Below are 115,343 nucleotides of genomic sequence, written 5' to 3' on the forward strand. Positions count from 1 at the left end.
CTGCCAAGACCCGAGGGGGCATAGCGCTCGTCGCGGGTGAGCTTCACTGCGCGCTCCAGCGCGATAGGCGAAACTCCGAGCGCGGTGGCCCACTGTTGCAGGATTTCTGGGACCGGAACGACTGCATCCTGTGATTCAGCGTCGGTTGCGGGTTGTCGCTGGAGATTTGAAGCAATTGATCCAGGGTTCACCATCATCTGGCGAGCCAGGTGCTCGATCAGTTCGTCTTGCTGACCGGTGCTAAGCGGTGCTACTAGTCTTGCGTCCTTCTCCATCCAGAGGTAGGCCTCGGGTAGAGGTGTTTTTCCACTGAGGGTGGCCAGCAGGTGCCGTGCGCTCGCAGGCAATGGCGACGCAAATTCTATGGCTTGTGCTTTCCGCGGCCGTGGAATGCCGACTGCCTTGGACATCGGGACGGCGGTGTGGTCACGGATCACGAGTTCCGTGCCCAGTGCGGACAGCAGCCTCATGATCTGGTCAAAGCCGACCGCGCCGGGGTTGGATTCAATGTCTGCGATGCGCCGTTGGTTCACGCCGATAAGAATGCCTAGCTCTTCTTGGCTCAGGCCCCGGGCTTTCCGTAGCGAGCGGAGTTGTTCCTTGAATTGCGCGCTGAATTTGATTGGGTAATCCATCGCTGTAATTTACTATCCAAAGACGGTATTTGCAATTTACCATCTATTCGCGGTATTGTTGGAATACCGCATATGGGCGGTAAAATGCAACACTGGAGACGTGAGCGATGTGATCGCTTAACGATGGGTTCCCGTTGTGATGACCGGTTGAATCTGCCGCCGGCATGAGCCCTTCCGGTGCAACGCTAGGCGCGACAGCTTCGACGTTCTCGGCCCACGAACCGCCCGCGCGGCAATTGCGGACTTCGTCCACAGGGCCCGCGACGGAGTTCGCAGTGATCGCCTAGCACTCCCCTAGCGCCCATCAGCGATGCCTTCGATGATTGATGCAAGCTCACTTTTCGGCAAGGCGCGTTGCTCGTCCCTCGGCACGTCCGTACGCTGTGTCTGATAGACGACCCGAAGGCTCCAAGTTCGGCCGATTGGTTCAACCTTTGTGCGTGGTCGAGGTATGGCACTGGCGCTATAACTTCAGCGAGTTGGGTGCTGTTACGCAGTCCTGGTCTTTACTCAGGGTTACAGGAGGCTCCTGGCACCAGCAACTTGCTTGCCGCAACGGACGACGATCGCGGCGCGGCGCACGGTGTCCTGCAGCCGTTCGGACAGCGCTTGCACCTCGCCTATTGTGCTCAGGTCGTAGGCGAGGATCTGCTGGCGATGGGTGCGGCTGGAGGCTCGGGCGCCGTAGGCCGCCGCCGCGAGGTGCCTGTCAGCCGTCTTCAGTTCGCTCGCAGCCCAGGCGCGCTGCTGCTGGAGCGCGCCCGAACGCAGGCGGAGGATCTCGGTCTCGCGGGCCACCATCAGGGGCAGTACGTGGCTGGCGTAGGCGTCCCATTGGGACTGGCATGAGTGCCGGCAGCCGATGTTGGCAGCGTTGCGCCGCTCTCTATATCGGACCTTCGTCCCGGCGTTGGATCGCTGCAATGTCCGCTGCGCAGCTACGGATGCATCCTGTAAATGATCAAGCCCGGGAAGAAGGCCGTTGCGTTCGCCAAATTCATGTCTTTGTATTCGCAGACCGAGACATCCGTCCGATGATGCCGGCCGCGGCCAGCACGAACGTCAGGGCCAGGCACGTCCAGGGAAAGACATCGCCTATATGGGTGTAGAGCGTGGGGCCCGGTCCCAGGGGAAGATCGGCGAGGATCCAAACCAACTGATCGGTGTCCACGGCCTTACTCGCGATCAGCCGCCCATGAGCATCGCTAGCGGTCAAGAGGCCATTGTTGGCCGCCCGCACGAGGGCGAAGCCGTTCTCGACGCCGCGCATGATCGCGAGCCGGGCGTGCAGCCAAGCGTCGGTGCCGAAATCCCAGGCCGGAACCGCAACCAGGTTCAATCCGGTCCGCGCGTCCTGACGAATGGTCTCGGGGAAATCCATGTCCTTGCAGATCTCCATGGCCATCCCGTCACCCAAGATGCCGGGCGCAATGCCCGGTGTGAACTGAGCCTCTATCGGCAGCAGCAGGTGACGCTTGGCGTACACCCGAGAGCTTCCGTCGGGCGAGAAAGCCGTAGCGATGTCGCCAAACGGCGCTCGCTCGTGGAACCCGGCCACGATCCTTGCGCCCGTCTGCGTAGACGCTACCTGCAGGGGTGCGAAGACCTCTTGGCGCCATTCACGTCGGGTCGCCAGGCTCTCCTCCGGCGCCACGATCAGCTTGGCGCCTCGCTCGCCGAGGTCCCGGACAGCAGAAGCCAAGACGGAGGACGCATCCACGTCCGGGCCCAGGACATCATCCTGGTCGGCGAGCCGCGTCTCGGCCAGTGCGGCGACCCGAAGGACGCTCGACTGCGGCTCAAGCAACCTTGCGGTTCCGAAGCCTATATCGACGGCGCACAGCGCAAGGCCAGCCCCTGCCGCCACGAATGCGGTCCTGCCGCCTCGCGCCGCAAGAGCCAGCGCACTAGCGAACAAGCAGAGGATGAAGGTGACGCTGTACATCCCCAGCAGGGACGCACTCTGCAGTACCACAGGCGCCGACATCTCGCTGTAGGCGATCGATCCATAGGTCCCGTGCCGCGACAGCAGGCTGACGGCGTAGTCCGCGGCAGTCCAGCAGGCAGGGAACGCGAGGAGGGCGCAGAAGGCGCCGCAGCCTCTCCGCCCGAAACGGGCAAACAGGATAGCGAAGGGAAACAGGATCGGGCGCAGACCGAAGATGATCGCAAGCACCATCGGCGGTGCATCGTCGTAACACTGCAGGATGTAGATCTGTCCCGCGAGATAGGCGACGAAGCTCGCCAGGGCCAAGCGCCAGGCCGGTGTGTTGCCGAAAGCCAGCCACAACAGGGGAGTGGGTGCAATCCAGGTGAGCAGCCAGGCGTCGGCCACGCCCTGCGAGAAATAGAACAGGACGGCGCTCAGGCCCGCGCAGATCAGCTCGCGCATGTCTTCCCTCTCCAGATCAATTAGCTTCGTGTGTAGTGCAACACCGGATGGGCGACGTCGAGCTCGAGCCGCCCCGAACGCAACTTGCGCAGTTGGCGGCCGCCTCAGGCCTGAACTGCGACCGTGGCCGACGCGGGCGGGGTGCCGGAACGGGCGCCGGCGTGGGCGAGTCCGGCCACGACGAAGTGCAGGCGTGCCATGACTGCCGTGGCGGCAGAGACGGAGGCGAGGTGGAAGGTGGTGGTTTCTGTCACGGGGGCTTCGCGGAAGGGGGCTGTCGATGGAGAGACTTTCGGGCTTGACAGCCCGGCGAGCCAGCGGCTTGCGATCGGTCGCGCGGTCAACCCGACGAACTGCGTGGAGCGGTGACAGGCGGTAAATGGCGGTGGCGGTCTCGACGCCTACAAGGTCCCAAGGGGATCTGCCAGCGCTATCACCGCTGGTCGGCTTTCTGCTGGCGTTCATTTCGAGAAATCACTGGCGTTCTCGCGCGGCGGGCTCCGGAGTCGGACAGAGCTCGGTCGACGACGCTATACATCTCACCGAAACGCTCAGTTTGACGCGTTATCGGGCACACTGTTCGACGCTAGAAGTCTTCCTCGAACTCGTCGTTGGGTCACTGTAGCTTCGGCTTTCGACACAAAGCGGGCGTCCGCGAACGGCTGTTCCGGGTTGCTCAGCGCACCATCTTGCTCCCAGAGCTCAGCCAATAGCATCGCTCGAGCGGCCTGAGGGATCCACGACTACCGATATCCAGTTGCCTGAGTTCCAGCCCCTGCGAAGCCGCGCATCCTCAGAATTTAGGAAGGCCTTCTTGAGGCGTCATATCCGCTGCTCGTCTTGGCTGCTCTACTCCACGCATGCAAATTTCTCTCAACTGGCAACTTCGAAGGGGACAGAACGTGCAGAAACCTTTCGTGCTGGCATTAGTGCCTCCGTGCTTACGCCAGGAAGCTCGGTATATGGAACTGCTTTAACACGAGGATTTCACTTCTCTTCGAAATTCGACTTCGGAGTTGAAGCTGTCTGGCCCGGTGTCTGTACCAAAACAGTACGTAGCGGGCCTTGATTTCTTGATCTATCGCTAAGCACAGCGACCAAGCGTTGAGTGTCAATCTGTAGTTTTCTGAAGGCTATTGTTTTTCCAACTCGCGCGTGCGGATGGGGTCGATAAATTCCTCAAGTTCGCAAGTGGTTAGGGGCCGATCTGATGCCCTGCCGGCGATGGATGGAGAGGAATCAGCGCACTTAGCGCGCGGTGCAGATGCTCCGCGGGAGCGTGTGAGCAACTCGATATCAAATTTGGCTAGCTGCCTATAATGGGGGAGTAATATGAAAACTGGCTTCAGGGTGAAATATCGTGCCGTCACTTGGGCTGCCCGACTTGCCGTATTGAGTTGTCTTCATACATCTGCACTGGCTGATAGCACGATTTGCACTCTTAGTTGGTTTCCTGGTAATTTCTCGCTAGCTGCCTCGGATAGATATTGGCCTTATGACTGCACTGCTGCGTCATTAGATCCAAATTGGGAGGGTTGGATTTTTAGAGGCGACGGATATGAATCGCTTCTCTATGGAAGTGGCGAGAGACTTATTACTCCAGATAATCAGTTTCAAGCCGGAACGAGAGTGAGGTCGTTTTATTCTGGGGTGATCGTTCAGAATGTCCCGGCAATTAATGAAGCGAAATTGACATTTCGCAACTTTGATGCCGTACTTGGCGGCGACCCGATGTACTATACGGAAACCATTATCCCGCTGGCGCCGGCGGGAGGCCTGCAAAATAGAGGCACATGGAATATTGATTCAGATAACAGCCTGACTGTGGCGCCCGGTACCGGGTGGACTTTCAACAACACGGGCACGTTTGCGAAAACGGGTGGGGCCGGTAAGTCGGTTGTCGACGTCCCTTTCACCACTTCGGGGACCGTTCGCGCAGGGGTTGGAACGCTCACATTTGTCAATTCGGTCAGCGCAACAGGCGGTTCCATTTCCTCCGCTCCCAACGCTTTCGTGTCATTCGACGGAACCGCAGTAGTTCCGAGCGGAGCGTCGGTGGCGCTGAATGGAAACTTGATTGTCAACGGCACTTTCAACCTAGGTGACGGTGGCAGCATTCCGTACCGCCCCACTTGGCTGCAACTGACGGGCGACACCACCTTGATCGGCCCAGGTCAAACCGTTGTCGGCGACAACTGGAGCAACAACGTCTATGCCACAGTGCCGACAACGCTGACGATCGGCGCTGGCCACACGCTGCGCGGCGGCGGCATGATCGGCCAGGGTACAAGCTCCGGGTACTACCCCTACCCAATCGGTGACGGGAACCTCAGTGTCGTCAACCGCGGCACGCTGCTCGTAGACGGCACCCAGCAGGGCATGTGGCTGTCGGTCAACAGCTTCGACAACACCGCCGGCAGCATCCGGGTGGCCGACGGCTCGGCGCTGTATGCCTATGGGGCGTTTGCCAACATCGGCAGCACCATCCAAGTTGGCGGCGGCGCGACGCTGTCCTTGGGCACCAGCAGTACCCCTGGCGCGGCGCCCGGAGTGATCACGGGCGGCACGATTCAAATGACGGGCACCGCAGGCAAGCTTCAAGGCGGCGGCACCTTCAAAGACCTCACGATCACTGGTGCCGTCTCGATTGCGGGGGCGGCATTCAGCAACGTGACGATTGCAGGACCCGCTTCGGTGTCGGGTACGACTGCGTTCAGTGACATGACGTTCAACGACAACGTCACCGTGGCCGACGCATCGAACCTGTCTATGACCGGCACGCAGAGAGTCAACGGCACGTTCACTTTTGGGGATGGCAGCAGCATTCCGTACCGCCCCACCTGGCTGCAACTGACGGGCGACACCACCTTGATCGGCCCAGGTCAAACCGTCATCGGCGACAACTGGAGCAACAACGTCTATGCCACAGTGCCGACAACGCTGACGATCGGCGCTGGCCACACGCTGCGCGGCGGTGGCATGATCGGCCAGGGTACAAGCTCCGGGTACTACCCCTACCCAATCGGTGACGGGAACCTCAGTGTCGTCAACCGCGGCACGCTGCTCGTAGACGGCACCCAGCAGGGCATGTGGCTGTCGGTCAACAGCTTCGACAACACCGCCGGCAGCATCCGGGTGGCCGACGGCTCGGCGCTGTATGCCTATGGGGCGTTTGCCAACATCGGCAGCACCATCCAAGTTGGCGGCGGCGCGACGCTGTCCTTGGGCACCAGCGGTACCTCTGGCGCGGCACCCGGAGTGATCACGGGCGGCACGATTCAAATGACGGGCACCGCAGGCAAGCTTCAAGGCGGCGGCACCTTCAAAGACCTCACGATCACTGGTGCCGTCTCGATTGCGGGGGCGGCATTCAGCAACGTGACGATTGCAGGACCCGCTTCGGTGTCGGGTACGACTGCGTTCAGTGACATGACGTTCAACGACAACGTCACCGTGGCCGACGCATCGAACCTGTCTATGACCGGCACGCAGAGAGTCAACGGCACGTTCACTTTTGGGGATGGCAGCAGCATTCCGTACCGACCCACTTGGCTGCAACTGACGGGCGACACCACCCTGATCGGCCCAGGCCAAACCGTCATCGGCGACAACTGGAGCAACAACGTCTATGCCACAGTGCCGACAACGCTGACGATCGGCGCTGGCCACACGCTGCGCGGCGGCGGCATGATCGGCCAGGGTACAAGCTCCGGGTACTACCCCTACCCAATCGGTGACGGGAACCTCAGTGTCGTCAACCGCGGCACGCTGCTCGTAGACGGCACCCAGCAGGGCATGTGGCTGTCGGTCAACAGCTTCGACAACACCGCCGGCAGCATCCGGGTAGCCGACGGCTCGGCACTGTATGCCTATGGAGCGTTTGCCAACACCGGCAGCACCATCCAAGTTGGCGGTGGCGCAACGCTGTCCTTGGGCACCAGCGGTACCTCTGGCGCGGCACCCGGAGTGATCACGGGCGGCACGATTCAGATGACGGGCGCTCCCGGCAAGCTTCAGGGTGGCGGCACCCTAAAAGACCTCACGATTGCTGGGACAGCTTCAATCTCCGGGGTTACGCTCAGTGGAGTGACGGTCGCTGGGGGCCTTACGGTGCAATCGGGCAGCAATGTAAGTCTTGCTGGCCCGCAGACTATCAATGGCACCTTGACATTAGGCGACAGCGGAGCCAACTACGCTCGCGTTTACCTGAACTCTGATTCAACGCTCGCCGGCAGCGGGCAGACCGTGATCGGTTCAAGTAGCCTCAACGAAATACGAAGCGATGGCGCTGCTACGCGTACCTTGACAATCGCTGCGGGGCATACCCTGCGCGGCGGTGGGTCGATCGGGGCGGACGGACTTGTCAGTGTGGAAAACAATGGCAAGCTGTTGATTGATGCCTCGCCCGGAATGATGCTTGCTTCCGCTGGAGGCTTTCAGAACACTGGCAAAGTGAGTGTCATGGCTGGTGCAACTTTGGACGCTCGATCTACCGTTTTCAATCAGACGGCAGTCTCCGCCTCCCTAGACGTTGACGGCGTCCTACAGGTTCAACAGCTCAATTTGAATGCGGGACGACTGGACGGCTCAGGGACAGTAGTCGGAGACGTAGTGAATCTTGGCGGAGTGATTGCGCCTGGCCATTCACCTGGAAAGCTGAGCATTGTGGGGAATCTCCTCCTTGGCGAGGGTTCTCATCTACTCATGGACGTGGATGGCGACACAGCCGGAGTTTCTTACGACTGGCTTGCCGTGAGCGGCAGCGTTCTGCTGGACGGCAGCTTGACTTTGGTGATTGGCAATGGGGCGCACGTCGGTGACACGTTCAGCTTCGTGACGTCTCAGGCAGATTCAATATCGGGGACTTTCGATACAGTTTCGGCGGTAGGTTATTCCCTGACGACGTCCTACACGGCAAGCGGTCTGTCTGTGACGATAAGTGGGGTGTCGCCAGTGCCGGAGACCCCGTCGTACTGGATGCTTTCACTCGGGCTGGTCACTATCGGGTGTGTTGTCCGGCGCCGCGTGTGAGAGCCGGAAGCTGCGCTGGATCCCGCATCGGAGTTGGTGTGGTATCGACATCGATCGTTCTCGGGCTGCAACCCGCCGGTGGTCGAGCACACCGAATGTAGGAATTCTTCGAGGGCATGCATTAGCTCTGTTTCCAACACAGGGCGATCCAGAGGAGCCCAGCGGAAATCCAAGTTGCCTCGGTGGAAAACGGCGATCTCTTGTAAAGAGGTCGTCAACCTCGACGTGATCCGTGTCCCGCAATCAGCGCAGCAATTGATAGGCCGCGGAGAGCCCTGTGAGCGGGCGCGCTGTCGCGCTTCGGGGGCAGCGCAGGGTCAGACGCCTCGAATGTAGGCAAGTTGCCTACGAGAGAAGACTGGCATCGCCTGCTGGTACGCGGCCTCTCACCCTGGGACGATTCAGTCCATAAAAGGGGAGGTAGGCATGAAAGTGTTTCTGGTGGAGGACTCGATTTCGCTGCGGACGTTGATCGCTCGTCGGCTACGTGCCATTACGGGCGTGCAACTGGTGGGTGAGGCCAGTGGCGCAGCGCAGGCGCTTGCGTTGATTGGTTGGACACGGCCGGATGTCGTGCTGGTCGACTTGGCGCTGACGGAAGGCTCCGGCTTGCGTCTGCTGGCATCGCTGCGTGATACCGGATTCGTCGGTTGGACTGCGGTCTTGACCGGCCTCGACAATGAAGCCTATCGCCGACCCTCGATGGAGGCTGGTGCGGACGCGGTTTACGACAAGGCCAGCGGGCTGGAAACGCTGTTCAGTGACCTCGAGGCGAAGGAGGACGGCTTTGCCTCCATGGCTAAAAATCCGGCCGCCGACCCCATGGCCCTCTTGCGTGAAGGTCTCACCTGTCTGGAAGGTGGAAGGGCGTTATGCGCTCGACTTGGACGTTCCTCGCTGGCGGACGCCGACAATGACGTGAATGTCGCGGTCTACGTCATGCACCTGAAAGATGAGTCAGGAACTGTCGGCCAGCATGTCGATGAACTGCTCCAGTTCGCGGAGGAGCAACTCTGCAATACTCTGAAGGAGACAGATGTCATCGCGCTCGACACGTCGAATCAACTAAGCATCGTGGTGGCGAGCGTTGACGATGCGTCCCGTGCGGCCGAGCGAGGACAGCAGTTCGCCCGGCGCATGAGCCAGCCGTTCAGAAGAGGCAACCGGGACTGGCGCTTTAGTGTCGACCTTGGCATTGCCTTATTTCCAGTTGGCCATCTCGTGGAACGAGGTCTCGTCACGCTCGCTGAGGCTACCGCCTTCGGGGCGTGCTGAAGTAAGCCACGAATATGAGGTCGTCGCTCAGACGATCTCGTGGGAGTGGGTGCAGGTGCGCCAGGTCGGGAGGTGCACAGTCGCTGACATCGAGATACAGTGGGCTTCTTCAAAGAGTGAGCTCGCCTCCGAACCCATCGGGGCATGCTCCGTTCGCCGAGGCAGTGTGACCGACAAGCCGTGTCCGAAAATGGCTACAGATGCAGGTCTTGTTCGCAAGCCCGAAGTCGATTTGTCCGGGTGGGAACTTGCCCACGCGTAATGGCAGAGCTCACTGACCGACGCCAGGCGCCTGCCGGTTCGGCCAAGCTCATGCTGTCGCGCTCCATGGACAGCCGCGAGGCGGTCGACCGGATGAACGAGATCGCATCCGAACGCGGCGGAAGGGCAGACGTGAACCCGGTCAGGACCAGGGCACTTTGTACAGCCGAGACTTCTCCGATCCTGACGGCCACTTGTGGAGCGCGTTCTGGATGGATGCCGCGGCATCCCGCGGGCAGGCAGGAAGCTTAGTGCTCCGTGCCGGAGGCGAGCATTCAGGCTCAGGCGGGCCGCGTCACGGACCTCGATGACGCTGCGTCACAACTTGAGGTCAGCGATCAGCGCTCTGATGGCATCGGGGCTGACGGGCTTGACCAGATAGGCATCGAATCCCGCTTCTCGTGCGCGTTTGCGGTCCTTGTCCTGCCCCCAGCCCGTGAGCGCTACAACGACCGTGCTGCGCCCCCATGGCGTGTCCTTGAGCTTCTCGCAGACCTCATAGCCGTTCAGCCCAGGCATGCCGATGTCGAGGAACACGAGTTCGGGCTGGAAACCTTCCGCTTCAGTAAGCGCATCGAGGCCGTTGTGCACCACGTTTGCTTCGGACCCCATGAGCTCCAGCAGGGTCGCCAGACTGGACGCGGCATCGACGTTGTCGTCGGCAATCAATACGCGCCGACCCGCCAGCGTTTCAAGGTCTTGGTCCTGGTCCTGGTCCTGGCTCCGATCCGTGTCAGGCCGTGCCGGGGCCGGCGCGACGGGAAGGCGCACGATGAACTCGCTACCGTGCCCCGGACCGTCGCTGCGGGCCTCGATGCTGCCACCATGTAGCGCCACCAGTCCGCGTGCCAGACCCAGGCCGAGGCCCAGGCCGCTCTTCTCGCGTTCCAGCGAGCGGTCCACCTGGACGAACATGTCGAAGATCTGCATGAGCATGTCCTTGGGGATGCCCTCACCGTCGTCGCACACGGTCACCACGACCTCATTGCCTGACTGCTCCGTGCTGATCTGTATATGCCCGCCAGGGGCGGTGAACTTCGCGGCATTGGCGAGCAGGTTCGAAAACACTTGAGCCAAACGCGTCGTATCCGCGTCGACGAACACTGGTCGACCGGGCAACACGAGTGTCAACTGATGACCGAACTGGTCGATCAGCGGCTGGCTGGTTTCCGCGGCGGCCTTGACAACATCCGCCAACGCAATCCGTTCCCGATTGATGCGGATCTTGCCGCTGGAGATCCGCGTGATGTGCAGCAGGTCGTCGATGAGCCGCACCATCTGCACGACTTGGCGATCCATCATGTCGCGTATCTGCTGGATCCGGGCCGCGTCGGTCGTCCCGAGGCGGCGGATGATGGCCAGGCCGTTGCGCAGGGGCGCCAGCGGGTTGCGCAGCTCGTGCGCCAGCATGCCAAGAAACTCGTCCTTGCGCCGATCGCCTTCGCGCAGCAGCTCCGCCTGGGTGCGCAGCGTCTCTTCCATCTCCTTGATCTCGGTGATGTCGCGCGTCGTGCCGGCGACGGCGATCACCTCGCCGCCCTTGCCGAACACCGGCACGAAGATGTAGTCGTAGATGCGGCGGCCGAAGGCGCCGGCGAACGGGACCTCGCCGCGGATCGGCTGACGCGTCTGGACAACCTGATCGATCTCCCGGCCGTGCATCTCGGCATGCCAGGGCTCGTATCCCAGTTCAAGGCAGGTCTTCCCGATCGCCTCGTCCCACGACTTACCCCACATGCGCAGCAGGATGTCGTTGGCGTACACGAAGCGGTGCGAGAGATCGAACACGTAGGCGAGGTCGGGGGTGTTGGTGAGGATGGCCTCGTAGAGGCGCCGCTGCCCTTCCGTCTGCTGCCGGGCCGCCTCCAGCTCGGCCTCCATCGTCTTGCGCGCCGTGATGTCGCTGGCCGCGCCGAACCACTCGATGATCTCGCCATCGGCATCCAGGATGGGCACGGCGCGCGAGAAGGTCCAGCCGATCGAGCCATCCGCGGTGCGCACTGGATGCTCCAGCTGGAAGGGACGCTTGCCGCTCACCGCCTCGCGGATCGCTGCCAGCACCGTCGGCTGGTCCTCGGGCCGCACATACGCCTCCAGCCACGACCTGTTGCTCATGCGGGTATCGGCGAGGAAGCCGCGGCCGTCCAGCGTGCGCATCTCCGACCAGTCCGGGCTCATGCTGTAGACCACGTTGGAGGAGGAGTTGATCAGCGCGCGCAGGCGCTCCTCCTGCCGCCGCAGGTCGGCCTCGGCGCGGCGCTGGGCGGTCACGTCGAAGCCCTCGCAGAAGACCCCGATGATTCGCCCCGCATCGTCGCGGATCGGCGCGTAGATGAAGTCGAGCAGCCGCTGCTCCTCGGGGCTGTCGGGTGCGAAGCGGTAGCGCACGGGCGCGGAGGATGCGACGAAGCGCTCGCCGGTCCGGTACACCTCGTCCAGACGTTCGAAATAACCCTGGTGGGCGAGATCCGGGAATGCATCCCGCGCCGATTTGCCGATCCAGTCCGCGCTGTTGAACAGGGCGAGGTGCGAACGGTTGACGAACTCGAAGACGTGCTTGGGCCCCTTCATGATGCACACGAAGCTGGGCGCCTGCTCGAAGATGCGGCGCAGTTCCACCTCGGCATTGGCACGCGAGTGCTCCAGTTCCAGCGCCTTGAGGTCGGAGAGGGAGCGCGCGATCTGGCGGCCTACCAGGGCGATGAACTCGCTATAGGCCGGATCGAGCGGCCGCTGCGGGTTCAGCAGGACGACCAGCGTACCGAGCGGCTCGGCCCGCTCGGAGGTGCGGATGTCCACCGCAAGCGAATGCGGACCGAAGTCGTGCGAATCGCTCAAGGTGTCGGGCCATAGGGGCGGAGCGGCCGACGCGCTCTGCGCAGCCAGCCCATTGCCATGTCCGGCATCGCGCAGGTAGACGGCGGCGTGCCGTATGTCCAGCGTTCCCTTGCCGATCTCGGCCATCGCGTTAGAACAGACCTCGGCCGCATGGGCCGCGCCGGCGGTCGCATCGGCGAGCGTCTTGAGGAAGGCAAGCCGGCGCTCGCTGACGATGCGCTGAGTCGTCTCGATCGTGACGGCCAGGATGCCGCCCACGCTGCCGTCCTCGATGCGCACCGGCCCGAATGAGTAGGAAAAATACGTCTCCTCGGGAGCACCATGGCGCTCAAGGGCCAGATAGCCGTCGGGGATCCACGTCGCCTCGCCGGTCGTCAGCACACTCTCCATCAGCGGTGCGATCACATCGGCGATCTCCGCCCAGACCTCCCGGATGCTGCGGCCCAGCGCCCATGGGTGCTTGTCGCCCAGCAACGGAGCATAGGCGTCGTTGTAGAGCATGGTCAGTTGCGGCCCCCACAGCACGACCATCGGGAAGCGCGAGCCCAGACAGATGCTGACGGCGGAACGCAGGCTCTGCGGCCAACTCGGCAAGGGGCCCAGCCCAGTGCCGTCCCAGTCCATGGCGCGCATCCGGGCACCGGTCTCGCTACTCCCGGCAAGCCACGGAGCCGCCTCCGCAGTGGGGGAGGGCGAACGCGGGAAAGCGCTGGAGATCTGCGGGGCAGGCATCTTCGTGTCGTCTTGTTCTTCCGCGGCGCGAGCGGACCGTGAGGCTCCGCGATTGCAAGCCGTGCTGGCACTCCAAAGTTGCAAACTTTGCCGCAAGCTCACGCGGCAGGATGTAGGACACCGCCGCGTCGCGTGGGCTGCCTAGGCGTAGCCGTTGTGCTTGCCGCCGCCCATCACGAGAGGCCCAGGCTGCTCGAAGCAGCAGGTTTTTTATAGGCGTTGATTTGATGATGGACTTCCTGGGCAAAGGGGCGCAGCCTCAACTCGCGGAGCCGCTTCCCGGCGACCGGTGTCGAAAGGCCTGCGATGAGCATCTTTGATCTCGACAACTACACCGACGCCGTTTCGGATGCGGTTGATGCCATTGGCGACGCTGGCGACTTGATCGGGGGCATCCTCAAGTCGATTTCTCCGCTGCTTGGCATGGTGCCGGGGATCGGAACCGCGTTCTCCGTCGCGGTGTATGCGGCTGGCGCCATCGCCGCCAAGGATTCCATCACCGATGCCCTGATCGGATCGGCAAGTGCAGCCATGCCGCCCGGCGTACCGCGCATCGCGTTCGACGGTGCCGTCAGTGTTTCGAGAGATGTCGTCGAGGGACGGCCTGTCACCGACTCGGTGATCTCGGCGTGCCGGCACGCGGCCCAAAGCGCTGGCGGGGCGCCCGCCGCGGCGGCGTTCGACTCCGGAGTGGCTGTGCTCAAGGGCGGACCGGTCGATCAGCGAATCATCGACCAAGGCCGGGCGTTCGCGCTGCAGGGCGGAGGCCAGGCAGCCGCTGCCAGCTACGACGCGGGTGTCTCGATAGCGCGCGGACGGGGGGCCGACCAGGTCGTGGTCGACGTGGCGCGGGGATACATCAGCCAGGTGGGCGGACCGGTCGCGCTGGCCGCCTTCGATACCGGCGTGGCGCTGGCCTATGCCAAGACATTGCGAGAGGCCGCCTATGCAGGGCTTCATACCCTGGTGAGAGGCAACGACGGGATCGAGAAGATCCTCAACTTCATCGAGAAAGTCGGTCGCGCCAAGACGCTCGCGAGCGGTGTCCAGCAACTCCTCGAGTCGGACTTGGCCGAAGACTTTCTCCAGGCGATTCATCAGTACGTACCGACGCCGAACATTGCGGCAATCGAACGCGAGCTCCAACCCTACACGGACTTCTTCCGCGACCACCCGGAGTTGCTCAATGTGGCGTCTGGCGACCTCGCCGGGCAATGGGAGATTGACGAGGCCATCGTGCGGGCCGCGCAAGCGCTGATGCGCGACGGTACTCGCGATGAACGGCTGCTGAAGCTGTTCGAACAGGTGCAGGGCACGTCCATCGGCAAGGGCGACCTGGGCGGCGATCTGGCAGGAACCAAGGACCGCAACGATGCGTACGCGCGGCAGGGGCGTGAGATGGCGTCGGGCGACAAGCAACTGACCGCGCATCGCTCGAACAACGGACGCTACGTCCCGGGACTTTGGGTCCGAGGCTTCGACGTGGGATCCGCGGTCAGCCATCGCCAGTCCGAGTTCGGGCCCGGCCAGACGGCGATTCGCGATTCCCTGCGCGGCGCGTCGCAGCAGAGTGGCTACAACCGCGCACGGGACCTGCAGTACCAGAGAACCATCAAGCTGCACCAGGCGCTGGATGGACTGAGCAAGCAGGTCCTTTCGGGGCGGGAGGAAGCTCTCTCGGCGTTCGGAATGGGTCTTGGCGCATTGAGTACGACCGCCGCACGCGCCACGCGCGCGGCGGCGATGGTGCCGCTGACTCCCAAGTCCCCAGCCCACGTTGATGCATCAGGCGAAACGGACGCGGCCGCTTACCCGTCGACACCCGGGACAGATGCCGCGGACTACAAATGACGGCGATGAGGCGACCTTGATCGGGATCAGTGCTCGCTGGCCAGCGACACGTCATGCTTTGTGAGGAGGCGGGGATCTCACGGTACGGTTACATCAGAGGGACAAATCGAGGAGGGGTGCGATGTTTCTCCGTAAGAGCTTCGCTGGCAGGTTTGCGCTGACGCTGGGCCTGACCGTCAGCGCCACCCTCCCAAGCCCGGCAACGGCGGCAATGGAGCTGTACAGCATTGCATTCAACGGCGTCGGAACAATGCCGGCCTCCGGCACTTTCCTCTATGACACCACCCATGCCAGCTTCGCCAGTTTCACCGTCTCGTGGGCCGGGCAGTCTTTCGATCTCACCGCGGCCGCCAACGCGCCTGCCGTCGGCTCAGCCTGCGGGGGCGGTTCGCCCTCGGTAGCGGCCACATGGTCACTGCTGGGCCATGGTCTTTGCGACGGCCTGTACTACCGGTGGTTCGGCAACAGCAGCGGCGCCTCGAGCAGTTTCTCTTTCAATGCCTCGACACTGGCCTTGCCCGAACAACTGGCCGCGCGCATCAGCGCCGAAGCGTCCGGTTCGGGTGCACCGCTCCCGGAGTTCGGTACGGGTGACTGGACCGTTTCGGCAACGGCAATGCCGCTCACCCACTTGATCCATTTCAGCGGCGTTGGCGAGGTCCCGGCCATCGGCTATGCCAGCTACGACCCGTCCGCCGCCCATTTCGGCCTGGTCCTGGTTTCCTGGAACGGCCAGTGGCTCGACATGACCGAGGCTGCAAACATGCCGACCCTCGGAACAGCCTGCCCCGGCGAAGTTTCCTCGCCCGGCGCCGGCTTTGCCCTGCTCAGCCATGGCTTGTGCGACGGCCTCTACTACCGGTGGTTCGCGAACGACAATGCGCCCGCAGGTTCGTTCGCCTTCAGTGCAGCGACGCTGGCGCTGCCGGAACAACTGGCGGTGCGTTTCGGGGTTGCGACCGTGGCAGGTGACTTGCCCGGCGGCGACTTCGGTGCCGGTGAATGGACGCTCGAAGCCCTGTCCGCGGTACCGGAGCCATCGCGGGTCCTGCTGCTGCTGGGTGGCCTGTGTTTGCTCGCGCTGCAGGGGCGCCTCGTAACAGGCCGCGGACGAATGGACCAGAGGAGCGTTGCCGAACTGCGAGTCCGAACGAACTACCGCAGACTGACCGCTCGCCAACGTCATTAGTTGGCCCGTCAGACGCGAAGGCGGCCAGGCGCCGGTGTCACGATGCAGAGCAGATGCGCCAAGTTACTGCCGTATTCGCAGTAGCTGTTCCATCCGTGGCCCGGGTTGCGATGTGCTACAGCCTCAATGCCAATCTCGTGCAAAAGTGTCGACGCTTGGCTGGGCACGATGGGGAGCACGCTGGCCCCGTGCGTCCATCTCTGTGCCGGTGGCCTTGACCAGCTTCACCGCCTGAACCTTGCGAGCCCTGCTTAACTGACGTCTTTCAGTCCAGTCAAAGCGCGCGGAGCAGGTGCACGAGCTCGTCGATTTTCACCGGTTTGACCAAAACATGGTCAAACGCGTCAGTGATTGCTCCGAGCTTGGAAATGCCCACATGACCGGTCAAGGCAATCAAGACAGGCGTGGCTCTGCCAAGGCTGCTTTTGATGCGCAGGGCCGCGTTGATGCCATCCATCCTGGGCATTTCGATGTCCGTGAGAATCGCATCGAAGGCTGAGCCGCCGGCGGTCGCCGCCTCAAGGGCCTGCACCCCATCAAAAGCCAAAACGACCTGCAGCGGGGCGAGAAACAGCTCCAGCAACTCCGCCAGGCTTTCGGCGGTTTCGCGGTCGTCATCGGCAATCAGCAATTTCACAGGAGCTCCTGCTACGGCGAGATCGAGGCAAATGCCGCTCCCGTTGGCCGTCCAATTGCCCTACGTTGGCTAATGCGCCTGGCTCAATTCATCGAATCGAATATGGAAGCGATCCTCGCCGAATGGGAGGCTTTCGCCAGGACGCTGCTACCGGCGTCAGATGGACTCGACATGACGGCCTTGCGGGATCATGCAGAACAGATCCTTCTCGCCACTGTGCGGGATCTCGGCTCCGCTCAGACCGAAAACGAGCAGGCCTCCAAGTCACGCGGAGAAGCCCTTCGCCCGGCGCAGGCTCCTGAGACTGCGGCCGAGACGCACGGATTTCTGCGCGCCACCGGCGGCTTCACCTTGAAGCAACTCGTGGCGGAGTATCGAGCGCTTCGCGCGACGGTACTGAAACTTTGGACCGCCCAGCACGAACCCGGGCCGGACACGCTGGCTGACATGACCCGATTCAATGAGGCGATCGACCAGGCGGTGTCCGAGTCCGTTGACATCTTCGCGCTCGAAACCGAGCGCTGGCGCAACGTCTTCCTGGGTGTTCTTGGCCACGACCTCCGCGGGCCGCTGAATGCGATCCTGCTGACCTCGCAGCTGCTCTCGCGGCTCAACGATGTCACACCCGTCAGCAAGCTCGCAGCACGGCTCATCAACGGCGGTGAGCGCATGAGGCACTTGCTTGATGATTTGCTCGACTACAGCCGTGCCTCACTGGATATCGGCATTCGCGTCACCCCAAGTTCGGTCCAACTTGCTGAGGCATTCGAAGAAGAGATCGAACTCCAGCGGGCGATCCGGCCGGACAACTTGATCGAATTCGTCGCCGAGGGCGGGACCGTCGGCGTATGGGACGCCACACGCCTGAGACAAGCCCTCGGGAATCTCGTTTCGAACGCCGCCAAGTACGGAGATGGCGGCACCCCCATCAAGGTGCATTTGATCGGATACAGCTATGAGGCCACCTTCACCGTCGAGAACACGGGGCCTTCGATTTCGGCAAGCGAGGTGAAGTCGCTGTTTGACCCATTGCGACGCGCAGCGCACGGTGATGACGAGACCGAGCGAACCAGCCTGGGGCTCGGACTCTTCATCGTGCGCCATATCGTTCGCGCGCACGGGGGCACGGTCACGCTCTTCTCCCGGGACGGAAAAACTGTCTTCAGCGCCAGTTTGCCGAAAGTCCCAGCTGCATCCGCTTGATGCCGCGAACGTCAATCAGTTCCACGTTGGCGATGTCCCTTCACGCAATACATTGCGAGATATGCCTGCTTCACCAGCGCTTTAGCCTCATCGCCATCATCGGATACAGACTGAAGCCGATGCTCGCTGACGTTGAAACCGGGATCCCGTTCAAGGTGCGCCGCACCGCCACAAGCGCGCCGGAATTCGCACATACATCGCTTTGACGCCGGGCTAAGCGCAACGCAGAACGCACGGCGTCGTTCCCGTCCTGCCTGGCGTAGAAAGCTTGCGGTGTTCAGTTCGAAAATGACGAAAGGACTGCGGCGAGCCGCAGTCCTCTTTCGATCACAGGCCCGTGATCAGCGGGCAAGACCAAGTGTTCCGTCTGTTGGCCCCGTATGCACCGGCACCGTGGGCGACGAACTGCAGCAGGCCGCCGGCCATGGCCAGGTTCTTCAGGAAGTGGAACATCTGATTCTGGTCACCCAGTGCATGGTGGAAGAACACGGCCGAGACCACGGAGAAGGCCGCCAGTGCAGCGGCGACAAGACGAGTGCGATAGCCGAGCGCCAGGATGGCGCCACCGACCAGCTCAGTCACCAGGGCCAGGGCGTATGCGAGGGTGGGCATCGGAATTCCGACGGAACCGATATAGCCGATGGTGCCGGCCGGAGCACTTAGCTTGCCGAAGGCGCTGACCAGGAAGATGAGGGCAACCAGTACGCGGCCGAGCAAGGGCAGCACGGAGGTCGGGGCGGAGGAATTGGTGGACCAGTACGTTCAGTACGGCGTTCAGCCGTCACGTCGGCCAACCGCCAAGCCAATTCTTGCGTTCCAGATAGACCGCAGCGGGCTGGCTCCTTGGTAACCAGTTCGCGGGGCGTGAGTCGGTGACCGTCTGACCTCATGCCCGGTGATCAGCTCGACGACGGTTTGCGGCGTATCAGGGCCGAAGAAGCGCCGGTGGTCCCGGGCCGTCTGGCCGGCAAGCGACGCGCTGCTGGGGAACAGGCCCTGCTCGTACTCGGCGAGCGCTGCTTCGACATCGCCAGGATTCGCGCAGATGGGCTTTCCAAGCTCGGCGCCATCCAAGATCGCCAGGTTGGCGCCTTTGCCGGCGAACGGCGACATCAAATGGGCGGCATCGCCGACCAGGGGGACTTCGGCCACTCACTGCCAACCTCCAGTCTCGTCTTGGACGTGGCTCGTATTCGCAACTTCCTCGAGCACTTTGGCATCCAAAAAAATCTTGAAAAGTATTTGACACCTAAAGTATCTGCGCATAGATTTGCATTCAATGAGTAGTTGACATCTAAAGCAATTCCTCTCAAGGAGGCTCTTCATGCAGGTGATCCACAACGATCGAGGCCAGGACGCCAGCATCGCCTGGTCGATATCCCGGGCCCCACCAGCTCGGCGCTGATCTCAAGGTTCCCGCAGCTCGACAGTTTTCGGGTGACTGTCCGGTTGCACCGCTCAAGCACAGCTTCATCGGATGTCTTCAGCTCGCAGGGTCATGGGCGACTTCGCGAAGCCGGAGCAACGGTTGCGCCGCTGCATGGGCGAGACGGATGGCCATTCGCCATCAACAGCCACCCGCCATGCAAATCGTTCCTTCATCCATCCATCTGAAAGAGAGCAAATCATGAACACTCTGGCACTGAGCATCGTCCTGATCCACGGCGGCTTTGTTGACGGCTCCGGCTGGCAAGGCGTCTACAACGATCTCAAGAAGGACGGCTACGACGTCAGCATCGTCCAGAACCCGACGACCTCGCTGGCCGACGATGTGGCCTTCACCAAGCGCGTCATCGCAAGCAAGAGCGGCCCGGTCCTGCTCGTGGGGCACTCCTACGGCGGTGTCGTCGTGACCGAGGCAGGCAACGATCCGAAGGTCGCGGGCTTGGTCTACATCGCCGCGTTCGCGCCGGACAAGGGCGAGTCGGTCGAGACGCTGATCAAGAACCCCGTTCCCGGTGCGCCGGTGCCGCCGATCCTGCCGCCGCAGGACGGCTTCCTGTTGCTGGACCAGGCCAAGTTCGCCGCCTCTTTCGCGGCCGACGTCAGCCAGGAGACGGCTGCCTTCATGGCCGCATCGCAAGTGCCTTGGGGCGTGGCTGCGCTGACGGGTGCGGTCACGACGCCGGCCTGGAAGAACAAGCCGAGCTGGTATCTGGTAGCCAAGGACGACAAGATGATCCCGCCCGCCGCGCAGCGCGCCATGTCGGCCCGTGCCGGCTCCGTCGTCACCGAAGTTCCGGGTAGCCACGCCGTGTACGTCTCGCGTCCGGACGATGTGGCGGCCGTTATCCGCCAGGCAGCAGTAGCGCTGAGCAAGTAAGGCCGCCGAAGCGGAAATGCTCCGCCCTCACGGGCGGAGCATGCTGTCGATTGCCGCTCAGTTGGTCGCGGCCTGCCGACTTCGTCAGGCCTCCGTTATCGCTTCAAGCCGCTTGGATGCCTCCAGTAATGCGCTCGATGCCGTGACTCCGGACGAATGAGCAACGCCGAGCTTGGCCCTGAGGATCGCGTCGACGTGTTCACCAAGCTTCACCCAGGCCGCTCGTTTTTCGTCTGCGAAGTCGTACAGCAGGTAGTGCCTTCGCACTTTCGGGCCGCCGAGCAAGTGGTTCTGGCAACGATCGATCAGGTCCGCTGGAATGCCGAGTCGCTGCATCGTGGTGGCGCTGGTGCGGCGCAGGTCGTGAGGCGTCCATTCCCCGTTTTCTCCGCCTGAGAGCACGAGGCTGTTGTCCAACACGCGCTTCTTCGGTTTCCTTGAAAGTTGCTTGAACATGAGCTGGCGATCTCCGACCTGCATCGTCAGAGCCTTTTCGCCGATCGGACCGTCTTCCTTGTCGGGCGAGGGGAACACCCATCGCGAATCGCCGGCCATTTCGAAAAGAACCTTGAACTGCTCTGCGGCTTGGGGGCTGAGGAAGACCATGAAGTCCCGTCGCCTGCCACGGGTTGACTTGCTGTTCTCCTTGGGAATGAACCATTCGCCCTTCTCAAAGTTGATGTGCTTCTTCTCGGTAAGGAGCAGCTCGCCGATGCGACAGGTCGTCAATAGGCATAGCCAGACGGCGCACTGGTACTTGGTGCTCAGTCCACGTTGCGAGCGCACGAGGTCGACCCAGGGGTTCCAATCGGGCTCGGGTAACGGCGTCGGCGCGGCCGCGGTTTGAAGTGCGACACGATGCCAGTGGCCTCGGGACGGGGTTGGGATACTGCGGCGCTCGCAAATCTTCGATAGCCCGCGGTCGCTGATGCCGAGCTGATGCGCCAGACGCATGATCGGTGTGTGCCACACCAGCTCGTAGAGGTCTTTTCGGGTCAGGGTCGCCGCGTCCTTTCCCATGGCGGCGAAGATGTCGCGTAGCTCAGTCAGCTCATCGACGGACAACACACGCTCCCGGGCGTAGTCGATGTCGTAGCCGGGGCTGACGACTGTCTTGATGTCCACGAGGTCTATCGGGTTGCCTTCGGCGAGAAGACGGCGCCAGGGTTGGCGTTTCTCCGCCCAGTGATACATCTGCGCTAGATCGTTGCGCACGGCGACGGCCATGCGATTCGCGCCGCGTCCGACGATCACCTTGAGCAGGACACGGAGGTCATGTTCGGTAGTCTCCGCAACCAGCTTCGTGCCGATGACGGGGCGCACGTTCTTGTCCAGCAACTGGCGCAGTCCTAGATTGCCGTCGCTGCGTTTCACGCCGTCTTGAAGCCAAGCGTCGATCAGGTCATTGTTGATCTTGGCATCGGCCTGCCGCAGGGCTTCAGCTGCCAGCGTCACCTTGACTTCCTGCTGCGCCTGGATGCGTTCGGCCTGTCGGTGCTCTGACGGATTGATGCCCTCACGTAACTTCAGGCGGGCCTCGTCGCGCGTACGCCGGATCCCTGCGAGGTCGACGGCCGGCCAAAAACCGCAATCCAGCCGCTTGACCTTGCCTTCCCACTTGAACGCGTAGCGCCAGCGAATCGTTACTTCGGCGCGGCTGCTGACCCGGACTTCGCCGGTGAGGCCATCGCCGTCGCCGAGGGTGTCACCTGCCCAGTCGGTTGGTACGTTGCGCAACTCTGTCACCGTCCATCGGGAGCCTTTCGGGCGTCGTGTAGCCATCTCGATCCACCTTCCTACCTGAAGATAGCAAGTTCGAATCGTAGCGTTTTTAGGGGCAACCGTGGGGGCAACCGAAGCGTGAGCTGCCCTGAGACGTCGTGAGACGCCAAAGGACTACGAATCGCCTAAGTTGTTGATTTTAAAGAATATGAGAAAATCCCAGATTGTCCCGCAAGGTCTCGGAAAATCTTGCGATCTATAAATGGGGTGCAAGAGGTAGCGAGTTCGAATCCCGCCGTTCCGACCATTGATAAGAAGAGAAGCAACGGGTTAGCCGCGAAAGCAGCTAACCCGTTTTTCATTCCATCTTCATTCCATAAATGGCTCGCCCAGCACCGAAGGCGAGAAGTCAGCGGAGCCGGCCGGCTTGTGCCCTTCAGTCCAGGCTTCAAGGGCCTCGGCGGACATCGGGCGGGCGAGGTAGAAGCCCTGCAGCTCGTCGCATTGCATCTCCAGCAGGATGTCGTGCTGGCCCTGGGTCTCCACGCCCTCCGCGACGACGCGCAGGCCCAGTTCATGGGCGAGCTGGATGACGGCGCTGACGATGGCGCGGGCATCCGTGCTGGCTTCGACGTCGGCGACGAAGCTGCGATCGATCTTGAGCTGGCGCGCCGGAAGCTGCCGCAGGTAGCTGAGGCTGGAATAGCCGGTACCGAAGTCGTCGATGGACAGGAAGACGCCGATGCGGGCCAGTTCGTCGAAGGCGCGCTGCGTGCTCTTCAGGTCCTCCATGGCGACCGACTCGGTGATCTCGCAGAGCAACTGCGATGGATCGATGAAGTTGCGCTCCAGCGCCGCTTCGATCCGGGTCGCCAGATCGGGTTCGCGCAACTGGTGGACGGACAGGTTGATCGCCACGCGCATGCGCAGGCCCGTTTCGGCCCAGGCGCGCATCTGTCGGCAGGCCTCGTCGATGACCCAGTTGCCCAGGGTGTTGATGAGCCCGAAGCGCTCGGCGATGGGAATGAACAGGTTCGGCCCCAGCATGCCGCGCTCGGGGTGGTTCCACCGCAATAGCGCCTCCACGCCGCGGATCTGGCCCTGTGCACCATCGATCTTGGGTTGGTAGTGCAGCGCGAGCTGACCACCGCTTTCCAGTGCCAGGCGCAGATCGTTCTGCAGGTTGAGCTGCTCCTGGGCGCCTTCGTCCATGCGTGCTTCGTACAGCGCGTAGGTGCCGCCGCCCGTGCGCTTGGCGGTGTACATCGCCGCGTCGGCGTTCAGCAGCAGTTTGTCGGCGTCGCCGTGATCCGGGTAGACGGCGATGCCCACCGAGCCGGACAGCGCGACCCGGCGGCCGGCCGCTTCCAGCGGTGCCGTCAGTGCGGCGATCAGGCGGCGGGCGAGGCTGGCGCAGTCCGCCACGCTGCTTACGTCTTCCATCAGCAGCACGAACTCGTCGCCACCGATGCGGGCCACCGTGTCGGCATCGCGCGCGGCTTCGCGAAGGCGCCGGGCCGCCTCGATCAGCACCGTGTCGCCCACGGCGTGACCCATCGAGTCGTTGACCGGCTTGAAGCCGTCCAGGTCCACAAAGAGCACGGCGACCTTGCCGAGCGTGCGTCCCGAGATCTGCTCGGCGGCGCGCGCGTGGCGCTGCAACGCATGGGCCAGCCGGTCCTCGAACAGCATGCGGTTGGGCAGGCCGGTCAGCGGGTCCTGGAATGCGCGGCGCCGCAGTTCCTCATTGGCCGACTCCAGCTTGACGTTGGCCACTTTGAGCGAGCTGCGCATGCGCGCATCCATCATCGATGTGAGCAAGGTCATCGCCAGCAAGGCGACGGAGAACACCGAGACGATCGTGCCGAGTTCCGGACCGCTGAGCACATCCGCGCTCAGGCAGACCGAGCCTTCCGGGAAGTTGGCCGCCGCCATGCCGGTGTAGTGCATGCTGCAGATGGCGATGCCCATGACCAAGGCGGCAAGCGGCTGAAGAACCACCGCGCTGCGCTCGGCAAGCCTGCGCAGCCAGAAGAACATCAGCAAGGCGGCGCCCGACGCGCCCACGCCGATCAGGGCCGACGCGGCGACGATGCGCGCGTCCCAGACGATTGCCGGCGACATGTCGAGCGCGGCCATGCCGATGTAGTGCATGGCGCAGATGCCCAGGCCCATGGCGAGCGAGCCGCCCGCGAGGCTGGGCCAGGTGAGCGCGCCTTGGCCGGCGACATGCAAGGCGATGGCCGACACCACCACTGCCGCGAACCAGGAGGCCGCCGTCAGGCCGAGCGTATAGCCCAGCGCGATCGGCAGCGAGAACGCCAGCATGCCGACGAAGTGCATGCACCAGATGCCGGTGCCCATCGCGAGCGATCCACCCAGCCACCAGTTCCGCGCCACGCCGCGCTCGCGAGACTGGGCGCGCTTCGCCAGGTCGAGGGCGACGTAGGACGCGAAGCTGGCGATCAGCAGGGACGCCGCGACGATCCACGGGGAATAAATGGACGGCAAGTACTGCGTCATCTGTGGGCCCTCCCCACGCCGGAGGTGGAGGCCTCCTTGGGCTTCAGATCTTCAACTGAGCGAGCGCCGCCTGCAAGCCCGCCACGCCGCCGACGCGCTGGTCGTTGATGAACACCTGGGGCATCGAGCGCACGGAAGGCCCGCACTTTTCGTAGAAGGCCTTGCGCTGTTCCTCATCGTCGATCCTGACTTCCTCGTAGCCGATGTTCTTGGACTTCAGCAGGCTCTTGACGGTGTCGCACTGCGGGCAGGCGGACTTGGAATAGACGACGATGTTCAGTTGCATCGAGCCAGTTTAGAGGCAAGACCGGGGGTGTCGCCGACTTTGTCACGGAGCCGCGAAGCGCTGTCGTCAAGGATTCGCGGGTCGCAGGTATCGTTATTGGATCCAGAAAATCCATGGGGTTTCGTTGTGTCTGCTCTCTCCAATCTCAAGATCGGCGCCCGGCTGGCGCTGGGTTTCGCACTGGTCCTGATCCTGACCGCCGTGTTGGGCATGGTCGCCATCAGCGGTGTCACCAAGGTCAATTCGTCGACGGAGGAACTGGCCACCAACTGGCTCGTGGCCACGCGCGCGCTGGGCGACTACCGAACCGGCGTGAACCTGGTCCGCCGCGTCGGCGGGCAGTACGTGACGAGTTCCACCGATGAGGATTTCGCGCGCTGGGACAAGCGCATGGCCGACGGCAAGGCCGCGATGGCCGAGGCCTGGAAGCGCTACCGCCCGACCGTGGACACGCCGGAAGAGAAAGCCCTGGCCAGCGCCATCGAAGCCGACCAGGAGGCATTCTTCAAGGCGCAGGACGCAGTCTCTGAACGGGCCAAGCAGCAGAAGCAGTACTCCGAGGAACTGCGCCAGCTCTCGCTGGGCGATTCGCTGACGACCTTCAACACCCTGCTGGCCGACGTCGAGAAGGACGTCGTCATCCAGGCCAAGGGCGCCGACGAGGCCTTTGCGCAGTCGCAATCCACCTTCCGCAGCACGCGTCTCGTCGTGATGAGCCTGCTGGGCCTGGCCATCGCGGCCGGCGCGTTCATCGCCTGGCTGGTCACCCGCTCGATCACCGCCCCGATCCGCGCTGCCGTGCAGGTGGCCGAGACGGTAGCCAGCGGCGACCTGCGCTCGAAGATCGTGGCGACCGGCCGCGACGAAACCGCACAGCTGCTCGCCGCGCTGGGCCGCATGAACGAGAGCCTGGTCGGCATCGTCGGCGACGTTCGCCTGGCCTCGGACTCGATCGCCACCGGCACCACCGAGATCGCCACCGGCAACGCCGACCTCTCGCAGCGCACCGAAGAGCAGGCCAGCAATCTGCAGCAGACGGCAGCCTCGATGGAGCAGATGACCGCCACCGTGCAGAAGAACGCCGACGCCGCCCAGCAGGCGCGCCAGCTCTCGACCACGGCCAGCGAGGCCGCCAGCAAGGGCGGCGAGGTGGTGGGCCAGGTGGTCTCCACGATGGCGCAGATCAGCGAGAGCTCGCGCAAGATCTCCGACATCATCGGCGTGATCGACGGCATCGCCTTCCAGACCAACATCCTGGCGCTGAACGCCGCCGTGGAAGCAGCCCGCGCCGGCGAGCAGGGCCGCGGCTTCGCCGTCGTGGCCGGCGAGGTGCGCAACCTCGCGCAGCGCAGCGCCGAGGCGGCGCGCGAGATCAAGAGCCTGATCAGCGACAGCGTCGAGAAGGTCGAGGCCGGCAGCGCCCTGGTGGGCCACGCCGGCGGCGCCATCGACGACATCATGCTGCAGGTGCGCCGTGTGAACGACCTGGTCGGCGAGATCAGTGCCTCGAGCCTGGAGCAGAACCAGGGCATCGGCCAGATCGGCGATGCGGTGAACCAGCTCGACCAGGTGACGCAGCAGAACGCCGCGCTGGTGGAGGAGAGCGCCGCCGCCGCGGAAAGCCTCAAGCACCAGGCCGCGCGTCTGGCCGAGACCGTCTCCAAGTTCCGCATGAACGGCGATGGCGAGCGCAAGCCCGCCGCCGCGGGCATCCAGGCGAAGCCAGTTGTCCTTGCGAAGAAGGCACCGGCTGTCGCCAAGGCCGCCGCGCCGGCACCCAAGCGTGCGATGCCTGCAGCAGCCCCGGTCCGGCCGAAGCCGGTGGCCGTGGCCCAGCCCGCGGGCGACGATAGCTGGGAAACCTTCTAAACCTCAATCGCTGGCGAGCAGTGTCGCCAGCACCTTGTCCAGTGTGACGCTGCCCTGCCGCGTCGCGCCCTCGAAGGCGATCCAGCCTTCGTTGAAACCATCGAGCATGCGCATCCGCGGCTGCGGGTTGCGCATGCCCTGAGCGTGGAAGCGCGTTTCCCACTGTTCGCGCGCTACGACCACGGCGTGCACTGACTTGCCCAGCGCCCGGGAGAGCGCAGCGGCCAGGTCGGCGGGCGAGAGCCGCTGCGGCCCTTCCAGTTCGACGACGCGATGCTGCTGTGTGGTTGCTTCCAGCAGCAGTTCCGCAGCCGTGCGGCCGACGTCCTCGGTCGCCACCATCGGCACCGCGCGATCCAGCGGCTGCAGCAGCGATTCGATCTCGCCGCGCTCGCGCGCCGCCGGGATGTCCCAGACGAGGTTCTCGATGAACCAGCCGGGCCGAAGCACGGTGACCGGCATCGGCAGGTCCGCCATCGCGGCTTCCAGCATGCCCAGCTGGCTCAGCAGGTTCGTGTGCGCCGCGCGAGCGCCAATCGTCGACAGGACCACGACCCGCCCTGGCTGCGCCTCCAGCAGCGCCGCGCGCATCGCCGCGATCGTGCCAGCCGCCTCGGAGAAATCGGGCGACGGGTCGAAGGTCGGCGGCAGCAGCAGGAACACGCCCTCGCAGCCGCGAAAGGCTTGCGCCAGCGCCGTCGCATCGCCGATGTCGGCCAGCGCCACTTCGCAGCCCCGTGCCCGCCAGGGCCCACCCTTCGCCGCGTCGCGCACGACCGCGCGCACCGGCTTGCCCTGTGCCAGCAGCGTTCGCGCCAGCGCGCCTCCCACCTGTCCCGTGATTCCCGTGATTGCAAACATCGCCGTTTCCTTTCGCTTGTTGATGGGACGAATTCTGGGAAACGGCGGACGATCTGGCGATAGCATGAATGTCATCGGATAAATGACATCCATGCATCAGCGGAGAAGCGCATGAACGGTTTCGACGAACGCCTGCTCGGCGGGCTGGGCGTCTTCCTCGCCATCGCGGACGCTGGCAGCTTTGCCGAGGCGGGCCGGCAGCTCGATATGTCACAGCCGGGTGTCAGCCGTGCCGTCGCCCGGCTGGAGCAACGCCTGGGAGTGCGCCTGTTCGACCGCACGACCCGCTCGGTGAGCCTTACCGACGAAGGCCGCCGCTTCCGCGCGCAGGTGCTGCCGCTGCTGGCCGGGCTGGAGGACGCCGCCAACGGCGTTGCCCAGGGCCGCGGCGCGGTGCGCGGGCGGTTGCGGGTGCAGCTGGACCCTTTCTTCTCACGGATGGCGCTGGGGCCGCGGCTGGGCGAATTCCTGGCCGCGCATCCGGAGGTCACGCTGGATCTCGTCACGCGCGACCAGCTCGGCGACATGGTGGCCGACGGCTTCGACCTGGCCGTGCGCTTCGGTCATCTGCCCTCGTCCAACCTGATCGCGCGCAAGCTGCTGGACACGCGCATCGTCACCGTCGCCGCGCCGGCCTACCTGGCCCGCCGCGGCCGGCCCGCCACGCCGCAGGACATCGAGCGCGAGGGCCATGCCTGCATCGATTTCCGCGACCCCGCCAGCGGCCGGCCCTTCCCCTGGGAGTTCCACCGCGGGCGCCGGCGCCTGGTCGTGCCGACCGACGGCCGCCTCGTCGTCAACGACGCGGGTACCTTGCTGAGCACCTGCCTGGCCGGCTACGGCCTGGCGCAGGTGATGGACTTCGGCACGCAGGCGCTGCTCGATGCCGGGCAGCTGGTGGACGTCTTTCCCGACTGGCCCGACGAGCGCTTTCCGCTGCACGCAATCCACCCGTCGCGCCACCGCGTGCCTGCCAAGGTGCGCGCCTTCCTGGAGTTCGTCATCGGCATCGTCAGCGGCTAGGCCGCGAAGGGCTGCTCGTGCAGATGGTTTGTCCGGGCCGATTCGACCCAGCGCTGCGCCAGCGGGAAGGGCCCGAAGCCGGACTCGGTGTTGATGTGCCCGACGCGGCCGAGATTGCTGAGGTGCGAGCCCCAGCGGCCGGCCCAGCGCTGTGCGTTGGCCACGCTCATCCAGGGATCGTTCTGGCTGCAGATCATCGTGCTCGGGATCGCCAGGCGGCGCTGCGGTAGCAGCTCCGCGGCGCCGAAGCGGTCCGGGTCGGCCGGCGCCACCAGCAGCGCCTGGCGCACCGGCGCATCGGGATGCTCGGCCAGGTAGTGCGCCAGCGCGAGCACGCCGAAACTGTGCGCCACGGCGATCCACTCGCCGCTGCCTGCGTTGTCGATCGTGCTGGCGATGCGCGCGGCCCACAGCTGGACGTCGCCGCGGCTGAAGTCGCGCTGCACGACGCGGCGCGAATCGCGGTACTGCTGCTGCAGCCAGCTTTGCCAATGTGCGGGCCCGCTGTCGTGCAGGCCCGGGATGATCAGCAGGCGGGGTGGCTGATGGCTCATGGGCGCTCCCGTTGAAGATGGAGCCCCAAGGCTAGGGCCGCGGGCCGCCGCGGTGAACGAAGCGATCCGCATGCGCTCATGCGCCGGCCGAGCAAGCCGACCCAGAAAGCCCGAGCCTTGATCAGACGGCTTCGAGCGCCTGCGCGAGATCGTCGCGCAGATCGCTGACGTCCTCGATGCCCGCCGAGATCCGCACCAGCGCGTCGGTGATGCCCAGCCGCGCCCGCGTCTCCGCGGGGATGGAGGCATGCGTCATCAGCGCCGGCAGCGAGATCAGGCTCTCGACGCCGCCGAGGCTCTCGGCCAGCGTGAAGAGCCGCGTCCGCTCCAGGAAGCGGCGCGCGCCGGCCTCGTCGGTGGCGAGCTGCACGCTGATGATGCCGCCGCCGCCGCGTGCCTGGCGGCGCTGCAGCGCGTACTGCGGATGCGATTCGAGCCCGGGGTAGTGGACGCGCGTCACCTTGGCGTGGCCCTGCAGCCATTCGGCCAGCTTCTGCGCGCTCTCGTTGTGGCGCTGCATGCGCAGTGCCAGCGTCTTCAGGCCGCGCAGCGCCAGGAAGCTGTCGAAGGGCCCGGTCACCGCGCCGACCGCGTTCTGCAGGAAGCTCAGCTGTTCGCGCAGCGCGGCCTGGCGCTCCTCGCCACCGACGATCAGCACGCCGCTGATCACGTCGCTGTGCCCGTTCAGATACTTGGTGGCCGAGTGCAGCACGAGGTCGAAGCCCAGCTCCAGCGGGCGCTGCGACCACGGGCTGGAGAAGGTGTTGTCGCACACGGCCAGCGCCTGCGGGTGGCTGCGCGCCAGCGCGGCGACGGCGGCCAGGTCGGTGACCTTCAGCAGCGGGTTGGTCGGCGTCTCGATCCAGATCAGCCGCGTGTCGGGCCGCAGCGCGGCGCGCACCTCGTCGACCTTGCTGGTGTCCACGTAGGTGACCTGCAGGCCGGCGCTGTGCTTGCGCACGCGCTCGAAGAGGCGATAGCTGCCGCCGTAGAGGTCGTCGCTGGCGACGATGTGCGAGCCCTGGGGCAGCGTGTCCAGCAGCGTCGCCATCGCGGCCAGCCCCGAGCCGAAGGCCAGGCCCAGCGCGCCGGACTCCAGGTCGGCGATGGCGCGCTCGTAGGCCTGGCGGGTGGGATTGTGGGTGCGGCCGTACTCGTAGCCCTGGTGCACGGCCGGGCTTTGCTGGCGGTAGGTGGAGGTGGCGTAGATCGGCACCATCACCGCGCCGGTCAGCGGGTCGGGATGCTGGCCGCCGTGGATAGCGCGCGTGTCGAAGGCGAGGCGCGCGGCCTTGTCGTGCTTGTCAGTCATGGTGTTGGACTCGCTTGCGCAGGTGGTTGAGGAGGTCGAATCGCGTGACGAGGCCGTGGAAGCGATCGCCGTCCGCGATCACCGCCACGTCGCCCTGGCGCAGCACGCGCTGCAGTTCGGCCAGCGAGGCGCTCGGCGCCAGCGTGCGCACGTCCTCGCTCATCGCGCTGCGCACCGGGTCGGTGAAGCTGCCCTGCTGCGCATGCAGGCGCGACAGCAGGTCGGATTCGTCCAGCAGGCCGACGAGCCGATCTTGTTCCAGCACCGGCAACTGCGACACATTGGCCTCGCGCATGCGCGAAAAGGCGGTGGCGAGCGGATCATCGGGGCCGGCGGAGACGATCGCGCCGTCCTCGGGCCGGCGCGCGATCAGGTCGCGCAGGTCGCCCAGCGCCTGGCGGTGCAGCAGGCCCTGGTCGAACATCCACGGGTCGCTGTAGACCTTGCTGAGGTAGCGCGTGCCGGTGTCGCAGACGATGCTGACGACGCGCTTGGGCGCCGTCTGCTCGCGGCAATAACGCAGCGCCGCGGCCAGCAAGGTGCCGCTGGACGAACCGGCCAGGATGCCCTCGGCGCTGAACAGCGCGCGGGCCGTGGAGAAGCTCTCCTCGTCGGAGATGCTGTAGGCCTCGCCGATGCCGGAGAGGTCCGCGATCGGCGGCACGAAGTCCTCGCCGATGCCCTCCACGGCCCAGGAGCCCGGCTGCCCGTGCCGGCCGGTCTTGACCAGGTCACGCAGGATCGAGCCGACCGGGTCGGCCAGCACCATCTGCACCTCCGGGTCGGCGCGGCGGAAGAAGCGTGTCAGCCCCGTCAAGGTGCCGCTGGAGCCGACGCCGACCACCACTGCATCGACGCGATGTTCCATCTGGCGCCAGATCTCCGGCCCGGTGCCGGTCTCGTGCGCCAGCGGGTTGGCCGGGTTGTTGAACTGGTCGGCATGCCAGGCGCCCTCGATGTCCTTCACCATGCGCGCTGCCAGGTCCTGGTAGTACTCGGGGTGGCCCTTGCCGACGTCGGAGCGAGTGGTGTGCACCTCGGCGCCCATCGCCTTCAGCTGGATGACCTTCTCGCTGGCCATCTTGTCCGGCACGACCAGCACCACGCGGTAGCCCTTGGCGCGCGCGACCAGCGCCAGGCCGATGCCGGTGTTGCCCGCCGTCGCCTCCACCACGGTGCCGCCGGGGCGCAGCCGCCCGTCGCGCTCGGCCGCCTCGACCATCGAGAGGCCGATGCGGTCCTTGATCGAGCCGCCGGGGTTCTGCGACTCGAGCTTGAGGAACAGCTCGCAGGGGCCGGTGTCCAGGCGCGTGACGCGCACGAGCGGCGTGTTGCCGATCAGGTCGAGGACCGCGGGGCGATTGGTGTTCGCTGAGGTCATGGGGTCTCCTTGTGGGAGTGGAACGGGCAATCCTACTGCCCGGTTGGCCTGGCGTGGTACGCCAGGGCCATATGGGCTATCGCTGCATACCCCAGCGGCGTACGGTGAGCCGCTCCAGCGTCTCGAAGCCGAGGTTCTCGACCAGCAGGCCGATCAGCACGACGCAGGCGAGCCCGGCGAACACGCGGTCGGTGTACAGCTCGTTGCGGTTCTGGAAGATGTACCAGCCCAGGCCCCCCTTGCCGGACGAGGCGCCGAAGAACAGCTCCGCCGCGATCAGCGTGCGCCAGGCGAAGGCCCAGCCGATGCGCAGGCCCGACAGGATCGCCGGCAGCGCGGCCGGTGCCAGCACCAGCAGCACGTAGCGCAGCCCGCGCAGGCCGTAGTTGCGGCCGGTCATCCGCAGTGTCTCGGGTACGGCCTGGAAGCCGGCGTGCATCGCCAGCGCCAGCGGCCACAGCACCGAGTGCACCAGCACGAAGACGAGGCTCGCCTTGCCCAGGCCGAACCACAGCAGGGCCAGCGGCAGCAGCGCGATGGCCGGCAGCGGGTTGAACATGGCGGCCAGCGTGCTCAGCAGTTCGCGGCCCAGGCGCGACGAAGAGGCCAGCGCCGTCAGCGCGAAGGCCAGCAGCGTGCCGAGCAGGTAGCCCTGCAGCAGCAGCGCCAGCGACAGCGCCGCCTTGCCCGGCAGCTCGCCGTCGAGCAGGTCGGTGGCGAAGGCACGGGCGGTCTGCAGGAAGCTCGGCAGCAGCAGGTCGTTGCCGGCGATGCGCGCGGCGATCTCCCACAGCAGGGCCAGCAGCGCGACGATGCCAGCCTTGCGCAAGCCGGCGTGGCGTTGCCACAGTCGCGGTGCAGCCACGGGCGCGGAAGGCTCGATGGCTTCGAGCCGGTATTCGATCTCGGGGCGGGGCAGGGTCGTCGTCATGCCGGCCGGTCTTCCTCGAACAGCAGCCGATGGATGCGCCGCGCCTGGGCCTGGAAATCGGCGCTGCCCGCGCTGTGCAGGCCGAAGCGCTGCGCGTCGAGTTCGGCGCGCACGCGGCCCGGGTGCGGCGACAGCAGCAGGATGCGGTTGCCGACGACCAGCGCCTCCTCGATCGAATGGGTGACGAAGATCAGCGTGAAGGGCGCGTCGGCCCACAGCGTCAGCAGCTCTTCCTGCATGCGCCGGCGGGTCAGCGCGTCCAGCGCGGCGAAGGGTTCGTCCATCAGCAACACGGTGGGCTGCATCGCCAGCGCGCGGGCGATCGCTACGCGCTGCTTCATGCCGCCGGACAGTGTGTGCGGATAGGCCTTGGCAAAGTCGGCTAGGCCTACGCGCACCAGCGCCTGCATCGCCTGCTCGCTCGCCTCGGCGCGGGGCAGGCGGCGCGCGGCCTGGAGCGGGAACATGACGTTGGCCAGCACGGTCTTCCACGGCGGCAGCTGGTCGAACTCCTGAAATACGGCGATGCGGTCGGGCCCCGGCTCGCGTACGGCCGCGCCGGCCAGGCGGATCTCGCCCTCGGTCGGCGCAATGAAGCCGCCGATCGCCTTCAGCAGCGAGGATTTGCCGCAGCCCGAAGGGCCCAGCAGCACGAAGCGGTCACCTCGCTGCACCTCGAAGCTGACGCGATGCGTGGCGCGGACGATGCGATCCTGCGCCACATATTCGAGGCTGACGCCGTCGACCTGCAGCAGCGCGGGGGCCGGGGCCTGTACAGCGACGGGCGTTGCCTCGTCGCGCACCAGCGCCAGGGCGGCGCCCACGCTCAGCTACCGCCCGCGGTGTGCGGGTCGTCGAAGAAATAGTCGCGGGCCGAAGCCGGCTTGTTCTTGATCGCGCCGACGCGCTGCATGAACTGGGCGAGGCCCAGCGTGTTCTGCGGCGCCAGCTTGAACTCGACCTCGGGGTTCGTGATGATCGACAGCAGCAGCTTGCGGTCGATGCCCGACTTGTTGGTTCGGATGAAGATGTCCGCCGCCTTCTCGGGGTTGGCGCGGATGAAGCGCGCGGCCTCGGCCAGCGCATCGACGAAGGCCTTGTAGGTCTTCGGGTTCTCGTTGCGGAACTTCTCGGTGCCGTAGAGCACGGTGGCCGATGCCGGGCCGCCGAGCACGTCGTAGCTCTTCAGCACGATGTGCGCATTCGGGTTGCCGGCCAGCTCCTGCTCCTGGAACGGCGGGTTGCCGAAGTGGCCGGTGATCTCGGTGCCGCCCTTGACGATGGCGGCCGTGGCTTCTGGGTGCGGCACCGCCACCTGGTTCGCGTCGAGCTTCGCGTACTGGGCATCGCCCCACAGCTTGGCCGAGGCGAGCTGGAGGATGCGCGCCTGCACCGACACACTCACCGCGGGCAGCGCGATGCGATCCTGCGGACCGAAGTCGGCGATCGTCTTCACGCCCGGCTTGTTGCTCACCAGGTAGTAGGGGAAGTTGCCCAGCGAGGCGATGCCGCGCACGTTCTGCCGGCCCAGCGTGCGGTCCCAGATCGTCAGCAGCGGGCCGACGCCGGCGCCGGCCACGTCGATCGAGCCCGACAGCAGCGCGTCGTTGACGCTGGCGCCGCCAGACAGCTTCACGAACTCGATCTGGATGTCCTGGCCTTGCGCCTTGCCGGCCTTCTCGATCAGCTGCTGGTCCTGCGCCACGTTCAGCAGCAGGTAGACGATGCCGAACTGCTCGGCGATGCGCAGCCGGCCTTCGGCGTGGGCGGCGCCCGACAGCGCGAGCGCTGCCAGCGTGGCGATGATTTTCTTTTTCTTCATGCTCAGAACGGCAGGTCGCCTTCGATGGTGGTGCGGTTGAGGCGGCGGCGCATCGTGGCGGGGAAGCCGGTGGCCAGGTGCATCAGCGAGCGGTTGTCCCAGAACACCATGTCGTGCGCCTGCCAGCGGTGGCGGTAGACGTGCTCGGGCCGCACGCTGTGCGCGAACAGCTGAGCCAGCAGATCGCGGCTCTCGTCCTCGGGCAGGCCGGTGATGCGCGTCGTGAAGTGCTCGCTGACGAACAGCGCCTTGCGGCCGGTCTCCGGGTGCGTGCGCACGACCGGATGCACGACCGGCTTCACCTCGGCGATCTGCGCCGCGCTGAGTGCGGGCCGCCAGGGGCTGCGCTGGCGCAGCTCCTCGTACTTGCAGAGGTAGGAGTGCTCGGCCAGCAGGCCGTCGACGGCGCGGCGCAGCGGCGTGGGCAGCGTCTCCCAGGCCAGGTGCATGTTGGCGAACAGCGTGTCGCCGCCTTCCGCGGGCAGCTCCTGCGCGTGCAGCATCGAGCCGAGGCTGGGCCGGTCCTTGTACGAGAGGTCGGAGTGCCAGTAGACGCCGGCATCGCCGAGGCCGATCGGCTGGCCGTTCTCCACCACGTTGGACACCACCAGGATCTCCGGGTGGCCCAGCAACTGGAACTGGTGCAGCACATGGATCTGCAGCGGCCCGAAGCGGCGGCTGAAGGCGATCTGCTGCGCCGGCGTGATGCGCTGGTCGCGGAACACCAGCACGTGGTGACGCAGATGGGCCTGGTGGATCGCGCGGAAGTCGCCCTCGTCGAGCGGCTTCGACAGGTCCAGCCCCAGCACCTCGGCGCCGGCGGGGGCGCGGTCAAAGGCTTCGATGCGGATCTGCTGGGGGAGGGGCCGGGCGGTGGGTGTGAGCGGGTCGGGGAGGAGTGTCGTCGTGGTCATGCGAAGGGCTGTAGGAGCCTGACCCGATCAGTCTATGGACCCGCCCCTCCAGCCCTAACGAAGGAAAACGCAGCAGCTTCAGCGGAATGCGCATGAGGGCGCATCCGCCGCCGCTGCCGCATCCGCTTACCAGCGGTAGGCCAGCTTGCCGTAGTACGTCCGCCCGTTGAAGCCGAAGGGCGAGAAGCTGCTGTACTGCAGGATGCCGCCGACCGAGTTGCCGGCGATCACGCGGTCCGGGTAGCGGTTGGTCAGGTTGTCGACGCCGGCATTGGCGCTCCAGGCGCCGTGCGACCAGCCGAGCGACACGTCCAGCAGCCACGCCGGGTTGAAGACCTGGTCCAGGGTCGGGTCGGCCTGGCGCACGGCGTAGCTGCTGTAGCGGGTCGTCGCGAGGCGGCCGCTCCAGTCGCCGAGCTGGTGGTCGACGCTGAGCACCAGCTTGCTCTCCGGCGTGCTGACGGTGGCGCGGGCCAGGGTCACGCGATCGATCAGGGTCAGGTTGTTGGCGGTCAGCACGGCCGGGTTGGCGTCCACGCCGCGGATCGTGTTGCGGTTGTCGTTGAAGGCGACCGTGAAGTCGCTGCGGCCGGCGGCGCCCCATTCCTGGTGCAGGGTGCTGACGATGTCGACGCCGCGGGTGCGGGTGTCCAGCGCGTTCGTGAAGTAGCGGCCGGCGCTGACGAACACGCCCTGGTTCGCCAGGGTCGTGCGTAGCGCGGTCGGCAGGCTCAGGTTGCCGGACAGCAGGATGCGGTGGTCGATGTCGATCTGGTAGACGTCGACGGTGGTCTTCCAGTCCTTGATCGGCGTGAACTGCACGCCCAGGCTGGCGTTGCGCGACTTCTCCGCCTTCAGCGGCGTGGCGCCCAGCGCGATGGCCGCGGCCGAGTCGACCGGGAAGGTGCCGGCATCGACCAGCTGGCCGTTGATCAGGTTCGTCGAGGTTGTCGCGAAGTGCTGCTGCGCCAGCGACGGCGCGCGGAAGCCCGTGGACAAGGTGCCGCGGAACGACAGCGCGGGGCTCGCCACATAGCGGCCCGAGAGCTTGGCCGCCGTGGCCGAGCCGAAGTCGCTGTAGTGCTCGGCGCGCAGCGCGGCCGAGGCGCTGAAGGCCTTGGTCACCTGCGCTTCCAGGCCCGCGTAGAGGGAGGCGTTGTGGCGCTTGAACGTGCCCGCATTGCTCGGCTGGAAGCCCGGGAAGCCCGAGGCGCCGCCGCTCTGGTACGAATCCGGCGCGCCAGCCACGACCTCGTAGCGCTCCTCGCGCAGCTCGCCGCCCAGCGACAGCGTGGCCGGCGCGGCAAGGCCGAGGTCGAGTTCGCGCGACAGGTCGGTGTTCAGCAGGGTCTCGCCGTTGCGCAGGCCGCCGGCATCGAAGTGGCGCGGGCTGTTGGCGCCCAGCGAATAGTTGGCGGTGTTGTCGACGTCGATGTCGAAGCGGTTCTCGCCGTGGTTGACGCTGACGTCCCACTGCCAGGCCGCGGCCTGGCCGCGCAGGCCGGCCACCAGGGCCGCATCGGTCGTGCGGCTGTCTTCCAGCGGCAGGAAGCCCTCGGGGTAGAGCGTGGCCACGCCATTGGCCTTGGCCGTGGCCTGGGTGCGCCAGAAGGCGGCCGAGGTCGTGTTGCGCTGGCTCAGGGTGCCGAAGGCATAGGCCTGCGTGCCGCCGGGCAGGTCGAGCTGCGCGTTCAGCACGGCGGCCTGCTGGCTGCTGTCGGGGTCGCCGAGGCGGTTGTTGACCTGGCCCTTGCGGGGCTCGGTGGCGGCGTCGCGCGTGTCCACGCCGGCGCGGTTGGTGTGGGCCTGGTGCTTGGCCTCCACGGCCAGGCGCACCCAGCCGGCATCGCCCAGCGCGGTGCCCAGGCTCGCCGAGCCGGCCTCGTTGCCGCCGTCGCCGCGGTCGGTCTGGCCGAACTGCGCCTCGACGCTGCCGCCGGCCGCGCCCTTCTTCAGCACGATGTTGATCACGCCGGCGATGGCGTCCGATCCGTACTGCGCGGCGGCGCCGTCGCGCAGCACCTCGATGTGGTCGATGGCGGCCAGCGGGCTCGCATTCAGGTCCACCGGGGCCGAGCCGCGGCCGGCGCTGCCGTTGATGTTGACGACCGAGCCGCTATGGCGGCGTTTGCCGTCCACGAGCACCAGGGTCTGGTCGGGCGAGAGGCCGCGCAGTTGCGCCGGCCGCACCGCGTCCGACGCGTCGGTCAGCGAGGGGCGGGGGAAGTTCAGCGAGGGCAGCAGCTGCGCCAGCACGGTGGCGAGTTCGTTGCTGCCGGCGCGCCGCAGCTCGGCGCCGCCGATCACGTCGACCGGCGATTCGGATTCACCCAGCGTGCGATCGGCGCGGCGCGTGCCGGTGACGACGACCTGCTGCAGCGGGTCGGGCGTGGTGCGCGCTTCCTGGGCGAAGGCGGACAGTGCGCTCAGCGCGGCGGTGGCGATCAGGGCTTGGCGGGCGGTGCGGGCACGGGGATGGCGAGGCATGAGGCAGGCGCGTGGTTGAACGAGCCGCGCAGTTTCTGCCGCCGACCCCACGCAACGGAAATAAACATTCCGACTAAGCTCATGCAGAGGCTTCCGAGCAACGGAGCCCCCTTGATTGAAGCGCCACCGCGGCGCTTCGTGCTGCTATAGGCGCTGCCGCAAGTTCAGACCTTCCAGGCCGCCACACCGGCCGTCTCCAGCACCGGGCCGCCGAGCAGGAACTGCGTGCCCGCCGGCGCCGGCACCTGCACCGGGCTCGTACCGTAGTGGACGGCGAACTGGATGTCGCCGCGGCGGCGCAGCCGCAGGCCCTCGGGCAGCGGCTTGCCGACGGCCAGGCCCGCCTCCTGCGCGACCGTGCTGATCAATGCCTCCAGGCCCATGCCGGTGAGCCAGCCGGCCAGGTAGCGCACGTGGCCGTGCTTCACCAGCGCCGGTGCGCCATCGGCGTAGCGGGCCTCGACGGCCAGACCGGCCGGTGCGTCGAGCAGCTCGCGCCAGCGGGTGATCGAGGCGCCGAGCAGCGCGCCGTCGGCCGCCAGCGCCACGCCGGGGCGCAGCCCTTCGACGGAGACCACGCGCAGCCCCGGCAGTAGCGCGCGCAACGGGCCAGGCGGCAGGCCTTCGGGGATGCGGATCTCGTCGGACTTGGCGCCGCAGCGCGGGCCCAGCAGCACCTGCGCCCGCGTGGCCTTCAGGCTCTCGACGAAGGCGGCGCTGGGCAGCGCGATCGTCGGCGCGACGACCAGCGCATAGCCGGACAGGTCGGCCGACTGCGGCACGATGTCCACGTTCAGGCCCAGCTTGCGCAGCGCACCGTACCAGGCGAGCTGCAGTGCGTGGATCTCGAAGTCGGGGCTGTTCGGCAGGATCTCGGTGGCCCAGTTGCTGGCGTAGTCGACCACCAGGGCGACCTCGGCCGGGCGCGTCGCCTCCGCCGGCATCGATGCGAGCTCGCGTGCGACCACCATGGCCTCCTCGCCGCCGGGCGAGAGCACGTCGTCGGGCGTGTGCAGGCCCGCGTGCATCTGCTCCTGCGCCACCGGCGCCTGGCGCCAGCGGAAGTAACTGACCAGTTCCGCGCCGTGGGCGAAGGCCTCCCAGGTCCAGGCGCGCACCATGCCCGGCTGGGGCAGCGCGTTCCACGGCGCCCAGTTCACGGGCCCCGGCTGTTGCTCCATCACCCACCAGCGTCTGCTGGCGACCACGCCGCGGTAGAGGTCGTGGTGGAAGGCCGAGACGTCCGGATGGCCGCAGCGGCGGTAGCGCTGGCGGTCCTCGTCTTCGAAGAACTTCATCGTGTCGAGGAAGCCCAGCGGGTAGTTGTCCCAGCTGGCGATGTCCAGATCGCGGCCGACCTCATGGTGCTCGAAGTCGCCCATGAAGGCCATGAAGTTGTGCAGCACCGGCACGCCCGGCGAGTGCTCGCGCAGGATGTCGACGTGCAGCCGGTTGTAGCGGATCACCTCGTCGGAGCCGAAGCGCTTCCAGGCCAGCTGGTGCGAGGGGTTCGGCGGCGCGGCGGTGTGGACCGGGAAGCCGATGTCCTCGAAGCTCGCGTACTGCATGCTCCAGAAGGCGTGGCCCCAGGCGGCGTTGAGCTTGTCGATGCTGTGGCCGTAGCGCTCGGCCAGCCACTGGCGGAAGCGGCGCAGCGCGTCGGGCGAGAAGGAGGTGATGGTGCCGTGGCAGCCGTATTCGTTGTCGGTCTGCCAGGCGACGACGGCGGGGTGCCTGCCGTAGCGCTGCGCGATGGCGGTGACGATCTTGCGGCTGGCCTCGAAGAAGGCGTCGCTGGAGAAGTCGTAGTGGCGGCGCGATCCGAACTGCTTGACGTGGCCGTCCTGGTCGATCGCGTGGATGTCCGGGTGCTGCTTGCTGAGCCAGTGCGGCGGTGCGCCGGTGGGCGTGCACATCACGATCTCCAGGCCCTGCGCTGTCAGCACCTCGATCGCGCGGTCCAGCCAGGCCCAGTCGTACTCGCCGGGGCGAGGCTCCATCAGGCCCCAGGCGAACTCGGCGATGCGCACGGTGGAGATCCCCATCTCCTTCATTCGCCGGGCGTCGTCGGCCCACAGCGCCTCGTCCCATTGTTCGGGGTAGTAGCAAACGCCCAGCTTCATGTCTTGTCTCCGTTATTTGCGGGCGGGAGATTAAGCGATTAATTCTTTCTGTGTCAAAGCCCCTTTGATCAGGGTTAGCCCCCTTAACCAGGACGGGACAGCTTCTGAGAATGGCGCCTCAATTAATCGCTTAATTCGGCGCAGACCGGATTTGATGGAGACAACGTGGCCGGGGTCCAACTCTCGAACATCCACAAGAGCTATGAGCCGGGCGGCGCGGAGGTGATCCGCGACGTCTCGCTGGATATTGCCGACGGCGAGTTCTGCGTGTTCGTCGGCCCCAGCGGCTGCGGCAAGTCGACCTTGCTGCGCATGGTGGCTGGCCTGGAAGACATCACGCGCGGCGAGATGCGCATCGGCGGGAACCGCGTCAATGAGCTCGCGCCCTCGGAGCGCAACGTGGCGATGGTGTTCCAGAACTACGCGCTCTACCCGCACCTGGACGTGGCCGCCAACATGGCCTTCGGCCTGCGCCTGGCGGGCATGAAGAAGGACGAGATCGGCACGCGGGTGGGGCGCATCGCCAAGCTGCTGGAGATCGAGCACCTGCTGGAGCGCAAGCCCAAGGCACTGTCGGGCGGCCAGCGCCAGCGCGTGGCGATCGGCCGCGCGCTGGTGCGCGACCCCGGCGTGTTCCTGTTCGACGAGCCGCTGTCCAACCTCGACGCGGCGCTGCGCACGCAGATGCGCGTGGAGATCGCCCGGCTGCACCGCGAGTACGGCCGCGCCAGCACGATCTACGTGACGCACGACCAGGTCGAGGCGATGACCCTGGCCGACAAGATCGTGCTGCTCCACACTGGAGCGGACGTCGCCAGGCACGGCTCGGTGGCCCAGGTCGGCGCGCCGATGGACTTGTATGCGAACCCGCGCAACCTGTTCGTCGCCGGCTTCATCGGCAGCCCGCGTATGAACCTGCTGCCGGCCACGGTGACGCAGCTGAGCGAATCGTCGGTGACCGTGCGGCTGCGCGACGGCGCGATCGTGACGGCCGCGGTGCGGCCCGGCACCGTCGCGATCGGCGAGCCGGTCACGCTGGGCGTGCGCAGCGAGCATCTGGAGATTGCCGGTGCCGACGGTGCCGACAACGCCGTGGCCTGCCGCGTCCAGTGGGTCGAGCAGCTCGGCGACACGACCTTCGCCTACCTCGACACGCCCGACGGCCAGAAGCTCGTGCTGCGCCTGCCCGGCGAGACGCCCATGCACGTCGGCGATGCGCTGCAATTGCGCGTGCCGCCGCAGCGCGCACACCTGTTCGACGAGCAAGGCATGGCGCTGCAGCGCTGCGCCGCCTGATTGAAAGCCAAGGGCAGCGCGGGCTGCCTCAACCCCGAGGAGACGAGAAGATGACGACACGCAACAAGAACACGCTGATCGCGCTGGCCGTGACGGCGCTGCTGGCTGCCAATGCCGCCCACGCGGCCGAGAAGGGCAAGCTGCTGATCTGGATCAACGGCGACAAGGGCTACGACGGTATCGCCAAGATCGGCGAGAAGTTCACCAAGGAGACCGGCATCCCGGTCGTTGTCGAGCATCCGGAAGATGCCATCGCCAAGTTCGAGCAGGCCGCCGCCGCCGGCAAGGGCCCGGACATCTGGATGTGGCCGCACGACCGCGCCGGCAGCTGGGCCACGGCCGGCCTGATCGTGCCGGTGACGCCGTCCAAGAAGACCATCGCCTCGATCGATCCGCTGGCCTGGAAGGCCTGGACGATCGGCGGCAAGACCTGGGGCTACCCGCTGTCGATCGAGGCACTGGGCCTGATCTACAACAAGGCCCTGGTGCCCACGCCGCCCAAGACCTGGGAAGAAGTGCTGGCGCTGGACAAGAAGCTGCAGGCTAACGGCAAGCACGCGATCAGCTGGCCGATCACGCAGATCTACTACACCTACGGCCTGATCTCGGCCGGCGGCGGCTACGCGTTCAAGCGCAATGCCGACGGCACCTACGACCCGCAGGACACCGGCGTCAACAACGCCGGCTCGGTCAAGGGCATCGAGACGCTGATGAAGCTGATCAGCACCGGCGGCGTGTCGAAGACGGCCGACTACGCGGTGACCGACTCCGGCGTCAACGACGGCAGCATCGCGATGATGATCAACGGCCCGTGGAGCTGGAACAACCTGAAGAAGAGCAAGATCGACTTCGGCGTCGCCCCATTCCCGAAGGTCGCCGGCAAGCAGGGCGGTCCCTTCGTCGGCGTGCTCGGCGCGATGCTCAGCAGCGTCAGCCCGAACAAGGAACTCGCCAACGAGTTCATGGAGAACTACCTGCTGTCGGTCGAAGGCCTGAAGGCGGTCAACGCCGCGGTGCCGCTGGGCGTGCCGGCCAACAAGGAGTTCTACGCCGAGCTGAAATCCGACCCGCTGATCGCCGGCACGATGGCCAACGCGCAAGCCGGCACGCCGATGCCCAACAACCCGGAGATGACGCGCTTCTGGTCCGGCATGGAAGCCGCCCTGCAGAACATCACGCAGGGTCGTGAGACGGTCAAGGAAGGCCTGGACCGCGCTGCGAAGCGCATCAAGGGTAACGAGTGATCCAGGGTTCGTGAACGCGATGCATGTGACGAAAAGGAAACGCGGCGGCTGGCATCTCGCGCTGCTCGCCTTCGGCCTGCTGGCATTGCTGGCTTCGCTGGCGCTGGTCGTCGTGATGTTCTCGATGCGGCTGCATCTGGCGGCCGGCATCACGCTGGTGCTGCTGGCCGGCGCGGCCTTCGTCTACGTGCATTCGCGCTTCTATGCCTGGCGCTACGTGGTGCCGGGCATCCTCGCGGTGCTCGTGTTCATCGTGCTGCCGATGGGCTACACGCTCGCGATCGCGTTCACGAACTATTCCTCGCTGCACCTGCTGCCCTTCGAGCGCTCCACCGCCGTGCTGCTGGCGCGCACGCACAGTTCGAGCACCGGCGGGCTGGACTTCAAGCTGCACGCGGCGCCCGGCGGGCAGTACCGCCTGGCCTTCGTGGACGAGGAGGAGAAGCGTTACGTCACGCCGCCGGTGAAGCTCGCCGATGATGGCAAGGAGCAGCGCATCCAGCTCGCCGAGTCCGCAGAGGACGCCGCCGACGACGCACTGCCGCTGAAGGACGTCATCCGCCTGCAGCCGGCGCTGAAGCTCGTCACCGCGCTGCTGCCCGACGGTACCGAGCTGAAGCTCAGCAGCCTGCGCCGCTTCGCCGCCAGCCGTCCGCAGTACCTGATGAACAAGGACGGCACGATGACCGACGACGAGGACGGCCAGCGCCTCGTCGCCAACATGAACACCGGCTACTGGGAGAAGACGGTGGACGGCAAGGCCGTGCCGGTGGAGCCGGGCTTTCGCACCGCCGTCGGCTGGCAGAACTACCAACGCATCTTTACCGACCACCGCTTCTTCCAGCCCTTCGCCCGCGTCTTCGGCTGGACGGTCACCTTCGCCACCTTGAACACGCTGTTCACCTTCGGCATCGGCGTGCTGCTGGCCGTGGCGATGAACTGGGACGCGCTGCGCTTTCGCGACACCTACCGGCTGATGCTGTTCCTGCCCTACGCGGTGCCGGCCTTCATCTCGATCCCCGTGTTCCGCGGCCTGTTCAACGAGAACCTCGGCGAGATCAACCTGATCCTGGACCAGCTCTTCGGCATCCGGCCGAGCTGGTTCTCCGACGCGACGACGGCCCGCGCGATGGTGCTGATCGTCAACGCCTGGCTCGGCTACCCGTACATGATGATCCTCTCGATGGGCCTCATCAAAGCCATCCCGGGCGAGCTGTACGAAGCCTCGGCCCTGGCCGGCGCCGGCCCGTTCACCAACTTCTTCCGCATCACGCTGCCGCTGATCGCCAGGCCCATCGCGCCGCTGCTGATCACGTCCTTCGCCTTCAACTTCAACAACCTCGCGCTGATCGCGCTGCTGACCAACGGCGCGCCGGACTACCTGGACACCGAGGTACCCGTCGGCTCCACCGACCTGCTGGCCAGCTACACCTACCGCATCGCCTTTCACGACTCCGGCCAGAACTACGCACTGGCCTGCGCGATCTCGTCGATCGTGTTCCTGATCGTGGCGACCTTGGCGGTGGTGAATCTGAAGTTGTTCAAGGTGGGGCAGGAGGAGAAGCGGTGATGAGGAGCCAAATGCTTTCGCCTGTGTGGAGAGCGCAGGGCGGCGGGGTACCCCCGCAGCTCCATGTCCCCCGCCCGCTGCGCGGGCTCCTCCTTTACTTGCGCTGCGGGGGCACCCCACCACCCTGCTTGCTCCGAGAACGACCAGCGGTCGATTGCCTCGGGATGTGGCTGGGGGCGGCCACGGAAGTAAAGGGGGAGGCCGCGCAGCGGCCGGAGGACATGAAGTGGACGCCCCCAGGCGCAGCCCGAGGCCCCGTCCAATCTACGAGAGGCAACTGACCCATGGCCATCGTCCTCAAGAAGTCTCACAGGTGGCGGGTCGTCCTCGTCCATGTGTTGATGATCGCCTTCCTGACCCTCACGGTCGCGCCCTTCCTGATGATCCTGTCGATCTCGCTGCGGCCGGGCAATTTCGCCGGCGGGCACCTGATCCCGCAGCACATCAGCTTCGAGCACTGGAAGCTGGCTCTGGGCATCAGCTATATCGATGACGACGGCCATCTGGTGAAGCCGGCCTTCCCGGTGCTGCAGTGGGTGTTCAATTCGATCAAGGTGGCGCTGGTCTCGGCCACCGTCTCGCTGCTGCTGTCGATCACCAGCGCCTATGCGTTCGCGCGGATGAGGTTCCGTGGAAGGAACGGGTTACTCAATAGCTTGTTACTTCTGCAGATGTTCCCCTCGGTGCTGGCGCTGGTGGCGATCTATGCGCTGTTCGACCGCATCGGCGAGGTGGTGCCGGCGCTGGGGCTCAACAGCCACTGGAGCCTGGCGCTGGCCTACACCGGCGGCGTGGCGCAGCACATCTGGCTGATCAAGGGCTACTTCGACAGCGTGCCGCGCGAGTTGGAGGAGGCCGCGGCGGTGGACGGGGCGACACCGTTCCAGGCCTTCGTCAAGGTGCTGCTGCCGATGGCGACGCCGATCCTGATCGTCGTCTTCGTGCTGGCTTTCCTCGGCGCGATGATCGAGTACCCGATCGCCTCGGTGATGCTGCAGGACCAGCAGAAGCTCACGCTGGCGATCGGCTCGCGGCTGTTCCTGTTCGACCAGAACTACCTGTGGGGCGACTTCGCCGCGACGGCGATCCTGGCCGGCCTGCCGCTGACGCTGATGTTCGTGGTGACCCAGCGCTGGCTGGTCAGCGGCCTGACCTCTGGGGGCGTCAAGGGATGACGACCCTCGCGCAGGTCGCGAGCAAGGCCGGTGTGACCGCGGCCACCGTGTCGAACGTGCTGCGCGGCCGCGGCAAGGTCGGTGCCGAGACGCGTGAGCGTGTGCTCGCCGCCGTGCGCGAGCTGAAGTACCGGCCCAACCTCACCGCCCGCGCGCTGGCCGAGGGCCGGCCGGCCACGATCGCGCTGATCGTCTCCAGCATCGCCAATCCGTTCTACCCGGAGTTCGCGCTGGCCGTGGAGCGCGCCGTGCGCAAGCTCGGCTACTTCCTGCTCGTCTGCAACACCAACGACGATCCGGCGCAGGAGAAGGCCTACCTCGACGCGGTGGGCGGCTCCTTGGCGCACGGCGTGCTCGTGATGAACGCCGACTTCGTGCAGATCGACGAACTGGTGCAGCTGCGCGAGCGCGGCGTGCCGGTCGTGCTGTGCATGTGGGAGAAGCCCGACCAGCCGCCGCCGCTGCCCAGCGTGGCGGTGGACTTCTACCGCGCCGGCATCATGGCGGCCGAACACCTGATCGCGCTGGGCCACAGGCGCATCGGTGCGGTCGTCGGTAGCGAGCGCAGCGGCAACCACATCTGGCGCTACCGCGGCTTTGTCGATGCACTGGCCAAGGCCGGCATCGCCCACGGCGAGGGCGACGTGATCTTCGGCCACGACACCATCGACGAAGGCCGTAGCGCCGCCCACACCTTGCTGGCCGGCGTGCCGGACCTGACGGCCCTGTTCGTCAGCAACGACCTGCCCGCTTTGGGCGTGCTGCAGGCCGCCGCCGAGATGGGCCTGGCCGTGCCGGCGGACCTCAGCGTGATCGGCATCACCGACATCCAGCTGGCCCACCAGGTGCGCCCGGCGTTGACGACCGTCGCCGTGCCCACCGAGGAATCCGCCGTGGTGGCCGTCGAGATGATCATGCGGATGATCGACGGCGACGAGGAACTCACGCCCCTGCGCGAGACCGCGCCGCCGAAGCTGGTGGTGCGCGCGTCGACAGGGCTCGTCGGGCGCGGACGCTGAGCCGCCAGCCTCGACCGAACTACTTCGCCCAGTCGATGCTGCCGCCCCACGGCAGCGGCAGGTACTTGAACGGCGCCATCTCGCTGACCACACCGACCAGCCGGTCTCGCAGGTCATAGCGCAGGCGCAGGACCGTCTTGTCGTCGCGGTAAATGCTGCAGACGCGATTGCGAACGGGCGCCTCGGTCCAGACGATCGTGCCGCTCGGGCACTGCTGCAGCCAGCGCGGCTTGCCGCCGTGCTCGCAGTCCGCCTCGGTCAGCTTGTGGACATCCAGCTGCTGCGCCTGCAGGAAGGCGACGGCGGCGTCAGGCGTCGCCAGCCTGGGCCGGTTCTCGGGCCGGGTGACGAGCGCCGAGGCCTGCTCGTACTCGGCCGTGCAGGCGCCGTGCGTGAACAGCGGTGGCATCAGCGCGGCCCAGACCAGGGCGACGAGGATCAGCAGGCGGGTCATCGATGCAGTGGATGTGAATGTCGAAGCCGCGATTGGAATATCGCTGCTGGCCTATTGCGCTGATGGTGATCCCTAGGAACCCCATTTGGTGGGTGTCCCCGGCGCGACGAAGCGGGAAGCGACGTACCCATAATCGTGCAGCCCGTTTCCCGAGGAAGGCCCGTGTACTCATCAACATTCATCTTCTCGACCAAGCAGTTCGACGAAGCATTCCATCGGCTTGATCAGGAAATTGCCGCCGCCGCCAAGGCCATCCCCGGCTATCTGGGCGAAGAGTCCTGGGAGAACCCGGCGAACGGCCTGATCTCCAACGTCTACTACTGGGAGTCTCTCGAGGCGCTGCAGCAACTGGTGCGCCATCCCCGCCACCTGGAAGCCAAGGCCGCGCAAGACAACTGGCTGGCGGGCTATCAGGTCATCATCTCGCAGGTCATTCGCAGCTATGGGGACGCGAAGCTGGGGCACTTGCTGCCGGTCGCTGCAGCGGCCTGAGCCCTGTCGAGGGGACGGGTCGGGCCGTGGGCAGCGCTACCGTTCGACATCGCTTGTCTGCCGACTGTTTGCCCTTATGAACGCACACCTCTCCGCCACCCACCGGCTCCTTCGGAGCGTCACCGCCATCGCGATGGCCATCGCTCTGCTTGCGGGCTGCAGCACGCCGCAAAGAATGAGCGACGCGAAGCTCGAATCTCTTGGCGTGCGTATCGGCGCTTCAGCTGAAGAAGCGGCCGCAGGCCTGGCGAGGGAGGGCTACTCCTGCGTGGTGAGTGGAGAGGCGCGCGAGGGCTTCGACTGTTCCAAGACCACGGGCTTCTTGATCTCGTGCACTTTTCGGGTCGTGTTTGTCGTCGACGCCGGCAATGGGATCGCCGCGATCATCACTCCGGAGCCGGCCTGCATGGGAACGCCGTAGATTTGCGATAACCATGTGCTCGCCGCTCATCATGTCGCTGCGGCGAATGAGGCACCGATGCCTGTCATTCCAGACCAAGTCCGGGTTCCTCCGTGATGGCTTTGGCCACAAAGTCCATCACGGCACGGACGGGTGCGGATCGACGCAAATCGCGGTGAACGACCAGCCAGATATCGCGCGAGAAGGGCGGCCCTTCCTGTTCCAGCGCTAGCAACCCCGGGTCTCTATCAGCCAGGAAACTTGGCAGACCGGCGACCCCCGCTCCGGCACGCGCGGCCGCCAGATGGCTGCTGATGTCGCTCAGTTCGCAGCCAACGGCTCGATTGCCGGCGATTCCCAGCAGCCATTTCTGCTGAGGCATATCGGAGAACTGCTTGTCGTAGGCGATGAAGGTCCAATCTTCAGGGGCGCGCGACGCCGCGTACTCCGGACTTGCATACAAGGCAAAAGGCATCTGACCCAGCTTGCGGACGACGCTGCTGGATTCCTTGGGGCGCACCAGCCGCAGGGCGACATCGGCTTCGCGACGACTGAGTGAGACCTGCTGTGCCTGAGCCGAGACGGAAAGCTGGATGCCGGGATAGTCGGCACGCAAGTCCACCAGCCGGCCGGCCAGCAGGTGCGTCGCCAACACGGGCGGCGCGCTGAGCGTCACTTTCCCCGATAGCGGCTCATGGCTCGCTTGCGCCACACGTTCCACGGCAAAGGCCGACGCCTCCATGGCCTTGGCGTGCTCGTAGATCTGGAGGCCCATGGGTGTGAGTCGGCACGAGCGAGGCAGGCGTTCGACCAGAGGAACCTGCAGCCCGGTTTCCAGCGCCATCAGGCGGCGGCTAACGGTGGCGTGGTCCACGTTGAGCGATCGGGCGGCGCCCGACAAGGTGCCGGTGCGGGCAACTGCCAGGAAATGTCGGAAGTTTTCCCAGTCGAACATCTGTGCGTTTTCTCAAGTATGCGGTGCGGATTTTGGGAATTTACGCGTATATGTCCGAACCCTAGCATGCGAAGCACTTGGTCCTGTTGGGTACTTCTCATGTCTTCGTCATCTCCTTCTCCACGGGGCACGCTGCTGGCGGCTGCGCTGGGCTTCGTGGTCGTTCTTCTGGACGTCAGCGTCGTCAATGTCGCCCTGGATGTCTTGCGCCGGGAATTCGCCACCGATGTAGCTGGACTGCAATGGGTCATCAACGCGTATACGCTGGTCTTTGCGGCAATGCTGCTGACCAGCGGCGCGCTTGGCGACCGGCTCGGCGCGCGTCGTGTCTTCCTGCTGGGCTTCGCGGTGTTCACCCTGGGATCGACTGCATGCGGCTTGAGTGCCAGCCTGCCGCTCCTGATTGCCGCGAGGTTGATCCAGGGACTGGGCGCCGCGCTGCTGGTGCCGAACTCCCTGACCATGCTGCAGCATGCCTTTCCGGATCGCACGCAGCGCAGCCGTGCGGTGGGTTGGTGGGGTGCCCTGGGTGGGATGTCGCTGGCGGCTGGCCCCGTGTTGGGCGGGATACTGGTGACGCATCTGGGCTGGCGCAGCATTTTCCTGATCAATTTGCCGATCGGTGCGATCGGGATCTACCTGACGCTGCGCTACGTGGAACCTCGTGGTGGCAGCCATCGGCGCAGTCTCGACTGGGCAGGCCAGGGAGCGGCCGTCCTGGCGCTGGCTTCGCTCACGATGGCGTTGACCGAAGCGGCACCGCTCGGCTGGCATCACGGCCTGGTTCGAGGTGGCTTCCTGTTGGCGCTGGCGGCAACCCTCGGTTTCATCTGGATCGAAGCCCGCAGCGATTCGCCGATGCTGCCCTTGGAGCTGTTCCGAATCCCGACCTTCACCGTGGCTTCGGTGGCGGGCGTCGTGGTGAACTTCGCCTACTACGGCTTGATTTTCGTGTTCAGCCTGTTCTTCCAGATTCAGCAGCAGTTCTCGCCGCAGTTGACGGGACTGGCCTTCCTTCCCATGACCATGGTGTTGATGGCGGTCAATGTGCTGGCTGGGCGACTGATCACGCGCATGGGTGCTCGCCTCTTGATGGTGCTTGGCCTGACACTGGCCGCTTGCGGATACCTGCTGCTGATGCCGGTCAGCGTGGACGGCAGTTATTGGCTTCTGGTGCTTCCCATGCTGTTGGCTGCCAGCGGTACTGCGCTGATGGTTCCGACCATGACCAACGCGATACTTTCGTCGGTAGATGCGTCACGCGCCGGTATCGCTTCGGGGGTGCTCAACTCCGCGCGCCAGGTGGGTGGCATGCTGGGTGTCGCCGTCTTTGGCTATTGGGTCCGGGACACGGCGCCAGAGGCGTTCATGCGCGGCATGCATGTCTCGATCGGCAGTTCCGTGGTGCTTCTTCTATGCTGCAGTGCCTTGTGCTGGCTGGGCATCCAGCCGGATGGCGGCAGGCCTGCGACCGTAGGAGGGACACAAACGTGATCATTCAACTCGACCACCTCATCGTGCCGGCAAAGGACCGCATCGCCGCCGCGCGGCTTCTTGCGTCCATCCTCGACGTGCCCTGGGCAGAGCAGGGAAACGTCGGTCCGTTCTCGCCGGTCTTCGTCAACGAGGGCCTGACGATCGACTTCGATCAATGGGTCGATGACTCCTTCCCGAAGCAGCATCTGTGCTTCCGGGTCGATCAGGAGGCCTTCGATGCCATCCTGGCGCGCGTCCAGTCGGCGGGCATCGCGTATCGCAGCACGCCGCTGGGTCCGGTGGACCACCAGGTCAACCCGGCATTCGGTGGCAGCCTCGTGTACTGGGACCAGCCTGACGGGCATGTCTGGGAAATGCTCACGGTCAGCTACGAGCGGCGAGCTGCTTCCTGATTCGCTTGCGGCTACCAGGCCGCCTTGCCGACCTGAGGCCCATCGGCGTGAGAACTCAGGTAGTCCCGCAGGTGGTCAACGAAGAGCGTGACCTTGGCCGATAGGTTCAAGCGTTCCGGGAAGACGGCGTAGATGTCGGCCGGCGGCGTCTCGTAGTCCGCCAGCACCTGCACCAATCGGCCGCTGCGCAGGTACTTGGCCACGTCCCATTCGGCGCGCATCAGGATGCCGAGGCTGTCCAGCGCCCAGTTCAGCGCGACCTCGCCGTCGTTGGTGCTCAGCTTGCCGTGGACCTTGACGGTCTCCGCGCGCTCGCCCTTGCTCAGGCGCCAGTTGCCGTAGGCACTGCTGTTCTGGCGCAGCACCAGGCATTCGTGCTGGGTCAGGTCGTGCGGATGCTGCGGCGTACCCGCGATGCGCAGGTAGGCCGGTGACGCGACCAGCAGCCGGCGGTTCGGCGCGAGCCGCTTGGCGATCAGGCGGGAATCGGGCATCTCGCCGAACTGGATGGCCAGGTCGATGGCCTCGTCCGGCAGCCTGACGGGTCGGTCGGTCAGATGCAGCTGCACATCGACCTCCGGGCAGATCTTCGTGAACGCGGAAATGGCCGGCCCGACATAGGAGCGCCCGAAGCCCAGCGGCGCATTGACGCGCAGCAGGCCGCGCGGCGCCTCGCGGCTGCTGGAGACCAGGCGCTCCATGTCGTCGATGTCGCTGAGGATGCGCTGCGCGTGATTGAAGTAGACCTCTCCCTCGCTGGTGAGGCTGATCCGGCGCGTCGTGCGGTTCAACAGGCGCACGCCTAAACGCTCTTCGAGCAGCGCCAGTCGCCGGGACACCGCGGGCGGTGTCAGGTTGAGTTCACGGGCGGTGGAGGCGAGGCTTCCTTGCTTGACCAGCAGACAGAAAAAGGCGATTTCGGAATCGGAACTCATTCATCAATTATGCGTAACTATGTTTTAAGTTTGGCTCGATTCATCACTTGCATTGATGGACCTAACCTGCGCTCCGCAAGCCATCGCCAGCGAGAGAGGACCTGAACCTCCAAGGCATGGCATCTCGCCAAAACGAAGCTGAACACAGGAGACAAACCTTGGAGCAGGAACTCGAAAAACGGACGTTGCGCCGCATCACCTGGCGCATCGTGCCGTTCATCATGCTGCTGTACTTCGTCGCGTACATCGATCGCGTGAACATCGGCTTCGCGTCGCTGACGATGAAGACGGACCTGGGCTTCACGGCCTCGATGCTGGGCTTCGGCGCCGGCATCTTCTTCTGGGGCTACTTCCTGTTCGAGGTGCCGTCGAACGTGGTGCTGCACAAGGTCGGCGCGCGGCTGTGGATCGCGCGGGTGATGGTCACCTGGGGCGTCATCTCGGCGGCCATGGCGCTGGTCAAAGGGCCGACCAGCTTCTACGTGATCCGCTTCCTGCTGGGCGCGGCCGAGGCCGGTTTCTTCCCCGGCATCATCCTGTACCTCAGCTACTGGTTCCCCGCCCAGCACCGCGCCGGCGTGACGGCCTTCTTCATGGCGGCTGCGCCGATCTCCACGGCCCTGGGCTCGCCGGTGTCTGCCGCGCTGCTGGAGCTGGACGGCATCATGGGCATGCATGGCTGGCAATGGCTGTTCGTGCTCGAAGCCGTGCCGGCACTCGTCCTTGGTGTCGTGGTCTTCTTCTACATGACGGACCGGCCCGAGCAGGCCACCTGGCTGAAGGACGACGAGCGCGCCTGGCTCGTCAAGACGATGAACGCGGAGAACGCCCGCAAGGCCGGCACCTCGCAGCACAGCCTGTTCAGCGGCCTGGCGAACCCGAAGGTGTTGGCGCTCTCGCTGGTGTACTTCGGCACCTCGGCCGGCCTCTACACGCTGGGTATCTGGGCGCCGCAGATCATCAAGCAGCTGGGCGTGTCGTCGATGACGGTGGGCCTGCTCAATGCCGTGCCGCCGAGCATCTCGGTGGTGGCGATGATCTGGTGGTCGCGCCGCTCCGACCGCAGCGGCGAGCGCACCTGGCACGTGGTGCTGCCCTGCGTGGCGGCGGCCGTCGGCCTCGCCATCGCGACGGAGTCGACCAGCATGTTCGGCCTGATCGCGGCGCTGACCCTCGTCAACATCGGCATCAGCTGCGCGAAGCCGCCGCTGTGGAGCATGCCCACCACCTTCCTGTCGGGCGCCGCGGCGGCCACCGGCATCGCCACGATCAACTCGATCGGCAACCTCGGCGGCTTCTTCGGCCCGGCCATGATCGGCTGGATCAAGGACAGCACCGGCAGCTTCAGCGGCGGCCTCTACTTCGTGGCCGGCCTGCTGGTGCTCTCCGCCGTGCTGACGCTGATCCTCTCGCGCACCCAGCGTGGCGCGACGCCGACCGCCAAGGTCGCGACCGAGTCGGGCCACTGAAGTCCGCAACAGATTTTTCCCAGGTTCTTTCCCCAGGAGTTATGCATGGACAAGCAAGTCGCCGTCGAGTCCCTCACGGACACGATGGCCAAGTTCACCGCCTACATCGGCAAGCGTCTGCCGAAGGACGTCAAGGCCAAGCTGGCCGATCTGCGCACGATGGAGACCAACCCGCTGGCCAAGTCGGTCTACGACTCGATGCACGGCAACCAGGAGGCGGCCGACAAGCTGAACCGGCCGAGCTGCCAGGACACCGGCGTGATCCAGTACTTCATTGAGTCGGGTGCCAATTTCCCGCTACTCGGCGAGCTGGAAGAAATCCTGCGAGAGGCCACCGAAGGCGCCACGAAGATGGGGCCTCTGCGCCACAACGCTGTCGAGACCTTCGACGAGAAGAACACGGGCACGAACACCGGAACGAACATTCCCTGGCTCGACTGGCGCATCGTTCCGGAACAGGACAGCTGCACGATCGACGTCTACATGGCCGGCGGCGGCTGCACCCTGCCGGGCGCGGCCAAGGTGCTGATGCCGGGCCAGGGCTACGAGGGCGTTGCGGAATTCGTGATGGACGTGATCACCGAGCGTGGCGTCAATGCCTGCCCGCCGCTGCTGGTCGGCGTGGGCGTGTCGACCTCGGTCGAGACGGCGGCGCGCCTGTCCAAGCTGGCCATCCTGCGGCCGGTCGATTCCAAGAGCTCCAACCCGCGCGCCGCGCTGATGGAGCAGTTGCTGGAGCAGGGCCTCAACGAGGTCGGCATCGGGCCGCAGGGCCTGACCGGCAACAACAGCGTGATGGGCGTGAACATCGAGTCCTCCGCCCGCCATCCGTCGACGATCGGCGTGGCCGTGAACACCGGCTGCTGGGCGCACCGCCGCGGCAAGATCCGCATCAACGGCGACCTCTCCTACGACATCCTCTCGCACGAAGGAGTGGTGCTGTGAGCAAGAAGATCCTGACCACGCCGATCAAGAGCGAAGACCTGGAAGACCTGAAGATCGGCGACGTGGTCTACCTGACCGGCCGGCTCGTGACCTGCCGCGACGTGGCGCATCGCCGCCTGATCGAGCAGGGGCGCGAACTGCCCGTGGACCTGGACGGCGGCGCGATCTTCCACGCCGGCCCGATCGTGCGCAAGAAGGACGACGGCAACTTCGAGATGGTCTCGATCGGCCCGACGACCAGCATGCGCATGGAGAAGTTCGAGCGCGAGTTCATCGCACAGACCGGCGTGAAGCTGATCGTTGGCAAGGGCGGCATGGGCCCCGAGACGGCCGCTGGCTGCCAGGAGCACAAGGCCGTGCACGCGATCTTCCCGGGTGGCTGCGCGGTGCTGGCCGCCACTCTGGTCGAGGAGATCGAAGGCGCGGAGTGGCAGGACCTCGGCATGCCCGAGACGCTGTGGATCAACCGCGTGCGCGAGTTCGGCCCGCTGATCATCTCGATCGACACGAAGGGCAACAACCTGATCCAGCAGAACAAGGAAGTCTTCAACGAGAAGAAGAAGCCGATCCTGGAGCGCATCAACAAGGAACTCAGCTTCATCAAGTAAGCAAAAAGGCGGCGAGGTGCTCAGCACCTCGCCGCCTTCGGCCTTGATGGGGACGCTTCAGCGGTGCAGCCGGCCGATGATCGCGTCGGTCACCGCAGCGGTCATCGCGGTGCCGCCGAGGTCGCGGGTGTGGCAGGCCGGATCGGCCGTGACGCTTTCGATCGCTGCCATCAGCTGCTGAGCCGCCGCCTGCTCGCCCAGGTGCTCCAGCATCATCACGACCGACCAGAAGGTACCGATCGGGTTGGCCAGGCCCTTGCCCATGATGTCGAAGGCCGAGCCGTGGATGGGCTCGAACATGGACGGATAGCGATGTTCCGGATCGATATTCCCGGTCGGTGCGATACCGAGGCTTCCCGCCAGCGCGGCGGCCAGGTCGCTGAGGATGTCGGCATGCAGGTTCGTGGCGACGATCGTGTCCAGCGAGGCGGGGCGGTTGATCATCCGCGCGGTGGATGCGTCGACCAGTTCCTTGTCCCAGCGCACGTTCGGGAACTCCTTCGAGACCTGCAGTGCGATCTCGTCCCACATCACCATGGCATGGCGCTGGGCGTTGCTCTTGGTGATGACGGTGAGCTGCTTGCGCGGGCGCGATTCGGCCAGCTTGAAGGCGAAGCGCATGATCCGCTCGACGCCGGCGCGGGTCATCATCGACACGTCGGTGGCGGCTTCGATCGGGTGGCCCTGGTGGACCCGACCGCCGACGCCGGCGTACTCGCCTTCCGAGTTCTCGCGCACGATCACCCAGTCCAGGTCCGCGGGCGCGCAGCGCTTCAGCGGCGCGTCGATGCCGGGCAGGATGCGGGTCGGGCGCACATTGGCGTACTGGTCGAAGCCCTGGCAGATCTTGAGCCGCAGGCCCCACAAGGTGATGTGGTCGGGGATGTCGGGATCGCCGGCCGAGCCGAACAGGATCGCGTCCTTGTTGCGCAGCGCGTCGAGGCCGTCGGCCGGCATCATTTCGCCGTGCTCGCGGTACCAGTCGCCGCCCCAGCCGAAGTTCTCGAACTCGAAGCGGAAGTCTCGGCCCTGGGACAGGGCGGTCAGTACCTGTTGTCCGGCCGGGATCACTTCCTTGCCGATGCCATCTCCCGGGATGGTGGCGATGCGATACGTCTTCATGGGCAGTCTCTCCGAATGCTGAGCAGTTGATTCAATGGCTCAGGCACTGTATTGAATCGATGCCTCTGACAGGGATGACTGAAGTTAATTCATTGTTAACCCATACTGAAGGATGCCGTGACCATTCCCTCCATCCAACCTTCGGACCTCGGCTTTTTCTGCACCTTGGCCAATGCCGGCAGCCTCAGCGCCGCCGCGCGTGAGCTGGGGATCACGACGCCGGCGGTGAGCAAGCACCTCGCGCAGATGGAGGGCCGGCTCGGCATGGTGCTCGTGAACCGGACGACGCGCAGCATGAGCCTCACCTCCGAAGGCGAGGTCTATCTGGAACACGCGCGCCGCATCCTCAGCGAGATCGGGGATCTCGAAGATCTGCTGGGGGCGTCGAAGGATTCGCCGACCGGGCAGCTCCGCGTCAACGCGACCCTGGGATTCGGCCGCATGCACGTCGCGCCCGTCATCTCCCGCTTCGTGCGCCTGCACCCGCAGGTGGACGTGCAGCTCCAGCTGTCGGTCAGCCCGCCGCCGCTGGGCGACGATGCCTTCGACGTCTGCGTCCGCTTCGGCCCGCCGCCAGACGCGCGGGTGATCGCACGCCGCATCGCGCCGAACCGGCGCCTGCTCTGCGCCTCGCCGGCCTATCTGCAGCGGCACGGCACGCCCGACGCCCCCGCCGATCTCGCGCAGCACAACTGCATCGGCATCCGCCAGGGCGAGGAGGCCTACGGCCTGTGGCGCCTCGCACGCGGAAGAGGGCGCAAGGCTCCGGAGAGCCAGGCCGTGAAGGCGCGCGGCAACCTGGCCACCAATGATGGCGAGATCGCCGTCAACTGGGCCCTGGACGGCCACGGGATCGTGATGCGCGCCGAGTGGGACATCGCCCGCTATCTGCGCAGCGGCCGGCTCGTGCAGGTGCTGCCCGAGTACTTCACGCCGGATGCCGACATCTATGCGGTCTACCCGCAGCGCCATCTGGCCGGCGCGCGGGTGCGCCGCTTTGTCGACTTCCTCGCGACCTCGCTTGGGGGCTGACGGAGAACTGATCGACGCAGGTCAGTCCTGCGGGTAGTCCTCGGCCTTCGGTGTGGCGACGGATGCAGCCGGCGGCGGCGCGAGTTCGAGCGTCTTCGAAATGTTGAGGTGCAGATGCCTCAGCAGCAGGTGCTGGTCGTCGATCGCGTCCACCGCATAGTCGGCGTCCAACGGTCCGGGCGCCGTGATCTTCCAGATGCGGCCGTTGCCGAACAGGTAGACCGTCGCGACGGAGCCTTCGGCGACGCGACCCAGCACCCGGAACGGGAACGGCTCCGCGGACGCCGAAGTCTCTGAGGCTGGCGGCTTGATGGCGGCCTTCCTCTCCAGCGGCTCTTCCGCTCTCCCAGCCACGGCCATGACGGAGAGAGGGGGCTGCAACACCGGACGCATCGCCAGTGATGCTGGCTGGGCCTGCTGGGCGTTGGGAGCACTGCCAGCGGAGAGGAATGCCGCGATGGCCACGACGATGACGGCGGTGCCTGCGAGGACGAAAGACGTTCTCATGCCTCGCTCATCGTGCGCGCTGCATCCGCTGCGTCATCGGCACCAGCGTCCGGTCCGTGCCGATCTCTCCCGGAAAGGTGACCAGCAGCTTGGCATCTGCCTCGTGCTCGTCGGGATCCTCGTCGCCATGCTGGTCCACCAGCCGACAGGTGGCGACGCCCTGCTCGCCACTCTTCGCGACGCAGCCGGAGTGAGGCGCGCGATGGAAGAACACGGTGGCACCGGCCATCGGCCCGGCATCGCCGGAGACCTGGGCGGCCACGTCGTCCAGGTCTGAAGACGCGGCCTTGGCAGGGGCCAGGCTCACGACGGACCAGGGCTTCGCCTTGTCATCGAGGGCCTCGGCACGCACGCGAACCAGTTCGCGCAAGACGTCGCCCTGGGACAAGCGCTGGCCGACCGGGCAGTCATTGCTGGCGTCGGCAAGGCAGTAATCGCCCTCGCCATCGAGCCGCAGGACCAGGCCATAGAAGCGCTCCACGGCCGTGATGACCAGCGCCCGATCCGTACCGGCGTCACGCATGCCGAGCAGGTCGACGCAGATGCGGGGCCGCGCGGCATCGCCGATCTCGGCGGCGGTGGCCATCGGCAGCAGCCGGTGGTCCGCCGTCTCGTGCGCGAGGATCACGGCCTCCGCATCGCCGTGCCGCAGGCGGCCGACGCGGAACGGAAGGTCCGCCCGGCCGACCAGCAGCGAAGTGGGTGGCGCCGTGAACTCGACGCTGTCGTCCGCCCAGGCGGAGAGGCAGGCCGCCTGGGCCGGGCCGTGCATCAGACCGGCCGCAGCCAGCGCCGCCGCAGCCAGCCATCGCGCAGATCGTGGGGAAGATCGTTGAAGCATTTCTGTCCCCACGATCACCTCTCAGGCCGCGACGGCGTCTTGCTTCACCTTGCGCTTTAGCTTCAGGCCACCGAGGAAGCCCAGCCCCGCCAGCGTCAAGGCCAGGGCCGAGGGCTCCGGAACGGCGCTCACCGTCAGCCCCTGCACGCTCACGTCGATCGGGTTCAGCGCGGAGTCCAGCGCGACGAAGTTCGTGATGCCGATGCTGCTGCTGCCGGTGAACGAGGACCCGACATTGAACGTCAGCGTCGCCAGGCTGCCCGAACCGCTGGCGCCGCTGCCGGGGCCGATCAGGGTGTTCAGGATGAACGAGACCGTGCCGTTGCTGTTGTCCACCGTGCCGCCATCGAAGAAGGTCGTGCCCTGCGTCGCGAGCAGATTGCCTTCAGCCACGCTGGCCACGTTGAACGCCGCCGCATTGAAGCTGACGTCGAACTGGTAGGCGTAGAGGTCGCTGAAGTCGGAGGCGGCGACGGTCAGCTGGACGGTGCCGCCGGGCGTCGCGGTGGCCGGGCCGCTGAGGGTGACGCTGGGCGCGGCGAAGGCCGGGGCAGCGCTCAGCAGGGCGCCTGCGAGCAGGGCGGCACACAGGCTGCCGGCTTGGACGATTTTCATAGTGGGTCTCCTTGTTGTTTGTGGTTTCAATGGCAGGCCGTGTTGGCCGCCATCAGGCGCGAGATGCCGGCGATGTCGCGGATGTCGATCACGCCATTGCCGTCGATGTCCAGCCGGGCGACATAGGCGGCGCTGCCTTGCTTTGCCCCAACCGCAGCCTTGGCGGCGGCCAGGTCGCCGCAGCCGTTGCTGACGGGCGCCGAGGCCTGGGCGGGCAGGTCCACGAAGTCGGCGCTGGAGGCGCCCGCATAGCTCACGCTGATGCTGTCGTTCTGCGGGAAGGGGCCGAAGCTGGAGCCGCAGGTGGCCACGCCGGTGGCGTCGGTCGTCGCGGCGCAGGTGGCGCCGCTGGCCTCATGCTTGAACGTGACCTGCTGGTTGGCGAGCGGGCCCCAGCCATTGCTCACCTTGGCCGAGAAGCGGCCGGAGATCGGGCTGGCCGGCATGAAGTCCACCGAGTTGTAGCGCCACACCGGGAAGCTCGCGGTCGCGTCGAGGTTCGTCAGCCAGGCTGCCGAGCACTCGCGGGCGATGGCCATCTGGCGTGCCACCTTGTCGTGGCCGTAGATGTTCTGGCCCGGATTGGAGCGACCTTTGGCGTTGATCTCGTCGAGCTTGGCACCTTCGCCGTCCCAGTAGATGTGCGGCGTCATCACGCCTTCGACATTCAGCGCCTGCACCATCGCGTAGGTGCGCTCGATCGAGTCCAGGTACTGCTGGACGTCGGCGATCGAGTTGGTCATCGACTGTCCGCCGTTGATCAGCACGCGGCGCGTCGTGCCCCAGTCCTTCACCTCCAGCACGGCGGACGTGGAGCCCGGCGTGTGCCCGGGTGTCGGCATGATCCAGAAGGTCTTGCCGCCGATCGACATCTGGCGCATCGAGTGATCGGTCGAGTCGATCAGGATCGGGTTGTAGGTCTTCGCGCCGCCGAGGTTGATGTCGGCGGAGCCAAGGTAGGAGCGCGCGTTGAGGTTGTCGAGCACCCACTGCGCGCCGCCGTCGTGGTCGCCGTGGCCGTGCGTCAGGAAGATGTTCTTCAGCGGGTAGCTGGGGCTCAGGCCCAGGGTAAGCAGGGCCTGGTAGTCGAAGGTCTGGTATTCGTTGGCGTTGTTGCCCGAGTCCACCTGCACGAAGCCGTCGGGCGTCTTGATGATGTACTGGACGACGTAGTGGTTGCCGATGGCCCAGACGTCATCGAAGATCTGCGTCAGCGGGATGCGGTACTGGGCATTGCTGCCGGTGCCGGTCGTGTTGTTCCAACCGCGCGCCTCGACGACGATGCCGTTGTTGTTGTCGGGCAGGTTGCAGTAGAACGCGCGGGCGTACTGCGTGGTGAACGGATCGCCGCCGGTGTTGCGCGTCGCCGCATCGCGATGGATGTCGGTCTGCGTTGCCGCGGCGGCGATGCACGCCGATGTGACCGCCAGGCCGGCGGCGGCCCAACGCACGAATGTGGTCAGTTTCTTTTCCAAGCTTGTCTCCTTCTTTGTTGCATTGGCCGCCCGCCGATGCGGGCAACATGCAGAATCAATGTAGGACCGAAGGTGTCACTGATCGTTGACTTGAAGGAACAGCGTCCTTTACCCAGATTCCACGCTCGGATCGGGCCAAGTCGGGTTTGTTACGCTTGATCTCATGAACGCGCGACTCGCTCAAACACAGGCCTTGCGCCGGCAATGCACGCTGACCTTGCCGGGCTTCCGATCGCTGAATCCGGCCGAGGAATTCGAGGCACTGGCCCGCTGGTGCGCGCAGCGCGGCGGCGCCGAGGCGGACGTCTACGGCGAGGGTGGGCTGGCCGCGGAGTTCGAGCAGCGCATCGCAACACTGCTCGGCAAGCCGGCGGCCGTCTTCATGCCCAGCGGCGTGATGGCGCAGTTGATCTCCCTGCGGCTGCATGCCGAGCGTGCGCGGCTGGACCGCTTCGGCATGCCGCCGAACGCGCACCTGGCGCTGCACGAGCGAGAGGCGCCGCAGGCGCTGTTCGGCCTGCATGGCGTGCCGGTCGGTTCTCGCATTCAGCCGCTGCGGGTGGAAGACTTGGCGGCGGTCAAGGAGCCGCTGGCGGCGCTGCTCGTCGAGCTGCCGATGCGCGAGGCCGGTGGCCTGCTGCCGACGTGGGACGAACTGCAGGCGCTGAAGGCGCGCGCCGCGGAGATGCGCCTGCCGCTGCACCTGGACGGCGCCCGGCTGTGGCAGTGCCGTGCCTACTACGACGGGCGCACGTTTGCCGAGATCGCGGCCGGCTTCGAGTCGGTCTACGTCTCGGTCTACAAGGACATCGGCGGCATATCCGGCGCGCTGCTGGCGGGCGGCGAGGATTTCATCGCGCAGGCGCGCGTCTGGTTGCGCCGCATGGGCGGCAACCTGTATCAGCAGACGGCGATGGTCGCCTCCGCGATGATGCGTTTCGACGAGCGGCTGGCGATGATGGACGCCTGCCACCGCCGCGCGCTCGAACTGGCCGAGGTGTTCGCGGCACTGCCGGGCGTGCGCGTCAACCCGCGGCGGCCGCAGGCGAACATGTTCCACCTGCACGTGGACGCGCCGGCCGAGGCGCTCAATGCCGCGCGCGATGCGATCGCGGAAGAAGAGCGGGCCTGGCTATTCGGCGCGGCGCGGCCGATGGAGGTGCAGGGCTTCAGCGTGATCGAGCTGAGCGTCGGCGACAACCTGCTGGCGCTGGACGACGCGACGGTGGCCCGGCTGTTCGGACGCTTGCTGGCGAGGGCTCGCGCATGACCTATTCCTTCGATGCCCAGATGGTGCAGATCCACGTGCTGCTGGCCTGGCTCAGCGTGATCATTTTCCTGGCGCGGGGTGGCGCCTACCAGATGGACCTGCGCTGGGCCATGGACGTGCGCCTGCGCTTCATCGTGCTGGGCATCGACATCCTGATGACCGTTACCGGCCTGAGCCTGTGGGTGCTGGAGCACCTGAACCCGCTGAACGACGGCTGGCTGGGCACCAAGCTGCTGGCGCTGATCGTCTACGTGGTGGCGGCGCACGTGGCGATGTGGAACACCAACCCGGACGACGACGAGCAGGCCGAGGTGAAGCCGCTGCCGCAGGAGATGCGCGTGCCGGCCTACATGGTCGCGCTGCTGGCGCTGGCCTACATGATGGGCGTCTCGATCACGCGGAGCGCCTGGCTCGGGTTGGCTTGACTTTCGGTCCGCGCAGTTGCGCGAGGATCAAAGCCTGCGCCTCTTCGGCCAGGAAGCCCTTGAAGGCCGAAGCCACCTGAGGCAGCCGGCGGCTTGCCAGGTGCATCACGTACCAGTCACGCTCCAGCGGGTTGTCCTTCATCGGCAACAGGGCCAGCATGCCGGTCTCCAACTCCAGCCCGCAGGTGTGCAGTGACAGGAAGGCCGCGCCGAAGCCGGCCGCGCACATCTGCTTGATCGCCTCGTTGCTGGACAGCTCCGAGCCGATGCGCAGCGGCAGGCCGGCGTCCTTGTGCAGGCGCTCCAGGGTCGAGCGCGTGCCGGAGCCGCGTTCGCGCACCAGCAGGTTGGCCTCGGCCAAGTCTTCCAGGGTCACCGCCTTGCGTCGTTTCATCAGCGGATGCGAGGGCGCGGCCATGAAGGCCATCGGGTGGCGCGCGAAGGGCGCGGCGATGGTCTTCAGCTCGGCCGGCGGCCGGCCCATCACGGCCAAGTCCACTTGCTGGCCGGCCAGCATCTGCACGATCTCGTCGCGGTTGCCCACCTTCAGCTGCACCTTGACGCTGGGCTGCACCTTGGAGAAGGCCACCAGCAGCGGCGGCAGCAGGTACTCGGCGGTGGTGACGGCGCCCAGGCGCAAGGTGCCGGAGAACACGCCGCGCTGGGCCGCCATCTCGTCGCCGGCCTCGCGCCATAGGTCGAGGATGCGAGCCGCGTAATCCGCCATCACCTCGCCGGCAGCCGACAGCTTCACGCCGCGCCCTTCGCGCTCCAGCAGCGGTGCGCCGGCGCTTTCTTCCAGCAGCCTCAGCTGGATCGATACGGCCGGCTGCGTCAGGTTCAGCTCGCTCGCCGCGCGCGACACGCTGCCCAGCCGTGCCACTGCATTGAAGGCCGCAAGTTGACGGAATGTGGCGTTTCTGAACATAAGCGAACACCTATGTGACAGTCAAAAGAATTAACTATTCCTGATGCTAATCGGTCCGTAGATTCCGGTCCATCGACGACACAACCGGAGACCAGCGATGGGCAACATGAAGGACGGCGGTCAGGCGACCACCACTCAGATCACCGACGCGAAGAAGCGCTATTCGGCCGGCGTGCTGAAGTACGCGCAGATGGGCTACTGGAACCCCGACTACGAGCCCAAGCCGACCGACATCCTGGCCCTGTTCCGCATCACGCCGCAGGACGGCGTGGACCCGATCGAGGCCGCCGCCGCGGTGGCCGGCGAATCGAGCACCGCCACCTGGACCGTGGTCTGGACCGACCGCCTGACCGCCTGCGACATGTACCGCGCCAAGGCCTACCGCGTGGAGCCGGTGCCGGGTCAGCCGGGCCAGTGGTTCTGCTACGTGGCCTACGACCTGAGCCTCTTCGAGGAAGGTTCGATCACGAACGTGGCCGCCTCCATCATCGGTAACGTCTTCAGCTTCAAGCCGCTGAAGGCCGCGCGGCTGGAGGACATGCAGTTCCCCGTCTCCTACGTGAAGACCTTCGCCGGCCCTCCGACCGGCATCATCGTGGAGCGCGAACGCCTGGACAAGTTCGGCCGCCCGCTGCTGGGCGCCACGACCAAGCCCAAACTGGGCCTCTCGGGCCGCAACTACGGCCGCGTCGTCTACGAAGGGCTCAAGGGCGGGCTGGACTTCATGAAGGACGACGAGAATATCAACTCGCAGCCCTTCATGCACTGGCGCGACCGCTTCCTGTTCGTGATGGACGCGGTGAACAAGGCCAGCGCCGCCACCGGCGAGGTCAAGGGCAGCTACCTGAACGTCACCGCCGGCACGATGGAGGAGATGTACCGCCGCGCCGCCTTCGCCAAGGAGCTGGGCTCGGTGATCATCATGGTGGACCTGGTGGTCGGCTACACGGCGATCCAGTCGCTGTCGCACTGGGCGCGGCAGAACGACATGGTGCTGCACCTGCACCGCGCCGGCCACGGCACCTACACGCGCCAGAAGAACCACGGCGTCAGCTTCCGCGTGATCGCCAAGTGGATGCGCATGGCCGGCGTGGACCATATCCACGCGGGCACGGCGGTCGGCAAGCTTGAAGGCGACCCGATGACCGTGCAGGGCTACTACAACGTCTGCCGCGACACGCAGACCAAGGTCGACCTGCCGCGCGGCATCTTCTTCGACCAGGACTGGGGCGCGCTGAAGAAGGTGATGCCGGTCGCCTCGGGCGGCATCCATGCAGGCCAGATGCATCAGCTGATCGACCTGTTCGGCGACGACGTGGTGCTTCAGTTCGGCGGCGGCACGATCGGCCACCCGCAGGGCATCCAGGCCGGCGCCACCGCCAACCGCGTTGCATTGGAAGCGATCGTGCTGGCCCGCAACGAGGGCAGGAACATCGCCGAGGAGGGGCCGCAGATCCTGAAGGACGCCGCCCAGTGGTGCTCGCCGCTGCGCGCCGCCCTCGATACGTGGGGCGAGATCAGCTTCAACTACACGCCGACCGACACGTCGGACTACCTGCCCACCGCCAACGTGGCCTGAACGGAGCGAACGACATGAAAGTCACCCAAGGCACCTTCTCCTTCCTGCCGCCGCTGAGCGATGCGCAGATCACCAAGCAGATCGACTACTGCCTCTCCAAGGGTTGGGCCGTCGGCCTCGAACACACCGACGACCCGCACCCGCGCAACACCTTCTGGGAGATGTTCGGCAACCCGATGTTCGACATCCAGGACGCCGCCGGCGTGATGCTGGAGCTGCAGGCCTGCCGCGACACCTTCCATGACCGCTACATCCGCGTCACCGCCTTCGACTCGACGCACGGCACCGAATCGGTGGTGCTGAGCTTCATCGTCAACCGGCCCGAGAAGGAGCCGGGCTTCCGCCTGATCCGCACCGAGGAGCCGGGCCGCACCCTGCGCTACAGCATCGAGAGCTACGCGACGACGCGTGGCGCTGAAGGTGAGCGTTATGCCCACACCGGCTGACGACGAGCCCGCCACGCCATGAATGCCACCACACCCTCCGCCCTGCTGGAGGCCACCGGTACCCGCGCCGTGCTGGCCCAGCTCGATGCCGAGCTGGTCGGCCTGGCGCCGGTCAAGGGCCGCATCCGCGACATCGCCGCGCTGCTGCTGATCGACAAGCTGCGCGCCGAGCAGGGCCTGCAGTCCACGCCGCCTTCGCTGCACATGTGCTTCACCGGCAATCCCGGCACCGGCAAGACCACGGTGGCGCTGCGCATGGCCGAGGTGCTGAAGCAACTGGGCTACGTCCGCAAGGGCCACATGGTGGCGGTGACGCGCGACGACCTGGTGGGCCAGTTCATCGGCCACACGGCGCCGAAGACGCGCGAGGTGATCAAGAAGGCGATGGGCGGCGTGCTGTTCATCGACGAGGCCTACTACCTCTACAAGCCCGAGAACGAACGCGACTACGGCGCCGAATCCATCGAGATCCTGCTGCAGGTGATGGAGAACCACCGCGACGACCTGGTCGTGATCCTGGCCGGCTACCGCGACCGCATGGACACCTTCTTCGGCAGCAATCCCGGCATGGCCTCGCGGATCGCGCACCACATCGACTTCCCGGACTACTCCGAGGCCGAGCTGATGCAGATCGCCGAGCTGATGCTGGGCCAGCTGAACTACCGCTTCGACGAGCAGGCCGTGCCCGCCTTCGGTCGCTACCTGAACCTGCGCCGCCAGCAGCCGCACTTCGCCAACGCACGCTCGATCCGCAATGCGCTGGACCGCATCCGGCTGCGCCATGCGACGCGGCTGTTTCAGGCCGACAGCGCGTTGAGCAAGGAACAGCTGACGACCTTGCAGGCCGAGGACGTGCTGGCCAGCCGCGTGTTCGGCAGACAGGAGACCACCGCATGAGCATCGAGGCATTGATCTTCGACGTCGACGGCACCCTGGCCGATACGGAAGAGGCGCACCGCGTCGCCTTCAACGAGGCCTTCCGCAAGCATCGTCTGCCCTGGGACTGGAGCCGCGAGGACTACCGCGAGCTGCTGAAGACCACTGGCGGCAAGGAGCGCATGAGCGCCTACATCGACGGCCTGGGCCTGCGCGGCAGCGAGCGCGCCTGGCTGGTCGAGCTGATCCCGGCGCTGCATGCCGAGAAGACGCGGCTCTACACCACCTTCGTCGCCGAGGGCGGCGTGCCGCTGCGGCCCGGCGTCGAGGCGCTGCTGGACGACGCGGAAGCCGCCGGCTGCCGCCTTGCCATCGCCAGCACGACCAGCGCCGCCAACATCGACGCGCTACTGGCCGCCACCCTGGGCCCGCGCGGGCTGGACCGCTTCGCCGTGATCGCCTGCGGCGACCAGGTGCGGCGCAAGAAGCCGGCGCCCGACATCTACAAGCTGGCGCTGGCGAACCTGGGGCTGGAGGCGGAGCGCGCGATCGCGGTCGAGGATTCCGCCAACGGCTTGCGTTCCGCGCAGGCGGCGGGCCTGTGGACCGTCGTGACGCCGACCTTCTGGAGCGAGGGCAGCGACCTCTCCGCTGCCGAGCTGCTGAGGCCCAGCCTCGAAGGCCTGGGCTTCGAGGCGCTCGCCGCACAGGCCGCGCCACCACCGCCGCCGGGGCTGATCCGCACGATGCTGGAGGGCCGCCGCTGATGTGCCGCATCGCCGCCATCACCTTCGATCTCGACGGCACCTTGCTCGACAGCGCCCATGGCGTGATGGTCGCGCTGAACATCGCGCTGGCCGACGAAGGCCTGCCGCAGTTCGACGGCCCCACGGTGCGCGGCTGGATCGGGGACGGGCCCGACGCCACGATCCGCCAGGCGCTGAAGGCCTGCGGCAATCCGGCCGTGGACCCGCTGCGGATGCGCCGCCGCTTCGATGCGGCCACCTTGGCCTCGCCGCGCGATCAGGGTCGCGCGTACGAGGGCATCCCCGAGCTGCTGCGCAAGCTGGCCGGCCGTTATCCGATGGCCGTCGTCACCAACAAGCCGACGCCGCTGGCCCGCGCGGTGCTCGATGCCGCCGGGCTGCTCGGCTGGTTCGCGGCCGTGCATGGCGCCGACACGCCGGAACAGCGCAAGCCCGCGCCCTGGCTGCTGCAGCACGCCGCCGCGCGCCTGGGCCTGACGCCGCCTTCGCTGCTGATGGTGGGCGATGGCGATGCCGACCTGAAGGCCGCCGCCGCCGCGGGCTGCCGTGCCGCCTGGGTGTCCTGGGGCTATGGCGCCGCGCCTGCCGATCCGACGGTGGGTCGCCTCGACGCGCCGCTGCAATTGCTCGCGCACCTGCAAACGATTCATCAAGAACTTCAAGGAGACTCATCATGCCCACCGGAGGCCGATCGACCCTCACCCAGTTCCTCATCGAGGAGCGCCGTCGCCACCCTGAGGCAACCGGCGACCTGAACGCGCTGATCACCGATGTCTCGCTCGCCTGCAAGGCCATCGCGAAGAAGGTCGCTTTCGGCGCACTCGCCGATGTGCTCGGCAGCGCGCAGAGCGCCAACGTCCAGGGTGAAGACCAGAAGACGCTGGACGTGCTCAGCAACGCGATGTTCCTGCGCGCCAACGAATGGGGCGGCCACACGGCCGGCATGGTCAGCGAGGAGATGGAGCTGCCCTACACGCTGCCGGCCCAGCATCCGCGGGGCAAGTACCTGCTGCTGTTCGACCCGCTGGACGGCTCGTCGAACATCGACGTCAACGTGGCGGTGGGGAGCATCTTTTCCGTCCTGCGCGCGCCCCGACCCGGGCAGAACCCGAGCGTGCAGGACTTTTTGCAGAGCGGCGCCGAGCAGGTCTGCGCCGGCTACGCGATCTACGGGCCGTCGACGATGCTGGTGCTGACGCTGGGCCGCGGCACCCACGCGTTCACGCTGGACCCGCTGCTGGGCGAGTGGGTGCTGAGCCACCCGAACCTGCGCGTGCCGGAGAAGACCTGCGAGTTCGCGATCAACGCGTCGAACAGCCGCTTCTGGGAGCCGGCCGTGAAGCGTTACGTGGACGAATGCCTGGCCGGCCAGCCGGGCCCGCGCGGCGCGGACTTCAACATGCGCTGGATCGCTTCGCTGGTGGCCGAGACGCACCGCATCCTGATGCGCGGCGGCGTCTTCATGTACCCGAAGGACACCAAGGACCCGGCGCGCGCCGGCCGTCTGCGCCTGCTGTACGAGGCCAACCCGATCTCGATGCTGATCGAGCAGGCCGGCGGCGGTGCCAGCACCGGCCGCACGCGGCTGATGGACGTGAAGCCCGAGACGCTGCACCAGCGCATCGGCTTCGTCTTCGGCTCGAAGAACGAGGTCGAGCGCATCGAGCGCTACCACCGCGAGGACATCGAGGAAGGCTATGAAGCCCCGCTGTTCGGCAAGCGCGGCCTGTTCTCGTCCGCCACCGCCTGAAGGAGCCCCGCCATGTCCATCAAGCATCCGATCGTGGCCATCACCGGTTCGTCCGGCGCCGGCACCACCTCCGTCACCCGCACCTTCGAGAACATCTTCCGCCGCGAGGAAGTGAACGCCGCCATCATCGAGGGCGACAGCTTCCATCGCTACGACCGCGTCGAGATGAAGACGGCGATGGCCGAAGCCGAGAAGAACGGCAAGCCGCACTTCAGCCATTTCGGCGACGACGCCAACCTGTTCGGCGATCTGGAGAACCTGTTCCGCAACTACGGCGAAACCGGCACCGGTCGCGCCCGCAAGTACCTGCACAACGCCGAGGAGGCCGAACCCTTCAAGCAGCAGCCCGGCACCTTCACGCCCTGGCAAGACCTGGCCCCCAGCGAGTTGCTGTTCTACGAGGGCCTGCACGGCGGCGTGAAGACCGACGCGGTGGACATCGCCCGCCACACGGACCTGCTGATCGGCGTGGTGCCGGTGATCAACCTCGAATGGATTCAGAAGATCCACCGCGATAAGGCCACGCGCGGCTACACGACCGAGGCGGTCACCGACGTGATCCTGCGCCGCATGCACGAGTACGTGGAATACATCTGCCCGCAGTTCACCCGCACGCACATCAACTTCCAGCGCGTACCGGTGGTGGACACCTCCGACCCCTTCATCGCCCGCACGATCCCGACGGCGGACGAGAGCCTGGTCGTGATCCGCTTCGCCAACCCGAAGGGCATCGACATGCCCTACCTGCTGAGCATGCTGCACGACTCGTTCATGTCGCGCGCCAACACGCTGGTGGTGCCCGGCGGCAAGATGGAGCTGGCGATGCAGCTGATCTTCACGCCGATGATCCTGCGGCTGATGGAGCGCAAGCGGAAGGCGGTGGCCCAATGAACGCCGTGCTGCGCACGCAATGCGCGAACGCGCTGAGGGCCCTGGCGATGGACGCCGTGCAGGCCGCCAACTCCGGCCACCCCGGCATGCCCATGGGCATGGCCGACATCGCCGAGACGCTGTGGCGCCATCACCTGAAGCACGACCCTGCCGATCCGCAGTGGATCGACCGCGACCGCTTCGTGCTCTCCAATGGCCACGGCTCGATGCTGCTGTATGCGCTGCTGCACCTGAGCGGCTACGAGCTGCCAATCGACGAGCTGAAGCGCTTCCGCCAACTGCACAGCAAGACGCCCGGCCACCCAGAGGTGGACGTGACGCCCGGCGTGGAGACGACGACCGGCCCGCTGGGCCAGGGCATCGCCAACGCGGTGGGCATGGCGCTGGCCGAGAAGCTGCTTGCGGCCGAGTTCAACCGGCCGGGCTTCGAGGTGGTGGACCACCGCACCTGGGTCTTCCTCGGCGATGGCTGCCTGATGGAAGGCCTCAGCCACGAGGCCTGTTCGCTGGCCGGCACCTGGGGCCTGAACAAGCTGGTGGCCTTCTGGGACGACAACGGCATCTCGATCGACGGCGAGGTGAAGGGATGGTTCGGCGACGACACGCCGGCGCGCTTCGAGGCCTATGGCTGGCGGGTGATCCGCGGTCTGAACGGCCATGACGTCGCCGCGCTCGATGCCGCCATCGCCGAGGCGAAGGCTTCGGCCGACAGGCCCGTGCTGGTCTGCTGCCGCACGAGGATCGGCCACGGGTCGCCGAATCGCGCCGGCACGGCCAAGGCACATGGCGAGGCATTGGGCCACGAGGAGATCGCGCTGACGCGGGCAGCGCTCGGCTGGACCGCCGCGCCGTTCGAGATCCCTGCCGACGTTGCCGCCGCGTGGTCCGCCCGTGCGCAGGGCGCGGAGCTGCATGCCGCATGGCAGGCGCGCCACGCCCGCTATGCCGAGGCTCACCCGCAGCTGGCCCGCGAGCTGCAGCGCCGCACGCAGCGACCGATGCCGCTGCTGCCGCGCACCGAGGCTGCGCTGACCGAGGCCATTGCCGACGCCGAAGCCAAGCGCGCCAGTGTCGCCACGCGAAAGGCCTCGCAGGACGTGTTGCAGCGCATCGGCCCGGCCACGCCTGAACTGCTGGGCGGCTCGGCCGACCTGACCGGCTCGAACCTGACGGACTGGAAGGGCCACGTGCCGCTGAAGGGGTGCGACGTGGGCAACCACGTCCACTACGGCGTGCGCGAGTTCGGCATGGCCGCGATCATGAACGGCGTCGCGCTGCACGGCGGCTTCAGGCCTTTCGGCGGCACCTTCCTGACCTTCTCCGACTACGCGCGCAACGCGGTGCGCATGTCAGCGCTGATGAAGCTGCCGGTGACCTATGTGTTCACGCACGACTCCATCGGCCTCGGCGAAGACGGACCGACGCACCAGCCGATCGAGCATGTGTCCAGCCTGCGGCTTATTCCCGGCGTGGACGTCTGGCGCCCGGCCGATGCGACCGAGACGGCCGTTGCCTGGCGCGAGGCGCTGCATCGCGGCGATGGGCCGAGCTGCCTCGCCTTGACCCGCCAGGCGTTGCCTCACGCCGGTGACGGTGGCCATCGCGTGGATGCGATCGCCCGCGGCGGCTACGTGCTGCGGCACGCGGCGGACGAGCGGCTGTGCCTGATTGCCAGCGGCTCCGAAGTGGGCCTCGCGCTTGCCGCCGCCGAGCTGCTGTCCGCGCAGGGCATCGCCGCGCGTGTCGTCTCGATGCCCTGCATGGATGCCTTCGAGCGGCAGGACGCGAGCTATCGCCGCGACGTGATCCCGCGCCGGCTGCCGCGCCTGGCCATCGAGGCGGGCAGCACCGGCCTGTGGTGGAAACACGTGGGCGAGGACGGCGCCGTGATCGGCCTGGACCGCTTCGGCGAATCGGCCCCGGCCGGAGAACTATTCAAGCTGTTCGGCTTCACCCCCAAGGCGGTGGCCGAACGCGCGCTTTCATTGCTACAGGAGACCTCGTCATGCCCATGATCTCGCTGCGCCGCATGCTCGACCACGCGGCCGAACACCGCTACGGCGTGCCCGCCTTCAACATCAACAACCTGGAGCAGATCCAGGCCATCATGCAGGCGGCCGACAAGGCCGATGCGCCGGTGATCCTGCAAGCCTCGGCCGGCGCCCGCAAGTACGCCGGCGAGCCCTTCCTGCGCAAGATGGTGGAGGCCGCGGTGGAGATGTACCCACGCATCCCCGTCGTGCTGCACCAGGACCACGGTGCCAGCCCGGCCGTGTGCATGCAGTCGATCCGTTCCGGTTTCACCAGCGTGATGATGGACGGCTCGCTGCGCGAGGACGCGAAGACGCCGGCCTCCTACGACTACAACGTGGACGTGACCCGCAAGGTGGTCGAAATGGCCCATGCGGTGGGTGTCTCGGTGGAGGGCGAACTGGGTTGCCTCGGCTCGCTGGAATCGGGCACGGCGGGCGAGGAGGACGGCGTTGGTGCCGAGGGCGTGCTGAGCCATGACCAGTTGCTTACCGACCCGGACGAGGCCGCCGACTTCGTGGCAAAGACCGGCGTCGATGCGCTGGCCATCGCGATCGGCACGAGCCACGGCGCCTACAAGTTCAGCCGCCAGCCGACGGGCGACATCCTGGCGATCTCACGCATCAAGGCGATCCATGAGCGGATTCCGAATACGCATCTGGTGATGCATGGCTCGTCCTCGGTGCCGCAGGAGTGGCTGGAGGTGATCCGTGCGAACGGCGGTGCGATCAAGGAGACCTATGGGGTGCCGGTAGCGGAGATCCAGGAGGGGATCCGGCATGGGGTGCGGAAGATCAACATCGATACGGACATTCGGCTGGCGATGACCGGGGCGATGCGAAGGGCGATGGCGAGGGATCCTGGGGAGTTTGATCCGAGGATGTTCTTCAAGGATGCGATGGGGGCGGCGCGGGAGCTGTGCGTGGAGCGGTTTGAGGCGTTTGGGTGTGCGGGGATGGGGTCGCGGATTTATTGAGGCTTTGTCTTTCGCCACGGTGCCGGGACTCGCCCCGGCGGGCGACTCACTTTCTTGGGCGCCCAAGAAAGTAAGCAAAGAAACCGCCCCTGCTGCGCCGCCCTCCCGTTGGTCGGGTTCCCTGCGATGCTCGAAGCCCGGGGCCGCGCCGAACTCACTTCGCTACGCTCCGTTCAAACATGCGGCGCGAAGCTAGTTGTTGATGCTCGCTGCGCTCGCGCCCCGGACTTCTGTGCTTCTCGGCGGTGCAGAAGGGGAACCCCCAACAGCCGAACAGCCAACAGCCGAATACCCGACCACTCGTCGCGCTTCGTGCATTCGGCTGTTCGGGCCCCTTGTGCAGCCGCCGAGAAGCGCAGCGGCTTGGGACCGTGAGCGAAGCGAACCTCGTGAACTGACTTCGCGCCGTCTGTCTGAGCGGAGCGTAGCGCAGCGAGTTTGGCGCGGGGCCCAAGTCGCGAGCATCGCAGGGCACCCGCAGCGCAGCGGAGGGCGGCGGAAGTAGGGTCGCCTTTCTTTGCTTACTTTCTTTGGCGAAGCAAAGAAAGTGAGTCGCCCGCCGGGGCGAGTCCCGGCACCGCTGCGAACAACAAGTCAACCCTCAAGGGAACACAACAACCTGCCGAATCGCCTCCCCCGCATGCAACCGATCAAACCCCTCATTGATCTCATCTAACGTCAGCCGCGCACTCATCAGCCGATCCACCGGCATGCAGCCTCCCCGGTACAGCGCCACATAGCGCGGCAGGTCGCGCGCGGGCACGCAGGTCCCGATGTAGCTGCCCTTGACGGTGCGTTCCTCGGCGACGAGATTGACGATAGGCAAAGCGAAAGCCGCATGCGGCGGCGGCAACCCCGCCGTCGTCGTGCTGCCACCGCGCCGAGTGATCTTGTAGGCCGTCTCGAAGGCCCGCACCGAGCCCGCGAACTCGAACACATGATCGAGACCGCCACCCGAAGCCGCACGAATCTTCTCCACGCACTCCGGATCGGCACCATCGAAGGCCATCGTCGCGCCCATCGACAAAGCCAGCTCCCGCTTCGAGGCCGACAAGTCAACGACAACGATTTCCCGCGCACCAGCCGCCCGCGCACCCAGCACCGCAGCCAAGCCCACGCCGCCAAGCCCGACGACAGCAACGCTCTGGCCCGCACGCAACTGCGCCGTGTTCACGACCGCGCCGACGCCGGTCAGCACCGCGCAACCGAACAGCGCCGCCTCATCGAAGGGCAGGGCTGGATCGATCTTCACCAGCGAGCGCCGCGACACCACCGCATGCTCAGCGAAGGCCGAGCAGCCGAGATGGTGGTTGACGGGCTTGCCGTCAGGCGAGGAGAGACGACGGGCACCTGAGAGCAGCGTGCCTGCGCCGTTCGCGGCCGCGCCGGGTTCGCACAGCGCGGGGCGGCCTTCGCTGCAGGGCAGGCAGTGGCCGCAGCTCGGCACGAACACCAGCGCGACGTGGTCGCCGACGGCCAGGTCCGTCACGCCCTCGCCGAGTTCGACGACCTCGCCGGCCGCTTCGTGGCCCAGCGCCATCGGCACCGGGCGGGGCCGGTCGCCGTTGATCACGGACAGGTCCGAGTGGCACAGGCCGGCGGCGCGGATGCGCACGAGCACCTCGTCGCGGCCGGGCGGTGCCAGCTCCAGCTCCTCGATCACCAGCGGCTTCGAGTCGGCATACGGGTGCGGCAGGCCGGTCTGGCGCAGCACGGCGGCTCGGGTCTTCATGTCTGTCGTTCTCCAGGGTTCTTGTTCCGGAGGACGATCCTAGCGGGGCGGCCCGCTCAGTGAATCAATGAATCAGTGATCGTGATGCAGGTGCTTTGCCTGCTTGGGCAGGCGCAGGCTGAACAGGAAGGCGATCACCATCATCGCGGTGACGTACCAGTAGAACGCCGACTCGTAGCCCGCGGACTTCAGCGACAGCGCCACGTACTCGGCCGAGCCGCCGAAGATGGCGTTGCCCACTGCGTAGGCCAGGCCCACGCCCAGCGCGCGCACTTCGGGCGGGAACATCTCGGCCTTCACGATGCCGCTGACCGAGGTGTAGAAGCTGACGATGGCCAGCGCCACGGTGATCAGCACGCCGGCTTCCACCGGGTCGGTCACGATGTGCAGCGCGCTCATGATCGGCACCACGCTCAGCGCGCCCAGCGCGCCGAACAGCAGCATGTTGTTGCGCCGGCCGATGCGGTCCGACAGGGCGCCGAACAGCGGCTGCATGATCATGTACAGGAACAGGCACACGGTCATCACGTTGCTGGCCGTCTTGATCGGCATGTGCGCGGTGTTGACCAGGTACTTCTGCATGTAGGTCGTGAAGGTGTAGAAGATCAGCGAGCCGCCGGCCGTGTAGCCGACCACCGTGATGAAGGCGGGCAGGTTGTGGCGGAACAGCATGGCCATCGTGCCGGCACCCTTGGCGGAGCGTGACGATTCGCTCTGCGTCTCATGCAGCGTGCGGCGCAGCAGCAGCGCGACGACGGCCGAGATGGCGCCGATGACGAAGGGAATGCGCCAGCCCCAGGCCTTCAGTTCGGCGTTGGAGAGCAAGGCTTCCAGGATCACGATCACCACCACGGCCAGCAACTGGCCGCCGATCAGCGTCACGTACTGGAACGAGGAGAAGAAGCCGCGCCGGCCGCGCAGCGCGACCTCGCTCATGTAGGTGGCCGTGGTGCCGTATTCGCCACCGACTGACAGGCCCTGGAACAGGCGGCAGATCAGCAGCAGCGCCGGCGCCAAGGCACCGATCTGCTCGTAGGTGGGCAGGAAGGCGATGACCAGCGAGCCGCCGCACATCATTGCCACCGAGATCAGCATCGAGGTCTTGCGGCCGACACGGTCGGCAATGCGACCGAACAGCCAGCCGCCGATCGGGCGCATGAGGAAGCCCGCGGCGAACACGCCGGCGGTGTTCAGCAGCTGCGCGGTCGGGTCCGACTTCGGAAAGAAGGCGGGCGCGAAGTACAGCGAGGTGAAGGCGTAGACGTAGAAGTCGAACCACTCGACCAGGTTGCCGGACGAGGCGGCCATGATCGCGAAGACGCGCTGGCGGGTCTCGGCGGCGGTGTAGGGCCGGGGCGTGGGTGCCGCGGCGTCCGCGGCATTCGATGAGGCGGAAAGGGTGCTCATGGTGTCTGTCTCCTGTCTCGCCAGTGTGGACAAAAACCGTCGCGCCGTCGTCCGTAGCTGGCGCTGCGAGGGCTGCGTAAGTCTACGCAGGGGTTGTCCCTGACTCCCTAGAGCTCGTGCTCGCGCAGGAAGCGGTCCAGCTCGTGGCTGTTCGCCAGGCCCAGCTTGGCGAAGGCGTGCGCGCGGTGCGTTTCCACCGTGCGCGGTTCGATCGGTGCCAGCACCTGCGCGATGCGCTTGTTGGGCAGGCCCTCGGCCACCAAGCGGGCCACCTGCATCTCGCGCGGCGTCAGCTTGTTCCAGAGCGCCTGTGCCGCCTGCCGCGCCTGCAGCCGCGCGCCCAGCTCGGCGGCGCGCGCGAGGGCCTTCTCGATCGCTTCCAGCAGCCGGGCGTCGGCGCAGGGCTTCTCCAGCCAGCCGAAGGCGCCGTTTTGCACGGCCTCGACCGCCATCGGGATATCGCCGTGGCCCGACAGGAACAGCACGACCAGCGGGCTGGCCCGCGCGCGCAGGACGTCGAACACCTGCAGGCCGCTCAGGCCGTCCAGCCGCAGGTCCAGCACGGCCACGCCGGGCTGGTCCAGCGCGGCGTCTTCCAGGAAGGCCTCGCTCGAGGCGAAGGCCTGCACCGCGTGGCCGCGCGACAGCAGCAGCAGGCCCAGCGAGCGGCGCACCGCCTCGTCGTCGTCGATCACGTAGAGGTTGCTGCGGGCGGTACTCATGAGGGGGCGCATTCCAGTTCGAGCGTGAAGACGGCGCCGCCGCCGGGCCGGTTGGCGAAGGACAGCGTGCCGCGATGGCTCTCCACGATCGTGCGGCAGATGTTGAGCCCCAGGCCCAGGCCGCCGCCCTTGGTCGTGAAGAAGGGCGTGAAGGCCTGGGCGGCGACCGCTTCGCTCATGCCGGGGCCGCGATCGGCGACGCGCAGCCGCACGCGTGAGCCCTCGCGCACGGCGTCGATCTCGACGACGCGGCGCTCGGCCGGCGTCGTGCCTTCATCCATCGCCTGCAGGCTGTTCAGCACCAGGTTCAGGATCACCTGCTCCAGCAGCACGCTGTCGCCGCGCACCGGCGGCAGGTCATCGGGCAGGCGCAGCTCGACTCTTGCCTGGCGGGCACGGATCTCGCCGCGCAGCAGCGCCAGTGCGCTCGCCACGCGCGGTGCAATGGCGCAATCCTCGGCGGCGGCGATGCTGCGCTGGCGCACGAAGCCGCGGATGCGCTTGACGATCTCGGCCGTGCGCTGCGCCTGCGTCATCGTCTCGTCCAGGCTCTGGTTCAGCAGCACGGTCTGGCCCTGTGCCGCGAAGGCCTTGGCCGCGCTGGCGAAGTTGCTGAGCGCCATCAGCGGCTGGTTCAGCTCGTGCGCCAGGGTCAACGCCATCTCGCCGAGGCTGGCCAGGCGCTGCGCGTGCCACAGCTGCTCGTCGCTCTCGCGCTGGCGCTGCTCGTCGCGCTTCTGCTGCGTGATGTCGACGACCGAGCTCATCCAGCCGGTGTGGCGCCCGTCGGCGTCGATCAGCCGGGCGGTGTAGATCATCGTCAGCACGTCGTGGCCGTCGCGATGGCGGATGCGCGACTCGAAGCCGGAGACGACCGATCGGCCGGCCATCATGGCCTCGTAGTCGCGCCAGTGCTTGTCGAGGTTGTCGGGGTGCCAGTAGGGGTAGGGCGGCAGGCTGCCCAGCAACTCGTCGGCGCCGTAGCCAGTCATCGCACAGAAGGCCGGGTTGACGTAGACGATGCGGCCTTCCAGGTCGCGGGCGCGCATGCCGACGAGCAGCGAATCCTCCATCGCCTTGCGGAAGGCATGGGCGTCGTCCAGCTCGCGCGTGCGCTCGCCGACGCGGACCTCCAACTGGCGCTGGATGTCGCGCTGCTCGGCGAAGCGGCGTTCGCGCAGGCGCCAGTACAGGCCGGCCAGCAGCAGCGCGACGGCGCTGAGCATGCCCAGCATCCAGGCGCGCCCGCGGGCCTGCGCCACCGGCGTGCGGTCGGCGGTGACGGTGAGCGTCCAGCCGAAGTCCGGCAGCGGCTGGTCCACGGCGAGGAAGCGGCGCGGCTGGCCGGCCAAGGTCGCGCGGATTTCGTAGCCCGGTTCGCCGGCACTGCGCGGTGTCGTCTTCCAGTCCATCGGCGCGAAGGCCTCGCGCTGGCCGTACTGCAGCTGGCGATGGACGCTGTCCAGCTCGGGGCCGCTCAGGGCCCGAGTGGCGCGGTAGGTCCAGTCGGGCACGGAGCCGAGGAAGACGATGCCGTGCGCATCGGTCAGCAGGATCGGGTCGCGCACGCTGGCCCAGGCCGCCTGGATCTCGCGCAGGCTGACCTTGACGACGGCGACGCCGATGATCTGCGCCTGCGCATCGCGCACCGGCGAGGACAGGAACAGTCCGGGCTCGCCGGTCGTCTGGCCGACGCCGTAGAAGCGCCCGTTGCGGCCGGCGAGCGCGTCGATGAAGTAGGGCCTGTTCGCGTAGGACTGGCCGAGGAAGCTGACGCGCTCGCGCCAATTGCTGGCGGCCAGCGTGATGCCGCGCGTGTCGATCAGGTAGAGCGCGTCGGAGCCGGCGCGGCGGTTCACGCCCTCGATGTAGTGGTTGGCGCGATCGATGGCCGTGGCGTCCTGCGGGTGGGCCAGCGCGGCGAGCACGTCCTGCTGGTGGCTGATCGTGTCGGGCAGGTAGTCGAAGCGATCGGCCGCGCCGCGCAGTCCCAGCGTGTGGATCTCGATCGTGCGGCGGATCTCGTCCACCTGCATGCCGGCCTCGCGGCGCGCGGACCATTCGGCCACGGTGGCGATCATGCCCACCGCCGCGGCGAGCACCAGCACGGTCAGCAGGGCGCGCAGCAGGCGCCGGCGTCGCCGGGACGGGTTCACTTCCGCATCAAGGTGCTCTTGCCGAACAGCGATTCGATCAGGTCCACCGCCAGCAGCGCCGTCTTGTTGCGCACGTCCAGCGCCGGGTTCAGCTCCATCACGTCCAGCGAGGCCATGCGGCCGGTGTCGGCGATCATCTCCATGCACAGCTGCGCCTCCCGATAGGTCGGGCCGCCGGGGATCGTCGTGCCGACGCCGGGAGCGATGTCCGGGTCGAGGAAGTCGACGTCGAAGCTGACGTGCAGGTGGGTGTTGGCGTCCAGCGTGGCCAGCGCCAGCTCCATTGCGTGGCGCATGCCCATCTCGTCGATGTAGCGCATGTCGAAGACTTCGAGGTCCTGCTCGTGGACGAAGCGCTTCTCGCCCTCGTCGACGCTGCGGATGCCGATCTGGCGGATCCACTTGGGATTGATCGCCGGCACCTGGCCGCCGATCTCCACCAGCTCCTTCGGGCCGAAGCCGCACAGGCAGGCCACCGGCATGCCGTGGATGTTGCCGCTGGGCGTGAGCTCGCTGGTGTTGAAGTCGGCATGCGCGTCCAGCCACAGGATGCGCAGCTTCTTGCCGGCTTCGCGGCAGTGGCGCGCCACGGCGCTGATCGAGCCCAGGCCCAGGCAATGATCACCGCCGAGCAGGATCGGCAGGCGGCCATCGCGCAGCTCGGTGTAGACGGCCTCGTGGACGGCTTGGTTCCAGGCGACGACCTCGGCCAGATGCCGGTAGCCGTCGACCGGCGGTTGCCAGGGGTTGGACGGGCCGGCGAGGTTGCCGCGGTCCTGCACCTCGCAGCCGCGGGCGCGTAGCGCCTCGCCGATGCCGGCCACGCGCATCGCCTCGGGGCCCATGCTGGCGCCGCGGGCGCCGGCGCCGATGTCGGTGGGGGCGCCGATCAGGGAGATGGAGCGGAGGAGGGTCATGGTGTTCGTTCCTTGTGGGTTCGGTGCCGGTTCCTGGGCGCTCAGGCGGTGGCCTTGCCCAGGTCGTACTCCGATTCCAGCACATCCCATGCCTCCTCGGCCGTCTCGACGAAGCGGATCAGCTTCTCGTCGCCGGGCGAGATCATGCCGGTCTCCAGCAGCAGGTCGAAGTCGATCAGGCGGGTCCAGAACTCGCGGCCGAACAGCAGTATCGGGCGGCGGCGGCTCTTGCCGGTCTGGATCAGGGTCATCGCCTCGAACAGCTCGTCCAGCGTGCCGAAGCCGCCGGGGAAGGCCACCAGCGCCACCGCACGCATCAGGAAGTGCATCTTGCGCAGCGCGAAGTAGTGGAAGCGGAAGCACAGCTCCGGCGTGATGTACGGGTTCGGGTGCTGCTCGTGCGGCAGCACGATGTTCAGCCCGATGCTCTTGCCGCCCGCCTCGAAGGCGCCGCGGTTGCCGGCCTCCATGATGCCGGGGCCGCCGCCGGTGACCACGTAGATCGGCTTGGCGCGTTCGCTGCAGACCCGGGTGACGATGCTGGCGAAGCGGCGCGCCTCCTCGTAGAAGTGGCTCATCTTCAGCTGCGTCTCGGCGCGCTTGATGGCTGCCGAGTCGCCGGCCGCGCGGGCGCTGTCCAGCAGGTTCTGCGCGCCGTCGCGCGAAGGGATGCGGGCGCTGCCGAACATCACGATCGTCGACTCGATTCCCTGCTCCTGCTGCATCAGCTCGGGCTTCAGCAGCTCCAGCTGCATGCGCACCGGGCGCAGTTCCTCGCGCAGCAGGAACTCGTTGTCGGCGAAGGCCAGCTGGTAGGCGCTGCCGGGGCCGTCGTAGTTCGGGTGGGGGACCTGGGCCTTGACCTCTTCGTGTGCCGACGGGAAGTTCCGTGCGGTCAGTTCCTTCTTCTTACTCATCGATCCTCGTTCCTGAACAAACGCTGCACTGCGGATCGCGCTGCACCGCGATCTCGCTCCATTCCATGCGCCGGGCGTCCAGCATCTGCAGCCGGCCCGCCAGGCTCTCGCCCACGCCCGCCAGCAGCTTCAGCGCCTCGGCCGCCTGCATGCTGCCGATGATGCCCACCAGCGGCGCGAAGACGCCCATTGTCGAACAGGCCACGTCCTCGTAAGCCGCGTCGGGCGGGAACAGGCAGGCGTAGCAGGGCGCGCCGGGGCGGCGGCTGTCGTAGACGCTGATCTGGCCGTCGAAGCGGATCGCGGCGCCGCTGACCAGCGGGATGCGGTGTCGCACGCAGGCGGCGTTGACGAGCTGGCGGGTGGCGAAGTTGTCGCTGCAGTCGATGACGACGTCGACGCCGTCGAGTTCACTATCCAGCCATGCGGCATCGGCGCGGCGCTTCAGCGCGACGAGTTGCACCTCGGGGTTGATCGCCCGCACGCCGGCCGCGGCCGATTCGACCTTCGGCTGCCCGATGCGCTCCTGCGCGTGCGCGATCTGGCGCTGCAGGTTGGTCAAGTCCACCTCGTCGTCGTCCACCAGCGTGATCCGCCCGACGCCGGCCGTGCCCAGGTACAGCGCCACCGGCGAGCCCAGGCCGCCCGCGCCGATCACCAGCGCGTGGGCATCGAGCAGCTTCTGCTGCCCGTCGATGCCGATCTCATCCAGCAGGATGTGCCGCGAGTAGCGCAGCAATTGCTCATCGTTCATGGGCGGGCATCGTAGAAGTAAAACGGCCCGCGCGTGGCGGGCCGTTCTCTAAAGCTCATGCCGTGGCGGCATGGCTTTATTCGGCTTTGACTTCGGCCTTGCGTTCGACGGCCGTCTTGGAGACCAGCACCGGCTTGCCCTTCAGCTGGTTGATCGCCTGGGCCAGCGGGAAGTCCTCGGCGGAGCCGAACTCGGGCAGCGGCTTCGGCGCTTCCTTGGTCTTGGCGTACTCGTCCTCGAGCTTCTTGCGCTCTTCCTCGCGCTGCTTCTCGCGGGCGTCGTCCTTAAGCTCGGGGCCGTTGACCAGATGCTTCTCCAGGTCGGCCTCGCGGGTGCGCAGCGCGGCGAAGACATTGCCCTCGGCGGTTTCGTCGACCATCACGTCAGGCACGATGCCCTTGGCCTGAATCGAGCGGCCGCTCGGCGTGTAGTAGCGGGCCGTCGTGATCTTCAGCGCGGTATCGGCGCTCAACTGACGCACGGTCTGGACCGAGCCCTTGCCGAAGGTCTGGGCGCCCATGACGGTGGCGCGGTGCTGGTCCTGCAGCGCGCCGGCGACGATCTCGCTGGCCGAGGCGGAACCTTCGTTCACCAGCACGATCATCGGCACGTTCTTCAGCGCGGCGGGCAGGCGGCGCAACGGATCGGCGCCGCGGCGGGCGTAGAACTCCGGATTGGCCTTGAAGGTGGCCTTCGATTCGGCGATCTGGCCGTTGGTGCTGACGACGTCGGCGTCCTTCGGCAGGAAGGCCGAGGACACGGCGACGGCGCCTTCCAGCAAGCCGCCCGGATCGTTGCGCAGGTCAAGCACCAGGCCCTTCAGGTTCGGGTCCTGCTTGTACAGGTCTTCCAGCTTCTTGGCGAAGTCCTCGACCGTCTGGTCCTGGAACTGCGTGACGCGCACCCAGGCATAGCCCGGTTCGATCATCTTGGCGCGCACGCTCTGGACTTTGATCTCCTCGCGGGTGATCGTGATTGGGAAGCTGCGGTTCTCGCTCTTGCGGTAGATCGTCAGCGCCACCTTGGTGTTCGGCTCGCCGCGCATCTTCTTGACGGCCTGGTCCAGGCCCAGGCCCTTGACGTAGACGTCGTCGATCTTGGAGATCAGGTCACCGCTCTTCAGGCCAGCGCGGAAGGCGGGCGAGCCTTCGATCGGGGAGACGATCTTGACCAGGCCATCTTCCATGCCGATCTCGATGCCGACGCCGACGAAGCGGCCGGTCGTGCCTTCACGGAATTCCTTGAAGCTCTTCTTGTCGAAGAACTGCGAATGCGGATCGAGCCCGGACACCATGCCGGAGATCGCATCGTTGATCAGCTTCTTCTCGTCGACGGGCTCGACGTAATCGGACTTGATCATGCCGAACACGGCGGCCAACTGCTGGAGCTCTTCCAGCGGCAGCGGCGACAGGCTGCTGCGGGCGGTTGCCGTGAACTGCATCGTGGCCATTGCTCCGGCCAAGGCACCCAGGGAAATCCAGCCAGCGACTTTAAGTTTGGCACCCATGATGCGAGTCATTCCTTCGGTGAGAGGTACAGCGGATTCTGCGACCGGTGGGTACGCGGATTGCCCTGGCGGCGCGGGCCGGGTACACGCATCTGTCACGTCTTCAGTATATGCCCGGTGCTCATTTGGGAAGCAGGGGGACGAACCCATTTGGCCCACCAATTCACGGGTTTCAAGAGCATCGGCGGGGATTGGTCAGAGGCTTTACCGTCGCTTAACTGCCGCGTACCAACCAGCAGGATGCGGAAAGTCATGGCGTGCCGGGCAACGGCCTAGCGGCGGAATTCGACGGAGCCTGGGAAGCGCTTGGGAGGAGTTTGGTCCGGCCAGTAGGAATCGAACCTACATCTGACCCTTAGGAGGGGTCCGTTCTATCCATTGAACTATGGCCAGGACAGCCCTGGGGGACAGGGCGGCGCATTGTATTGGGATTTGGTTCAGGCCTATTTCGAGCCTACTCCCACTTCCACTGCCAGATGAGGTCGAGCGCGTTGTCCTCGCCCGTCTGCGCCCGCAGCGTGAAGCGCTGGGCGATGCGGTAGATCAGTTGCCAGCTGCCGGTGGTGGCGTTCAGTCCGCGTTCGTAGCCCACGTACCAGCGCCGCGACAGCTGCTTGCCCAGGCGCACGATCGTGCCCTGGGTGTTGTCCTCGCCTTGGGCCAGCGAGAGTTCGTCCAGGCCGAGGTTCTTGATCAGCTTGCCGGAGGTGCTCTCGCCTTCGCCGCTGAGCAGGGCCAGGGCGGCGCGCTGCAGCAGGGCGGTGTCGGTGCGGCCGAGGGTGTCCGGCGCGCGGCCCAGCAGCAGCCAGGAGAGCTTGTCGGTGTCGCCCATGTCGGGGTCGGAGAACAGCTTCACGCGCGGGCTCAGCGCCGTGCCGGTGACGGCGACGCCGACGCGGATGTCCACGTCTGGCCGCACCGCGAGCACGTCCAGCCGCGGGTTGTCGTAGGGGCCGCTGAAGGTGATGTCGCCGCGCTCGACTTCCAATTTTTGGCCATAGGCGGCATAGGTGCCGCCTTCGGTGCTGACCGTGCCCACCAGCTGGGGCGAGCCTTCGTCGACCTGCGTCAGCTTCAGCTCGCCGCGCAGGCGGCTGTCCAGGCCGTGGCCGCGCACTTTCAGGTCGGATCCCAGGTTCAGCGTGACGTTCACCTGCACCTTGCGCTCGCTCGGTGGCTTGACGGCGGCCTTGGCTGTAGCGTCGAGCGCTGCCTGGTCGGCGCGCACCACGATCACGTCGTCGTCCAGGCTCGGCGCGTTGCCGCGGGTCAGGTCGAACAGGCCCTCGTCGACGGTGAAGCGGCCGTCCAGCTTCAGCAGCTTCGGGGCCAGGTCCAGCTCGGCCTTGCCGCTGGCCGACAGGCGCCGATCGACGCGGCGCAGCAGCACGAAGTGGTCGGCCGTCAGCGCCAGCCGCGCAGTAGCTTGTTCGCCGAGCTTGGCTTCGCCCTGGGCGCTGATCGTGCCCTTGCCGGCCCGGGCACTGAGCGTTTCCAGCCGCGCGGTCTCGCCGTTGAGGCTCAGCGCGAACGCGCCATCGCTGACATCGACGCCCAGCAGCGGGTTGCGCACCGACAGCTGTTCGCCCTTGGCCTGGCCCAGCAGTTCCGGCCCGCCCAGCGTGCCGCCGATCTGCATGCCCGCCGACAGGCTGCCGCCGAGCCGCCAGCCGGCCGGCACCCAGGCACCCCAGGTGCCGAGGCGCGCGACATTGGCCTGCAGCACGCCGTCGATGCGCGACTTCGGCCCTGGCCACGGCGCGCCGGGCTCGGTGTGGACGGAAACCGCGCCGGCCAGCGAGCCCATCTGCGTGCCCGCGAAGGCCTCGGTGAACTGCCACAGCGTGTCGCGTGCGACGAGGCCGATGCGCAGATCGGTCAGGCCCAGCGCCTGCGGGCCGCGTTCGTCGGTGACGGCCAGGTCGCCCTGCGTGCGCTCCAGCACCGCATCGATCTGCAGCTGCGGCAAGGTTCGGACGCTGGCGTGGCCGGCCACCATCAGCGGCCCGCCCCAGCCGAAATCGGGCTGCGCACGGGCCAGCAGCGGCGCCACTTCGAGCGGCGCGAGCTGAAGCTCGGCGCGGATGTCGGCGCGCTCGCCCTGGCGCAGCGGTGCCTGCCAGCGCAGCTCGGTCCAGCGCAGCTGCGCGCCGCCGACTTCGAGCTGTCCGGGCGCCAGCGAGGCGGAACCGGGGGCCAAGCCGGCGCCGAGCTGCAGGTCGACGTCGAGCCCGGTCGCGCGCAGGAAGGGTGCCGGCGTCTTGGCGGGCTTCGGCAGCGACGGATCCGCCTTGGGCTTGACCTCGATCTGGCCGATGCGCGCCTTCCAACCGAGCGCGCTGTCGTCCTGCAGCGCCAGCAGCGGCGAGTTGGACAGCGTGCCGCTGAGCGCCAGCGCCACCTCGGCGGCCGGGCCGCGCGCCGGCTGCACCTGGGCGGCGAGCTTGAGCTGATGCGCGGCCCAGGTGCCCTGCACGTCCAGGCTCGCCTGCGGCAGCGTCTGGCCGGCGGCGCCGAGCTTTTCGAGCTGCGCGTTCAGCGCGACCGGGCTGTCGGCTTTGGTGCCGATGGCCCAGCGCAGCTTGCCTTCCTGCAGCGTCGTCGGCGGCTGCGTGCCGTCGACTGCTTTCAGCGCATGCAGGTTCAGCAGGCCGTCGCCGCTGAGCTGCCAGCGGTGGTCCTTGCCTCGCTGGAATTCGATGCCGGCCTTGCCGTCAGCGGCGCCCGAGAGCTGCAGCGTACCGAGCAGCGGCGCCAGGGCCGCAAGCCGGGGCGCCTGCAGCTCGATCTGGCTGCTGGCGGCGATCACGCCGGGGCCGCCTTCGGGCAGGCGGCTGATCGCGACCAACCGGTTGTCGGCCGCGTCGAGCTGCGTGCTCAGCGTGGCATCGCTGCCGGCGGCGTGCACGTACTCGATCTTGCCGCTCAGCGGCAGGCCCATCAACTGGCTCGGCTGCAGCTCCAGCTTCGCGCTGCCGCGCGGCAGCAGCGGCCGCGTGCCGTCCTGCTGCAGGCTCAAGGTGCCGCTGGCGCTGAGCGCCGTGGTGTTGCGCTGCCAGGCCGAGCCCGGCGTGCCGGTCCAGAACAGGCGGGGGTCGAAGTCCTGCAGCTCGGTCTTGGCCTCGGCGCGCCAGCCGGTCTTCTCGTCCTCGCTGGCCTCGCCGCTGAGCGACAGCCTCGCGCGGCCCGATTCGATCTTCGCCTGGCTCAGCTTCAGATGGCGGCCTTCGAGGCTGGCCTGGACGTCGATGGACAAGGGCGTCGCCGCGGCCTTGCTGCCGAGCTTGCCGGCTGGCACCTCGCCATTCAGCTTGGCCGTCAGCGTCAGCGGCGAGTTGGCGAGGTCCAGTGCGCCGTCGACGTCCAGCCGGCCGGACAGGCGCAGCGGCGTCGCGCGGGCGTCCAAGGTCTCGGGGCGCAACTGGTCGAGCCGCAGGTTCAGCGCCCAGTGCTGGTCCGGCTGCAACTGGCCGGCGCCGCTGAGGCTGCCGCCCGGCGCGGCGGCGCTGCCGAGCAGGGCTTCCAGCGCGTCGAGCCGCAGGCTTTGCGGCTGGTCCGGCCGGGCCTGCAGGGCCAGCTTGATCCGTTGCACCGGCAGGCGCTGCTGGTCCCAGCGGCCGGCGGCGGCATTGCTCAACTGCAGCTGCAGCGTTGCGGGCTCACTCCAGCCCTTGGACTGCAGCTGCGCCGTGCCGCTCAAGGCGGTGCGCGGGAGGTCCTTCAGCAGCGCGGACAGGTCCAGCGCGTCGGCGCGGGCATCGAGCGCGGCCAGCGGCCAGGGCGAGAACGGTTCGAGCCGGGCGCTGGCCTGCAGGTGCTGGCTGGCGGCCTGCAGCAATGCATCGGCGTTGAGGCTGGCGAGCGGGCCGGCCAGCTTGAGGCCGCCGCGCCAGTCGGGCAGCGACGGGTCGGCGGCACCAGGCTGCAGGTTCAGCTCGGCCGCCAGGTCCAGCTTGCCGGTGGTGTTGATGCGCGCCTGGCCGGCCAGGCGCAACTGCTCCCACTGCAGCGCATCGACGCGCACGCGGTGCTGGGCGCCGCCATCGGCGCTGAGGTCCAGGCTGCCGCGCAAGCCGGTCAGCGGGCGGCCCGGCAGCATGCTCAGGCTGAGCCGGTCGAGCTCCAGCGCGTCGACCTTCAGGCCCAGCGGCAGCGGCAGATCCGTCGGCGCCTTCAGCGGCTCGGTGTTCGTCGACGGTGCCAGCGCCACGTCGACGGCATCGGCATGGAGCCGCGCGATGTGCAACTCGCCCCACAGACGCGAGGACTCGGACCAGGCGATCGACAGGCCCTGCCACTGCAGGCCGTCGATCGTGATGCGGTCCTTGCCGCCGCCGGGCAGGTTCACCACCACGCGGCGGGCCGCGAAATCACCCAGCAGCGCGCCGCGCGGCTGCTCGACCTGCAGCAGCGGTACCTGCTTCAGCAGCCAGGCGGTGCCGGCCTCCTGCTTCAACAGCCAGGCGCTGCCGATGACCAGCACCGCCAGCGCGGTGAAGGGCAGGACCGTCAAGGCCAGCGCGAGGCGCCAGCGGCGGCGCCGCATGGGTGGCGAGGGCGGCGGAGGCTGTTCGGTTTGTTCCGCCGTCATAGCGCCACGCCCACGGAAAAATGCAGCCGCCAGCGCTGCGCCTCGACGCCGCGCGCAATGTCGATCCGCAGCGGCCCGACCGGGCTGCGCCAGTGCACGCCGAAGCCGTAGCCCCAGACCGGCTTGTAGTGGCCCCAGTCGGGCGCGGCATTGCCGCCGTCGACGAAGAGCACGCCCCACAGGTCCGGCATGCTCTGGATGATCGGATGCGCCACCTCCAGGCTGCCGGTGCCGACGACCCGGCCGCCGACGACCACACCGTTCACCTCGGGCCCCAGCGTCTGGTAGGCATAGCCGCGCACCGAATCGTCGCCTCCGGCCTTGAACAGCAGCTTCTCCGGGATGCCGACCGAGTTGGCGGCCAGCACCTGGCCGAACTCGATCCGCGCGTCGCCGAACCAGCCCTTGCCGAGGCGCTTGTAGCCGTAGCCCTTGAAGTACACCTTGCCGAAGAAGCCGCTGCTGCCGATGCTGTTCTCGGCGCGCCCGGCGCCGACCAGCAACTGCCCGCTCCAGCCCTGCGTGGGCAGCAGCAGGTTGTCGAGCCGGCGACGCGTCCACTGCGTGTTCATCGAATAGGCGCTGCCGGTCACGGTGATCGGGTTGCCGTCGGAGTCGGCCTGGCGCTCGCGCGAGCGCAGCATCTCGGCATAGACCAGCCGGTCGTCGTCGCGGGTTTCGCGCAAGCGGCCGAGGCGGGCGCTGAGGTTGGTGATGTCCTGGCCGCCGGTCTGGTCCTTCTCGACCTGCAGCGAGGCGAGGTTGCGCGACATGTCCGTCTGCGGATGCGAGCTGATCTCCAGGTCGGCCGACTGCAGGTCGCGGTTGAGAGCCAGCTTGGAGCTGGCGCGCACCGGCAGGCCGAAGGGCACGCGGTTCAGATATTCCAGCGTGACGCCCTGGCCGCTGTTGGCGTCGTAGCCGATACCGGTCGTCGCCTGCTGGCGCGCCGCCTCGCGCACGCGCACGATCACCGGCGTGCCGGCGGCTGCCTCGGGCTTGCCGGGCTCGGGCTGGATGTCCACGGCGACGGTGTCGAACAGCTGCGTCTTCACCAAGCGTTCCTGGAACTCCTGCAGCACCTTCTCGCTGTAGGGCGTGCCGGGCGTGAAGCCGGCCAGGCGGCGCACGCTCTGCTCGTCGTGGTACTTCAGGCCTTCGATCTTCAGCTCGCCCAGGTGGTACAGCGGGCCGCTGTCCAGACTCAGCGAGAGTTCGACGGCATTGGCCTGCGCCTCGACTCGCGCCTGCGTGCTCTGCAGCTCGGCCAGCGGGTAGCCGGCGGCGCGCACCTGCACCAGCAGCGCCGTCTTGGCCGAAGACCAGCTCGACTGGCTGAAGGTATGGCCGACGTCCAGGTCCCAGCCGCGGCGCAGCGCGCGCTGCAGCTTCTGCTGGTCCGCATCGGGCACGCCGTCGTGCCCGGCCAGCTCGCCGCGGATGTCCAGCTTCAGCTCGCTGACGCGGGCCTGCGGGCCGGGCTCCACCTTGACGACGATGCGCTCCGGCGCGCCGGCGGTAGCCGGGCTGCGGCTCAGCTCCACGTGGGCGTTGAAGAAGCCCTCGGTCTCCAGCAGCGCGCGGGCCTGGGCCGGCGTGGTGCTGCAGAGCCGGTCCAGCTCGACCTGGCTCAGGCGCTCGTCCTGCTCGGTGCGCTGGAAGCGGGCCAGGTCCAGGTGCTCCTGCAGCAGCTTGCGCAGGTTGGAGGGGGCGTCGACCTCCAGCTGGTAGTTCGCCACCGGCCGCGGCGCCGAGGCGGCGGCCTCGACCGGGCCGACGGCCTTCTCGGCCGTCTTGTCGTCCTGCCTGTTGCCGTCACCATTGCCGCCGAAGTAGCTCGTCACGCTGGCGCAGCCACTGAGCGCCAGCGCTGCGAGCAGCGCGGGAAGAATGCGTCCGACCGTCATTTACTCAGCAGGCGCATTGCCCCTTCCAGGCCGGTGAGCGACAGCGGGAACATCCGCTGCTGCATCAACTGCTGGATGATCGCGATGCTCTGCCGGTACTGCCAGACGCCAGGCGGCTCGGGATTGATCCACGCGTACTTCGGGAAGGCGTGGGTGAGGCGCTGCAGCCATTCGGCGCCGGCTTCGTCGTTGTTGTATTCGACGCTGCCACCGGGCTGCAGGATCTCGTAGGGGCTCATCGTCGCGTCGCCCACGAAGATCAGCTTGTAATCCTTGTTGTACTTGCGGATCACGTCCCAGGTGGCGTGCTTCTCGGCGAAGCGGCGGCGGTTGTTCTTCCAGACGTAGTCGTAGACGCAGTTGTGGAAGTAGTAGAACTCAAGGTGCTTGAACTCGCTCTTGGTGGCGGAGAACAGCTCCTCGACGCGGTGGATGTGCTCGTCCATCGTGCCGCCCACGTCCATCAGCAGCAGCACCTTCACCTTGTTGTGCCGCTCTGGGATCATGCGGATGTCCAGCATGCCTGCGTTGGCCGCCGTCTTGTGGATGGTGTCGTCCAGGTCGAGTTCGAGGTCCGAGCCCTCGCGGGCGAAGCGGCGCAGGCGGCGCAGCGCCACCTTGATGTTGCGGGTGCCCAGCTCAAGGTTGTCGTCGTAGTCCTTGTAGGCGCGCTGCTCCCACACCTTGACGGCGCTCTTGTTGCCGCCCTTGCCACCGATGCGGATGCCCTGCGGGTTGTAGCCCGAGTTGCCGAAGGGGCTGGTGCCGCCGGTGCCGATCCACTTGCTGCCGCCCTCGTGCTTTTCCTTCTGCTCCTCGAAGCGCTTCTTCAAGGTCTCCATCAGCTCGTCCCAGCCCATCTTCTCGATGGCGGCCTTTTGCTCGGGCGTGAGCTCCAGCTCCAGCGTCTTCTTCAGCCATTCGAGCGGGACGTCCTGCGTGAAGTCGGTCAGCATCTCCACGCCCTTGAAGTAGGCGGAGAAAGCGCGGTCGAACTTGTCGTAGTGGGCCTCGTCCTTGACCAGCGTGGCGCGCGAGAGGAAATAGAAGTCCTCGACGCTCGGCACCGAGTCTTCGCTGCCGATCACTCCTGCCTGCAGCCCTTCCAGCAAGGTCAGGAACTCCTTGACGGAGACCGGCAGCTTGGCCGCGCGCAAGGTGTAGAAAAACTGGATCAGCATGGACGACGATGCCTCGGACGACGGGACGCTGTCGATTATCCATAGGCAGGCCTGTGCGGCCTGCAAGCGTTTGCAAGCTGGGCTGAGGTTTGTCTGAGGTCCCACGCCCTCGAAGAAGGACTAGCATCGCGCCAGCATGAATTTGCCGCCGCCGATGACATCCGCTCCCGACACCGCCTTCGCGCCGTTGTACGACACCCTGAGCCAGCAAGCGGACGGCCCCTGGCGCGCCGCCTTCAACGGCATGACGCTGGACACGCACTTCCAGCCGATCTACAGCTTCCCGCACCGCCGCACGATCGGCCACGAGGCGCTGCTGCGCATCACCGACGCCGAGGGCCGCGCCGTGCCGCCGCTGCATTTCTTCGCCGGCCTGCAGGGCTTCGACCAGCAGTTGATGGGCGACCGGCTGGCCCGCTTGCTGCACCTGCACAACTTCGTACGCCAGCAGGATCCCGACGGCTGGCTCTTCGTCAACATCCACCCCGCCGTGTTCGTGCACTGCGCGCGCGAGCCCGAGTTGCTGCAGCTCTGGTCGGGTGTGATCGAGCGGCTCGGCGTGCCGTCGCGGCGCATGGTCTTCGAGGTGACCGAAGACGTGATGGCGCTGGACGCCGACTTCGAGGCCGCCGTGGCCAGCGCGCGCACCACCGGCTGCCTGCTGGCGCTGGACGATTTCGGCGCCGGCCATTCCAACTTCGACCGCGTCTGGCGCGTCCAGCCCGAGATCGTCAAGCTCGACCGCAGCCTGCTGCGCCGCGCCGTCGCCTCGCCGCGGATCGCCCGGGTGATGACGCAGATGGTCTCGCTGCTGCACGAGTGCGGCGCGCTGGTGCTGCTGGAGGGCGTGGAGACGCGCGACGAGGGCCTGCTGGCGTTGGACGCCGACGTCGACCTGGTGCAGGGCTTCGCCTTCGGCCGGCCGGCGCCAGGGCTGATCGGCGCCGACCAGGTCTCGTCCGAGATGGAGGAGGTCTGGGCACGGCTGGGCGAACGCCACGCCGAGGATCGCGTCGCCCACACGCAGCGGATGACGCCCTATAGCGTCGCCCTGAAGAAGGCGCTGCCCGCGTTGCGCCAGGGCCAGCCGCTGCACCAGGCCTGCGCCGCGCTGCTGGCGCTGCCCGGCGTGCAGCTGTGCTACCTGCTGGACGAGCAGGGCGCCGACACCTGCCCGCCGGTGGCCCCGGCCCGCCCTCAACTGAGCCAGCGCGACCTGCGCTTCGAGCCGCTCGAGCACGCCGGCACTGCCCGCTGGGCCCGCCGGCCGTATTTCCGCCGCGCCGTGGCCGAACTGGGCCAGATCCAGGTGACCCGCCCCTACCTGAGCCTCAAGGGCGCCCGCATGTGCGTCACCATGTCGACCGCCTTCTGGTCGCAGGCCAAGATGCAGGTGATCTGCGTGGACCTGGACGGGGCGGTGGAGGAAGAGTGAGCTATTCCGCCGCGGCCGCCGCCGCAGCTGTGGCCGCGGCGCGGTAGGCCTTCGGCGACTGTCCCGTCACCCGCTTGAAGGCAGTGCTGAAGGCGCTCTCCGATCCATAGCCCAGCGCCTGGGCGATCACGGCCACCGGCTTGTTCTCTTCCCGAAGGCTGCGGCCGGCCAGCCGCATGCGCCATTCGGCGAGGTAGCTCAGCGGCGCGACGCCGGCGCTCGCCTTGAAGCGCTGCGCAAAGGTCGTGCGGGACATCGCGCAGGCTTCGGCCAGCTCTTCGAGGTGCCAGGGGCGCGCCGGGTCGCCGTGCATCAGCCGCAGCGCGGGCGCGAGGCGCGGATCGCTCAGCGCGCGCAGCCAGCCGGTCATCGGGCTCGCGGTCTGCAGGTGGGCCCGCAGGATTTGGATGAAGAGCAATTGCGCGAGCTGTGCCGAGGCGAGCTGCGTGCCGGGCAGCTCGTTGGCGCGCTCGTTCACCAGTTGCTCCAGCAGCCAGCGAAAGCTCGCCGCCTGCGGCGAGGCGGCCGGCACATGGATCCAGGGCGGCAGCACGTCCGACAGCAACTGGCCGCTGGCCTGGTCGAGCAGCACATGGCCGCCGATGTGGGCGAAGTCCTCGCCCTCGCCGATGCCGCCCTCCGGGCTGCGACCGCCGGAGAACACGGCCATTGCGTCCAGCGCTTCGACGCCAGGCTCGCTGGACAGCACGAAGGAGCGCTTCGCCGTCAGCAGGCCGACGTCGCCGGTGTCGAAGCGGACCGGCTCCGGCTCGCCGTCGATGGCGACCCAGCACGATCCCTTCACCACGGCGAAGAACTTGATCTTCTCGGGCACAGGGAATCGCAGGGCCCAGCGGCCGCCGGCAGTGAAGCCGCCCGTCACCAGCGATTCGGCGTGGGTGAGCCGGAGGATGTCGGAAAAAGGGTCTGCGCTCATATTCGAACTATCGCGCAAGTAACTCGCACTTTGGCGCATTAACAATCCGGATTGCGGGTTTTAAGCTGAGCGCCATGAACTCAACACACGACACCCAAGTCCTTGTCACCGGTGGCACCGGCTTCATCGCGCAGCACTGCATCCTGCTGCTGTTGAAGAACGGGTACCGCGTGCGCACCACCGTCCGATCACTGGCCCGGGAGCCCGAAGTCCGCCAGCACCTGCGCGAGGGCGGCGCCGAACCCGGAGACCGCCTCGGCTTCGTCGTCGCCGACCTCGGTTCGGACGCGGGCTGGGCCGAGGCCGCCGCCGGTTGCGCCTACGTCATGCACGGCGCCTCGCCGACGCCGTCCGGCGCGCAGACCAGCGAGGAGGACTGGGTCCGGCCCGCGGTCGACGGTAATCTGCGGGTGCTGCGCGCAGCGCGCGAGGCGGGTGTCAAGCGCGTCGTGCTGACCTCGGCCTTCGGCGCGATCTGCGCGGGCCATGGCCCGATGAAGAGGCCGTTCAACGACGACGACTGGAGCGATCTGACCAATCCGAACGTCTGGCCCTATCAAAAGTCCAAGACCCTGTCGGAGCAGGCGGCCTGGGACTTCATCGCTCGCGAGGGCGGGGGGATGGAGCTCTCCGCCGTCAATCCGGTTGCAGTGCTGGGCCCGGTGCTCGGGGCCGACTACTCGCACTCGATCCGGCTGATCAAGAACATGCTGGCGGGCCAGCCCGGCATGCCCAAGATCAATTCGGGTTTCGTGGACGTCCGCGACGTGGCGGACCTGCACCTGCGCGCGATGACGCACGAGGCGGCCGCCGGCGAACGCTTCCTGGCCATCGCGGGTGAGAGCATGTGGATGGCCGAGGTGGCCCGGGTGCTGAAGGCCCGCATGGGGGGCATCGCCGACAAGGTGTCGACGAGGGTGCTGCCCAACACGATCGTGCGCCTGGGCGCCCTGAAGGATCCGGCCCTGCGTGGCGCCGTGCCACTGCTGGGCCTGAACCTCAATGCCACCAGCGCGAAGGCGATCCGCCTGCTGGGTTGGGCTCCGCGCTCGGCGGAGGAGGCGATCGTCGCGACGGCGGAGAGCCTGGACCGCCTGGGATTGCTGGCGTAGTCCGGAAGGACGACGCTCGTTCGAGCCCGCCTCCTACCTGCCCGGGCGGGCCGCGGCGTCAGAGTCGAGACATGGCAATCGACCACCCGGGTGTCCTATGAAACCAGCGCTCTCTGCCCTTCTCGTCACCGTGCTTGCAGCGGGGCCCGCAGGCTGGGCTCATGCGCAGCAGGCCGCGCCAGCCGTCGCGCCGGCATCGGCGGCTTCGGCAGTTCCCCGCTTGAACCAGACTCGCAGCCCCGCCGTCAGGGCCGCCGAGAAGGCCAAGGAGCCCGGCAGCCTGCAACCCGAGCAGCGGGCGATTCCGCAGATATCGGTGCCACTGAAGACCCGCAACAGCCCGTCGCCCGCGACGCCGGCGGCATCGCTGCCGGCGGGCAGCGTGCCGGGCGCGGTCAATGACGACGCCGCGCGCTGCCTGGCCGCCGATAGCGGCAAGCTCAAGGCGGCCTGCGAACGCGGGCGGCCGGCCAGCGCGGCGGCGCGCTGACGAGCGGTCTTCAGCGTGCCTTCGGGTCGTGCCGCTTCAGCCAGGCGAAGAACTCGCCGTACCAGAGCTTGCTGTTGCGCGGCTTCAGGATCCAGTGGTTCTCGTCCGGGAACCACAGCAGGCGCGCGGGCACGCCCTGCGCCTTCAGCGTGTTGTAGTAGGCGAGGCCCTGTGCGTCGGGCACGCGGTAGTCGAGCGCGCCGTGGATCACCAGGGTCGGCGTGCTGAAGTGGGCGGCGAAGGTGTCGGGGCTCTGCGCGGCGATGCGGGCCGGGTCGTCCCAGTACCAGGCGCCCAGTTCCTTGCTGTGATAGGCGTAGCAGTCGTCGGCGAACATGCCGCGCCAGTCGAAGCAGCCGGCATGGCAGACGTAGGCGGCATAACGGCCAGGCTCGACGTGCCCGTTCAGCCAGGCCGCCATGTAGCCGCCGTAGCTGCCACCGGTGACGAAGATGCGCTTGCCGTCGACCCAGGACTTCTTCAAGAGCCAGTCGGTACCGGCCTCGACGTCCTGCTGCTCGAACTCGCCCCAGTGGTGCGTGATCGAGTCCAGGAACTCGAAGCCGAAGCTCGATGAGCCGTGGTAGTTGACGCAGGCGACGACGTAGCCCTGCGCCGCGAAGGCCTGATGGTTCCAGCGCCAGTGCCAGCTGTCGCCGAAGGCCGTGTGCGGGCCACCATGGACGACGTGCATCACCGGGTGCTTCTTCTTCGCGTCAAAGCCCGGCGGGTAGATCAGCCACATCTGCACGTCGTCGCCGCGCGCACCCTTGACCGTCACCTCCTCGTGGCGCGAGAAGCGGTGCTGCGCGAGCAGCGCATCGTTGATGTGCTCGATGCGGCGCGGGCCGTCCTCGGCCTGCACCGACAGCCGCGGCGGGAACTGCACGCTGTCGTGGTTGACCACCAGGGCGCCTGCGGCCAGCGCGAAGCTGCTGGTGTTGCCGCCTTCGAAGGCGATGGCTGCCTGCCGCTCGGCCAGGTCGAAGCGCCAGACATGGCGGCGGCCACGGTCCTCGGCGCCGAAGAAGAGCGCGGTGTCGTCCTCGTCCCAGGTCAGCGGCGCGGTGACTTCGCGGTCCCAGTCGGCCGACATCACGGCCCAGCGGCCTTTCGTATCTAGCACTGCGAGCTGCGACGGCATCGTGTGCTTGACGCCCTGGTTGCTGGCGATGAATGCCAGGTGATTGCCGCCATGGCTGTAGCGCGGCGCGGAGAAATCCCAGGCCGGGTCGGCCAGCAAGGTGCTGACCTCGCCGCTCTTCACCTCGATCTCGCACAGCGTCTGCACGTTGCCGAACTTCTTCTCGGCGGCGGGGTCGAAGGCGAAGGCGATGCGCTTGCCGTCCGGCGAGATGTCGAAGCAGCTCGCGTCGGGCTCGGCGCGGGTCAGCTCGTGGATCGAGCCTTCGAACAGGTCGCGCACCTTGCCGCTGGCGATGTCGACGACATGCAGGTGCGGCACGCGCTCCATCGGCAGGTAGTGGTCCCAGAAGCGGTACATCGCTTCCTCGGTGGCGTAGCCGCTTTCCTTGCGCTCGTTGAATGCCTTGTGGGCCTTGGCCTGCGCGGCCGTGCCCGCCAGCTGGGGCCGCACCCAGGAGACGAAGGCGATGCGTCGGCCGTCCGGGAACCACTTGAAGGCATCGACGCCGGTCGCCACCGTCGCGATGCGACGGGCCTCACCGCCGTCCGGCGGGATCACGTAGAGCTGCGGCGTCTCGTCCTTGGCGCCTTCCTGCTCGCGCCTGGCGATGAAGGCGATCAGCTCGCCGCTGGGGCTCCATTGCGGCTGGCCGTCCTTCTCGCCGGCGGCGGTCAGGCGGCGCGGCTCGCCGCCCAGCGTGGAGAACAGGTGCAGGCTGGCCGCGCTCTTGTTCGTCTCCATCGAATGGCGGGTGACGCTGGCGACCGCCTGCGCGCCGTCCGGCGAGAGGCTGGGCGCGCCGATGCGCTCGAGTTGCCAGAGGGCGTCGACGTCGAAATTCTTCATCGGGGCTTGATGAGTTGCCATTGCAGGTGGGTCTTCACGGTGGGCCATTCATTGGCCGTGATGCTGTAGACGGCGGTGTCGCGCAGGGTGCCGTCGGGCATGCGCTGGTGGGCGCGCAGGATGCCGTCGAGCTGGGCGCCCAGGCGCTCGATCGCGCGGCGGCTCTGCGTGTTGAGCCGGTGCGTGCGGAACTCGACGGCGATGCAGTCCAGCGCCTCGAACGCGTGCGTCAGCAGCAGCAGCTTGCACTGCGTGTTCAGCGGCGTGCGCTGGCTGCTGGCGCGGTACCAGGTCGAGCCGATCTCGACGCGGCGCTGCACGCGGTCCACGTTCATGAAGGTCGTCATGCCGGCCACCTCGCCGTCGGCATTGAACACGGTGAAGGGCAGCATCGTGCCCTTGGCGTGCAGGCCCAGGCGGCGCTCGATCTCGACCTGCATGCCCTCGGCGCTGGGGATCGTCGTGTACCAGAGCTTCCACAGCTCGCCGTCGGCCGCCGCGGCCTGCAGGCCGGCGCAGTGATCGGGGGAGAGCGGCTCCAGCCGCGCATGCGGGCCGGCCAGCGTGACGGGGGTGAGGATGTCCATGAGGGTCAGATCTTGCCCAGGCGGGCGAACAGCCAGCGGAACAGCACGCGGCCGAGGCCGGTGCCCACGAGGATCAGGACCAGGCCGACGATCGCATGGTTGTCCATGCGGCTGCCCGCGTCGCCGAAGAAGTCGTAGCCGATCGCGCGGCCGAAGTAGCGGCCGGCGATGCCGCCAACGATGAAGCCCAGTGCGTCAGCCAGCGATGCCCAGAGCGACTGCTTGAACTCGGGCCGCATCAGCGGTTGTTCCGCTGCATGAAGACGAGCTTCTCGAACAGCGTCAGGTCCTGCTCGTTCTTCAGCAGCGCGCCGACCAGCGGCGGGATCGTCACCTTGTCTTCCGTGCTGGCGATGGCGGCGGCCTCGATGTCTTCGGCGATCAGGAGACGCAGCCAGTCCAGCAGCTCCGAGGTGGAGGGCTTCTTCTTCAGGCCCGGCAGGTTGCGCACGTCGAAGAAGGTCTTCATCGCGGCGGAGAGCAACTGGCTCTTGATGTCGGGGAAGTGCACGTCGACGATCTTCTGCATCGTCGCCGCGTCGGGGAACTTGATGTAGTGGAAGAAGCAGCGGCGCAGGAAGGCGTCCGGCAGCTCCTTCTCGTTGTTGGAGGTGATCACCACCAGCGGTCGGTGCTTGGCCTTCACGAGCTGGCGCGTCTCGTAGACGTAGAACTCCATCCGGTCGATCTCGCGCAGCAGGTCGTTCGGGAACTCGATGTCGGCCTTGTCGATCTCGTCGATCAGCAGCACGACCGGCTCGTCCGCCGTGAAGGCCTGCCACAGCACGCCCTTGACGATGTAGTTCTCGATGTTGCGGACCTTCTCCGCGCCCTCGATGCCGCTGAGCTGGCTGTCGCGCAGCCGGCTCACCGCGTCGTACTCGTAGAGGCCCTGCTGCGCCTTCGTCGTCGACTTGATGTGCCACTGCATCAGCGGCATGCCCAGGGCCTTGGCCACTTCCTCGGCCAGCATCGTCTTGCCGGTGCCGGGTTCGCCCTTGATCAGCAGGGGGCGCTGCAGCGTGGCGGCGGCATTCACGGCCAGCATCAGGTCGGGCGTGGCGACGTAGTGGTCCGAGCCTTGGAATTTCATGGTGGAGTCGAGCGCGAAAAGTGGCGGGAAGCGGGACGGGCCAGTATACGGAGCGGCCTGTCAACAAGGGTTCTCGCTCAGGTGTGCGTCACGCCGGCGCCACGGGAGGCGCTGCATATAATGCCCGTCGCCTCTAAGACCAGAACCCCGGGGACTATGAAGAAACTGCTGCAGATTTCGCTTGCCGTTGCCGCCGTGATGATCAGCGCGTCCGGTGCCGCCCAAGCCCAGAGCGTGGAGGCCGGTGCCAAGAAGGTCGCCATGTGCTTCGGCTGCCACGGCATCCCCGGCTACCGCGCCAGCTTCCCCGAGATCCATCAGGTCCCGATGCTGGACGGCCAGAACGCCAAATACATCACCGCCGCGCTGACCGAATACGCCAAGGGCGATCGCAAGCACCCGACGATGAACGGCATCGCCAAGTCGCTCAGCGAGCAGGACATCGCCGACATCGCCGCCTTCTACGAGCAGCGCGCCCAGGCGCCCAAGGTCGCCGCCGAGGCCCCGGCCGCCAGTGCCGACGTGAGCAAGCTGCTGGAGAAGGGTGCCTGCTTCACCTGCCACGGCAAGAACTTCAGCACCCCGCTGACCGGCGCCGAGCCCAAGCTGGCCGGCCAGCATGCCGACTACCTCTACGTCGCGCTGAAGTCCTATCAGACTGAAAACAACAGTGTCATCGGCCGCAGCAACGCGGTGATGGCCGCCCAGGTCAAGCAATTCAGCCACGCCGAGCTGCGCGAGATCGCCAACTACCTGGGCTCGCTGCCCAGCGAGCTGCGCACGACGCCGGAGAGCCGCTTCCGCTGAACGGCTTCTTGAGCTGACTTGATGAATTGACAACGGAAGCCGCCGTATTCGAGCGGCTTCCGTCGTTTCTGAACGTTAGGACTGCCGGCATACTGGGGCCCAATGCTCAAGAAGATCCCGCTCTCGCAAGTACGACTGGGTATGTTCATCCAGTCGCTCGAGGGTTCGTGGCTGTCGCATCCGTTCTGGAAGACCAAGTTCCTGCTGACCGATCCGGCTGACCTGGAGGCGTTGCAGAAGAGCGGCATCCCCGCCGTGCTGATCGACATCAGCAAGGGCGACGACGTCAAGGCCGATGCCCCGGCGGCACCACCCGCTCCGGTGCCGCCACCGCCGCCCGCCGCGCCCAAGCGGGTGACGCTGGCGCAGGAGCTGGAACAGGCGGCGGCCGTCGTGCATCGCTCGGCCGAGGCGGTGAACTCGATGTTCGGCGAGGTGCGCATGGGCCGCGCGGTCGATGCCCAGCAGTGCCTGCCGGTGGTCGACGAGATCGTCGGCTCGGTCAACCGCAATCCCGCGGCGCTGATCAGCCTGGCCCGGCTCAAGACCAAGGACAACTACACCTACATGCACTCGGTGGCGGTCTGCGCGTTGATGGTGGCCCTGGCGCGGCAACTGGGCCTGGACGACCAGGCCACGCGCGAGGCCGGCCTGGCCGGGCTGCTGCACGACGTCGGCAAGATGCTGGTGCCCATCGAGGTGCTGAACAAGCCGGGCGCGCTCAGCGACGCCGAGTTCAACCTGGTGCGCCTGCACCCGGAGCGCGGTTGGGAGGCCCTGCGCGACAGCGGCAGCGCGCCGCCTGCGGTGCTGGAGGTGTGCCTGCGTCACCACGAGAAGATGGACGGCAGCGGCTACCCCGGCGGCCAGCAGGGCGAGGAGATCAGCCTGCTGGCGCGCATGGGCGCCGTCTGCGATGTCTATGACGCGATCACCTCCACGCGGCCCTACAAGGCCGCCTGGGATCCGGCCGGCTCGATCCAGCGCATGGCGCAGTGGAAGGGCCACTTCGACCCGCTGGTGTTCCAGGCCTTCGTCAAGAGTGTGGGCATCTATCCGGTGGGCACCCTGGTGCGGCTGCAGTCGCAGCGGCTGGCCGTGGTGGTGGAGCAGAACAGCACGAACCTGGTGACGCCGATCGTGCGCGTGTTCCATTCGGCACGCACGCGGAAGGCGGTGCAGGTCGAGCTGCTGGACCTCTCCAAGGCCGACGCGGGCGACAAGATCCTCGGCCGCGAATCGCCCGGCGACTGGGGTTTCACCCGGCTCGACGAGCTCTGGCAGCGCCCGGCGCGTCAGTAGACTCTGCGCTTCCGCCACGAAGGAAGCGCCCGATGAAACGCCTGGTTCTGCTGTTAGCGTCGCTCGCCTGCTTCGCCGTCCAGGGCCAGGTCTTGCGCTGGTCCGCCCAGGGCGATCCGCAGACGATGGACCCGCACTCGCAGAACGAGAGCCTGACGAACGCCGTCAACGGCCAGGTCTACGAGAAGCTGACGCGGCGCGACAAGCAGCTGGGCATCGTCCCCGGCCTGGCCACCGAATGGACGCAGGTCTCGCCGCTGGTCTGGCGCTTCAAGCTGCGGCCCGGCGTCAAGTTCCACGACGGCACGCCGCTGACGGCGGACGATGTCGTGTTCTCGGTCCAGCGCGCCCAGCAGCCCAGCTCGCAGCTGAGCCCCTACGCGCACGCGGTGGGCACGGCGCGCCAGGTGGACCCGCTGACGGTGGAGTTCACCACGCCCAGCTTCGACCCGATCTTCCTGCAGCACATCGACACGATCCAGATCATGAGCCGGCGCTGGTGCGAGGAACACAAGGTCACCAAGCCGCTGGACTACAACAACAAGGAAGAGACCTGGGCCTCGCTGCACGCCAACGGCACCGGCCCCTACATGCTGGTGAGCCGCCAGCCGGACATCAAGACCGTCTGGAAGCGCAACCCCAACTGGTGGAACAAGTTCGAGGGCAACGTCCAGGAGATCGTCTTCACGCCGATCGCCAACGACGCGACCCGCCTGGCGGCTCTCGTCTCGGGCGAGATCGACTTCGTGCTCGATCCTTCGCCGCGCGACGTGCCGCGCCTGCGCTCCACGCCGGGTGTGAAGATCATCGACGGGCCGGAGAACCGGCTGATCTTCATCGGCATGGACCAGGCGCGCGACAAGCTGCTCTACGGCCGCGTGCCGGGCGACCGCAACCCGTTCAAGGACGCGCGCGTGCGCCGCGCGATGTACCAGGCGATCGACGTCGAGACGATGCGCACGAAGATCATGAACGGCCTGTCCGTGCCCACCGGCGGGCTCACGCCGACGCCGGACGGCGACTTCCGCGATCCGGCGCTGGAGGCGCGGTTGCCCTTCGACATCGCCGCCGCCCGCAAGCTGATGGCCGAGGCCGGTTACGCCGACGGCTTCGAGGTGACCCTGGACTGCCCGAACAACCGCTACATCAACGACGAGGCGATCTGCAAGGCGCTGGCCGCGATGTGGGCGCAGCTGAAGATCAAGGTCCGCGTGGCGGCGCTGCCGCGCGCGCTGTACTTCCCCAAGGTCGAGAAGCTGGACACCAGCCTCTACCTCTGGGGTTGGGGCGGCAACATCACCGATGCCGAGATCATCATGACCCCGGTCTACCGCAACCGCGGCGAGCGCGGCGTCGGCTACTACAACTACGGCAATGTGCGCAACGACCGCTTCGACGCGCTGGCCGCCCAGTCCAGCACCGAGCAGGACCCGAAGAAGCGCGAGGAACTGATCAAGGCCGCGCTGGCCGAATATCAGCGCCAGGTCCACGTGATTCCGCTGCACCGGCAGATGATTCCCTGGGGCGCGCGCAGCAATGTCAACGTCGTGCACCGGGCCGACAACTGGCTGGAAGTCTCCTGGGCGAGTGTCGGTAAATAACGCGTTATTCGGTGGACCGCTGGCACGGCGGCTGGCTAGAGTGGGGCGGTCCGCTAACGTCGAGTCACCCCATGCCACGCCAACCGCTTCTGCGCCATCTTCTCGCCCTGTCGGCCCTGCTCGTGCTTGCCGCTTGCGGCAGTGGCGGGAGTGACAGCGGCAGCAGCGACGGCGGCGGCAGCAGCACGCCGGACGCCACGCCCGTGGCGCCGGGCAACAGCGTCAGCTACGCCAGTGCGCCCACGCTCAGCGGCGTGGCGGCCGTCGGCGCGCCGCTGACCCGGGCGGCCATCACCGTCGTCGACGGCAAGGGCCAGTCGCTCGGCTCGGCGACCACGGCGGTGGACGGCTCCTACAACCTGACCTTGTCGGCCAAGTCCATGACCGTGCCGCTGGTCGTGCAGGCCCGTGGCATGGACGCCGCCGGCGTGCCGCAGGTGCTGCACTCGGCCGTGCCGGCGATGAGCGCGGCCAGCGCCGCGATGGTGGCGAACGTGACGCCGCTGTCCAATGCGGTCGTCGCACTGGGCCTGGGCACGGACCCGGCACCGGTGTTCGCGGCGGCCTCCACCAATACTGCCGCCTTCACCAAGCTGGGCAATGCCGCGGCCGCGGCGGCCACCTTTTTGAAGACGCTGGTGAAGACCCAGCTCACCGACCTGAAGTTCAGCAATTCCGCCTCGCTGGACCTGTTGGCCGACGGGACCTTCACCGCCAACAAGAGCGCGCAGGACCTGCTGGTCGAGAGCGTGCGCGTCTCGCTCGGCACGAACACCAGCAGCGGCCTGGCCCAGCTGCGCCTGGGCAACAAGCTGCTGCCGACCCTGGCGCAGGAGGTGCTCGTCGACCTGCCGACCGCGCAGACCGAACTGCTGAAGACCAGCGGCACGCCGGCCACGGCCATCACCTCGACCTTGAAGGCGACGACCAGCCCGACCGCGACCCTGGCCAACCTCGGCTCGCTGGACGACCTGGGCGCCGCGCTGAACAAGCTGATCGCGCAGGCGCCCGGCCTGGACGTGCTGACGGCCTCGCCGCTGCTGTCGATCTACGACGTCAACGATGGCCACGGCAAGTCGGACCTGGCCGCCAAGCTGCAGGCCTACTCGACCAAGAACTGGCAGTTCGGCCGCTTCCAGACGATCGGCTGCGCGGACGCCACCGTCAGCGGCGGCCTGTGCAACCGCGTGCAGGTGGCCGCACCGATCAGCGACACCAGCGGCACCGTCGTCGACATCTACACGGACTCGGTCAGCTACAACAAGAGCTCGACCACCGGCAGCAAGTGGAACCTGATCGGCAATGGCCGCGACATCGCGATCGCCGCCTATCCGCTGGCTTTCCTGTCGTTGGGCGCGGACGCCACCGCCAGCAGCACCGTCTCGCCCAACCCCGGCGTCGGCATCCAGGTCGAGATCCAGGCGCAGGACGCCTCGGGCGCGCAGGTGCTGACCACCGCGCAGATGCAGACGCCCGGCGGCTACAGCATCCCCTTCGCCTACTGCACGCAGCCGCTGCTGTGCATCTCCAGCACGCCCGGCGCCACCTTGCTGACGCCCACCGGCGGCATCGGCGACACGGCGCTGCAGCAGTCGGCGGTCGGCTGGATCGGCAGCGCGGACAGCATCGCCGGCGCGAAGTACATCGCCTCGTACACGCTCGATGCCTCGACCACGGCCGAGACGCGCAACGTCTACCTGCGCGCCGACGTGCTGGCCAAGCCCGCCAACAGCCGCTTCCCGCAACTGGACGGCCTCAGCGCCAGCGCGCCGCTGCGCTCCGGCGAAATCCTGACGGGCCGCACGCTGAACTGGTCGGCCTGGGCCGCAGCCAATCCCGACATGCGCCTGATCAGCCTGCGCACCGTGCTCAGCGACGGCGAGAACGCCCCGCTGGTGACCGACACGGCCGTGCCGCTGCCGCCCTCGACAACCCTGGCACTGCCGGGCCTGACGCCCGACGCCGGCTTCGTGGCGACGAGCTACGAGGTGTGGCTGGGCGCGATCGACAGCTCGGGCCGGCGCTACTACACCCGTTACACGCTGACGCCCTGAGGAGGAACGGGGCGGCGATTCTTTCGGTAAGCTGTGCTCATGTCGTCGTCTGAGCAGTCCGACAAGAAGTCGTTTCTCCCCGCCCTGAAGCAGCGTGCCGCCCAGCAACTCGCGGACGCCGTCCTGCGATTGGTCGGCCGCGTGCCGGCCTCCAGCCTGCCGGCCAGCGATGCGCCCGAGCAGCGCGCCGAGGCCATCGTCCGCGCTGCCAGCCAGAAGGCCGCCACGATCTCCGCCAGCCTGGCGATCCCGCCCGGCCCCTGGGGCCTGGCGACGGTGATCCCCGACCTGGCGCTGATCTGGGACCTGCAGGCCCGCATGGTGGCCGACATCGCTGCCGTCTACGGCCGCTCGGCCACCCTGGGCCGCGAGCACATGCTGTGGTGCCTGTTCAAGCACACCGGTGCGCAGGCCTTCCGCGACCTGGCGGTGCGCAAGGGCGAGCGCTGGCTGGTGAAGAAGGCCTCGCAGCTGGCGATGAAGCAGGCGGCCCACACGATCGGGCTGCGGCTGGCGGAGCGCAGCGTGAGTAAGTCGGTGGCGCGCTTCGTGCCGCTGGCCGGCGCGGTGGGCATCGGCCTCTTTGCCTATCGCGACACGCGCGAGGTGGGCCGGGCGGCGATGGCGCTGTTCGGCGCGATGACCGAGGAAGAGGTCGCGCCGGAGTAGGGCGCTACTCGAGCGGGTCGAGCCCGCCTTCGAGCACTTCGCTGATGTCCGCGCGGGTCTCGCGCAGCTGCACCAGCGTGGCCTGCTGCGCGGCCAGCGGGTCGCGGTTCAGCAGCGCGGTGAGGATCGCCTTGTGGCGCGGCAGCGAGAGCGCATGCGTGTTCGCGTGCTGGCTGCTCAGCTTGATCGACTCGCGCAAGGCCAGGCTCAGCATATTGCCGATGTAGGCCAGCAGATCGTTGTTGGTCGCCTCGGCGATGCGGCGGTGGAAGGCCAGGTCGGGCTCGAGGATCTCGTCCGCCGTGGTCGCGGCTTCCATGCCGGCATAGGCCTGGGCGATGCCCTGCAGCGCCTCGTCGCTGGCCACCCGTGCGGCCAGCGCGGCGGCGGCCGGCTCAAACACGCGGCGCACCGTCAGCAGGGTCTCGACGAACTCCGCCTGCGGCTTGCTCTGGATCAGCCAGTACAGCACGTCCGGGTCGAGCAGGTGCCAGTCGCTGCGCAGCCGCACGGTGGCACCGGCGCGCTGGCGCGACTGCACCAAGCCCTTGGCCACCAGCACGCGCACCGCCTCGCGCAGCACCGGCCGGCTGATCTCGTACTCGGTCAGCAGCGCGGCCTCGCCGGGCAGCCGGTCACCCGGCGCGAACTCGCCGGACACGATGCGCATGCCGATGTCGCGCACGATGCGCGCATGCTGGCTCTTGCGCTCGGGCGGTTGACGGTAGTCGCGGTGTCCGGTCGGGTTCAAGCTCGTTCAGCTCTTATTTTTGTTGTAGACGTCGAAGAAGACGGCGGCCAGCAGCACCAAGCCCTTAATGACCTGCTGGTAGTCGATGCCGATGCCCATGATGGACATGCCGTTGTTCATCACGCCCATGATGAAGGCGCCGATCACCGCGCCGAGCACCTTGCCGACGCCGCCGGAGGCCGAGGCGCCGCCGATGAAGCAGGCCGCGATCACGTCCAGCTCGAAGCCCACGCCGGCCTTCGGCGTCGCGGTGTTCAGCCGCGCCGCGAACACGAGGCCCGCCACGGCGGCCAGCACGCCCATGTTCACGAAGGTGTAGAAGCTCAGCCACTTCGTCTTCACGCCGGACAGCCGCGCCGCCTTCTCGTTGCCGCCCAGCGCGTAGATGCGCCGGCCGATCGTCGTGCGCGTGGTGACGAAGTCGTAGAACAGCATCAGCACGGTCATCACGATCATCACGTTGGGCAGGCCGCGGTAGCCGGCCATCTTCCAGCACAGCGCGATGATCAGCGCCATGAAGAAGAGGTTCTTGCCGATGAAGAACGGCATCGGCTCGGTGTCCATGCCGTGCTTGACGCGGTTGGCGCGCTCGCGCAGCCGCGAGATCATCATCAGCACCGCGACGACGACGCCGATCAGCAGCGAGGTGGTGCGCAGGTTCTCGCCGCCCAGCGGGTCGGGGATGAAGCCGGAGCTGAGCAGCTGGAAGTTGGGGTCGAACGGACCGACCGACTGGCCCTGCAGCAGCGCCAGGTTCAGGCCGCGGAAGACCAGCATGCCGGCCAGGGTGACGATGAACGAGGGGATGCTGAAGAAGGCGACGAAGTAGCCCTGGATCGCGCCGATCACGGCGCCGGCGATCAGGCAGACGATCGTCGCCGGCACGAAGTGCCACTGGTAGTCGACCATCAGCACCGCGGCCAGCGCGCCGATGAAGCCGACCAGCGATCCGACCGACAGGTCGATGTGGCCGGCCACGATCACCAGCAGCATGCCCAGCGCCATGATGACGATGTAGCTGTTCTGCAGCACCAGGTTCGTGAGGTTGAGCGGCTGCAGCAGCGTGCCGTCGGTCAGCCACCAGAACAGCGCCATGATGATGACCAGCGACATCAGCATGCCGTAGTCGCGCAGGTTGGACTTCAGGAAACTCGCGGCGGAGCTGGCCTGCGCCGCGGGAGCCGAGGTGGGGGTAGGGGTGTTGGGTACAGCGGCCATCATTGGGCTCCTGCGGTCACGATGGAATGCATGATCTTTTCCTGGGTGGCTTCGGCGCCGGTGAACTCGCCGACGAAGCGGCCTTCGTTCATCACGTAGATCCGGTCGCACATGCCGAGCAATTCCGGCAGTTCCGACGAGATCATGACGACGCATTTGCCGGAAGCCGCCAGTTCGGCCATCAGGCTGTAGATCTCGAACTTGGCGCCGACGTCGATGCCGCGCGTGGGCTCGTCGACGATCAGCACCTCGGGGTTGGCGAACAACCACTTGGCGATGACGACCTTCTGCTGGTTGCCGCCGGAGAGGTTGCCCACCGTCTGGTAGACGCTGGAGCAGCGGATGCGCATCTTGCCGCGGAAGGCGGTGGACACCGAGAACTCCTGGCCCTCGTTGATGACCGTCGCCTTGGACACGCCTTCCAGGTTGGCCAGTGTGGTGTTCGAGCGGATGTCGTCGGCCAGCACGAGACCGTAGCCCTTGCGGTCTTCGGTGACGTAAGCCAGGCCCTGGTCCACGGCCTTCTGGATCGTCGACACATCGGCGGGCTTGCCGTTCAGCAGCACCTCGCCGCTGATGCGGCGACCCCAGGAGCGGCCAAACACGCTCATGGCCAGCTCGGTGCGGCCGGCGCCCATCAGGCCGGAGATGCCGACGATCTCGCCCTTGCGCGCATGCAGGTTCACGCCCTTGATGAACAGCCGGTCGGCATGCTCGGGGTGGTAGACGCGCCAGTCGCGGATCTCGAAGGCCATGTCGCCGATGTTCGGCTCGCGCTTCGGATAGCGGTCGGCCATCTCGCGGCCGACCATCGCCTGGATGATCTGGTCTTCGCTGACCTTGCCGGCATGGCAGTCGAAGCTGCGCACCGTGCTGCCGTCGCGGATCACGGTGATGCTGTCCGCGACCTTGGAAATCTCGTTGAGCTTGTGCGAGATGATGATGCAGGTGATGCCCTGCTCGCGCAGGCCCATCAGCAGGTTCAGCAGCTTGTCGCTGTCGGTCTCGTTGAGGCTGGCGGTGGGCTCGTCGAGGATCAGCAGCTTGACCTTCTTGGACAGCGCCTTGGCGATCTCGACCAGCTGCTGCTTGCCGACGCCGATGTCGGTGATCAGCGTGCTGGGCTTCTCGTTGAGCCCGACCTTCTTCAGCAGTTCCTGCGTGCGCGCATGCGCCTGGAACCAGTCGATCACGCCCAGCGCGTTGGACGGTTCGTTGCCGAGGAAGATGTTCTCGGCGATGGACAGCAGCGGCACCAGGGCCAGCTCCTGGTGAATGATGATGATGCCGGCTTCCTCGCTGTCGTGGATGCCGGAGAACTTGCGCTCCGTGCCCTCGAACAGGATCTGGCCGTCATAGTCGCCGTGCGGATAGACGCCGCTCAAGACCTTCATCAGCGTGGACTTGCCGGCGCCGTTTTCGCCGCAGATGGCGTGGATTTCGCCGGCACGCACGGCAAGGTTCACGTCGGACAGCGCGACCACGCCGGGGAAGCGCTTGGTGATGCCGCGCATCTCGAGAATGCTCATGGACAACTGCTCGTTCAGGAAAAAGGAGAAACGCCAACGACCGGGTGCGGGTCGTTGGCGTGTACCGGATCAGCGATCCAAGATTACTTGAACTGCTCTTCCTTGTAGTAGCCGCTGCCGATCAGCACGGGCTTCCAGTTTTCCAGCGTGACGGCCACCGGCTTCAGCAGGTAGGAAGGCACGACCTTGACGCCGTTGTTGTACGTCTTGGTGTCGTTGACTTCGGGCGTCTTGCCGGACATCAGCGCGTCGACCATGTTGGCCGTGACCTTGGCCAGTTCACGCGTGTCCTTGAAGATCGTCGAGTACTGCTCGTTGCGCAGCATCGACTTGACCGAGGCGACTTCCGCGTCCTGGCCGGAGACGACCGGGAACGGCTGCTTCGGCGTACCGTAGCCCACGCCCTTCAGCGAGGACAGGATGCCGATCGACAGGCCGTCGTACGGGCTCAGCACCGCGTCGACGCGGGCGTTGCCGTAGAAGGCGGACAGCAGGTTGTCCATGCGGGCCTGGGCGACGGCGCCGTCCCAGCGCAGCGTGCCGACCTTGTCCATGCCCATCTGCTTGGACTTGACGACCAGCTTGCCGCTCTTGATGTACGGGTCCAGCACCGACATGGCGCCGTTGTAGAAGAAGAAGGCGTTGTTGTCGTCCGGCGAGCCGCCGAACAGCTCGATGTTGAACGGACCCTTGCCGGCCTTCAGGCCCAGCTTGTCGACGATGGTGCCGGCCTGCAGGACGCCGACCTGGAAGTTGTCGAAGGTGGCGTAGTAGTCGACGTTCGGCGAGCCCTTGATCAGGCGGTCATAGGCGATGACCTTGATGCCGGCGTCGTGGGCCTTCTGCAGCGCGTTCGACAGCGTCGTGCCGTCGATGGAGGCGATCACCAGAACCTTGACCTTCTTGGTGATCATGTTCTCGATCTGGGCCAGCTGGTTCGGGATGTCGTCGTCGGCGTACTGGAGGTCGGCCTTGTAGCCGCGGTCCTTCAGCACCTTGACCATGTTGTCGCCGTCGGCGATCCAGCGGGCGGAGGACTTGGTCGGCATCGAGACGCCGACGGTGCCCTTGTCCTGGGCCATCACGGCGGTGGCGCCGAAGCTCATCACGATGCCGGCGACGGCGGCGAGCAGGGTCTTGCGTTTTGCTTGGTTCACGGGTTGTCTCCTGGGTTGGGGATCTTGTTACTACAGGGTTGGGTTGCTAACTCTTATTTTCAGCGGCCCCAGCGGAGCACCAGCGGGTCGAGCCGGCGAGCCGTCTCGATCAGTCCGGTGCGCACGGCGGGGTGCATGGCGGGGAAGGGGTGCCGGGGTGCTTCGCAGGCGATGATGCCGCCCTCGCGCATCAGCGCCTTGGCCGACAGGATGCCGCCCTGGCGATTCTCGTAGTTGATCAGCGGAAGCCAACGCGTGTATTCACTGATCGCCGTCTCGCGATCGCCGGCGAAGTAGGCGTCCACGATCTTGCGGATGCCGTCCGGATAGCCGCCGCCGGTCATCGCGCCGGTGGCGCCGGCGTCGAGGTCGGGCAGCAGGGTGATTGCTTCCTCGCCGTCCCACGGGCCTTCGATGGCGTCGCCGCCCAGGCGGATCAGCTCGCGCAGCTTGGAGGCCGCGCCGGCGGTCTCGATCTTGAAGTAGCGCACGTGCTCCGTTTCCTGCGCGATGCGCGCGAGGAAGGCAGGCGACAGCGGCGTGCCGGCGGCCGGCGCGTCCTGGATCATGATCGGGATGTTCAGCCGGCCCGACAGCGTCGCGTAGAACTCGTAGATCTGCGGCTCGGACACGCGGAAGGTGGCGCCGTGGTACGGCGGCATCACCATCACCATCGCGGCGCCCATGTCCTGCGCGCGGCGGCTGCGCTCGGCGCAGACCTTGGTGGAGAAGTGCGTCGTCGTCACGATCACCGGCACGCGGCCGTTCACGTGTTCGAGGATCGTGCGCGTCAGCAGCTCGCGTTCGTCGTCGGCGATCAGGAACTGCTCGGAGAAGTTGGCGAGGATGCACAGGCCGGTCGAGCCGGCGTCGATCATGAAATCGACGCAGCGCTTCTGGCTCTCGAGGTCCAGTTCGCCGGATTCGGTGAAGGTCGTCGGGACGACGGGGAATACGCCCTTGTAGCGAGCTTGCGTAGCCATGGCTTCGAAATTCAGTGGGAATGCTTGGGAACGCCGGCGCCGCGGCAGCCGACCAGGAAATCGAAGTCGCAGCCTTCGTCGGCCTGCAGCACGCGTTCCACGTAGAGGTTGCGGTAGCCGGAGGCGTCCGCCGGATCGGGCACCTGCGCGGCGGCCCAGGCGGCGAGGCGAGTCTTCAGCTCTTCGTCGGACACCTCCAGGTGCAGGCGGCCGCCGGCGCTGTCCAGCTCGATCCAGTCGCCTTCCTGCACGACGGCCAGCGGGCCGCCGGCGCGCGCCTCGGGCGCCACGTGCAGCACGACCGTGCCGTAGGCGGTGCCGCTCATCCGCGCGTCGCTGATGCGGACCATGTCGGTGATGCCCTGTTCCAGCAGCTTCGGCGGCAGGCCCATATTGCCGACCTCGGCCATGCCGGGGTAGCCCTTGGGGCCGCAGTTCTTCAGCACCAGGATCGAGTCCTTGGTGACGTCCAGGTCCGGATCAACGATGCGTTTCTTGTAGTCGTCCAGGTTCTCGAACACGACGGCGCGGCCGCGGTGCTGCAGCAGTTCCTTGGTGGCGGCCGAGGGCTTGATGACCGCGCCGCGCGGCGCCAGGTTGCCGCGCAGCACGCAGATGCCGCCGTCGGCGATCAGCGGCTTGTCGAGCGGGCGGATCACCTCGGCGTTGTAGTTCGGCGCGTCCTTGACGTTCTCCCACAGGCTCTTGCCGTTGGCCGTCAGCGCGTCCGGGTGGGGCAGCAGGCCGGCCTCGCCCAAGCGGCGCAGCACGGCGGGCAGGCCGCCGGCGTAGTAGAACTCTTCCATCAGGAAGCGGCCCGAGGGCATCAGGTCGACGATGGTCGGCGTGCCGCGGCCGATGCGCGACCAGTCTTCCAGGTCCAGCTGCACGCCCATGCGGCCGGCGATCGCCTTCAGGTGGATCACCGCGTTGGTGGAGCCGCCGATGGCCGCGTTCGTGCGGATCGCGTTCTCGAAGGCTTCCTTGGTCAGGATCTTCGACAGCGTCAGCCCTTCCAGCGCCATCTCGACGATGCGCATGCCGCTCATGTGGGCCAGCACCTTGCGGCGCGAGTCGACGGCGGGGATGGCTGCGTTGTGCGGCAGCGAGACGCCCAGCGATTCGGCCATGCAGGCCATCGTCGAGGCGGTGCCCATCGTGTTGCAGGTGCCGGCCGAGCGGCTCATGCCCTGTTCGGCCGAGAGGAACTCATGCAGGGTGATCGTGCCGGCCTTGACCTGCTCGGAGAGCTGCCAGACGGCGGTGCCCGAGCCGATGTCCTTGCCGTGGTGCTTGCCGTTGAGCATCGGGCCGCCGGTGACGACGATGGCCGGCACGTCGCAGCTCGCCGCGCCCATCAGCAGCGCCGGCGTGGTCTTGTCGCAGCCCACCATCAGCACGACGGCGTCGATCGGGTTGCCGCGGATCGCTTCCTCGACGTCCATGCTGGCGAGGTTGCGCGTGAACATGGCGGTGGGCCGCAGGTTCGACTCGCCGTTGCTGAACACCGGGAACTCGACCGGGTAGCCGCCGGCCTCGAACACGCCGCGGCGCACGCGCTCGGCCAGTTCGCGGAAGTGGGCGTTGCAGGGGGTCAGCTCGGACCAGGTGTTGCAGATGCCGATGATCGGCTTGCCCTGGAACTCGTGCTCCGGGATGCCCTGGTTCTTCATCCAGCTGCGATACATCATCCCGTTCTTGTCGGTGGTGCCGAACCAGGCGGCAGAACGGAGCTTGGGCTTGTCGGTGGACATGGAGACTGCGTGGGGATTGAAGCTGCGGCAGCCGGGTGCCGCGGGATGGTGCGTGATGCGCCAGTGAAGTGCGCTGAATAATAAAGTATGTCTTTAGCGGTGCGAAAGTCGGTGTTATCCCTCTGATTTGTAAAGCACGAGGTCTTTTAGTATGACGTTATCGAGCATTTCCTGCCCTTGATGAATCAATTTGCTAACTATCCGTCCCTGCGGGACCGCCCGGTGCTGATCACTGGTGGTGCAACCGGCATCGGCGCGGCAATGGTCGAAGCCTTCGTCGCGCAAGGCGCGCGCGTCGGCTTCATCGACCTCAACGCGGAGGCCGGCGTCGCGCTGGCCGAGAAGCTGTCGGCCTCTGCGCACTTCGCGCCGCGCTTCGCCGCCGCCGACATCACCGACATCGCCGCGCTGGACGCCGCGATCGACGCCCTGCGCGCGCAGATCGGCCCGATCGCCGCGCTGCTGAACAACGCCGCCAACGACCGCCGCCACGACATGGACACGGTCACCTCCGAGAGCTGGGATGCCGGCGTCGCGGTGAACCTGAAGCACCAGTTCTTCGCCGCGAAGAACGTCGCCGCCGACATGCGGGCGGCCGGCGCCGGCTCCATCGTCAACTTCGGCTCGGTGAGCTGGAAGATGAAGCAGGGCGGCATGCCGACCTACACCACGTCCAAGGCCGCGGTGCAGGGCCTGACGCGCGGCCTCGCACGCGATCTCGGCCCCTTCGGCATCCGCGTGAACACGCTGGTGCCCGGCTGGGTGATGACCGAGAAGCAGGTGCGCCTGTGGGTCACCGACGCCACCAAGGACGAGCTGGCGCGCAACCAGTGCATCCCGACGGCGCTGATGCCCGAGGACATCGCCTGCATGGCGCTGTTCCTGGCCGCCGACGACAGCAAGATGTGCACGGCGCAGGACTTCATCGTTGACGCAGGATGGACCTGATGAAGAAGTTGTACGGCACGCTGCTCGATGGGCAGCAGGTTCACGAGTACACGCTCGACAACGGCCGTGGCCTTTCGCTGCGCGTGCTCGACTACGGCGGCATCGTCACCGAGCTGCGCGTGCCGGATGCCAAGGGCGAGACGGCCAATATCGTGCTCGGCTTCGACAACCTGGCCGACTACGTCGAGCGCAACGATCCCTACTTCGGCGCGCTGGTCGGCCGCTACGGCAACCGCATTGCCAACGGCCGTTTCACGCTCGACGGCGAGCCCTACCTGCTGGTGCAGAACGATGGCCCGAACTCGCTGCACGGCGGCCCCAAGGGCTTCAGCCGGCGGATGTGGGCGGTGGAGTCCGTCTCGCCGATGGACATCCTGCTGAGCCTCGTCAGCGAGGACGGCGACGAGCACTTCCCGGGCCGTCTGACCGTGAAGGTGCGCTACTCGCTGACGCCGGCCGGCGAGTTCATCATCGACTACGAGGCCACGACCGACGCTCCGACGCCGATCAACCTCACGCAGCACAACTACTACAACCTGTCCGGCGCCGGCAGCGCGCTGGACCATGAGCTGACGCTCAACGCCAGCCGCTTCCTGACCGTCGGTGCGGGCCTGATCCCGAACGGCATGGCCGAGGTGGACGGCACGCCCTTCGACTTCCGCCAGCCGCACCGCATCGGCGAGCGCATCGGCGCCGGCGTGCCCCAGCTGCTGGCCGGCCACGGCTACGACCACACCTTTGTCATCGATGGTGGCGAAGACGGCAAGCTCGTGCACTGCGCGACCTTGGCCGACCGCGTCTCAGGCCGCGTGATGGACGTGCTGACCACCGAGCCCTCGGTGCAGTTCTATTCCGGCAATTTCCTCGACGGTTCGCTGCGCGGCTCCAACGGCCAGGCCTACCGCCAGGGCGACGGCGTGTGCCTGGAGACCCAGCACTACCCCGATTCGCCGAACCACCCCGAATACCCGTCCACCGTGCTGCGGCCCGGCGAGACCTACAAGAGCACGACCGTGCATCGATTCAGGCACGAGCAGTAGACGACAGCCTGGGCAAAACCACCCCAACCCCGAAAGAGGAGACAGACCCATGAGCACCCAACGCCGTACCGTTCTTGCAGCACTCGTGGCCGCCGGCCTGCCGCTGCACAAGGCCCTGGCGGCTGACAAGATCGTTCTGGGCTTCGCCCAGGTCGGTGCGGAAAGCGAATGGCGCGCCGCCAACACGCAGTCCGTCAAGGACTCGGCCAAGGAAGCCGGCATCGAACTGAAGTTCGCCGACGCGCAGCAGAAGCAGGAAAACCAGATCAAGGCCATCCGCGCCTTCATCGCGCAGAAGGTCGACGTGATCGCCTTCTCGCCGGTCGTCGCCACCGGCTTCGGCCCGGTCCTGCGCGAAGCCAAGGCTGCCAAGATCCCCGTGATCCTGTCGGACCGCTCGGTCGACGAGAAGGACGACAGCCTGTGGGTCAGCTTCATGGGCTCCGACTTCACCGAAGAAGGTCGCCGCGCCGGCCGCTGGCTGGTCGAGAAGATGAAGGGCTCGAAGGACACGGTCAACATCGTCGAGCTGCAGGGCACGACGGGCTCGGCCCCGGCCATCGAGCGCAAGAAAGGCTTCGAGGAGATCATCTCCGCCGATCCGAAGTTCAAGATCATCCGCTCGCAGACCGGCGACTTCACCCGCGCCAAGGGCAAGGAAGTGATGGAAGCCTTCCTGAAGGCCGAGGGCAAGAAGATCAACGTGCTCTACGCGCACAACGACGACATGGCCATCGGCGCGATCCAGGCCATCGAGGAAGCCGGCCTGAAGCCCGCCAAGGACATCACGATCATCTCGATCGACGGCGTCAAGGGTGCCTTCGAAGCCATGATGGCCGGCAAGCTGAACGTCAGCGTCGAATGCAGCCCGCTGCTGGGCCCGCAGCTGATGCAGGCCGTCAAGGACCTGAAGGCCGGCAAGACCATTCCGAAGCGCATCGTGACGCAGGAAGGCGTGTTCCCCATGGAAGTCGCCGCCAAAGAGTTCCCCAATCGCAAGTATTGAGTTCGCCTAGTCCGTAGGTTGGAGTGAGCCCCGCGAACTCCAACGGTGCGGCCCATGCCCGCCCGTTGGGGTTCGCTTCGCTCACCGCCAACCTACGCCAGGATTCCTTCGCGATCAGGAGTTCCATTGGAATCGCAAGTTGTTCTTGAAGCCCGCGGCGTGACCCGGCGCTTCACGGGTGTGCTCGCCCTGTCGAACGTGAATTTCCGGCTGCGTGCCGGCGAGATCCACGCGCTGATGGGGCAGAACGGCGCCGGCAAATCCACCTTGATCCGCGTGCTGACCGGCGTGTTCCCGGCCGATGCGGGCGAGGTGCTGCTCGCCGGCGAGCCTATCCATCCAGCCTCGCCCGCGGCGGCGCAGCGGTTGGGCATCAGCACCGTGTACCAGGAGGTGAACCTCTGCCCGAACCTGTCGGTGGCGGAGAACATCTTCGCGGGCCGCTATCCGCGCCGCAGCGCGGCGGGCCTGTGGCGCATCGACTGGCCGCGCATGCAGGCCGAGGCGAAGACGTTGCTGACGCGGCTGAACCTGGATATCGACGTCACGCGGCTGCTGTCCAGCTACCCGGTGGCCGTGCAGCAGATGGTGGCGATCGCCCGTGCGCTGTCGGTCAAGGCCAAGGTGCTGATCCTCGACGAGCCGACCTCGAGCCTCGACGAGCAGGAGGTCGAGCGCTTCTTCGCCGTGCTGCGCCAGCTGCGCGGTGAGGGCATGGCGATCCTCTTCGTCACCCATTTCTTCGAGCAGATGTATGCGATCTCCGACCGCATCACCGTGCTGCGCAACGGCGAGTTCGTCGGCGAGTGGCTGAAGGACGAGCTGCCGCCGAACGCACTGATCACCGCGATGGTCGGCCGCGAGCTGAGTGCGGCCGCCGGCCGCAACGAGGCGCAGGTCGACGTGAGCGGCACGCCGCAGCTCGCGGC

At 66.9% G+C, this 115,343-nt stretch carries 95 protein-coding genes and 1 tRNA gene (1 of these 96 running past the window's edge); 44 read left to right on the forward strand and 52 right to left on the reverse strand.

Going from position 1 to position 115,343, the window contains the following annotated elements:
• From SNE35_RS20445 to SNE35_RS20455, 3 genes are all read right to left on the reverse strand, one after another.
• The coding region (locus SNE35_RS20445; protein WP_320424868.1) for a helix-turn-helix domain-containing protein at window positions 1-635 on the reverse strand (635 nt) is incomplete at its 3' end.
• Between the two features lie 516 nt (window positions 636-1,151).
• Window positions 1,152-1,436, reverse strand: a complete 285-nt coding sequence (locus tag SNE35_RS20450; protein ID WP_320424869.1) for a hypothetical protein — start codon at window positions 1,434-1,436, stop codon at window positions 1,152-1,154.
• Between the two features lie 196 nt (window positions 1,437-1,632).
• On the reverse strand, window positions 1,633-3,027 hold the full coding sequence (locus SNE35_RS20455; RefSeq protein ID WP_320424870.1) for a nitrilase-related carbon-nitrogen hydrolase: 1,395 nt from the start codon (window positions 3,025-3,027) through the stop codon (window positions 1,633-1,635).
• 1,689 nt (window positions 3,028-4,716) lie between these two features.
• Here SNE35_RS20455 and SNE35_RS20460 point away from each other — a divergent pair.
• Together SNE35_RS20460 and SNE35_RS20465 are read left to right on the forward strand one after the other, a co-directional pair.
• Window positions 4,717-8,058: a beta strand repeat-containing protein gene (locus tag SNE35_RS20460; RefSeq protein ID WP_320424871.1), complete on the forward strand. Its 3,342-nt coding sequence runs from the start codon at window positions 4,717-4,719 to the stop codon at window positions 8,056-8,058.
• A gap of 426 nt (window positions 8,059-8,484) precedes the next feature.
• The gene (locus SNE35_RS20465; RefSeq protein WP_320424872.1) at window positions 8,485-9,333 is read left to right on the forward strand and encodes a response regulator; all 849 of its coding nucleotides are present in this window, start codon (window positions 8,485-8,487) and stop codon (window positions 9,331-9,333) included.
• Between the two features lie 579 nt (window positions 9,334-9,912).
• Here SNE35_RS20465 and SNE35_RS20470 read toward each other — a convergent pair.
• Window positions 9,913-13,056, reverse strand: coding sequence for a hybrid sensor histidine kinase/response regulator (locus SNE35_RS20470; RefSeq protein WP_320424873.1), 3,144 nt, complete (start codon window positions 13,054-13,056; stop codon window positions 9,913-9,915).
• Window positions 13,057-13,470: 414 nt separating this feature from the next.
• On the opposite strand from SNE35_RS20470, the gene SNE35_RS20475 reads away from it, so the two are divergent.
• Together SNE35_RS20475 and SNE35_RS20480 are read left to right on the forward strand one after the other, a co-directional pair.
• Window positions 13,471-15,015: a hypothetical protein gene (locus tag SNE35_RS20475; protein ID WP_320424874.1), complete on the forward strand. Its 1,545-nt coding sequence runs from the start codon at window positions 13,471-13,473 to the stop codon at window positions 15,013-15,015.
• A gap of 121 nt (window positions 15,016-15,136) precedes the next feature.
• Window positions 15,137-16,204, forward strand: coding sequence for a hypothetical protein (locus SNE35_RS20480; RefSeq protein ID WP_320424875.1), 1,068 nt, complete (start codon window positions 15,137-15,139; stop codon window positions 16,202-16,204).
• Window positions 16,205-16,478: 274 nt separating this feature from the next.
• On the opposite strand, the gene SNE35_RS20485 is transcribed toward SNE35_RS20480, so the two are convergent.
• Window positions 16,479-16,841 (reverse strand): response regulator, encoded by a 363-nt coding sequence (locus SNE35_RS20485; RefSeq protein ID WP_320424876.1) that lies wholly within the window; start codon window positions 16,839-16,841, stop codon window positions 16,479-16,481.
• Between the two features lie 102 nt (window positions 16,842-16,943).
• On the opposite strand from SNE35_RS20485, the gene SNE35_RS20490 reads away from it, so the two are divergent.
• On the forward strand, window positions 16,944-18,044 hold the full coding sequence (locus SNE35_RS20490; RefSeq protein WP_488803604.1) for a sensor histidine kinase: 1,101 nt from the start codon (window positions 16,944-16,946) through the stop codon (window positions 18,042-18,044).
• A 327-nt stretch (window positions 18,045-18,371) separates the two neighbouring features.
• Here SNE35_RS20490 and SNE35_RS20495 read toward each other — a convergent pair whose 3' ends face one another.
• Window positions 18,372-18,770 (reverse strand): DoxX family protein, encoded by a 399-nt coding sequence (locus tag SNE35_RS20495; protein WP_320424878.1) that lies wholly within the window; start codon window positions 18,768-18,770, stop codon window positions 18,372-18,374.
• A 48-nt stretch (window positions 18,771-18,818) separates the two neighbouring features.
• Entirely contained in the window at window positions 18,819-19,157 is a 339-nt protein-coding gene (locus SNE35_RS32045; RefSeq protein WP_348539329.1) for an FAD-dependent monooxygenase family protein, read from the reverse strand.
• 514 nt (window positions 19,158-19,671) lie between these two features.
• Between SNE35_RS32045 and SNE35_RS20505 the strand changes: the two genes are divergently transcribed.
• On the forward strand, window positions 19,672-20,367 hold the full coding sequence (locus SNE35_RS20505; RefSeq protein WP_320424880.1) for an alpha/beta hydrolase: 696 nt from the start codon (window positions 19,672-19,674) through the stop codon (window positions 20,365-20,367).
• An 84-nt stretch (window positions 20,368-20,451) separates the two neighbouring features.
• Here SNE35_RS20505 and SNE35_RS20510 read toward each other — a convergent pair whose 3' ends face one another.
• The 3 genes from SNE35_RS20510 to SNE35_RS20520 all read right to left on the reverse strand — a co-directional run bounded on the left by SNE35_RS20510 (window position 20,452) and on the right by SNE35_RS20520 (window position 24,898).
• A complete protein-coding gene (locus SNE35_RS20510; protein ID WP_320424881.1) occupies window positions 20,452-22,149 on the reverse strand; it encodes a tyrosine-type recombinase/integrase in 1,698 nt (565 codons plus the stop codon).
• Between the two features lie 309 nt (window positions 22,150-22,458).
• On the reverse strand, window positions 22,459-24,612 hold the full coding sequence (locus SNE35_RS20515) for a putative bifunctional diguanylate cyclase/phosphodiesterase (protein ID WP_320424882.1): 2,154 nt from the start codon (window positions 24,610-24,612) through the stop codon (window positions 22,459-22,461).
• 43 nt (window positions 24,613-24,655) lie between these two features.
• Window positions 24,656-24,898 carry a glutaredoxin family protein gene (locus tag SNE35_RS20520; protein ID WP_320424883.1) on the reverse strand — a complete coding sequence of 81 codons (243 nt, stop codon included), beginning with the start codon at window positions 24,896-24,898 and terminating at the stop codon, window positions 24,656-24,658.
• 126 nt (window positions 24,899-25,024) lie between these two features.
• Between SNE35_RS20520 and SNE35_RS20525 the strand changes: the two genes are divergently transcribed.
• Window positions 25,025-26,767 carry a methyl-accepting chemotaxis protein gene (locus SNE35_RS20525; RefSeq protein ID WP_320424884.1) on the forward strand — a complete coding sequence of 581 codons (1,743 nt, stop codon included), beginning with the start codon at window positions 25,025-25,027 and terminating at the stop codon, window positions 26,765-26,767.
• Between the two features lie 3 nt (window positions 26,768-26,770).
• On the opposite strand, the gene SNE35_RS20530 is transcribed toward SNE35_RS20525, so the two are convergent.
• Complete coding sequence (locus tag SNE35_RS20530; RefSeq protein ID WP_320424885.1) at window positions 26,771-27,628, reverse strand: NmrA family NAD(P)-binding protein; 858 nt, start codon at window positions 27,626-27,628, stop codon at window positions 26,771-26,773.
• 111 nt (window positions 27,629-27,739) lie between these two features.
• Here SNE35_RS20530 and SNE35_RS20535 point away from each other — a divergent pair, with 111 nt between their 5' ends.
• Window positions 27,740-28,651 (forward strand): LysR family transcriptional regulator, encoded by a 912-nt coding sequence (locus tag SNE35_RS20535; protein ID WP_320424886.1) that lies wholly within the window; start codon window positions 27,740-27,742, stop codon window positions 28,649-28,651.
• On the opposite strand, the gene SNE35_RS20540 is transcribed toward SNE35_RS20535, so the two are convergent.
• The 9 genes from SNE35_RS20540 to SNE35_RS20580 form a co-directional block, all read right to left on the reverse strand.
• Window positions 28,648-29,205, reverse strand: coding sequence for an RBBP9/YdeN family alpha/beta hydrolase (locus SNE35_RS20540; RefSeq protein WP_320424887.1), 558 nt, complete (start codon window positions 29,203-29,205; stop codon window positions 28,648-28,650). The two genes, SNE35_RS20535 and SNE35_RS20540, sit on opposite strands and share 4 nt — an antisense overlap.
• Window positions 29,206-29,326: 121 nt before the next feature.
• Complete coding sequence (locus tag SNE35_RS20545) at window positions 29,327-30,517, reverse strand: trans-sulfuration enzyme family protein (RefSeq protein ID WP_320424888.1); 1,191 nt, start codon at window positions 30,515-30,517, stop codon at window positions 29,327-29,329.
• Window positions 30,510-31,898, reverse strand: a complete 1,389-nt coding sequence (locus SNE35_RS20550; RefSeq protein WP_320424889.1) for a cystathionine beta-synthase — start codon at window positions 31,896-31,898, stop codon at window positions 30,510-30,512. Before SNE35_RS20550 ends, SNE35_RS20545 begins: the two co-directional genes overlap by 8 nt.
• A gap of 76 nt (window positions 31,899-31,974) precedes the next feature.
• Window positions 31,975-32,829, reverse strand: coding sequence for an ABC transporter permease (locus SNE35_RS20555; protein WP_320424890.1), 855 nt, complete (start codon window positions 32,827-32,829; stop codon window positions 31,975-31,977).
• Window positions 32,826-33,641 carry an ABC transporter ATP-binding protein gene (locus tag SNE35_RS20560; protein WP_431312776.1) on the reverse strand — a complete coding sequence of 272 codons (816 nt, stop codon included), beginning with the start codon at window positions 33,639-33,641 and terminating at the stop codon, window positions 32,826-32,828. Before SNE35_RS20560 ends, SNE35_RS20555 begins: the two co-directional genes overlap by 4 nt.
• Window positions 33,642-33,655: 14 nt before the next feature.
• Entirely contained in the window at window positions 33,656-34,651 is a 996-nt protein-coding gene (locus tag SNE35_RS20565) for an ABC transporter substrate-binding protein (protein WP_320424891.1), read from the reverse strand.
• Between the two features lie 2 nt (window positions 34,652-34,653).
• Window positions 34,654-35,565 carry a TauD/TfdA dioxygenase family protein gene (locus SNE35_RS20570; protein ID WP_320424892.1) on the reverse strand — a complete coding sequence of 304 codons (912 nt, stop codon included), beginning with the start codon at window positions 35,563-35,565 and terminating at the stop codon, window positions 34,654-34,656.
• A gap of 126 nt (window positions 35,566-35,691) precedes the next feature.
• Window positions 35,692-38,052, reverse strand: a complete 2,361-nt coding sequence (locus SNE35_RS20575; RefSeq protein WP_320424893.1) for a TonB-dependent receptor plug domain-containing protein — start codon at window positions 38,050-38,052, stop codon at window positions 35,692-35,694.
• 164 nt (window positions 38,053-38,216) lie between these two features.
• Window positions 38,217-40,175 carry a beta-galactosidase gene (locus SNE35_RS20580; RefSeq protein WP_320424894.1) on the reverse strand — a complete coding sequence of 653 codons (1,959 nt, stop codon included), beginning with the start codon at window positions 40,173-40,175 and terminating at the stop codon, window positions 38,217-38,219.
• Between the two features lie 165 nt (window positions 40,176-40,340).
• On the opposite strand from SNE35_RS20580, the gene SNE35_RS20585 reads away from it, so the two are divergent.
• The 5 genes from SNE35_RS20585 to SNE35_RS20605 all read left to right on the forward strand — a co-directional run bounded on the left by SNE35_RS20585 (window position 40,341) and on the right by SNE35_RS20605 (window position 46,479).
• Window positions 40,341-41,471 (forward strand): ABC transporter ATP-binding protein, encoded by a 1,131-nt coding sequence (locus SNE35_RS20585; protein ID WP_320424895.1) that lies wholly within the window; start codon window positions 40,341-40,343, stop codon window positions 41,469-41,471.
• 50 nt (window positions 41,472-41,521) lie between these two features.
• On the forward strand, window positions 41,522-42,715 hold the full coding sequence (gene malE / locus SNE35_RS20590) for a maltose/maltodextrin ABC transporter substrate-binding protein MalE (protein ID WP_320424896.1): 1,194 nt from the start codon (window positions 41,522-41,524) through the stop codon (window positions 42,713-42,715).
• A gap of 25 nt (window positions 42,716-42,740) precedes the next feature.
• Complete coding sequence (malF, locus tag SNE35_RS20595; RefSeq protein ID WP_320424897.1) at window positions 42,741-44,285, forward strand: maltose ABC transporter permease MalF; 1,545 nt, start codon at window positions 42,741-42,743, stop codon at window positions 44,283-44,285.
• A gap of 284 nt (window positions 44,286-44,569) precedes the next feature.
• Window positions 44,570-45,460 (forward strand): maltose ABC transporter permease MalG, encoded by an 891-nt coding sequence (malG, locus tag SNE35_RS20600; protein WP_320424898.1) that lies wholly within the window; start codon window positions 44,570-44,572, stop codon window positions 45,458-45,460.
• Window positions 45,457-46,479, forward strand: a complete 1,023-nt coding sequence (locus SNE35_RS20605; RefSeq protein ID WP_320424899.1) for a LacI family DNA-binding transcriptional regulator — start codon at window positions 45,457-45,459, stop codon at window positions 46,477-46,479. Before malG ends, SNE35_RS20605 begins: the two co-directional genes overlap by 4 nt.
• Before the next feature lie 19 nt (window positions 46,480-46,498).
• Here the strand turns inward: SNE35_RS20605 and SNE35_RS20610 are convergent, their stop codons facing one another.
• A complete protein-coding gene (locus SNE35_RS20610; protein ID WP_320424900.1) occupies window positions 46,499-46,933 on the reverse strand; it encodes a hypothetical protein in 435 nt (144 codons plus the stop codon).
• A 162-nt stretch (window positions 46,934-47,095) separates the two neighbouring features.
• Here SNE35_RS20610 and SNE35_RS20615 point away from each other — a divergent pair, with 162 nt between their 5' ends.
• Both SNE35_RS20615 and SNE35_RS20620 read left to right on the forward strand, forming a co-directional pair.
• Window positions 47,096-47,425, forward strand: a complete 330-nt coding sequence (locus SNE35_RS20615; protein ID WP_320424901.1) for an antibiotic biosynthesis monooxygenase family protein — start codon at window positions 47,096-47,098, stop codon at window positions 47,423-47,425.
• Between the two features lie 76 nt (window positions 47,426-47,501).
• The gene (locus tag SNE35_RS20620; protein ID WP_320424902.1) at window positions 47,502-47,846 is read left to right on the forward strand and encodes a hypothetical protein; all 345 of its coding nucleotides are present in this window, start codon (window positions 47,502-47,504) and stop codon (window positions 47,844-47,846) included.
• A 64-nt stretch (window positions 47,847-47,910) separates the two neighbouring features.
• Here the strand turns inward: SNE35_RS20620 and SNE35_RS20625 are convergent, their stop codons facing one another.
• Window positions 47,911-48,780 (reverse strand): LysR family transcriptional regulator, encoded by an 870-nt coding sequence (locus SNE35_RS20625; protein ID WP_320424903.1) that lies wholly within the window; start codon window positions 48,778-48,780, stop codon window positions 47,911-47,913.
• A 99-nt stretch (window positions 48,781-48,879) separates the two neighbouring features.
• On the opposite strand from SNE35_RS20625, the gene SNE35_RS20630 reads away from it, so the two are divergent.
• Both SNE35_RS20630 and SNE35_RS20635 read left to right on the forward strand, forming a co-directional pair.
• On the forward strand, window positions 48,880-50,274 hold the full coding sequence (locus SNE35_RS20630; RefSeq protein ID WP_320424904.1) for an MFS transporter: 1,395 nt from the start codon (window positions 48,880-48,882) through the stop codon (window positions 50,272-50,274).
• On the forward strand, window positions 50,271-50,669 hold the full coding sequence (locus SNE35_RS20635) for a VOC family protein (protein WP_320424905.1): 399 nt from the start codon (window positions 50,271-50,273) through the stop codon (window positions 50,667-50,669). Before SNE35_RS20630 ends, SNE35_RS20635 begins: the two co-directional genes overlap by 4 nt.
• A gap of 11 nt (window positions 50,670-50,680) precedes the next feature.
• Here the strand turns inward: SNE35_RS20635 and SNE35_RS20640 are convergent, their stop codons facing one another.
• Window positions 50,681-51,604: a LysR family transcriptional regulator gene (locus SNE35_RS20640; protein WP_320424906.1), complete on the reverse strand. Its 924-nt coding sequence runs from the start codon at window positions 51,602-51,604 to the stop codon at window positions 50,681-50,683.
• A 158-nt stretch (window positions 51,605-51,762) separates the two neighbouring features.
• Between SNE35_RS20640 and SNE35_RS20645 the strand changes: the two genes are divergently transcribed.
• Genes SNE35_RS20645 through ttdB form a run of 3 tightly spaced genes read left to right on the forward strand, consistent with a single transcriptional unit; the run spans window position 51,763 to window position 54,626 of the window.
• Window positions 51,763-53,073 (forward strand): MFS transporter, encoded by a 1,311-nt coding sequence (locus SNE35_RS20645; RefSeq protein WP_320424907.1) that lies wholly within the window; start codon window positions 51,763-51,765, stop codon window positions 53,071-53,073.
• A 45-nt stretch (window positions 53,074-53,118) separates the two neighbouring features.
• Window positions 53,119-54,018 (forward strand): L(+)-tartrate dehydratase subunit alpha, encoded by a 900-nt coding sequence (gene ttdA, locus SNE35_RS20650; RefSeq protein ID WP_320424908.1) that lies wholly within the window; start codon window positions 53,119-53,121, stop codon window positions 54,016-54,018.
• Window positions 54,015-54,626 carry a L(+)-tartrate dehydratase subunit beta gene (gene ttdB, locus SNE35_RS20655; protein WP_320424909.1) on the forward strand — a complete coding sequence of 204 codons (612 nt, stop codon included), beginning with the start codon at window positions 54,015-54,017 and terminating at the stop codon, window positions 54,624-54,626. Before ttdA ends, ttdB begins: the two co-directional genes overlap by 4 nt.
• Before the next feature lie 57 nt (window positions 54,627-54,683).
• Here the strand turns inward: ttdB and SNE35_RS20660 are convergent, their stop codons facing one another.
• Window positions 54,684-55,748, reverse strand: a complete 1,065-nt coding sequence (locus SNE35_RS20660; protein WP_320424910.1) for a tartrate dehydrogenase — start codon at window positions 55,746-55,748, stop codon at window positions 54,684-54,686.
• 117 nt (window positions 55,749-55,865) lie between these two features.
• On the opposite strand from SNE35_RS20660, the gene SNE35_RS20665 reads away from it, so the two are divergent.
• Window positions 55,866-56,780: a LysR family transcriptional regulator gene (locus SNE35_RS20665; RefSeq protein ID WP_320424911.1), complete on the forward strand. Its 915-nt coding sequence runs from the start codon at window positions 55,866-55,868 to the stop codon at window positions 56,778-56,780.
• A gap of 21 nt (window positions 56,781-56,801) precedes the next feature.
• On the opposite strand, the gene SNE35_RS20670 is transcribed toward SNE35_RS20665, so the two are convergent.
• The 4 genes from SNE35_RS20670 to SNE35_RS20685 form a co-directional block, all read right to left on the reverse strand.
• Window positions 56,802-57,287, reverse strand: a complete 486-nt coding sequence (locus SNE35_RS20670) for a hypothetical protein (RefSeq protein ID WP_320424912.1) — start codon at window positions 57,285-57,287, stop codon at window positions 56,802-56,804.
• Window positions 57,288-57,294: 7 nt separating this feature from the next.
• On the reverse strand, window positions 57,295-58,059 hold the full coding sequence (locus tag SNE35_RS20675; RefSeq protein WP_320424913.1) for a hypothetical protein: 765 nt from the start codon (window positions 58,057-58,059) through the stop codon (window positions 57,295-57,297).
• A 90-nt stretch (window positions 58,060-58,149) separates the two neighbouring features.
• Window positions 58,150-58,743 carry a cohesin domain-containing protein gene (locus SNE35_RS20680; RefSeq protein ID WP_320424914.1) on the reverse strand — a complete coding sequence of 198 codons (594 nt, stop codon included), beginning with the start codon at window positions 58,741-58,743 and terminating at the stop codon, window positions 58,150-58,152.
• Window positions 58,744-58,769: 26 nt separating this feature from the next.
• Window positions 58,770-60,218, reverse strand: a complete 1,449-nt coding sequence (locus SNE35_RS20685) for an MBL fold metallo-hydrolase (RefSeq protein ID WP_320424915.1) — start codon at window positions 60,216-60,218, stop codon at window positions 58,770-58,772.
• 163 nt (window positions 60,219-60,381) lie between these two features.
• On the opposite strand from SNE35_RS20685, the gene SNE35_RS20690 reads away from it, so the two are divergent.
• The gene (locus SNE35_RS20690; protein WP_320424916.1) at window positions 60,382-61,488 is read left to right on the forward strand and encodes a threonine aldolase family protein; all 1,107 of its coding nucleotides are present in this window, start codon (window positions 60,382-60,384) and stop codon (window positions 61,486-61,488) included.
• Window positions 61,485-61,913 carry a SirB2 family protein gene (locus tag SNE35_RS20695; protein ID WP_320424917.1) on the forward strand — a complete coding sequence of 143 codons (429 nt, stop codon included), beginning with the start codon at window positions 61,485-61,487 and terminating at the stop codon, window positions 61,911-61,913. Before SNE35_RS20690 ends, SNE35_RS20695 begins: the two co-directional genes overlap by 4 nt.
• Here SNE35_RS20695 and SNE35_RS20700 read toward each other — a convergent pair.
• Complete coding sequence (locus SNE35_RS20700; RefSeq protein ID WP_320424918.1) at window positions 61,882-62,841, reverse strand: LysR family transcriptional regulator; 960 nt, start codon at window positions 62,839-62,841, stop codon at window positions 61,882-61,884. The genes SNE35_RS20695 and SNE35_RS20700 overlap by 32 nt on opposite strands.
• Window positions 62,842-62,947: 106 nt before the next feature.
• Here SNE35_RS20700 and SNE35_RS20705 point away from each other — a divergent pair, with 106 nt between their 5' ends.
• The 9 genes from SNE35_RS20705 to fba are packed head-to-tail and all read left to right on the forward strand — an operon-like array spanning window position 62,948 to window position 72,157.
• A complete protein-coding gene (locus tag SNE35_RS20705; protein ID WP_320425299.1) occupies window positions 62,948-64,420 on the forward strand; it encodes a form I ribulose bisphosphate carboxylase large subunit in 1,473 nt (490 codons plus the stop codon).
• A gap of 14 nt (window positions 64,421-64,434) precedes the next feature.
• Complete coding sequence (locus SNE35_RS20710; RefSeq protein WP_320424919.1) at window positions 64,435-64,866, forward strand: ribulose bisphosphate carboxylase small subunit; 432 nt, start codon at window positions 64,435-64,437, stop codon at window positions 64,864-64,866.
• Window positions 64,867-64,884: 18 nt separating this feature from the next.
• Complete coding sequence (cbbX, locus tag SNE35_RS20715) at window positions 64,885-65,763, forward strand: CbbX protein (RefSeq protein ID WP_320424920.1); 879 nt, start codon at window positions 64,885-64,887, stop codon at window positions 65,761-65,763.
• Entirely contained in the window at window positions 65,760-66,509 is a 750-nt protein-coding gene (locus SNE35_RS20720; protein WP_320424921.1) for an HAD-IA family hydrolase, read from the forward strand. The genes cbbX and SNE35_RS20720 overlap by 4 nt, the downstream gene beginning before the upstream one ends.
• Entirely contained in the window at window positions 66,509-67,264 is a 756-nt protein-coding gene (locus tag SNE35_RS20725) for an HAD family hydrolase (RefSeq protein ID WP_320424922.1), read from the forward strand. The genes SNE35_RS20720 and SNE35_RS20725 overlap by 1 nt, the downstream gene beginning before the upstream one ends.
• On the forward strand, window positions 67,183-68,259 hold the full coding sequence (locus tag SNE35_RS20730) for a class 1 fructose-bisphosphatase (protein ID WP_320424923.1): 1,077 nt from the start codon (window positions 67,183-67,185) through the stop codon (window positions 68,257-68,259). The genes SNE35_RS20725 and SNE35_RS20730 overlap by 82 nt, the downstream gene beginning before the upstream one ends.
• 12 nt (window positions 68,260-68,271) lie before the next feature.
• Window positions 68,272-69,150: a phosphoribulokinase gene (locus tag SNE35_RS20735; protein WP_320424924.1), complete on the forward strand. Its 879-nt coding sequence runs from the start codon at window positions 68,272-68,274 to the stop codon at window positions 69,148-69,150.
• On the forward strand, window positions 69,147-71,165 hold the full coding sequence (gene tkt / locus SNE35_RS20740) for a transketolase (RefSeq protein WP_320424925.1): 2,019 nt from the start codon (window positions 69,147-69,149) through the stop codon (window positions 71,163-71,165). The genes SNE35_RS20735 and tkt overlap by 4 nt, the downstream gene beginning before the upstream one ends.
• The gene (fba, locus tag SNE35_RS20745) at window positions 71,156-72,157 is read left to right on the forward strand and encodes a class II fructose-bisphosphate aldolase (RefSeq protein ID WP_320424926.1); all 1,002 of its coding nucleotides are present in this window, start codon (window positions 71,156-71,158) and stop codon (window positions 72,155-72,157) included. The genes tkt and fba overlap by 10 nt, the downstream gene beginning before the upstream one ends.
• Before the next feature lie 601 nt (window positions 72,158-72,758).
• Here fba and SNE35_RS20750 read toward each other — a convergent pair.
• From SNE35_RS20750 to SNE35_RS20805, 12 genes are all read right to left on the reverse strand, one after another.
• A complete protein-coding gene (locus SNE35_RS20750; RefSeq protein WP_320424927.1) occupies window positions 72,759-73,889 on the reverse strand; it encodes a zinc-dependent alcohol dehydrogenase family protein in 1,131 nt (376 codons plus the stop codon).
• 72 nt (window positions 73,890-73,961) lie between these two features.
• On the reverse strand, window positions 73,962-75,296 hold the full coding sequence (locus tag SNE35_RS20755) for an MFS family transporter (protein WP_320424928.1): 1,335 nt from the start codon (window positions 75,294-75,296) through the stop codon (window positions 73,962-73,964).
• Window positions 75,297-75,403: 107 nt separating this feature from the next.
• Window positions 75,404-76,018, reverse strand: coding sequence for a response regulator transcription factor (locus SNE35_RS20760; RefSeq protein WP_320424929.1), 615 nt, complete (start codon window positions 76,016-76,018; stop codon window positions 75,404-75,406).
• Window positions 76,015-78,174, reverse strand: coding sequence for a sensor histidine kinase (locus SNE35_RS20765; RefSeq protein WP_320424930.1), 2,160 nt, complete (start codon window positions 78,172-78,174; stop codon window positions 76,015-76,017). The genes SNE35_RS20760 and SNE35_RS20765 overlap by 4 nt, the downstream gene beginning before the upstream one ends.
• Complete coding sequence (rocF, locus tag SNE35_RS20770; protein ID WP_320424931.1) at window positions 78,171-79,091, reverse strand: arginase; 921 nt, start codon at window positions 79,089-79,091, stop codon at window positions 78,171-78,173. The genes SNE35_RS20765 and rocF overlap by 4 nt, the downstream gene beginning before the upstream one ends.
• A gap of 41 nt (window positions 79,092-79,132) precedes the next feature.
• Window positions 79,133-80,008, reverse strand: coding sequence for an LOG family protein (locus tag SNE35_RS20775; RefSeq protein WP_320424932.1), 876 nt, complete (start codon window positions 80,006-80,008; stop codon window positions 79,133-79,135).
• A complete protein-coding gene (locus tag SNE35_RS20780; RefSeq protein WP_320424933.1) occupies window positions 80,001-80,762 on the reverse strand; it encodes a HesA/MoeB/ThiF family protein in 762 nt (253 codons plus the stop codon). Before SNE35_RS20780 ends, SNE35_RS20775 begins: the two co-directional genes overlap by 8 nt.
• A gap of 76 nt (window positions 80,763-80,838) precedes the next feature.
• Complete coding sequence (locus tag SNE35_RS20785; protein ID WP_320424934.1) at window positions 80,839-82,269, reverse strand: S41 family peptidase; 1,431 nt, start codon at window positions 82,267-82,269, stop codon at window positions 80,839-80,841.
• Window positions 82,270-82,587: 318 nt separating this feature from the next.
• Window positions 82,588-82,662 (reverse strand) — tRNA-Arg (locus SNE35_RS20790).
• A gap of 61 nt (window positions 82,663-82,723) precedes the next feature.
• A complete protein-coding gene (locus SNE35_RS20795) occupies window positions 82,724-86,815 on the reverse strand; it encodes a translocation/assembly module TamB domain-containing protein (protein ID WP_320424935.1) in 4,092 nt (1,363 codons plus the stop codon).
• Between the two features lie 41 nt (window positions 86,816-86,856).
• Window positions 86,857-88,767, reverse strand: a complete 1,911-nt coding sequence (locus SNE35_RS20800) for an autotransporter assembly complex protein TamA (RefSeq protein WP_320424936.1) — start codon at window positions 88,765-88,767, stop codon at window positions 86,857-86,859.
• On the reverse strand, window positions 88,764-89,948 hold the full coding sequence (locus SNE35_RS20805) for a vWA domain-containing protein (RefSeq protein ID WP_320424937.1): 1,185 nt from the start codon (window positions 89,946-89,948) through the stop codon (window positions 88,764-88,766). The genes SNE35_RS20800 and SNE35_RS20805 overlap by 4 nt, the downstream gene beginning before the upstream one ends.
• A 154-nt stretch (window positions 89,949-90,102) precedes the next feature.
• Here SNE35_RS20805 and SNE35_RS20810 point away from each other — a divergent pair, with 154 nt between their 5' ends.
• Window positions 90,103-91,383, forward strand: a complete 1,281-nt coding sequence (locus SNE35_RS20810) for an EAL domain-containing protein (protein WP_320424938.1) — start codon at window positions 90,103-90,105, stop codon at window positions 91,381-91,383.
• Window position 91,384: 1 nt separating this feature from the next.
• Here SNE35_RS20810 and SNE35_RS20815 read toward each other — a convergent pair whose 3' ends face one another.
• Window positions 91,385-92,359: an AraC family transcriptional regulator gene (locus tag SNE35_RS20815; protein ID WP_320424939.1), complete on the reverse strand. Its 975-nt coding sequence runs from the start codon at window positions 92,357-92,359 to the stop codon at window positions 91,385-91,387.
• 35 nt (window positions 92,360-92,394) lie between these two features.
• Between SNE35_RS20815 and SNE35_RS20820 the strand changes: the two genes are divergently transcribed.
• Complete coding sequence (locus SNE35_RS20820) at window positions 92,395-93,432, forward strand: SDR family oxidoreductase (protein ID WP_320424940.1); 1,038 nt, start codon at window positions 92,395-92,397, stop codon at window positions 93,430-93,432.
• 220 nt (window positions 93,433-93,652) lie between these two features.
• Entirely contained in the window at window positions 93,653-93,922 is a 270-nt protein-coding gene (locus SNE35_RS20825) for a hypothetical protein (protein WP_320424941.1), read from the forward strand.
• 10 nt (window positions 93,923-93,932) lie between these two features.
• Here the strand turns inward: SNE35_RS20825 and SNE35_RS20830 are convergent, their stop codons facing one another.
• The 4 genes from SNE35_RS20830 to SNE35_RS20845 are packed head-to-tail and all read right to left on the reverse strand — an operon-like array spanning window position 93,933 to window position 97,595.
• The gene (locus SNE35_RS20830; RefSeq protein WP_320424942.1) at window positions 93,933-95,915 is read right to left on the reverse strand and encodes a S9 family peptidase; all 1,983 of its coding nucleotides are present in this window, start codon (window positions 95,913-95,915) and stop codon (window positions 93,933-93,935) included.
• Window positions 95,912-96,502, reverse strand: a complete 591-nt coding sequence (locus SNE35_RS20835; RefSeq protein ID WP_320424943.1) for a GNAT family N-acetyltransferase — start codon at window positions 96,500-96,502, stop codon at window positions 95,912-95,914. Before SNE35_RS20835 ends, SNE35_RS20830 begins: the two co-directional genes overlap by 4 nt.
• Before the next feature lie 5 nt (window positions 96,503-96,507).
• On the reverse strand, window positions 96,508-96,741 hold the full coding sequence (locus tag SNE35_RS20840; RefSeq protein WP_320424944.1) for a hypothetical protein: 234 nt from the start codon (window positions 96,739-96,741) through the stop codon (window positions 96,508-96,510).
• Window positions 96,741-97,595, reverse strand: coding sequence for an AAA family ATPase (locus SNE35_RS20845; protein WP_320424945.1), 855 nt, complete (start codon window positions 97,593-97,595; stop codon window positions 96,741-96,743). The genes SNE35_RS20840 and SNE35_RS20845 overlap by 1 nt, the downstream gene beginning before the upstream one ends.
• Window positions 97,596-97,751: 156 nt before the next feature.
• On the opposite strand from SNE35_RS20845, the gene SNE35_RS20850 reads away from it, so the two are divergent.
• From SNE35_RS20850 to SNE35_RS20870, 5 genes are all read left to right on the forward strand, one after another.
• On the forward strand, window positions 97,752-98,402 hold the full coding sequence (locus SNE35_RS20850; protein WP_320424946.1) for a c-type cytochrome: 651 nt from the start codon (window positions 97,752-97,754) through the stop codon (window positions 98,400-98,402).
• A gap of 102 nt (window positions 98,403-98,504) precedes the next feature.
• Window positions 98,505-99,704, forward strand: a complete 1,200-nt coding sequence (locus tag SNE35_RS20855) for a cyclic di-GMP phosphodiesterase (RefSeq protein WP_320424947.1) — start codon at window positions 98,505-98,507, stop codon at window positions 99,702-99,704.
• Window positions 99,705-99,736: 32 nt separating this feature from the next.
• On the forward strand, window positions 99,737-101,305 hold the full coding sequence (locus SNE35_RS20860; protein ID WP_320424948.1) for an ABC transporter substrate-binding protein: 1,569 nt from the start codon (window positions 99,737-99,739) through the stop codon (window positions 101,303-101,305).
• Window positions 101,306-101,376: 71 nt separating this feature from the next.
• Window positions 101,377-103,359: a hypothetical protein gene (locus SNE35_RS20865; protein ID WP_320424949.1), complete on the forward strand. Its 1,983-nt coding sequence runs from the start codon at window positions 101,377-101,379 to the stop codon at window positions 103,357-103,359.
• A gap of 39 nt (window positions 103,360-103,398) precedes the next feature.
• A complete protein-coding gene (locus SNE35_RS20870; RefSeq protein ID WP_320424950.1) occupies window positions 103,399-104,028 on the forward strand; it encodes an EcsC family protein in 630 nt (209 codons plus the stop codon).
• A gap of 4 nt (window positions 104,029-104,032) precedes the next feature.
• Here the strand turns inward: SNE35_RS20870 and SNE35_RS20875 are convergent, their stop codons facing one another.
• From SNE35_RS20875 to SNE35_RS20900, 6 genes are all read right to left on the reverse strand, one after another.
• Complete coding sequence (locus SNE35_RS20875; protein ID WP_320424951.1) at window positions 104,033-104,779, reverse strand: FadR/GntR family transcriptional regulator; 747 nt, start codon at window positions 104,777-104,779, stop codon at window positions 104,033-104,035.
• Window positions 104,780-104,785: 6 nt separating this feature from the next.
• On the reverse strand, window positions 104,786-105,997 hold the full coding sequence (gene mmsB / locus SNE35_RS20880; protein ID WP_320424952.1) for a multiple monosaccharide ABC transporter permease: 1,212 nt from the start codon (window positions 105,995-105,997) through the stop codon (window positions 104,786-104,788).
• Window positions 105,997-107,526 (reverse strand): multiple monosaccharide ABC transporter ATP-binding protein, encoded by a 1,530-nt coding sequence (mmsA, locus tag SNE35_RS20885; protein WP_320424953.1) that lies wholly within the window; start codon window positions 107,524-107,526, stop codon window positions 105,997-105,999. The genes mmsB and mmsA overlap by 1 nt, the downstream gene beginning before the upstream one ends.
• A gap of 83 nt (window positions 107,527-107,609) precedes the next feature.
• The gene (gene chvE, locus SNE35_RS20890) at window positions 107,610-108,632 is read right to left on the reverse strand and encodes a multiple monosaccharide ABC transporter substrate-binding protein (RefSeq protein WP_320425300.1); all 1,023 of its coding nucleotides are present in this window, start codon (window positions 108,630-108,632) and stop codon (window positions 107,610-107,612) included.
• Between the two features lie 110 nt (window positions 108,633-108,742).
• Complete coding sequence (locus SNE35_RS20895) at window positions 108,743-109,666, reverse strand: dihydrodipicolinate synthase family protein (RefSeq protein WP_320424954.1); 924 nt, start codon at window positions 109,664-109,666, stop codon at window positions 108,743-108,745.
• An 11-nt stretch (window positions 109,667-109,677) separates the two neighbouring features.
• Window positions 109,678-111,420: an IlvD/Edd family dehydratase gene (locus SNE35_RS20900; RefSeq protein WP_320424955.1), complete on the reverse strand. Its 1,743-nt coding sequence runs from the start codon at window positions 111,418-111,420 to the stop codon at window positions 109,678-109,680.
• 180 nt (window positions 111,421-111,600) lie between these two features.
• On the opposite strand from SNE35_RS20900, the gene SNE35_RS20905 reads away from it, so the two are divergent.
• The 4 genes in view from SNE35_RS20905 to SNE35_RS20920 are tightly spaced (at most 54 nt apart) and all read left to right on the forward strand, a layout consistent with a single transcriptional unit that may run on beyond the window.
• On the forward strand, window positions 111,601-112,368 hold the full coding sequence (locus SNE35_RS20905; RefSeq protein ID WP_320424956.1) for an SDR family NAD(P)-dependent oxidoreductase: 768 nt from the start codon (window positions 111,601-111,603) through the stop codon (window positions 112,366-112,368).
• The gene (locus SNE35_RS20910) at window positions 112,368-113,408 is read left to right on the forward strand and encodes an aldose epimerase family protein (RefSeq protein ID WP_320424957.1); all 1,041 of its coding nucleotides are present in this window, start codon (window positions 112,368-112,370) and stop codon (window positions 113,406-113,408) included. Before SNE35_RS20905 ends, SNE35_RS20910 begins: the two co-directional genes overlap by 1 nt.
• A 49-nt stretch (window positions 113,409-113,457) precedes the next feature.
• Complete coding sequence (locus tag SNE35_RS20915) at window positions 113,458-114,414, forward strand: ABC transporter substrate-binding protein (RefSeq protein WP_320424958.1); 957 nt, start codon at window positions 113,458-113,460, stop codon at window positions 114,412-114,414.
• A gap of 54 nt (window positions 114,415-114,468) precedes the next feature.
• Window positions 114,469-115,343, forward strand: the 5' portion of a protein-coding gene (locus tag SNE35_RS20920; protein ID WP_431312773.1) for a sugar ABC transporter ATP-binding protein. It continues 709 nt past the right edge of the window; 875 of the gene's 1,584 nt are visible here — the first part of the coding sequence; the start codon lies at window positions 114,469-114,471; its stop codon lies beyond the right edge, outside the window.

Origin of the sequence: Roseateles agri (genome assembly GCF_034043675.1) — a bacterium.
GTDB lineage: Bacteria > Pseudomonadota > Gammaproteobacteria > Burkholderiales > Burkholderiaceae_C > KK5.

Bases quoted from the DNA above. Each gene is read 5' to 3' on its own strand.
- SNE35_RS32045 (WP_348539329.1), bottom strand. From the start codon at position 19,157: ATGTCGCCGTTCGCCGGCAAAGGCGCCAACCTGGCGATCTTGGATGGC.
- SNE35_RS20515 (WP_320424882.1), bottom strand. From the start codon at position 24,612: ATGACGCAGTACTTGCCGTCCATTTATTCCCCGTGGATCGTCGCGGCG.
- SNE35_RS20760 (WP_320424929.1), bottom strand. From the start codon at position 76,018: ATGAGTACCGCCCGCAGCAACCTCTACGTGATCGACGACGACGAGGCG.
- SNE35_RS20490 (WP_488803604.1), top strand. From the start codon at position 16,944: ATGGAAGCGATCCTCGCCGAATGGGAGGCTTTCGCCAGGACGCTGCTA.
- SNE35_RS20450 (WP_320424869.1), bottom strand. From the start codon at position 1,436: ATGGTGGCCCGCGAGACCGAGATCCTCCGCCTGCGTTCGGGCGCGCTC.
- SNE35_RS20805 (WP_320424937.1), bottom strand. From the start codon at position 89,948: ATGCTGATCCAGTTTTTCTACACCTTGCGCGCGGCCAAGCTGCCGGTC.
- SNE35_RS20870 (WP_320424950.1), top strand. From the start codon at position 103,399: ATGTCGTCGTCTGAGCAGTCCGACAAGAAGTCGTTTCTCCCCGCCCTG.
- SNE35_RS20625 (WP_320424903.1), bottom strand. From the start codon at position 48,780: ATGTTCGACTGGGAAAACTTCCGACATTTCCTGGCAGTTGCCCGCACC.
- SNE35_RS20475 (WP_320424874.1), top strand. From the start codon at position 13,471: ATGAGCATCTTTGATCTCGACAACTACACCGACGCCGTTTCGGATGCG.
- SNE35_RS20480 (WP_320424875.1), top strand. From the start codon at position 15,137: ATGTTTCTCCGTAAGAGCTTCGCTGGCAGGTTTGCGCTGACGCTGGGC.
- SNE35_RS20905 (WP_320424956.1), top strand. From the start codon at position 111,601: ATGAATCAATTTGCTAACTATCCGTCCCTGCGGGACCGCCCGGTGCTG.
- SNE35_RS20730 (WP_320424923.1), top strand. From the start codon at position 67,183: ATGCCCACCGGAGGCCGATCGACCCTCACCCAGTTCCTCATCGAGGAG.
- SNE35_RS20815 (WP_320424939.1), bottom strand. From the start codon at position 92,359: ATGCGCCAAAGTGCGAGTTACTTGCGCGATAGTTCGAATATGAGCGCA.
- SNE35_RS20575 (WP_320424893.1), bottom strand. From the start codon at position 38,052: ATGCCTCGCCATCCCCGTGCCCGCACCGCCCGCCAAGCCCTGATCGCC.
- SNE35_RS20610 (WP_320424900.1), bottom strand. From the start codon at position 46,933: ATGACCCGCCTGCTGATCCTCGTCGCCCTGGTCTGGGCCGCGCTGATG.
- SNE35_RS20845 (WP_320424945.1), bottom strand. From the start codon at position 97,595: ATGAAATTCCAAGGCTCGGACCACTACGTCGCCACGCCCGACCTGATG.
- SNE35_RS20855 (WP_320424947.1), top strand. From the start codon at position 98,505: ATGCTCAAGAAGATCCCGCTCTCGCAAGTACGACTGGGTATGTTCATC.
- SNE35_RS20540 (WP_320424887.1), bottom strand. From the start codon at position 29,205: ATGAGCCATCAGCCACCCCGCCTGCTGATCATCCCGGGCCTGCACGAC.
- SNE35_RS20510 (WP_320424881.1), bottom strand. From the start codon at position 22,149: ATGGCTACACGACGCCCGAAAGGCTCCCGATGGACGGTGACAGAGTTG.
- SNE35_RS20675 (WP_320424913.1), bottom strand. From the start codon at position 58,059: ATGCACGGCCCGGCCCAGGCGGCCTGCCTCTCCGCCTGGGCGGACGAC.
- SNE35_RS20710 (WP_320424919.1), top strand. From the start codon at position 64,435: ATGAAAGTCACCCAAGGCACCTTCTCCTTCCTGCCGCCGCTGAGCGAT.
- SNE35_RS20810 (WP_320424938.1), top strand. From the start codon at position 90,103: ATGACATCCGCTCCCGACACCGCCTTCGCGCCGTTGTACGACACCCTG.
- SNE35_RS20690 (WP_320424916.1), top strand. From the start codon at position 60,382: ATGAACGCGCGACTCGCTCAAACACAGGCCTTGCGCCGGCAATGCACG.
- SNE35_RS20550 (WP_320424889.1), bottom strand. From the start codon at position 31,898: ATGACCTCAGCGAACACCAATCGCCCCGCGGTCCTCGACCTGATCGGC.
- mmsA (WP_320424953.1), bottom strand. From the start codon at position 107,526: ATGAGCATTCTCGAGATGCGCGGCATCACCAAGCGCTTCCCCGGCGTG.
- SNE35_RS20720 (WP_320424921.1), top strand. From the start codon at position 65,760: ATGAGCATCGAGGCATTGATCTTCGACGTCGACGGCACCCTGGCCGAT.
- SNE35_RS20640 (WP_320424906.1), bottom strand. From the start codon at position 51,604: ATGAGTTCCGATTCCGAAATCGCCTTTTTCTGTCTGCTGGTCAAGCAA.
- SNE35_RS20705 (WP_320425299.1), top strand. From the start codon at position 62,948: ATGAAGGACGGCGGTCAGGCGACCACCACTCAGATCACCGACGCGAAG.
- SNE35_RS20670 (WP_320424912.1), bottom strand. From the start codon at position 57,287: ATGAGAACGTCTTTCGTCCTCGCAGGCACCGCCGTCATCGTCGTGGCC.
- SNE35_RS20830 (WP_320424942.1), bottom strand. From the start codon at position 95,915: ATGAAGAATTTCGACGTCGACGCCCTCTGGCAACTCGAGCGCATCGGC.
- SNE35_RS20565 (WP_320424891.1), bottom strand. From the start codon at position 34,651: ATGAAGAAAAAGAAAATCATCGCCACGCTGGCAGCGCTCGCGCTGTCG.
- SNE35_RS20505 (WP_320424880.1), top strand. From the start codon at position 19,672: ATGAACACTCTGGCACTGAGCATCGTCCTGATCCACGGCGGCTTTGTT.
- SNE35_RS20555 (WP_320424890.1), bottom strand. From the start codon at position 32,829: ATGACGACGACCCTGCCCCGCCCCGAGATCGAATACCGGCTCGAAGCC.
- SNE35_RS20900 (WP_320424955.1), bottom strand. From the start codon at position 111,420: ATGTCCACCGACAAGCCCAAGCTCCGTTCTGCCGCCTGGTTCGGCACC.
- SNE35_RS20620 (WP_320424902.1), top strand. From the start codon at position 47,502: ATGAACGCACACCTCTCCGCCACCCACCGGCTCCTTCGGAGCGTCACC.
- SNE35_RS20820 (WP_320424940.1), top strand. From the start codon at position 92,395: ATGAACTCAACACACGACACCCAAGTCCTTGTCACCGGTGGCACCGGC.
- fba (WP_320424926.1), top strand. From the start codon at position 71,156: ATGCCCATGATCTCGCTGCGCCGCATGCTCGACCACGCGGCCGAACAC.
- SNE35_RS20530 (WP_320424885.1), bottom strand. From the start codon at position 27,628: ATGTTTGCAATCACGGGAATCACGGGACAGGTGGGAGGCGCGCTGGCG.
- malE (WP_320424896.1), top strand. From the start codon at position 41,522: ATGACGACACGCAACAAGAACACGCTGATCGCGCTGGCCGTGACGGCG.
- rocF (WP_320424931.1), bottom strand. From the start codon at position 79,091: ATGACCCTCCTCCGCTCCATCTCCCTGATCGGCGCCCCCACCGACATC.
- SNE35_RS20535 (WP_320424886.1), top strand. From the start codon at position 27,740: ATGAACGGTTTCGACGAACGCCTGCTCGGCGGGCTGGGCGTCTTCCTC.
- SNE35_RS20910 (WP_320424957.1), top strand. From the start codon at position 112,368: ATGAAGAAGTTGTACGGCACGCTGCTCGATGGGCAGCAGGTTCACGAG.
- tkt (WP_320424925.1), top strand. From the start codon at position 69,147: ATGAACGCCGTGCTGCGCACGCAATGCGCGAACGCGCTGAGGGCCCTG.
- SNE35_RS20605 (WP_320424899.1), top strand. From the start codon at position 45,457: ATGACGACCCTCGCGCAGGTCGCGAGCAAGGCCGGTGTGACCGCGGCC.
- SNE35_RS20795 (WP_320424935.1), bottom strand. From the start codon at position 86,815: ATGCGGCGCCGCCGCTGGCGCCTCGCGCTGGCCTTGACGGTCCTGCCC.
- SNE35_RS20850 (WP_320424946.1), top strand. From the start codon at position 97,752: ATGAAGAAACTGCTGCAGATTTCGCTTGCCGTTGCCGCCGTGATGATC.
- SNE35_RS20660 (WP_320424910.1), bottom strand. From the start codon at position 55,748: ATGAAGACGTATCGCATCGCCACCATCCCGGGAGATGGCATCGGCAAG.
- cbbX (WP_320424920.1), top strand. From the start codon at position 64,885: ATGAATGCCACCACACCCTCCGCCCTGCTGGAGGCCACCGGTACCCGC.
- SNE35_RS20545 (WP_320424888.1), bottom strand. From the start codon at position 30,517: ATGACTGACAAGCACGACAAGGCCGCGCGCCTCGCCTTCGACACGCGC.
- SNE35_RS20895 (WP_320424954.1), bottom strand. From the start codon at position 109,666: ATGGCTACGCAAGCTCGCTACAAGGGCGTATTCCCCGTCGTCCCGACG.
- SNE35_RS20775 (WP_320424932.1), bottom strand. From the start codon at position 80,008: ATGAGTAAGAAGAAGGAACTGACCGCACGGAACTTCCCGTCGGCACAC.
- SNE35_RS20700 (WP_320424918.1), bottom strand. From the start codon at position 62,841: ATGTTCAGAAACGCCACATTCCGTCAACTTGCGGCCTTCAATGCAGTG.
- ttdA (WP_320424908.1), top strand. From the start codon at position 53,119: ATGGACAAGCAAGTCGCCGTCGAGTCCCTCACGGACACGATGGCCAAG.
- chvE (WP_320425300.1), bottom strand. From the start codon at position 108,632: ATGAGCTTCGGCGCCACCGCCGTGATGGCCCAGGACAAGGGCACCGTC.
- SNE35_RS20465 (WP_320424872.1), top strand. From the start codon at position 8,485: ATGAAAGTGTTTCTGGTGGAGGACTCGATTTCGCTGCGGACGTTGATC.
- SNE35_RS20735 (WP_320424924.1), top strand. From the start codon at position 68,272: ATGTCCATCAAGCATCCGATCGTGGCCATCACCGGTTCGTCCGGCGCC.
- SNE35_RS20455 (WP_320424870.1), bottom strand. From the start codon at position 3,027: ATGCGCGAGCTGATCTGCGCGGGCCTGAGCGCCGTCCTGTTCTATTTC.
- SNE35_RS20835 (WP_320424943.1), bottom strand. From the start codon at position 96,502: ATGGACATCCTCACCCCCGTCACGCTGGCCGGCCCGCATGCGCGGCTG.
- SNE35_RS20755 (WP_320424928.1), bottom strand. From the start codon at position 75,296: ATGAGCACCCTTTCCGCCTCATCGAATGCCGCGGACGCCGCGGCACCC.
- mmsB (WP_320424952.1), bottom strand. From the start codon at position 105,997: ATGGCCGCTGTACCCAACACCCCTACCCCCACCTCGGCTCCCGCGGCG.
- SNE35_RS20800 (WP_320424936.1), bottom strand. From the start codon at position 88,767: ATGACGGTCGGACGCATTCTTCCCGCGCTGCTCGCAGCGCTGGCGCTC.
- SNE35_RS20865 (WP_320424949.1), top strand. From the start codon at position 101,377: ATGCCACGCCAACCGCTTCTGCGCCATCTTCTCGCCCTGTCGGCCCTG.
- SNE35_RS20570 (WP_320424892.1), bottom strand. From the start codon at position 35,565: ATGACCACGACGACACTCCTCCCCGACCCGCTCACACCCACCGCCCGG.
- SNE35_RS20840 (WP_320424944.1), bottom strand. From the start codon at position 96,741: ATGCGGCCCGAGTTCAAGCAGTCGCTCTGGGCATCGCTGGCTGACGCA.
- SNE35_RS20630 (WP_320424904.1), top strand. From the start codon at position 48,880: ATGTCTTCGTCATCTCCTTCTCCACGGGGCACGCTGCTGGCGGCTGCG.
- SNE35_RS20750 (WP_320424927.1), bottom strand. From the start codon at position 73,889: ATGAAGACCCGAGCCGCCGTGCTGCGCCAGACCGGCCTGCCGCACCCG.
- SNE35_RS20580 (WP_320424894.1), bottom strand. From the start codon at position 40,175: ATGAAGCTGGGCGTTTGCTACTACCCCGAACAATGGGACGAGGCGCTG.
- SNE35_RS20680 (WP_320424914.1), bottom strand. From the start codon at position 58,743: ATGAAAATCGTCCAAGCCGGCAGCCTGTGTGCCGCCCTGCTCGCAGGC.
- malG (WP_320424898.1), top strand. From the start codon at position 44,570: ATGGCCATCGTCCTCAAGAAGTCTCACAGGTGGCGGGTCGTCCTCGTC.
- SNE35_RS20860 (WP_320424948.1), top strand. From the start codon at position 99,737: ATGAAACGCCTGGTTCTGCTGTTAGCGTCGCTCGCCTGCTTCGCCGTC.
- SNE35_RS20785 (WP_320424934.1), bottom strand. From the start codon at position 82,269: ATGGGTGCCAAACTTAAAGTCGCTGGCTGGATTTCCCTGGGTGCCTTG.
- SNE35_RS20725 (WP_320424922.1), top strand. From the start codon at position 66,509: ATGTGCCGCATCGCCGCCATCACCTTCGATCTCGACGGCACCTTGCTC.
- SNE35_RS20695 (WP_320424917.1), top strand. From the start codon at position 61,485: ATGACCTATTCCTTCGATGCCCAGATGGTGCAGATCCACGTGCTGCTG.
- SNE35_RS20470 (WP_320424873.1), bottom strand. From the start codon at position 13,056: ATGGACTGGGACGGCACTGGGCTGGGCCCCTTGCCGAGTTGGCCGCAG.
- SNE35_RS20520 (WP_320424883.1), bottom strand. From the start codon at position 24,898: ATGCAACTGAACATCGTCGTCTATTCCAAGTCCGCCTGCCCGCAGTGC.
- SNE35_RS20780 (WP_320424933.1), bottom strand. From the start codon at position 80,762: ATGAACGATGAGCAATTGCTGCGCTACTCGCGGCACATCCTGCTGGAT.
- SNE35_RS20915 (WP_320424958.1), top strand. From the start codon at position 113,458: ATGAGCACCCAACGCCGTACCGTTCTTGCAGCACTCGTGGCCGCCGGC.